Origin of the sequence: Barnesiella sp. An22, from assembly GCF_002159975.1 — a bacterium.
GTDB lineage: Bacteria > Bacteroidota > Bacteroidia > Bacteroidales > Barnesiellaceae > Barnesiella > Barnesiella merdigallinarum.
Window position 1 is genome coordinate 115,343 of the sequence record NZ_NFJR01000006.1, and the last position, 110,257, is coordinate 225,599.

Sequence of the window (110,257 nt, forward strand, 5' to 3'; positions counted from 1 at the left end):
GCTGCCAGGAACTGCAGACGGCCCGAGAAACCGTTGTCGGTATCGAAGTCGTCGTCCCAGGTACCCAGAGCTACCAGGTGCTTGCAGTTGACGTCGCCGCCGAACCACTCGTAAGAGTCGTCGCCCGAGTAGGAAACCTGTACATAATCGACCGTCGTACCACTGCCGACCGACCCGAAGGTGATGGCGTTGATTTCGTTGTCGACCGAATATTCGATACCGGCAAACTCGCAACGTACATACTTCAGCACACCCGAGTTGTCGGCATCGTCGTTACCGCCGTGTTTGCTGCGTACGCCGCCCTCGATGGTCTGCTCGCCCTTGTTGTTCTTGGCTTTACCCAAGAGGATGATACCGCCCCAGTCGCCCGGTTTACGGCTGCCCGGAGCCTGAGCCGACGTGAAGACGATAGGACGCTCTTTCGTGCCCTCGGCAATGAGTTTGCCGCCCCGCTCTACAATCAGGGTAGCCTTGGATTCTTTCTCACCCTTGATAACCACACCCGGCTCGATGGTGAGGGTAGCCCCCTCGGTTACATATACGAAACCGCGCAGGTTATAGGTATTGGGATAGGTCAAAGTCATGTCCGACGAAATCTCATAGGCATCGGAACCATCGCCCAAGTCGTAGCTCGAACCGGCCGGAACAACGGGTTCGTCGTTATTCTCATCACAACTTACTACGGTCATGGCTGCCAAACATACGAAGGCAATCGTTTTGAATAGCTTTTTCATTTGATTTTCTTTTTGGTTAGTATGATAGAAAAGTTATCTTTTTTCGAGATTAGAAATTGAAGGTGATACCCACACTCACCGCACGGCCCGGACGATACGATTTCGTCACCTGCTCGCGCTCCTGCAACTGACCGGCGGCATCGTAGAACTGCGGGAACTGCTTGTAGACCACCTTCTCGGCCAGTATATCCTTCACGCCGGCCTTCAGCTCGATGAGCTTACCCAGCTTTTTGGAGATGGTGAAGTCGAGGCTGTTGCGGGGCATCTCGTAGGTATCGGGTATGTTCACGCTCACGTCGTGGGTGGTGCTGTTCGACTTGCCGATACCGATAATGCGCTTGCCCAGGCGGTTGTAAAGGAGCGACGACATCAGACCCCACTTCTCGTTCTGGTAGTACAACCCGGCGTTGATGATGTAGGGCGACTGGCCCTGCATGGGGCGGTCTTCGGTCTTGATGATGCCCGACTCGTCGAACCGCACATTGCTCTTGATGAGCGTGGCGTTGAACAGCAGGCTGAAGTTGCGCATTCCGATGAAGTCGAGGCTCTTGCGTATCTCTACCTCGGCACCCAGACTCTGGGCCGAGAGGGCATTCTCGTAGTTGTAGCGCAGGGTACCGCCCATGTCGATGAAGGTCCATTCGATGGGGTTCTCGAAATGTTTGTAGAAGAGCCCTACACTCACCATCTCGCCCCGGGCGGGATAGAACTCGTAGCGGAAATCGAGGTTGTCGATCTTGCAGGTCTTCAGATTTTCGTTACCGCCGATTTCGTTGAAGAGGTCGAAGTCGTAGTAGACGGCCGGCGACACCTCGCGGAACTCGGCCCGGTTGAGCGAGCGGCCGTAGGCGAGCCGCAACAGGTGCTGCTCGTTGAAGTTGTAGGTGGCGTTGACCGAGGGCAACAGGTCGAGGTCGACGTAGTCGCGGCTGGTCAGCAGGGTTTGCGTGGCCGACATCGACTTGTCGCGGGTGAGGCGCAGTCGGTTATACTCGAGGCGCAACCCGGCGTAGATGTTGAATTGGCCCAGCGGCAGCTCGATGGCTCCGTAGCCGGCACCGTAGAGGTTGGTGGCTTCGTAGGCGTTGGTCTTCTGGGTGATTTCGTCGATGTAGACCTTGTCGGCACTCAGCCAGGCATCGCTCATCATCTCTTCGTAAGGCAGGTAGAGGTACTCCTGACGCTCGGCCACGGTGAGGTTGTCGTAGCGGTAGACAAACTCGCGGGGGGTATAGCTGCGGGTGCGGTATTCGCCCATCAGGCCGCCCTTGACGGTCGAGCGGATGGAACCCAAATTGACAGAGCCCTTGTAATCGACACTCCCCGAGAAGAGGTGGTCGCTGAGCGACTGGAAGTAGCGCGAGATCTCCTCGTTGCCCACCTTCAGTTGCGACACGTCGGCGCCCTCGCTCATACCGGCCTGGTTGACGATGATGCGTCGGTCGGGCTCGGTTTTGTAGGCGTAGCTGTAGCCTACGTTCCACGACAGGGAGTGCAGCTTGTGCTCGTCGAGGAAGTGGTTGCCGGCCAGCTGCCCCAGGTAGGTGAGGCGCGACTGGTAGAGCATCTCGGTCTCTTCGCGGTAGAAGGGGCTGCTGATGTTGCGCTCGCCGGTACGTTCGGTCAGGCGGTTTTTACCCAGCATGTTGAAGAGGTTGCGGAACTCGATTTTGTTGCGGTCGCTGAAGACAAACGACCAGTTGTGCATGGCCCCTACCCGCACGTCGTTGGAGTATTGGTTGTCGATATAGTCGTCGAGGTAGACCGGCTTGTCGGCCTCCGACGAGTAGACGCCGAACCGGGCGTTGACAATATCCTGTATCGTCTTGTAGGTGTTGCTGTAATTGATGAAGGTGGTCATGCCTATCTCGGTGCCCCCTTCGGTGTCGAACCGCCGGTTGACGGTGAGCGACAGCCGCTGGTCGGGCATGGGAATGTAGCTCTTCACCCGCCAGTCGGAGTTGAACGAACGGGTCAGCCGTGTCACCTCGTCGGGGTTGCTGCCGGCCACATCCATGTGCGAAGGCATGCTGCTCGAGAGGGGGCGTTTGCTCAAGTCGAAGCCCAGCCAGTCGGTCGAGCTGCCGGGGTTGAGCCGGGTGTCGGTAAACTGCGTGCTGGTGTTGAACCCGGTGGTGTAGTTCACCTGCACCGAGTTGCGCAGCGGCAGGCTCTTGGTAGTGATGCGTATGAAACCGCCGGCAAAGTCGGCCGGAATTTCGGGAGCCGGCGACTTATAGATAATCATGTTTTCGATTTGCGAACTGGGCAGCATGTCGAACGAGAAGACCCGGCTGTCCGACTCCAGACTCGGGGCCGTGTTGCCGTTGATCCACACGTTGTTGTAGCGTTGGGCCAATCCCCGCACCACCACAAAGCGGTCGTCGAGAATCGAAATACCCGGCACGCGCTTCACCACCTCGGAGGCATCGCGGTCGAGCGTCTTGGCTATCTGCTGCGACGAGATACCGCTCGCCACCTGCACCTGGGCCTTCATTCCCTCGATGAGCGACGTCTCGGTGTCGTTGCGCCGGTAGGTCGAGACCACCACCTCTTGCAGGGCAACCCCGTCCTCTTCGAGCTCGATTACCAGCGGAGCAGCACTCTGTCCGGCAACTACCTCGACCGGTATCCGGGCCGTCTTGTACGAGAGATAGCGGCAGACAATCACCTGTTTGCCGGCCGGCACGCTCTTCAACGCGAAGTTCCCGTCTATATCGGTAGCCGCAGCTATCGAGGTATTCTCGACCTGGATGGTGGCTCCGATGATGGTCTCGCCGCTCTTCTTGTCCTGTACGATTCCCGTAATCGAGCCGGTAGCCGGAGCGCCCAACACCCGAAGTGTAAAAGTGAATCCTAAAACAATCGCTAATAATCTGTTTTTACCCATACTTTCTTATCTTTTTTCTTTCCGCCGCAAAGGTATGGGCATGGGGCTACAAAGATGAGACAACGACGTGAATGAGCATATAACATCTGTTACATTTCGATAACCTGCATTTATCAAAAATGTTTCAACAGATGTATATCTATCTGTCAAACAGAGCGATTAGAAACAAAAAGGGTAACACTACGACTCCCCGGAGCGCATTGCCTCCCGCGAAGCCATGATGTCGCCCGAGTGCTCGAAGGCCCAGCGCACCAGCTCGCCGAGCACCGGCATGAAGCTCTGCCCCCGTTCGGTGAGGGTATACTCGACCCGCGGCGGTATCTCGGCATAGACCCGGCGGGTGAGCATGCCATCCTCCTCGAGCGACCGCAGCGTGACAGTGAGCATGCGTTGCGAGATGTCGCCCAACGAGCGCTGTATGTCGTTGAAGCGCATGGTGCCGTTTTCGTGCAAGGTCTCGAGCACCAGCACCGACCATTTGCTGCCCAGCCGGCTCAAAATATCGCGCACGGGACAAACTCCGGTATGAAGAAAAGTTTTCATCTTATTTAATATTTTGTATATTCCTGATTTCCTGCATTCGTTACCTCGGTGTAACTTACCTATCTCGCTGTGCCTTCTTGCAAGGGAGCCGGGAAAAGAGCATCTTCGCACTACAAAAATAATAAAGTTATTTTTAGTAACCAATCATAAACCAACTTAATCGATAAGAAAATGGAAACAATTCGTAAAGTCAATGAGGGTGAAAAATTCACCCACGCCACGGTAGGCGACCTGAGCGCCTTTGCCGGCAAACAGTTTGTAAAAGATTGTGCAGGCACCACCGGTTGCGAAATCTCGTTCAGCACCTTGAACCCGGGCGAGGCCGCACCCTTCTTCCACAGCCACAAGCAGAACGAAGAGGTCTATCTGATTTTGCGGGGCTCGGGCGACTTCCAGGTCGACGACACCGCCTTCCCCATCGCCGAGGGCTCTATCGTGCGTGTAGCCACCCACTGCAACCGCTCGTTGCGCTGCACCTCGGCCGGCAGCATGCTCTACCTCTGCATCCAGGTCAAAGAGGGTAGCCTCGACCAATGCACGTTGAACGACGGTATAATTACCCAACAAGAGGTGGCCTGGAAATAAACCGACCGTACCCTACTCCAGAAACAGCCGCAGGGCCTCACTTCCCTCGATGGAGGGGTGAGGCCCTGCGTTTTATTGCTGCGTTTTATTATTGCAAAGTCCGACGACTATTTGAGCGTCACCTTCACCACATAGTCGATACAGTCGTCGGGAATCTCTACCCCGAAGTCGAGCACCCCCTTCTTACATTTGTAGTCGATGCGGGTACCCTCGCCCAGCACCTCGACACTCTTCACCTTCTGCGCAACCGGCATCTTCACCTGCTCGATGTCGGTATTCAGAATATGCACATAGAGCACGTTGCCGTTGCGGGTCGTGATGAGGTTGTCGCCCTCGCGGTAATCGCCGGCCACGGTGGCATAGATCGACTCGCCGTAGCGATCGAGCCACTTGCCCATCTCGGCCAGGCGGGTCAAGGCAGCCTCGGGCAACGTACCGTCGGGTTGCGGGCCGACGTTGAGCAGCAGGTTGGCCCCTTTGCCCGAGGTGCGCACCAACAGCTGGATAAGCTCCCGAGTCGATTTATACTCCTGGTCGGTCACCCGGTACCCCCACGAGTGGTTCATGGTCTGGCAGGTCTCGAGCGGCAAGGCGCTGATGTCCTGTCCCGAAAGTCCGGCTTTGTTCTCGCCCGGCACATCGCGCTCGAAAATCTGGATGTCCTCGCCCTCGAAGGGAGTCTGATGGTGGTTGTTGCCCACCAGGCAGCCGGGTTGCAGGTCGTGAATGAGCTTATACTGCTCCTCCAGCTCCCAGTTGAAGGGGACGGAATCCACGTCGTGGTCCCACCAGCCGTCGAACCAGATGGCCCCGATCTCGCCGTAGTTGGTGAGCAACTCGGTCAACTGGTTGTTCATGAAGCGATAGTATGCCGGCCAGTCGGCGCGGTCGAGCCGCTTGGTCCCCCGGCCCGTACGGCCTGCGGGATAGTCCTCGCGGGTCCAGTCGATGTGCGAGTAATAGAGGTGCAGCTTGATGCCCTGGCGGTGACACTCCTCGGCCAGCTGCCGCACGATGTCTTTGCCGTAGGGCGTATTCATGATGTTATAGTCCGACCACCGGGTATCCCACATGGAGAAGCCCTCGTGATGCCGGGTGGTGAAACAGATGTATTTCGCCCCCGCAGCCTTGAAGGCCGACACCCACTGGCGGGCATCGAAACGGTGGGGATAAAAGCCGTTCATGGCCTTGGCATATTCGCGGGCGTCGACACTGGCATTGTTCATATACCACTCACCCTGTGCAAAGGTGCTGTACAGGCCCCAGTGGATAAAGATACCCAGCCGGCTCTCGGCAAACTCTTTCCTGTTCTGAAGATTCTCGGGGGTAGGTACATACTTCTGGGCCTGCGCCGACACAGACAGCAGGCAGAAGCATGCAAGCGTTGCAATCCATTTTTTCATCGGTTCTTGTTTTTAGTATTTCATGTGTATCAGGTCGATGCCGGGAAGGGGCCCGACACCCATACAAATGTAAGGAAAATCTGCGGAAAGCACACTCCGGAGGCGCAAAAATCCATACCTCCCAGAGCACAAAAACAACCGAGGGGCTACCCTCCCGCATGGCGGGAAGGCGGCCCCTCGGTCTCACCTGTATATCTGGAACAGTTTATTTGCTCCGTTCCAACTCGAGCACAATCGTGCCACCCTCGCTCATGAGTGCCAGACGGCCGTTGTCGAGCAGACCGTAGGAACGCACGCTGTTGAGGGCCGAGAGTACCTGATTCTCGGTATCCATGTCGGGGCAGGCCATACGGGTAGAGGCCACGTTGCCAAACGAGATGGAGTTCTCGTCGGCCCCGTCGTGGTTAATCGCACCCGAAAGCCGGTTACAACCCGAATTGCCGGTTACCCGATTGGCTGTCACGTCGAAGTTGAGTGCTGGCACGGTTTCCATGCCTTCGGGCAAAGCGGCTCCGTAGAGGCTCACCACACGCCAGTCGCCTTTCAGGCTCGACAGGGGCACGACTTCGAAACGCTTCTGCAACAGCATCACCGGCTCTTTGTCCGCTCCATACAGCACCAACGTCTTGCCCGAGCACTTGAGGCTTTTCACCGAGGCCAACGCATTGAGCATGAGCCGCTCGGTCTCCATATCGGGACAAGCCATGAGGGTAGAGGCCATCTGCCCCAATTCGATTTTATTGGGTTTCGAGAGGGTCAAAGCACCCATCAGCCGGTTGCAACCGGTATAACCATATACCCGTCCGTCTTGGGCATCAAACCCGATAAAGGGTTGCGACTCGGCCTGCACGGCCTGGCCTTGAATCGCCACTACATTCCATTCGCCGTCGAGATCGTTTACCGACACGGCATCTTTTGAGGAGCGGCACGCAGCCAACGAAAGCACGGCAGCAGCCACAGCCACATATAAACACTTCATTTTCATAGTTCTTTTTGTTTTAGTTTCTATTCTATATTTTCTACACGAATTTCTCGTATAAAGATAAAACAAAAATAAAGGCCAATACTGCGCTACGATACATTAAATTGTCTTAAAACCGTCTCGCATTTGTATATTCTTTCTTTTCTCCCGGGGTATCGGGATACCAAAATTCCTTTTTATTCATAGCTTTGCAGAAAGTACCATAAACCTAAAACACTTTTCAACAATGAAAACAAAAATGTTCACGGCCTTGACAGCTATTGCTATTCTGGCCTCGGCCTGTCAGAACAAAGCCTCCTTGACGGGACAATGGATCGAACCGATACCGGGTAACCCCGATGCCATACAGGGTATCGACCTGAAAGAAAACGGTGAAGCATCATCGATCAACATGGCAACCCTCCAATACGAACAGTGGAGTCGGGAGGGCGACCGGCTTATCCTCTCGGGCGAAAGCATCGGCAACCACCAGACCATCGCCTTTGCCGATACGTTCGAAATCGGCAAACTCACGGCCGACAGCCTCGTATTGAAAAAGGGCGACTATGTGATGAGCCTTGCCCGTCCGCAAAGTTCGATACCGGCCACTCTTATACAACCGGCGACCCCGCTCTCCTTCACGGTGAACGGGCGATTGATCATCGGGCACGAGGTGCGCTCGTTTATTGCCGACGGCGATACGGCCGAATACTGGATTATCGACGAAACCGATTCCCTGAAGCCTCTGTACGAAAAGGCCGTCGGCGAGAAGGCAAAACCCTACACCGCCGTGAAAGCCTCGCTGCGAGTGGTCGACGCCGGGAAATCGGCCGAAGGATTTGCCGCCGAATACGACGGTGTCTATCGGGTAAAAGAGGTAATCGAGGTATCCCCCATGCCTTGACCCGACTCCCCGGCCAACTCACCCCTGAACAGACTCAAGAGAAAACGACCGGGAGAACCTCCCCCCCTTCTCCCCTTCTCCGCATACAAGCAGCGGCAGGCCCCCGTACGGAGTCCTGCCGCTCTTTTCTTTATCCTTAAAAGAGGTTATTCTTCACCGGCGGGAGAAGCCTCTGCGGGTGCCTCGCTCTCGGCCGGAGCGGCATCGGCCACCCGATTCGAGATGCGCTTCGCACTATTGGCAATCGAGGCCATGGCCCGGTACAACTCGGCCAACAGACGGCCCGAAACGACAATGAGGAAGCCGATAATCGGGTACATGATTATCATCACGACACCCGTGCCCCACGGCAACAGGCTGGCTCCGCCCAACTGGTTCATCATCTCACTGCCGCCAAACAGCAGGAACAGCAGCGATGCCACACAGCCAAACAAGCCGATGTAGAAGCCCAACCACTCGCCTACGGTCTGAATAAAATGCGACACCATGGGAATGGCTACAAACTCGTTATCCTCACAAAGCAGCTCTTTCAATTTTTTCTGCCTGTTTATCCAGAGCACAAAGCTCATAATGCCCAAGGCTATCATGAGAATAAATATCAAAATGAGGGCAAAAATAACCTTCCCCGGTATATACTCGAAGACACCACTGCCTATTGCCCCAAAGATGGCCACCAACGGGAACAGCAAATTCAGGACAGCAATAGCTACATACAACCAACGGAAGGGCTCACGATAAAACGACCCGTTGTCGATAAACTGCCATAACGGCTCGAAAAAAGCAAATAACTTGTCTTTCATGATAAAAAGAAGTTTAGATGAAGGCCTTTATTCCATAAAGCATGCAAAAAGAGGCCTTTTATTTTTACATACCCTTTGTTAGACAGAAAGAGAAACATAACGACAAACAAAAAGAGCCCATGTTCCCCTTTGACATTGCCAGACAGTTCCCTCCCCTGCACTTCAAATATAGTAAATCTATTTTAACTTAGATAAAAATATGTAACTTTTTTTATACTCCCCTACCGATATTTCTCTGAATACCGCGTCGGGGGCGTGGAATGATGGGTGTGTCTCCCATGCACGCAATGCGCATCATGTCACCCCGCACCTCGATGCGGGGTCCAGAAGAGGACAAGCGAGACTTTCATTTACGGGGTCTTTGCCGGTATTTACCTCATGCGGGTATTCCCCCTTTACGGGTATTCTCTAGATTCCGCGTCGGAGCGCGGAATGACAAGAACGTCACCCCGCACCTCGATGCGGGGTCCAGAAGAGGATAAGCGAGGCTTTCATTTACGGAGTCCTTGCCAGTATTTACCTCATGCGGTATTCCCCCCCCCTTTGCGGACTGTCTCCTTTGCGGGTATTTTCTGGATTCCGCGTCGGGGCGCGGAATGACTACATACAAAAAAAAGAGCTCCAATTACCTGAAGCTCTCTTTGTAGCGAGACCGGGGTATGATCCCGGGACCTTCCCGATGCTGTATCGGGACGCCCTAACCCTTCGCTATCAACTGCTTGATATATATTCTACTCTTCTTATTCTTTATCTCTCGCTCCCGAGCCATGGCGGCCCCTTTCTCCGTATAGGATTCGCTATACACCAATTCCCAAGGCCTGCCGCTTCGGGTACTCGGCGTAGCTCCCGCATTGTGCTTCGACAAGCGAGTGGCTATATCGTGAGCATAACCTACATAGTATCGATTGCGTGTACGTGAATAGAGGATATAAACGTAATACATTGGAGAAGGTAAAAAAAATGCCTCACTGAATCGTGAGGCAACTTTTATTTTTCGTAGCGAGACCGGGGTATGATCCCGGGACCTTCCCGATGCTGCATCGGGACGCCCTAACCCTTCGCCACAATAATAAAAAGCACCAAGCCTCACTTCAAGTGCTATATGAACTTAACGAAAAAGAGCTCCAGTCTCCTGAAGCTCTCTTTGTAGCGAGACCGGGGTATGATCCCGGGACCTCATGATTATGAATCATGCGCTCTAACCAACTGAGCTATCTCGCCATCATGTCTATTTTTGCATCGACCACTTGTCAAATGCGGTGCAAAGATAAACGATTATTTTGGACTACGCAACAAATCGGCGCATTTTTTATCAACAATTTATGCCACAATTCTGCGAATGAGTCGATAAATCTCGCCAATCCACAACACAATGGAGGTAGCGGCAAAGATATAAACCCAATCCATGAGCTGCAGCGGGGTCACGCTGAAGAGCGCACCGCCCACACTCACGATGAGTATCTGCCCGGCCAGGATGATGAGCGTTACCCACAGGAAGCCTTTGCAGGTGTTCAAGCGGCTGAAGGCCGACTGCACATTGCCGAAGGCCTTGGCGTTGAACATGTTCCAGAACTGCAGGAAGACGAATATAGAGAAGAAGAGGGTGAGCTCGTAACGGGTGAGACCTTCGTGTACGGGGCTGAAGTTGAAGAAGTTGGACAGGAAGAGCCCCAGGTCGAACTGAGCTATCGAAGTGACATCGACATGCTTGAAGTATTGCAGCAGCCCGAAGAGGAGCAGCACAAAGGCGATGCCGGTACCGAGGATGCCCTTGCCCATGGCGCGGGTCACGATATTGTCGTTGAGGTGGCGGGGCTTGTCGCGCATCACCCGCTCGTCGGGTGGCAGCGAGGCCAGAGCCAGCGCGGCAAAGGTATCCATAATGAGGTTCACCCACAGCATCTGCGTGACGGTGAGCGGCGACTCGGTGCCCAGGAAGGCCCCCAGCAGCACGATGAGGCAGGCCGCTACGTTGATGGTCATCTGGAAGAGAATGAATTTCTGGATATTGCGATAGAGCGAACGGCCCCACAGCACCGCTTTGGTGATGCTGCCGAACGAGTTGTCGATGATGGTGATGTCGCTGGCCTCCTTGGCTACCGAGGTGCCGTCGCCCATCGAGAGGCCCACCTGGGCGGCATTGAGGGCGGGAGCGTCGTTGGTACCATCGCCGGTCACGGCCACCACCTCGTCTTGCGACTGCAGCAACTTCACCAGCCGCTCCTTGTCCATAGGTCGGGCGCGGGCAATCACCTTCAGGTCGGGGATACGCTCGAGCAGCTCCTTGTCGGAGAGGTTGGCAAACTCGGTACCGGTGATAATGTTGCGGTCACCATCCTCGGGCTTCCACAACGAAATCTGGCGGGCTATCTCGCGAGCCGTAGCCGGGGTGTCGCCCGTCACAATCTTCACCTTGATGCCGGCATTCAGGCACTCGGCCACAGCCTCGGGCACCTCCTTGCGCACGGGGTCGGCAATAGCGGTCACACCCAGGAAGGTGAGGCGGATATGAGGCGACAGATGGCCGGCGATGAAGTAAGGCTCGTCGGGACCTACCAGCGCATAGGCAAAGCCCAAGGTACGCATGGCCTGGTTCTGATACTGCAACAGTTTCGCCTCCACGGCCGGACGGCTGCTCTCCATGGGCACGAGCCCCTGGGCCGTAACCATCTGCGAACAGAAATTCATCACATACTCGGGGGCACCCTTTACATAAACCACCCGATGGTTGAGCAACGGCGAATCGACTACCGTAGCCATATACTTACGCTCGGTCGAGAAGGTGAGCTGCTCCACCACATGTGCCCGGTTGCGCAACTCGGCATAGTCGACACCCTGGTCGGCCAGCCACAGCAGCAGAGCCCCCTCGGTGGGGTTACCCAGCACCTTCACCCCGTTGGCACCCTCGTCGAGGTGAGCCGTCGAGTTGGCGGCAATGCCTTCGGCTATAATCTCTTTGACATTCGAATCGGGAGCATAGGAAAAGTCGGCCGTATTGACCCGCATCTGGTTTTGGGTGAGGGTTCCCGTCTTGTCGGTACATATGACCGTAGCCGCACCCATCGTCTCGCAGGCGTGCATCTTGCGCACCAGGTTGTTGTTGGCCAGCATACGCTTCATGCTCATGGCCAGACTCAGGGTCACACTCATGGGCAACCCCTCGGGCACGGCCACCACGATAACGGTCACGGCAATCATGGCCGTCGAGAGCAGATAGCTGCCGAAGCTGAGCCAGTCGAGCACCGGATGGTCGGTGAGGTAGATGACCGTGCGGGCCACAAAGATGATAGCGGCAATCACATAACTGGCCTTCGTGATGAACGATGCCAGCGTATTGAGCTGCTTGTCGAGCGGAGTTTGGGTATTGTTCTCGATTTGTGAGCCGGTATAGACCTTGCCATACTCGGTAGCGTCGCCCACCTGAGTCACCTGCATCACGCCATAGCCGCCCAGCATGGTCGAACCGTTCATCACGGCGTTGGAGGGATAGGTAGCATCCTTGTCGAAGTCGGCTTCGACCGTCGTCTTGGTGGCCATGGGCTCACCCGTGAGCGACGACTCGTTCACCTGCACCGAGACGGCACTCAGCAGAATACCGTCGGCCGGTATCTCGTCGCCGGCATTGAGCATGACGATGTCGCCCACCACCACCTCACGTTTGGGAATCTCGACAATATGTCCGCCCCGCACCACCTTCACGGGCAGGTCGTCGTTCACCTGATTGAGAATGTCGAACTTCTTGGCGGCACTCATCTCGAAGAGGAAGCCCACCACCGTAGCCAGCAGGATGGCCAGGGCGATGCCGGCCGGTTCGAACAGGGCCGAAGCTCCGGCCTCGCCGGTTGCCACGTGATAGACTGAAACGGCTATCGACAGCAACAAAGCTACCAATAAAATACGAATGATAGGGTCGGAGAATTTCTCCAGAAACAATTTCCACATCGGGGTTCGGGCTGGTGGCGTCAACACGTTTTCGCCATACTTTTCCCTACTTTTCAACACCTCGGCCTCAGTCAAGCCGGTGTATTCCAATTTCGAGCTCATCGATTCAATCTATCTATGGTTTTATTTTCTTTTATCGTTTCTTGCCGATTACGCAAAAGGGCAATAACCTCGTCGAGCGAGAGCAACGACTGCTCGCCCGTAGTCATGTTTTTCAGAGCTATCTTGCCGGCGGCGATTTCGGTCTCGCCCACCAGAGCCACATATTGGGCCCCTATCGAGTCGGCATAGCTCATCTGTTTCTTCATCTTGGCCGGTTCGGGATAGATTTCGGCCCGCACACCGGCAGCCCGCAACCGAGCGAGGTGGCCCAGACAGACCTGGCTCTCGCGCTCCCCGAAGTTGACAAAGAGCACCTGTGTCGACTGCATCGACTCCTTGGGATAGAGGTCGAGCTGGTTGAGCACGTCGAAGATACGGTCGGCACCGAACGAGATACCCACGCCCGATACACCCGGCAGACCAAATACACCGGTGAGGTTGTCGTAGCGGCCGCCACCCGTGATGCTGCCTATCTGCACATCGAGCGCCTTCACCTCGAGAATGGCACCCGTATAGTAGTTGAGGCCGCGCGCCAATGTCAAGTCTATCTCGAGCGTCGAGCGCAACGGCGAGGCCGAGAGTTTCTGCAAGATATACTCCAGCTCGTCGATACCCTTCAAGCCCGTCTCCGAGCCAGCCAATTCGCGGCGCAGCACCTGCAGCTTCTCCTCGTTGCTGCCCTGCAACTGGATGATGGGTTGCAGTTGGGCCACAGCCTCCTGCGAAAGCCCCTTCTCCATCAGTTCGGCATTCACCTTGTCGAGCCCCATCTTGTCGAGTTTGTCGATGGCCACAGTAATGTCGACAATCTTCTCGGGAGCCCCTATCCACTCGGCTATACCGCTCAATATCTTACGGTTGTTCAACTTGATGGCTACCCGTATGCCCAGACGGGAGAATACCTCGTCGATCATCTCGATGAGCTCTACCTCGTTCAGCAGCGAGTCGGAGCCCACCACGTCGGCATCGCACTGGTAGAACTCGCGATAACGCCCCTTCTGCGGACGGTCGGCCCGCCACACGGGCTGAATCTGATAACGCTTGAAGGGGAAGGTAAGTTCGTTGCGGTGCATCACCACAAAGCGGGCAAAGGGCACGGTGAGGTCGTAACGGAGCCCCTTCTCGCACAGGCGGGCAGCCAGGCGGTTGAGATTGCGCTCGGCCAGGTCGGCCTCCGAAACATCCGAGAGGAAATCGCCCGAGTTGAGCACCTTGAAGAGCAACTTGTCACCCTCCTCGCCATATTTGCCCATGAGGGTCTGCAGGGTCTCCATGGCCGGCGTCTCAATCTGCCGGAACCCATAGAGAGCAAAAACTTGTTTTATCGTATCGAATATGTAATTGCGCTTGGCCATCTCGTCGACCGAGAAATCGCGCGTACCTTTGGGTATGGAAGGTTTTGCCATCATATTTTTCATTGTCTATTTTATGTTCTTCGCGGGGAGAGCTCCCGGCTTCAATCTATCCCGGCAGCCACCTTGCCGATTGCAGGCTTCACGGCCCGGCCGTCCAATCGAAACCTATCGGGTATCTGCTGCCTTCGCTTTTTTACCGAGCAAAGATAATGCAAAAAAGTGATATAGCGCACATACTCCGCGATATAGTTGGTTCTTTATCCTTGAAAAAAAAGCCGGTATTCACCCCCCCCTTCCGAGTATCCTGCCCCGAAAGCCGACGACAGGTATCCCTGGCCACGACCTCTGAAAAACGCAGGCACCCGACTCACGCTCGAGAGTCGGGTGCCTGCAATATCATAGTCGTGCGTCAAAACCGATAGGCGGTTCCTACCGAAACCCGGCCTACGCCGATAAAGTGGTGAGTGTTGGTTTCGAACAGCTTATCGTCCCAGAGGGTCATCGAAGGCTCCACAAAGAGGTCGAGCGTGCGCGATACGTTCCAGCGCAACTGAGCGGCACCGCGAGCCACCCAGCCTATACCGCCATCGCGGTTGTAGTTGCTCCAGCCCAGACCGGTACCCAACGAGGCAATCAAGTGGAACCGACGATCGGGGTCGGGCTCGAGTAGCGACGAGAGGTTCAGCAGATAGTCGGCATGGAGCGTCCCTACGTTGAGTGTAGGCGAAGTTCTCGGGGTAATGAAGTCATAGCCCAACCCTACCGATACACCCGATGCGGCCGTAAACCAACGACCCAGTGCAATGTCGGTAGCGACCGACACCTTGCGGTAACGGTCCATCAATATCGTTTCGCTGAAGAGCGAAGGGCCTACCGATACCGATACAAAGGTGTTGCGGTCGGGAGCACGACGGCCACCCTCTACCGCATTGCGGCCCAGCTTGTAGTTGAGGCCCACCAGCACGCGGGCTTCGGTATCGACACTGCCATAGGTGTGAGGCAAGTGCGAAGCCACGAGTTGCGGCTCGACAAACAGGTCTATCCCCGACGAGAGGTTGAACCGTCCCTGAACGCCGGCCCGGGCTCCATACACAAATTCGTTCTGTTTCCGGCAATTGCCCACGCCGCCATACACACCACCCAATACCAGCAGGTCGAAGAAGCGGTCGGGGTTATACCCCACGGTAAAGGCCGAGAGGTTGAACAGATAGTCGGCCGAGAGCGACAAGGCCATATATTGCGGTTGGGTGCGATAGTAGCCGTAGTCCAAGCCCAAACGCCAGGCCGACAGCGGAGTATACCACTTACCCAGCGAGAGGGTGGCTCCATAACCCGGAGAGAACTGCAGGCCCGACTTCCGGAGCCAGCGACCCGTATAGCCTACCGACACGAAATATTTGTTGTCGGTATCGTAGGCGGCATGATTGGCCTGGTAGTCGTAGTGGTTGAGCCTGTATTGAAGGCCCACGTTCACCGAGGTGAGCATGTCAATCGGCAAACTGGCCATGCCTTCGCGCGAATAGTTCTTCCCGAATACCCGCAGTTGAGGCTCGACGAACAAGCCGATACCCGAACCGACATTCCACAACCCTTGCAGACTCAGGGCGGCTCCGGGGTAGAATCCCGTGTGGTTGCCGGTAGCATAAGAGAGCACGGCACCTACCCCCAGGTGAGTCTCGAAGATGCGCGACGGGTTATAGCCGTAAAGGGTCGAATTGATATTCCACAGATAATCGAGTTGCACGAGCCCGAACTTGCGATACCCGATTTCGGAGTCGCGATAAGCACCGGCACCGGCCGAGAGCCGCACACCCGATGCCCCCGTAAACCATTTGCCCACATAGGCCGAAGCCATGGGCCCGATGCGGTCGAGCGGATGAAAAACCAAATTGCGGTGCATAATACCGGCAACACCTACGCCTGCTCCGTAAAATATATGGTCTACGAAGTTTTCGTGGCGAAACTCCTGGGCCTTCTCCATCGTACCATGTGTGCGCCCGTAGCCATAGAGCGAATAGGTGAGACCGGCCGTAATCGTGGGCACGACATCGATGCTCGAGATAAGCTGCTGTTCCCAACGGTTATCCTGCCCTACAATCAGACGGGGCTCGATGAACAAGCCAAACATATCGTTGAGCCGGAAGAGACCTTGCAGACCTACACCTGCACCCACGCTGTGCTGGAAATAGCCCTCCGACGATACAAAATCGTAATTGAGACCGGCCACCCCACTCAGCGAGAAGAGGCGGCTGCGATCATAACCATAGAAGAGGTTAGTCAGGTTGAACAGATAGTCAAGCTGACCACCCACGGCCCACGTGTGGTGCGTCGTAAAGCGGGCATCGAGCGACGAGAAATTGGCCAGCAACCGCACGCCCGAAACCGGATTCCACCAGGTGCCTATACCGCCGAACAGGCGATAACCCTTGTTGGGTAACGGGTCGGAGATTGAGGTATTGAGGACACTGGCAAAGCCACCGCCTATCGTCAGGTAGAGGTCGCCGATGCTCCGAGGCAAGTCGAACGGGTCTTGCTCGATGGTCGAGCGATTGATTGCAGGCGAAACCGGCCGATAGGTAAGTCCGGCCCATACCGAAGCCAACGGGTCTACCGCACTCAGGTGGTCGCCCCAGGCTCCGTTGGCAAAGACATCGACCCGAGGCTCTATGAACAGGCCCAGATTTCCAGACAAGCGGAACTCGCCGTGCAAACCGGCCCCCACACTCCAGCGACTCTGGAGCTTTTCATCGACAGCCACCTTGTTATAACCGGCTCCCAAAAGGCCCGACATCTCGAACACCCGACCAGGGTTATATCCACCGAAGAGGGCGTGCATGTTGAAGAGGTAATCGAGCTGGGCTCCTACCGATGCCTTATGGGTATTCCGGTCGGTTTTCAGATAACGGACCGTCCCCGACAAGCGCAGCGACGATACCGGCGTGAACTGTTCGCCAATCGACACCATGGAGGTATAACCCGAGTCGAGCAACGGATTCAACGAACTGGTCAAGGTCGACGACAGACCACCTGCCAACGAGAAGAAGAGACCTTGATTAGCCCCCCAGAACGATTCGTGCCGACGTACCGGCGCCGAGAGCAACCGATACCCCAGACCGGCCATGAGCGAGGCCTCCCAGTCGTATCGCATCCAGGTAGAGATGCCGTCGATGCCGTCGGTATAGATACCTACCCGCGGCTCGAGGTAGAAGAAGGTGAGCGGCGAGAAGTTGAAGCGCGTCTGCATACCCAGTCTGAAACCTCCGCCGTGGGTCCAGTTGCCCCGGCGGTACAACAGTTGATATTCACCGCCGGCTACCCCTATCAGCTCGAAGATGCGCGACGCATTGTCTTTGTGCAACAAGGCCGAGAGATTCATCAGATAGTCGGCCGAGAGTCCGGCAAAATAGGGGTTGACCTCGCCCAGTCCATTGTGCAACCCGGCATTCAGGCCCAGCCGCACACCATGTACGGGGGTGAACCAGTCGCCCACCGTGAGACCGCTACGCAGCCCCAACCCCGGCGTAGAAAAGAGAGTCCCCGCCGAGCGGACGGCAGTGACTCCCGCCTCGCCCGTAAAGAAGAGGTGGTCGCCAAACTTTTTCCGGGCAAAGCGCTCGTTTCTGGCCGGACGCTGTAACATGTAATTCAATCCGTTGAACTGGGTCGTATCGTTGTTCGCAGCCTCCTGTGTCTGGGCCGACGCGCTCCACGCACACAGCACCATCAACAGGCAGGCACACCTTACTGCCCCTTTACAACCACGCATACTGTATTTCGAATTTTTCCTTTTCATACTTACTCCTCATCATCATGTTGTTGCAACAATTCCAGCACATCGCCATCGATGCTGGCCACATCGCGCAGCGACGGGTCTTTCTTGAACGCACTTTCCAGATACGAGAGTGCGAGCACCACTTCGTCGACACGATTGGCCGCAACGGCCTTGATGTAGTTCTCGCGGGCCGAGTTACCCAACAGCTTGGCCTTCTCCCAGGCCTGGTCGTTGGCTTTGATGGCCAGCAACATCAACACTTCGTTGAAGGGCGAATCGGCCGAAACCTCCTGTATCACCTCGCTGTACCTGCCGTTCAAAGCCGCCGCATACACCCTAGCCTTGTGATAGACCCCGGTATCGGGCAAATCGGCGGCCAACGAATCGGCCTGACCGAACTTGCCGACCGCCATCCAGGCGACTACCTGGTTGAGCCGGGTTTCATCGGGCAAATCGGGCAAACTCAGATAGGGGACGAGCAACTCGGCATCGGGCTTACCCTTCTCGATAAGGAGGGCTGCCAGGTCGGTGGCAGCTACCAGGAACTTCGGATAGACCTCGAGAGCCCGCCGGCATATCGCCTCGCGCTCGTCGGCCGAACCGGCCTGGTTGTACAACCGCCAGAACTCGTTGCGGGTGAGCTCGGCACTGTTGGTCCGATACAGAGTCCTTATCTCTTCGTCGGTGAGGTAGCGATACTGCGAGAAGAGCAGTTCGTAGCTGACCCGACGCAACTGCGGCAAATAGGTGCCCGTAATGAGCGGACGATAGAAGGGCAGCGACACCACCTTGCGCCACTGCCGGTTGGGATTGTCGGGGTATTGGTCGATAATGGCCTGTATGGCGTCGGCCTCCTGGTTCTTGCCGTCGTCCCGAAGCAGTTCGACCACCCGGCTCCAGGGCTCTACCGCGGCATCGGTACTTATATCGAGTTGCCGACGAGTCGACTCGTTCAGCTCTTTCAACACCCAATCCATGGCCGACGACATACGCTGCCCGGCCAACTTCAGGTTCTTTTCGTAACTACCGTCGGGCGAAGCCGTTCCCGCAATGGAGAAGCTCTTCAGCCGGGCATTGGGGTCGTTCTCGACCTCGCGCAGGCGGGCTACCAGCCGTTGCATCTCCTCGCGGTTGTTGCCGTCGTCGAGGTTGAGCCGGCTCTGGTTGACCCGGAAAGTCAGATTCACATCGCCCCGGGTATCGCGCAACTGCATCTCGGGTTGCGGAAAAAAGCGCTCGTTCTTCACCGCACTGCCGGGAATGTCGTACTCGAGGAACCGCAGCGGGTTGACCACGCCGCGGGCAATCACAAAGGTATCGCGGTAGAGCACCCGGTTGTAGTTCTCCATCGCCACCATCATGTCGCAACGGAAGTCGTCGTTGGGGTTCTCGACATAGGTCGAGTCGTTGTAGCCCACCCAATCGTCCTTGCGCGACGAGGTAGTTTTTATCTGCACATATTGCGACAAGGGGTCTTGCCGGGTGTCGTAGTCGTACATGCGCTCTTGCGTGATGGCATACTCCTTGCCGTCGAAAACTACCGGTTTGAGAAAGACCATCTGCCCGCGAGAGACATTGTAGATACCCGGTTGTATAATCATGCGGGCATCGGTCGTGAAGAGTTCGCGGGGAATCTTCACCCGGGTCTTCACGTGGAAGTAGTTGCCCTTCACCTCGATATCGGTAGGCTCGGGCACCACCTTGTCGACGATGCGTTTGGCCGAGACCACCACCTCGTTCAGCGCCACGGCCGAAGGTTCGAGTTCGACATCGATGGTCAGTTCGCCACGCACGGCTACTTGTTTCTCTTCATATCCCAGCGACGAGAAGAGCAAATCGCCCTCCGAATCGATTTTCACCAAATACTTGCCATCCTCATTGGTAGCCCCCACCAGCTTGTTGGTAGCGGCGTTGAAGATGCTCACCCGGTAGAGCGGCTCACCCTCGATATTGGTGACCGTTCCCCGCACATTGATGTCGCGAGCCCACAGCGGCAGCAGTGCAGCCCCAATCAAAGCGCCTGCCACCCAGCAGGAGCGTAATCTATTTATCAGCATAGTCACAAATTATTATCACTTGAATATATAGGAAAACGAAAGGCCCAGCCGAATGGGAATCGGCGACCATTTGCGCAAGTTGGGCGTAGCGGGTTTCTCCTCGCCTTCGCGATAATCGAACGCCCGCAACCGGGCCATACCCACACCGAGCGTAGCCTCGAGGTTCCAGTGCCTACTCAATACGAACGCATAGCCATACGACAGCCCGGCGCCCCATATATCGCCCTGATACAGATGTTGTCTGATGTTCATGTTGTACAACCCGCCCAGAAAGCTAAGGCCCACGAAATGGCGGGCCATGGGACGGTTGAACCAATAGCGCAACTCGGGTTGCAATCGGGCATGTGTGGCCTTTACGTCGGCAACGGAAAACGTAAATGGATTGGCCGTGGCACTAATATCGAGGGTCAGCCGGCTGTTGAGCCGCATCTCCAGTGCCAGGTTGGGCGACAGTGTGGCCCAGTCGATTACATTACTCTTAAGCGCTACGCGCTGTGCATTGACAAATTGAGTACATAGGATAGCACACGCTATCCACACAATCTTATACCAATATTTCTTCATACGTTCTATCGGGTCGATCAACGACCCGTCTCGCCGGCAGACTTCACCCGAAGCACTTTGCCAACGATTCCATTCAAAAAAATTAGACCTTAAACAAAAACTATCGCAAAAGTAGGCAAATTGCTCATATTTACCAAAAAAGCTTTTACTTTTATATCTTTTAAAAAAAAGCCGCTGCCCACACGGAGCAACGGCTTGTACATCTATCGGCTCAAACGGTATGGTATCGTTCCTTACTCGTCGCGACGACCTCCCACAAAAATGAGAATGTAGTACACCAGCGTAGCCAACGATCCCAGAGCAGCTACTACATAGGTGTAGGCGGCCCACTTGAGGGCATCTTGTGCCTTGTCGTGAGTCGTGGCATCGGTCACACCGGCCTGATTCAACCACGCCAAAGCCCGCTGACTGGCATTGATTTCGACCGGCAACGTAATGAAACTGAACAACGTAGTGGCAGCAAACAAAATGATACCTACAAGCATAATCTGAGGCATCACCTGTATGGTGAAGATACCAATCAGCAAAATCCATTGTACCCAGTTCGAAGCAAAGCTGACAAACGGAACCAGAGCCGAGCGCAATGTCAGGAACGAATAGGCTCGGGCATGCTGTACCGCATGGCCACACTCGTGAGCAGCTACAGCCGCAGCAGCCACGCTGTTGCCGTAGTAGACCTCGCGGCTGAGGTTGACCGTGTGGGTCGTAGGGTTGTAGTGGTCGGTCAGGCGACCGTCGATCTGTGTCACCGTGACATTATTGATGCCATTCTCCTGCAACATACGCATGGCAATATCGCGACCGGTAAGTCCATAGGGAATAGGCACTTGCGAATAGCGTTCGAATTTGCTCTGCAACGTACGCTGTACGGCGAAGCTCACCAACGCAATGACTATGAACAAGACATAAATCATGACTTTCTCTTTTATTTTCTGTTAGTAACCTGCCGCAAATATATAGGAAATAGTGCATCAATTGTGTTAATTCAAGAGGAGTTATAACCAAATTGTGTTAAATCAGAATCTTCGAACAGAAAATCCGAACAAATGAAGAAAGAGCCGCGTCCTACCCGAAAAGCCAAAAAAATTTAACAAGAGTTCCAAGGTCAAAGAATAATCTCTACATTTGCGTCTGACAGTATAGTCAGACATATAAGACAAATTATTTTTTTGACTTCAAATCATCGACTCATGCAAGCGACCAACTATTACAGAACAGGGTTAGACGTTGGCTCTACGACCGCCAAGATGGTGATTCTCGACAACCACGGACAGGTAGTATTCTCGCGCTACGAACGGCACAACGCTCAAGTAAACCGATTGCTCGAAACCTACTTTCGCGAAGCCCGCGAGCAACTGGGCGACGTGACTACGGCCATCGCCGTCACCGGCTCGGTAGGTATGGGCACGGCCGAACAGTTGCAGGCCGGGTTTGTACAGGAGGTGGTAGCCGCCACCCGGTACGCTCAGGAAAGATACCCCGAAGCCTCGGCCTTGATCGACATCGGTGGAGAGGATGCCAAGGTAGTCCTCTTTCAAGGCGAGAATATCGACCTGCGCATGAACGGGAACTGTGCCGGCGGCACGGGAGCCTTCATAGACCAAATGGCTGTATTGTTGGGCGTGAGCATCGAGCGATTGAACGAACTGGCCCTGCAGGCCGATCACATCCATCCCATCGCTGCCCGATGCGGTGTATTTTCGAAAACCGACATCCAAAACCTGGTCAGTCGCAACGTCCCTCTCGCCGACATTGCCGCCTCAATTTTCCATGCCGTAGCCGTGCAGACGATTGTCACACTGTCGCGGGGATGGACCTTCCGCCCGCCCATCCTGTTGTGTGGCGGCCCACTCACCTTTATCCCGGCCCTGCGCAAGGCCTTTGCCGACTACCTGCAAATTGCCGAGAGCGACTTCATCCTCCCGGCCGGAGGCAACTTGCTGCCCGCTCTGGGATGCGCCTTGTGTGCCGATGAGAACCAAGTCACCTCGCTTTCGCGCCTGTCACAAGCCATCGCCCGGCACAACGACACACCCCGCCAGGCCTCTTTGCCTCCCCTCTTTGCTTCGGCTCAAGAGTATGAGCGATGGCAAGCCGAGAAGGCCCGCTACAACTGGCCCTCACGGCCGCTTGCACCGGGACACCAGCAGGCAGTACTCGGCATCGATTCGGGCTCTACCACGACAAAGATTGTAGCCGTGGCCCCCGACGGAGCTATCCTCTTCACCCACTACGCCCCCAATCTGGGCAACCCCATCGAGGCGGTTCGCCAGGGACTCGCCGAACTGAAGAAACAGTGCGACGACCGGCAGACCCGACTCGACATCATCGGCTCGTGCTCAACCGGCTATGGCGAAGAGCTTATCAAGGCGGCCTTTGCCCTCGACGGGAGCATGATCGAGACCATGGCCCACTACAAGGCTGCCCGGCAGATGGAGCCCGAGGTAAGTTTTATCCTCGACATCGGCGGGCAAGACATGAAGGCCATCTTTGTCAAGCAAGGAGCCATCATCCGCATGGAGCTGAACGAAGCCTGTTCGTCGGGATGCGGTTCGTTCATCGAGACCTTCGCCCGCACGCTCGGCTACAAGGTTTCCGACTTTGCCCAAGCCGCCTGCACCGCCTCGCGACCTTGCGATTTGGGGACCCGCTGCACGGTATTTATGAATTCGAAAATCAAACAGGTACTGCGCGAAGGGGCCACCATTGCCGACATTGCCGCAGGCCTCTCCTACTCGGTCGTAAAAAACTGCCTCTACAAGGTACTGAAACTGAAGCACAGCAAAGAGCTGGGCGATACCCTTGTCGTGCAGGGAGGCACCATGCACAACGACGCTATCGTGCGGGCCTTCGAACTGGAAACCGGCCGACAGGTAGCCCGAAGCAACCACCCCGAACTGATGGGGGCCTATGGTTGTGCCCTTCAGGCGCTGGAACGGCAGTCGGCACCCCGCACACTCGACTCGCTGCTTGCCTCGACCGGCTACACCAGTCGTCAGATTCAGTGCGGCGGTTGCGAAAACCGTTGCTTCGTATGCCGCTACACCTTCCCCAACGGCAACACCTTCTACTCGGGAAACAAATGCGAACGGATATTCACCAACCGGGGCGAAAGCGAAAATCCCGGCCAGAACATCTACCCCTACAAGTACCGGTTGCTTTTCGACCGGGCGACTCCCGAACAGGGCTCGCCGGTCGTGGGGATTCCCCGGGTACTCAATCTCTACGAGAACTATCCCTTCTGGCACGCCCTCTTCACCCGTTGCGGCATCCGGGTCGTGCTCTCCGACCTGTCGACTTTCGTCAGCTACGAAAAGGCACTGCACACGGTCATGTCCGACAACATCTGTTTCCCGGCCAAACTGGTGCACAGCCACATCCAGAATCTCGTACAAAAGAAGGTCGACCGCATATTCCTCCCTTATGTTGTCTACGAACACGAGAGCGACGAAAAGATGTCGAACAGCTATACCTGCCCCATCGTAGCCGGATATTCCGACGTGATACGCAGTGCCATGTCGCCCGACATACCGGTCGACTCGCCGGCTATCACCTTTGCCGACATCGACCTGCTCACCAAGCAGTGCACCCGCTACCTGGCTACACTGGGTATCCCGCACGAACAGGCCCGCGAAGCGGTGAAGCAGGCCTGGCAAGCCCAGCGACAATACAACATCGACATCCGACAAAAGGCCGAAGCCATCGTACGGGAGAGCCGGCAGAAGGGCGAACCTGTCATTCTACTGGCCGGGCGCCCCTACCACACCGACCCGCTCGTACAGCACAAACTCTCCGAGATGATTGCCAACCTGGGGGTGAATGTCATCTCCGACGACATCGTGCGGGGAGATGACGGAATCGATACCCACGACACCTACCTCGTCAAACAGTGGGCCTACATGAACCGCATCTTGAAGGCCGCCGAATGGGTGGCCCGACAAGGTAACGATATTCACTTCGTGCAGATGACCTCCTTCGGCTGCGGCCCCGACGCGTTCCTGCTCGACGAAATCCGCGACATCCTGCACCGCAACGGCAAGCCATTCACCCTGTTGAAAATCGACGACGTGAACAACATAGGCTCCCTGAAACTGCGGGTACGCTCGCTGGTCGAGAGCCTGCGACAAAACAATCGCCCCGTCACGACCGAAGCATTCCGCACGACCCAGGTATTCCACAAGAGCGACCGCCGTCGAAAAATCATCGCCCCCTTCATGTCGGAGTACATCACACCCATGCTGGTACCGCTTTTCAAACTGTCGGGATACGACGTCGAAGTGCTGCCTCCGAGCGATGCCGCTTCGGCCGAGACGGGATTGAAATATGCCAACAACGAGGTTTGCTACCCGGCCACCCTCATCGTGGGCGACATCATCAAGGCACTGGAATCGGGGCGATACGACCTCGACCACACGGCCGTAGCCATCACCCAAACCGGCGGACAGTGCCGCGCCACCAACTACCTGGCCCTTATCAAGCGGGCCATGCTCGATGCCGGGTTCGGCCATGTGCCGGTCGTCACGCTGGGGCTGGGACGAAAGGCCGTAAACGAACAAGAGGGATTCGAACTGAAGTGGGGCAAGATACTGTCGGTAGCCCTCAATGCCCTGCTCTACACCGATACCATCTCCAAGTTCTACCACGCCTCGGTCGTACGGGAACGGGAGCCGGGAGCCGCAGCCCGTCTGCGCGACCAATATCTGGCCATGGCCGAGAAGCCTATCCTCGACAACACGCCGTCTCTGCTGGTCGAATATGCAGCCCGGGCCGCCCGGGATTTCAACGGCATCTGCCTCGACAAAACGTGCCCCCGCGTAGGCGTAGTGGGCGAGATTTTCCTGAAGTTCAACTCCTTTGCCCACCAGCACGTGGTCCGCGTCCTTACCGAACAGGGCATCGAGGTTGCCCCGCCGCTGCTGTTGCCCTTCTTCATGCAGGGATTCGTCAACCGGGACAACAAGGAGTCGATGTACCTGTCGAAGCAGCACATCCCCCACTTCCTCTCCCGGATGGCCTATCGGCTCATCGACAAACGGATAGCGCAGTTCAACCGCACGGGCTCGGAGTTCCGCTACTTCGTCCCCTTCAGCGACATCTACGAAGAGGCTGCAAACACCCGAGGCGTAGTATCGGGTGCCGCCCAGTTCGGCGAGGGGTGGCTGCTCCCGGCCGAGATCATCGAGTTTACGAAACAGGGCATTCACAATGTCATTTCGCTACAACCTTTCGGCTGCATTGCCAACCACATTGTATCGAAAGGCATCGAAAAGAGACTGCGCATGCTCTATCCTGAATTAAATTTATTATCTTTGGATTTTGACAGCGGTGTAAGCAGCGTGAATGTAACCAACCGATTGTTGCTTTTCACCCACCACTTAAGAGCCTAACAACCATGAAAACCCAACCGACACATACCGTCCCCAAAAGCGGAGCAACCGAAAATATAGAAACCCGCATTATCGAAGCGGCCAAACAGGAGTTTATCGAAAAAGGATTCGAGCAAACCTCGATGAGCGACATCGCGGCCGTCGTGGGAATAAACCGCCCCACGCTGCACTACTACTTCAGGACAAAAGACAAAATGTTCCAGGCGGTCTTTGCCTCGATTGTGAGCAATTTCCTGCCCCATATCGATGCCATTTTTTCGCAAGACAAACCATTCGAAAAGAAACTGGAAGAGATTATCGACATCTATTTCGACATCTTCACGGCCAACCCCTCGCTACCCAAATTTATCGTCGGCGAGATTCACCGCGACGTCAATCACCTCATCGATACCTTCTACATCCTGAAGTTCGACCAGTACCTGAGCCACATCGGCGAGCTGCTCAAGCAGGAGATTGACAAGAACCATCTCGAAAAGGTACCGATGCAGTTCCTCTTTATGACTTTTTACAGCCAGATTACCTTCCCGTTCCTCAGCCGCAACCTTTCGAAAAAGCTCTTTTTCCACGACAATCCCGAGGAGTATGCCCGGTTTCTGCCTCAATGGAAACAGCATATCATCGCACAAATCCTGCTCCTGCTCAATCCCCGGGAAGGCCTGCCCCTTTAAAAGGGAGCACCCCCGTCGAATCACTTCGCCGGAGGCACCATTCACTGTAGCAGTAGAGACTTAGCTAACAATAATCATCATCACTTTTTATAGAAGTCATTTTACAATCTTCACTCTGTACTCGCCACAGCGTATTACGTAAACACCCGAAGGATAGGCTGTCATATCGATAGTTGCAGTACCATCTATCGGCTGAGTCACAACCGGAGTTCCGCTCAGGCTGTAAAGTGTGGCGTCGACCCGACGATCGGACTCTACCCGCACTACCCCGGCCGCACGGTCGTAATAGGCTTTGACGGCAGGAGCCACAGCCTCTTCGACCGACGAGGGCGCAGTCAGAACCGTAAGACGGTCGAGGCAAAAGTAGGTCGGGGTCTTGGGTCCACGCTCGCCTGGGCGGCTCGACTCCATCGTGAAGTAAAGCGAAGCGACTCTTCCCAGCGGGCTCAAATCGACCCACTCCCACGATTTATTCAAAGTCCAGGTGTTGGAATCTTTGCCCCGGTAATCGGCCAGATAACAGTTACAATTAAAGCAAGTAATATTCTTCTCATTTACAAATTCATTTTAATGGATTATTTCATTTCGTCCGCCTCTGTCTCCACTCTGGTGGAAGGCGATTCGATAGGATAACGCACCGAGTCTGTTTTCCCCCTACTGGAGAAATGAAAAAAAATGATTTCTCGAATACTTTTGGCCTGAGAAGCGCAGCCATACATCTATTATACAAGCTATTACGACTATCAAAAAAAAGAAACGCCTCCGTCGAATCACTTCGCCGGAGGCGCCATACCCTATGGCAGTAGGGACTTAACTAATAAATTATCATACACTTGCTATAAAATTTATTTTACAATCTTCACGCTATAATCGCCACAGCGCACTACATATACGCCCGAAGGACAAGCGCTCATGTCGATTGCAGCCGTACCCTCTACATGCTGATTCAGCACCAAAGCACCGTTCATGTTGTATACAGCAGCCATAACCGGCTCGGCTGACTCTATGCGCACGGCACCATCGGCGCGATTGTAGTAGGCTTTAACGGCAGCTACCGTAGGCTCTTCGACCGACGAAGGTTCGGTCGACACCGTGAGTTTATCGAGACAGAAATAGCCGGGTGTATTCATGCCCCATTCGCCCGTATCGCTCGACTCCATCGTGAAATAAATCGAAGACACCTTGCCTAGTGAGCTCAGGTCGACCCATTCCCACGAGTCGTTGAGTTTCCACTCGTCGGAGTTTTCCGAACAGTAATCGGCCAGATAATATTCAACCGTTCCTATTTCGTCTCTATTCCCGTCAAGGCCATGAGCTACCAACTTGAACCAGGAACCTTGTTCAAATTTAGCGGCATAATTATTCCCGTTTTTCATTACATAATAGGAATAGGGACTGTTGCACACATAGCAACCTACGGCATAATGAGGAGACGAAATCTTTACTTCACACGATTTCCAGTCTTCGGTTTCATTACTGGTTTCCCAATATGCGCCCAGATAGGGAGTACCTTCACCGGCTACTCCCCCTTTGGCCATACACCCATATTGGTCGTCATAATCGGCCGAAGCTAAAATGGTGGTCATCTTACTGGCAAAGAATCCACAAGAATACTGGGGAAAGGGCGACCTGTGTGCAAACGTAAACTCTTGGGATTTCACCTTGGCTTCACCATTAAAGACCTCGGTCCACAAGCCATCTTTGTCATAATTAATAGGTTCATTGGGGGTAGACAAATCCAACACAATGTTTTCGGCCGAAGCCATGCCGCTCAAAAGAACAGCCAACGCAAGTAAAACTTTCTTCATTGCTATATGATTTAATTGGTTGATAACTATCGTTTTACAATTCGCATATTTTTCACGCTACCGCCATTTTGGACGGTCAGCACATAGATGCCCGGCGCAATGGACGACAGGTCGACGGCCGCTTTTCCACCCGAGACGACACCCCGGCAAACGGGTATGCCCCGCAGGTCGACCAGCCCGAATACCGAACCGTCGACGGCTACAATCGTAAGCCGGTCGTGCACCGGGTTGGGCCAGGCCTCGACGGCAGTACACATCGCCTCGTCGATACCGCTCGCCTCGGTCACCTGCACATCGACGGTGCGGGTCGCCTTTTTCCCGTTCGAGTTGACCGTGAGGGTCAAGCGGGTATCCCCTATGCTCACGCCGCTCACCGTGAGGTCATAGCCCGAGATGCGGGCCGTAGCAACCGAGGAATCCTCGACCTCGACGGCCGACACAATGGAGGCCGACAGATTGTCGGCATCGGTCACTGCTTCGAGCAACGAGATTTTTACCGGCTCACGGCCTATCGACAGCCGGTCGGGAAGAGCGATGACTGGCGCCTCGTTGTCGGGAAATACCGGCAGGGCCGGGAACCAGTAGTAGGGCTCGAGCTCTATCGTACCGAGCAGCTCGCCCGAAAGGCCGTCGACCACATGCACCCAGTTGTTCATGTAGTGCGACAGGTATCCGCTCTGGGTCGCCGTCACAATCAGGCGGTCGTTTCGCGGGTCTACCCGCAGGCCGGCACCCTGGAACTGCTGCACATAGGCCTTGTCCTGGTCGGGCAGGGTGAAGAAGTCGGCATCCAATTCGTCGGTCGGAATATGATAACGTGCAATTTGGTTTCCTTTTTCGTTTGCAAAATAAAGAAAATTATTTCGATATGCCGCACACAAACTGCCCGCATTCCACGCGCCCCAGGTGCTGGATACCCGGCAATCGTCGGGCAAGAGGCGGCTTCGGGTCTCGAGTGTAGCCACATCGATGCGCACGAGCGACGTGGCATCGGCGGCCCACACGCCACCGTCGCGTCCCAGCGTCAGGGTCGAGATGGTAGGCAGGTCGATTGTGGCGTGCAACGTGTGGGTAGCGGCATCGATTACCAGCACCCCCACCGACTGCTTGGCGGCAAACACATAGCTGCCGGCCCGCACCATGGCACCGATTTGTCCGGCATAGAGGCCGCCCTCGCCACCGGTCCCGGCTATCGTTTCGCCCAGACTCATCGACTCCAGATCGAGGCGGGTGATACCCGACGAGGTCCCTATGTAGGCCGTGTGTTCATCCACACCCACAAAGGAGCGCCCGTCGCCCCCTATCTCGTCGAAGGCGGCCACCCTCTTCAGGGTGAGGGCATCGGCCACCACCAGACGGCCTCCGGTCGAAGTGCCGGCCGTATTGTTGGCCTGCTTCGAGACGAAAAAGAAGCGCCCGCCATAGATGGCGCCATACTGTGTGGTCACCCCCAGCGTTTCGCCGGGATTCTCCCGCCGGAAAGCCCGATAGACCCAACGTCCGTCGGACGTGAGGAAGTTGACCGTACCGTTGTCCCAGCCATACCAATCCTCATTGACCAGAAAGAGGCCCTGCGTGTAATCGACGGGGGCCTGTTCGTAGGGCTCCACCGCCACGGCCCCGGTATAGTCGGGGCGACTGCCGTCGGCCTTCTCGTAGAGAAACAGATAGGTAGCGCCGGCTTGCAGACGGGTGGCATTTACATCGGCCTCGACCGTAGTGCCGTCGGGCTGTTGTTCGAGACAGCGCCACACCCCGGGCTCGGCCTCCGAAGGCGAATTCCAGTGGTCCTCCTCATCGGTACAGGTCCAGCGGTTGTAGTTGCCGGGAGTCGAGGTGAAGAGACCCGACGTCTGGTATTTGGGATAGGTGGTATTGCCGCCCACAACGAGCGCGACGGTATTCTCGCCGTTCAGGTCGAAGCCGAGGCCGTCGACCGTATATCCGCCTTGACGGCGAGTGAGCGAAAAGAGCCGCGGGTCGGCCTTCACCACCTCGTTGAGCATAGCAATGACGGTAGTCTCGACGGTACCCCGATAGCCCCAGGCCAGCGCCTCGGGCGACCGTCCGTCGTTCCAGGCAATCACCAGCGCCACCTCGGTATCGCCCTCGCCGGTCCAACTGGCAATATCGGCCAGCGGATAGGCCCCGACGAGCGCAAACAGGCTGCTCGCCCAGGCGGTCAAAAGGAGTACATAGCGTTTCATCTCTTCTATCTCTTTTTTTGAGGGGAGCCTCCCGGAGCCGAGCCCCGGGAGGTCGCCCTCTATGCCATGACCTCGTTCGCTCAGCGTCTGAGATCGGTATTTACAAACACTTTCAAAACCTCTACCGAATGGTCGTCATACACGACCTTCACCAGATTGATACCCGGCACGGGAGCGGGCAACCGCTTGCCGTCGACCGAATAGTATTCGCGTGTCAGCACCACCTTGTCGGCCCCGACACCCTCGATGCCGGTGGGAGTAGCCACCCGGAAGGAGATTCGGAGCGTCGCCGTCGAGGTGGTCAGCACCAGCGTATAGTCGCCGGCCGGGAGCTCCTCGCCCTCACGCACGAGCGTAAGCACGGCCCCTTCGCTCGAGAGCGAGAAGGTCTGCCCGGCAAGCTCGGTATCGCCCTGTTTCAGGCGGACCGTAACGGCATCGGCCTCCACGAGGCTGCGATTGAAGGTGATGGCAAAGGTGGTTGTCTTTCCGTCGATTTCGAGCAACTCGCCACCGTCGAGCGTCATCTCGGGAGCAGTCGATACGATGGAGAGTTGGGTGAGCCAGGGCTGTATGTCGAACGCCTTCCAGTAGTTGGCCTCGGCATAATCGCCGCACGACTCGGCCGGCACATAGATTTTACAGCTCTCGGGCACCTTGTCGAAGGTGTTCGAGCTGGCCCCCGAGGGGAGCGCGCTGTTGATGTAGAGGCTCTCGAGGGCCGAACAGCCGCCAAAGGTATAGTTTGCTACCGAAGCGATGGCGCCGTTTACCACCACCCGGGTGAGCGAGGTATTGTTTCTGAAGAGGTTCGATTCGAGCGCCTTCACGCCGGTACCCAGCTCGGCCGACTGCAGGGCCGAACAACCGTAGAAGGCCGAGGCTCCCAACGAAGTTACCCCGTCGGGCACCACAATCGAGGTGAGCGAAGTACAGCCCGAGAAGAGGGCCGAACCCAGCGTGGTCACCTTATCGGAAAATTGAGCCGATTCCAGCCCCGTGCAACCGTAGAAGGCCGAGCGGCCGAAGGTGGTCACTCCGGGAGCATCGGGCAGACGTTTCAACCCGCGGCAGTTGTAGAAGGCGTAGTCGGCAATCTCGACAATCCGGTCGGAGAGCACCACCGAGTCGAGCACCGTACAGCCGTAGAAGGCATAGTCGGGAACTGAAGTTACCCCACCGCCGATGCGTGCCGTACGCAGGCCGGTACACTCTCTGAACACATAGCCGCCCAACATGGTCACCCGGTCGGGAATATCGACCTCGGTCAACTTCGCACACCCCTTGAAGGCATACTCCCTTATTTCGACAATCTGCTCGGTCAGGGGCAGTTGGCTGAGGCCGCTGTTCTGGAAGGCATATTTTCCTATCGCCGTAATGTTGGCGGGCAATACCACCGATTCCAGAGCCGTACAGCCGCTAAAGGCATAGTCGGGTACCGCAGCAATGCCCGTGCCGAGCGTGGCCGAGGTCAATGCCGTACACTTTTCAAAGGCGTAGGAACCTATCGAGGTGATGCTGTTGGGCACCGTCAACTCGGTAATGCCCGTACAGCCCGAGAAGGCCGAGGCTCCCAGCGTCACAATCCGGTCGCTCAAGGGCAACGACTTCAACGCCGAACACCCTTTGAAGGCACTGGCCCCTATCTCGGTCACCGAGGGGCAGGCAATCTGCGACAGCATCGTACAGGAGTTGAAGGCATAGTCGCCAATCTTGGTGATGCCGTTCCCCACGGTGAGGGTCTCCAGCTTCTTGCAGTTGCTGAAGGCATAGGTGCCCAGCATGGTGACACTGTTGGGAATATCGAGGGTCTGTATCGCCGCTCCATAGAAGGCACGGCTGCCAATCGACTGCAACCCGTCGTTGAGGGTAAGGGTCGTGAGCGGACAGTTGAAGAAACTCCACTCCCCTATCGTCTGCACCGTAGCGGGCAATACCAGCGAGGTGAGGCCGGCACTGTCGAAAGCGCGGTCGCCGATGGCGGTGAGCCGGTTGCCCAGCGTGAGCGACGTCAGCTTCTTGCAGTCGGCAAAGGCATAGTCGCCGACAGTCGTGAGGCCGTTGCCCAACGATACGGTCGTGAGCGAAGCGCACTTGCTGAAGGCATGGCTACCCAGCGAGGTCACCCCGTCGGGCAGCGACACCGAGGCGATGGCCGTCTCGGCAAAGGCATATTTCCCGATTTCGCGCAAAGCCGATTGCCCGGACAGGGTCAGGCTCTGCAAGGCACTGCAACCGTAACAGGCATAATCGCCCACCCGTGTCACCGTAGCCGGAAGCTCCACCGCAGCCAGAGCCGAGCAGCCGTAAAAGGCCGAATCGCCTACCTGCGTGAGCGAATGGCCCAGCGAGGCCGAAGCCAGTTTGACACAGCCGTTGAAGGCCAGAGCCTCTATGGTAGTCAGACCGTCGGGCAACGCTACGGCGGTCAAAGCCGTACAGCCGGCAAAGGCCGAACGTCCCAGAGTCTTGAGATTTTCGTTTGTCGTGAGCGTAGTCAGTGCCGTACAACCGCCGAAGGCTTCGGCACCAATCGTGGCGGCCGACTCGGGCAGCTCCACGGCGGTCAGCCCCGTACAGCCGTAGAAAGTCCCCTCGCCTATCGTCTGCACCGTGGCGGGGAGCTCTATCGAAGTCAGTTTGGTACACCCCATGAAAGCCATGTCGCCGATGGCGGTCACCGTACAGGATTGGCCATCGAGCTCGACCGTGGCGGGTATGGTCAAGGAGCCCGAAAAGGTTGCATACGAGTCGTCATACATGATAACTGCCGTGTGGGGAGCCTCGCCCGGAATGGCCACCACGGCCTTTTCGCCCACGGTGAGAGTGACCGGGTCGGTCGATACCGAGCCCAGCCGGTTTCCGGCCACACAATAGTAGCTGCCGGCATCGGCCGTCGTAGCCGACGCTATCGAGTAGACAGCCTTCACGGCCCCTTCGATGGCGACCTTGTCCTTATACCACTGATAGGTGAGGCTGTCGCCCCGGAATACCGGCACAAAAGCAGCCGGCTCGCCCGGCGACACCACCAGGCTCTCGGGCTGACTCTTTATCGAGGGTTCGGTGAGCCCGTTCTTGGCGGCAGCGGCCAGCGGTTTCCAGTCATACGACTGCATGCCGGCCGAGAAATTCCAACCGTCCCAACACCCGTCGGTGAGCTTACGGCCCGAGATTCCCATGTTGCTGTAATACCACGAATCGCTATCGGCCGACTTCGTCCAGTACGACCAGTAGCCCTGATACCACCCCGACTGCCAATAGTCCTCGGGGTCGGTACAGCTCCACCCGTCGTAGGAGTAGCCCGACATGGGTATCAATCCCAACTCGTTGGCCTGCCGCACCTCACCATCCTTGACGATGGCAAAATCGCCGCTCTTGTTCACATCGTAGCCTAAGCCCGAGACCGTGCTGCCGAACGCCGTGCCCGACTCCGAGGCAATGACAAACCGCGGGTCGGCTGCCGCAATGGCCGTAATCATGGTGGCGCCGGTAGCCTCGCCGTCCCAGCGGAAGCCCCACACCAGAGCACTCTCCTCGCCGTCGACATTCCACTGCACCGCCAGAGCCGCCCGGTTGGCGCCCTCGCCGGTCCAGTTTTCAATCATTTCCATCGTGAAGGTTCCATCGGCAATAGCCCGAGGCGATACCTGCTGCACGGCGGTAGGGTGCGGCCGCCCCTGCACAAGTATCTGTGCCGGCAACTGCATCACCGCAAACAGCAAAAGCATGAAAACATAAATCTTTTTCATTTCGGTTAAATCTTTAAGTATTAAAATTGAACAATCGTTTTTGCCATTTCAATACTTGCAAGATATGGTTTACCCCTGCCCATAGAACCGCCTCCGGCCTGCCGGCCCGGAATCGTTTTTTGCCACAGCTCATACCTCGCAAGCTATCGGGACAATACGCACGGCAGGTCTTCTGACTCACTCCGGCAGCCGAGGCCTTCCCAATCGCACGGATCAGTGGCTTGTCTCTCGGCTCCTTTTCGATGGAGTTCACAGCAGCGGGACTGTTCGGGACTCACACCCGATTCCCTTTTAATCGGCCTTCAACGGGCCGAACCGGTGCGCACTATACGCTATTTTATTCTTACTATTCTATCTCTCTTTTTCTTACTTTTCCGCGATGTGCAAATCGGTCACTCCGGCCACCTCGGTCGAGCACTCGCCCAACCAGCCGTTGAACTGATTGACACCGGTATAGATCTTGATAAAGTCGATGCCCTGCAAATGCACGGGATTGCCCTCGGCATCGACCGCCCAGTCGATTTTGAAGTTGGACTTTTCGCTGTCGTTGGGGTGGTTGTCGGCATACCCCCAGTCGTAGGCATAGAGCACATAATAGGAGCCGTCGCCGCTCTCGTCGATGGCATTGTCGGGCAAGCGGGTGCCCTCGAACGTGAGCGTCTCGTCGGAGAGCCACTGCGGGTAATAGGATTGCTTGTGGAAAACGACCTTCGACACGTAGCCGGTCCCGCCCTGGTTGTCGGTCCAGCGCACATAGGTCGAGTCGGTCACGCTGGTATCGGTACCGGGCACCGGAGTCTTGTTTTCGTCGGGGCGGTAATAGGTGATTCCGTAATTTTTCACCGTCTCTTCCTTGTGATATTCACTGCCGGCCAGTTCGTACCACTCGTCATCGGGGAGGCCGTTGCCGTTGACATCGACCGATACCATCACGATACCGGGCTCGCTGCTGCCGCCCGATGCGGCAGTGGGTTTGCCCGTGGAGTAGAAGGCATTGCCCAGGACCTTGAAGTCATATTCGCCCGGACGGTTGACAATCGTATGGTCGAACCCTACGACAATGTAGCCGCCATAGCCACCCAAGGTCACCATAGTACCGGCATTGTAGGCGAGGCAATCCTCGGCCTTCTGCCGCATGGACTCCTCGGTGTCGCCCTCGCTATACTCGGGCAGCTCGTTGACAAACTGCCCCGGAGCCGGGCGATACTCATGCACCCGGGTGATGTAGGGGCTGTAAGCTACCTCCTCCTGGCGGACCACAATCTGCATGAGGTGTTCGACAGGGTTGACCGAGTCGTAGATGTTCAACTTCAGCCAGTAGGTTCCGGTCTCGTAGGCCACGAAGGTATAGTCGCGGGTGGTGGCCACGAGCGAGTCGACCGCCGTCGATTCGTAGGAGAGCTTCCACTCATAGCGCTCCCCGCTGAACTCGGGGTGAAGCGTGAGGCTCTTCATGCGTTCCACCACATAGGTATCGTCGAGTCCCAGCGAAATCATGGCCGGGGAATCGGACTGACAAGCGGCCAGGAAACCAAGCCACACGATCGACAAAAAGTACAATATCCGTTTCATATCCTGTTAGTTTGTTTTCTTCAAAAAAGCCATGTGCGCCGGTATGTCGCCGGTACGCACCTTCCACTTGAGCTTCCCGTCGCGGCCATAGCACAGCAGGTTTCCGCTCGACACATAGTTCTTGGCATCGGTCACGTAGATGTCGCCGTTCTCGGGGTTTACCTTCAACCCGTAGGGAATCTCGATATCGGTCTCGGTACCGTCCGTGATGAAGTTGTCCGATACCAACCGGCCGGTGCGCACGTCGACAATACCGTAGGTCACCCGGTTCTCCTGCGATATATCGCTCCAGGCCACGCTGTAGAGGTAGAGCGAGTCGCCGCAAATCTCCATCTCGCTACACGGAATATCGAGCGTGTCGCTCACCTCCATGCGGCCGGTGCGCTTGTCTTTCTCCAGCACGAAGAGGCGCGAAGGCACCGACTTGTAGTCGCCTCGCGAGGAGACCCACAGCTTGCCGTAGCGGTCGGCCCTGACACGGTGCAGATTGATTCCCACGGGAATCTTGCGTATCTGGGTCATCGTGGCAATGTCGATGACCGAGACCGTGTAGTCGTAGTTGGGCTTGCGGTATCCGCCCGAGTTGGCCACATAGATGAGGCCGTCCTGCACCACCAGCTCGTCGGGCTGATAGCCCACCGTCACCTCGGCCGTCACCTCGAGGGTGGCCGTATCGACCTGGAAGACGGCGCCGAGCTGGGCGTTCGGGTCGATACCTACCGGCCCCACATAAGACGACACATAGGCGTAGCCGCCGTCGAAGGCCACATACCGGCAGTTGGGAATATCGACCTGGCCGATACGCTGGCAGGTACGGGCGTCGAGCACCTCGACCTTGTGCGAGCAGTTGATGACGGCATAGAGTTTGGAACCGTAAATCTGTATGTCGTTCCCCACGTCGCCCAGCTCCTTGACTACATTGGGGTTACGCTCGGCATAGAGGTTGCGGGCATACTGCCCCTGCTCGAAGTCGACAAAGTCGAGCGTACACTTGTTCGACCCCATGTTGCCCTCGTTGAGCAGATAGAACCCGGCAAAGGGCGACTCACGGTCGAGCATCGGCAACGACTCGTATTCGGTGAGGACAATCACATCGTCCTCCCGGCACGAGGTCATCGATACCAGCATCGCCAGCATCATCCCGATAATTATATGTAAAATTCTGCCTCTCATCATAATTCAATAGCTATGCCAAACCGATAGTTACGCATCGGCATGGGGTAATTGAGCACTACGTCGTAGGCCTGGTCGAACAGGTTGTTGACCTCAGCCGTCACTTTCAGATTCACAGCTTTGATTTTGAACGACTTCACCAGCGATATGTCGCTCGTGTACCACGGCTGCACATAGTTATACTCGATATTCTCCTGCTGGTTGTACCGCTCGCCCACGTAGACAAAGCTGTAGTTGAGGCCCCAATCCTTGTAGGTGAGCCCCAGAATGGCCGAGCCGCTGTGCCAGGGGATATAGGGTATCTGGTCGCGGTAGTAGTTGTCGCTGGGGTTGGTGATGTCGATGGCCTCCTGATAGGTATACTGCACCTTGGTCATCAGCCCTATTTCGAGCGGCAGCCGGAAGGTGGCCGTGGCCTGCACGTCGACGCCCCGGATGTCGACCTTCCCCAGGTTGAGCATGGTCCAGCGGAACTGCTGCCCCTTGGGATAGGCGACAATCTTGTCCTTCACCAGATTGTAATAGGCATCCACACCGGTATGGAATCCCGAGAGGAATCCCGTCTTGGGTGCCACGGCATAGGTAAAGCCCACGTTGTACTGGGTGGCACTCTCGGGCTTTAGGGCCGAGTTGCCCATATCGGTGTAATAGAGGTCGTTGAAGGTGGGCATGCGGTATATCTGCTTGTAGAAGGCTCGCAGCACCCAGTTGTATCGCTTGAGCGGCTGGTACGAGAGGAAGACGGCGGGTGTCACCTTGCTCTTGTTGGGAGCCTTGGTCTGCCCTTCGGCCGTCTCGTCGACCAGCGTAGCCAGCACGCTGGCCTGCATCTTCAGCCGGTCGGCCAGCGAGAAGGCGGTGGCGGCCGAAATCCAGTGGGTGTAGCGGCTGGCCGAGAGATACTCCGACAGCCCGTTCCACTGCATGTCGTAGGCCACCGACACGTCCCAGTTGCGGAGTATCGAATACTTGTTGGCCAACGACACGTAGACCTCGCGCTGCTTGTACTGGTTGTCGACCCGCATCAGCTTGTCGTCGTTGTTCACATAGTGGGTATAATCGAACGCATACTTGGCATTGACCTTGAGGCTGTACTTGCGGGTAATATCCTGCTGATAGACGCCTTGCACGAAGGTGTTGCGGTCCCACAACCGCTCGCCGTTGCGCCACACGTTGTTGACGATGGCGCCGGGGATACCCCGCTCGGAGCTGTAATGGTAGACGTAGGCTTTCCAAAAACCGTTGGAGAGATAGCCCTGCAGACCGCCCTCGAAACGCACGGCATCGATGTCGCCGTTTTGCCGGGTAGCCGTGGTGTCGTAGGCCACCTCGCCCGAGGGGGTAACCCGCTTGTAACGGAATTTGTACTTACCGCTCGAGTTGGTCCACTCGCTGTTGAAGGTCATGCTCACGCTCTCGCTGAGCTTGTATTCGAAGAGCACCGAGGGGTTGACCAAGTCGAACGACCCCGTTTTGAACGAGGCCTTCAGGTGCGACTTCTCGCCCGGCTTGAACTTGGGCCGACGGGTGGTGAGGTAGATGGAACCGGCCGAGCCGAACTCACGGGCCGACTGGAATATCTCGCTCTTCTGCCCGTTGTAGAGCGAAATCTCCTCGATGTTCTCGAGCGAGAATTTCCCCAGGTCCACTTGGCCGTTCTGAGCATTGCCCAACTGGATACCGTTGTAATATACCCCCATGTGGTTGGTACCCATGCTGCGGATGTTGACGGTCTTCAAACCGCCCACTCCACCGTAATCCTTAATCTGAATACCCGAAAAGTAACGTATGGCATCGGCCACCGAAAAACTGTTGAGAGCCTGTAACTCCTTCCCTGCAAGTTTCTGTGAGGGTATCACCTCGCTATACCGGTTGGCCGTGACCATTACCTCGCCCAGCGACCGGGTCTGTATCGAGTCGGTCGACGAAGTCTCATCGGCCCACACCCGCACGGGCAGAGCAGCCAGTACCCCAATCGCACACACAAACGATACCCAACGACAAAGTCTTTCCATCGGACTATTTTTTAACAGCCTCGGAGCGGGTTCTTTCGATACAAGTCGGTGTAAACAGACGGACGCGTGTAGGCCACCCTTCCGCAGATTCACAAGCTCTACCCCCCGAAAGCTAATGACTAAAAGCATGGCAGGTCTTCTGACTTACTCCGGTAACCGAGGCCTTCCCAATCGTCATAATCAGTGGCTTTCAAGTATTCTCGGCACCTCTACGGGAGCTTACAGCAGCGGGACTGTTCGGGATTTTCACCCGATTCCCTTTTCATTCTACGCCCCGGACGGGGTTTCGAAACCAATGCGTGACAAAGGTAACACAAATTATTGATACTGTTCTATTTTTTCTTGGAAATTATTCCAAACCAAACCTGCACCCCAATCGTTACTTGTGAAAAAAGTATTGATTCGTAATAAAAAATAACGGTTATAAATTTGTATCAATCACAAATTTTACCGAATATTGCGAAAATTTTCTTCATCTACATACAATACACTTATGGAAGAAAACCAAACCTTGAAAAACGACAATTTCGTAGTGCGCGTATGGCGATTCTACCTTGAAGGATTCCGATCGATGACCTTGGGAAAAACACTTTGGGCAATCATTCTTATCAAACTGTTCATCATGTTTTTTATCCTGCGGCTCTTCTTTTTCCCCAACATTTTGCAAAAAGAGTTCGATACCGACGAGGAGCGGGCCAATGCCGTCATCGAAAATCTCACCAATACCAATAATTCTCAACAACAACAATCACAGGAGTTATGAACGATCTTTTCACGCTCGTAGACTGGTCGAGGGCACAATTTGCACTCACCGCTATTTATCACTGGCTGTTTGTCCCCCTCACGCTGGGGTTGGGCATAATCGTCAGTATCATGGAAACCATCTACTACCGTACCGGCGACGAACGATGGAAAACCATTACCAAATACTGGATGACCCTCTTCGGCGTCAACTTCGCCATCGGGGTGGCAACCGGTATCATTCTCGAGTTCCAGTTCGGTACCAACTGGTCCAATTACAGCTGGTTCGTGGGCGACATTTTCGGGGCGCCGCTCGCCATCGAGGGCATCATGGCCTTCTTCATGGAGGCGACCTTCATCGCCGTCATGTTCTTCGGCTGGAACAAAGTGAGCAAACGGTTCCACCTGGCTTCGACCTGGCTCACCGCCATAGGGGCCTCGATTTCGGCGCTGTGGATTCTGGTAGCCAACTCGTGGATGCAATACCCCGTGGGCATGAAGTTCGACCCCGAGACTGCCCGCAACGTCATGGACGACTTCTGGGCGCTGGTACTCTCGCCGGTAGCTGTCAACAAGTTTTTCCACGCCGTATCGGCCGGCTGGGTGCTGGGCGGCATCTTCGTCGTGGGCGTGAGTGCATGGTATCTGCTTAAGAATCGCGAAAACTTCCTGGCCAAACAGAGCATCCGCGTGGGGGCCTGGGTAGGTCTGGTGGGGGCTCTCGTCGTAGCCTACACCGGTGACGGTTCGGCCTATCAGGTAGCCGACAAGCAACCCATGAAACTGGCTGCCATGGAGGGTGTCTACCACGGCAAGGAGGGGCAGGAGCTTATCGCCTTCGGTATTCTCAATCCGGCCAAGGAGTTCAACAACAACGAGAAGGAGTTTCTCTTCGACATACCTATCCCCAAACTGCTCTCAATACTGGCTACGCGCCAGGTCGACGGTTTCGTGCCGGGTATCAACGACATCATCGACGGCGGTTACCCCGACAAGAACCTCAAGGGTGAGGAGATTATCGCTCTCTCGGCTCAGGAGAAGATGGAGCGCGGCCGCCTGGCCATCGCCGCTCTGGCCGACTTCAACACGGCCCGGCAAAACAACGACACCACAGCCATGAACGAGGCCCGGGCCCGACTCGATGCCAACTACGAATACTTCGGCTACGGCTATGTCGACTCGGTCGAACAGCTCATTCCCCACGTGCCGTTTGTCTTCTACTCGTTCCACATCATGATTATCCTGGGCGGTTACTTTATCCTCTTCTTCATCCTCGTGCTCATCCTCTCCTACAAAGAGAAACTGCATAACCTCAAATGGATGTTGTGGGTAGCCATACTCACCATTCCGCTGGGATACGTCTGCCTCGAAGCCGGCTGGATTGTGGCCGAGATGGGCCGCCAACCGTGGGTTATCCAGGACATCATGCCTACCTTCGCCGCCATCTCGAAAATCGAGGTAGCCTCGGTACAGACCACCTTCTGGTTGTTTGCCGCACTCTTTACCATCCTGCTCATCGCCGAGGTGGGTATCATGTTGAAACAAATCAAAAAAGGAACCGAAAAAAAATAAAGACACACTATGGAACTGAACGAACTATTTTACCAGCACTATTGGTGGTTTCTCATCTCGCTGCTGGGCGCAATACTGGTATTCCTGCTCTTTGTGCAGGGCGGACAATCGCTGCTGGCGACCATGGGTAAAAACGAAATTGAAAAGAGCATGATGGTCAACTCGCTGGGCCGCAAGTGGGAGTTCACCTTCACCACCCTCGTGGTGTTCGGCGGGGCCTTCTTCGCCTCCTTCCCCCTCTTCTACTCCACCAGTTTCGGCGGGGCCTACTGGCTGTGGATGGCCATCCTGTTCAGCTTCATCATACAGGCCGTATCGTATGAATACCGTTCGAAGAGCGGCAACTTCCTGGGCAAAAAGACCTACGACGCCTTCCTCTTTGTCAACGGCGTGGTGGGCCCCCTACTGCTGGGCGTAGCCGTGGGTACCTTCTTCACCGGAGCCGATTTCGTGGTCGACAAGGCCAACCTCACCACTCCTGGGGCACCGGTCATCAGCAGCTGGACCAACGACTGGAACGGCCTGGAGGCTCTGCTCGACGTGCGCAACCTGTTGCTGGGCATCACGGTGCTCCTGCTGGCCCGCACACAAGGAGCCCTCTACTTCATGAACAATATCAAGGACGATACCCTCTTCGAACGGGCACGCAAACAGGTGCTGGTCAACGGCATCGTGTTCGTGCTCTTCTTCCTCTCGTTCGTGGCTGCTACCCTGATGGCTACCGGCTACGAGACCAACCCGCTCACCGGCGAGGTATTTACCCGGCCCTACAAATATTTCTACAATTTCGTTGAAATGCCGTGGGTAGCCTTCATGTTCCTCGTGGGTGTGGTGCTGGTGCTCTATGCCCTCATCCGCTCGGTATTCGGGCAGCACTTCACCCGAGGCATCTGGTTCTCGGGTATCGGCACCGTACTGGTGGTTCTCAGCCTCTTCTTCATCGCCGGCTACAACCACACCCCCTACTACCCTTCGGCTGCCGACATGCAGAGCTCGCTCACCATCTGCAACAGCTCGTCGAGCCTCTTCACCTTGAAAACCATGAGCGTAGTATCGCTGCTCATCCCCTTTGTGCTGGCCTATATCTTCTACGTATGGCGCGCCATGGACAAAAAGCCCATCACCGCCAGTGAAATGGAAAGCAACGAACACAAATATTGATACTTGCGTATTCCCCAAAAAGAGCTTACTTTTGCAGAGGTAAGCTCTTTTTTTGTATATGGACGACACCTACCTGACCATATCGCGCACCTCGGAGGGAATTTACAAGGAGAAGATGAGTAAGTTCCTCTCCTTCGCTATCCCCGTGACCACCGTCGACGAGGTGAAGCGTGAGCTCGAAAAATACCAGAAGGAGTACTACGACGCCCGCCACGTGTGCTGGGCCTACATGCTGGGACACGAGCGCACCCAGTTCCGCTCGAACGACAACGGCGAACCCTCGGGGACGGCCGGGAAACCGATACTCGGGCAAATCAACTCGGCCAACCTGACCGACATCCTCATCGTCGTGATACGCTACTTCGGAGGCATCAAGCTGGGTACCAGCGGACTCATCGTGGCCTACCGCGAAGCGGCTGCCGAAGCCATCGCCGCCAACGAAATCGTGGAGCGGCTGGTCGAAGACGAGGTGCAGTTCGGTTTCGAATACCCCCTGATGAACGAGGTGATGCGTGTCGTCAAGGAGGAGGGGCCAACCATCGTCTCGCAACTCTTCGACATGGACTGCGAGATGACCCTGCGCATACGCCGCTCCCGCATGGAGAACCTCAAAAACCGGCTGTCGAAAATCGACGGTCTTCACTTTCTAAACGAACCTTAGCCGATGATGACCGAACAAGAGAAAATGGAGAGAGGGCAACTGTACGATGCCTCGGCTCCCGAACTGTTGCAAAAACTGTTTGCCACCCGCGATAAACTTTTCGAACTCAACTACCGCCTGCTACCCTCGCAAACCGAGGAGCGGGAGCGGCTGCTCCGCGACATTCTGGGCACCACGCCCGAACGGTTCACCATCGTATCGCCCTTCCTGTGCGACTACGGCCACAACATCCACGTAGGCAAAAACTTCTTTGCCAACTACAACTGCGTGATGCTCGACGAGGCTCCCATCACCATCGGCGACAACGTGCTCATTGCCCCCAACGTGGGCCTCTATACCGCCGGCCACCCCATCGACGTGGAGCGTCGCAACCAGTGGCTCGAGTATGCCTGGCCCATCACCATCGGCAACAACGTGTGGATTTGCGGCGGCGTGACCATCGCCCCCGGCGTAACCATCGGCGACAACAGCATCATCGCAGCCGGCAGCGTGGTGACCGGCGACATCCCGGCCAACGTCATCGCCGGCGGTAACCCTTGCCGCGTCATACGCCCCGTCACCGAAGCTGACCGCCAACGCTCCTACGACTGGACCGAAGAGCAGGCTCGACGCACTCAAAAGAAACAAAATCGAGATTAAACCCAAACAGGACCGACGGGAGTTTCCGGCTCACACCGGCGCCTCCCATACCCACGGGCATACTCAACCGCCACCGCCTCACAGAATTGCCTTCAGTTGAGAAAGCTCGGTAACCATATAGTCGGGTTGGGGCCCGGTTACGGGCAGGTTGTCGCGGTTGAAATAGATGGCTCGCCACCCGGCATTCATCGCCCCCAGAATATCGGCGTCGTAGTTGTCGCCCACAATCACCGTATCGGCAGCGGTGCTCCCCACCACCTGCAAGGCATAGTCGAAGAGCCGGCGGTCGGGCTTGGTGATGCCTATCTCGTCAGAGAGGATGAGCCGCTTGAAATAGCGATCGATACCCCCCGACTGCAATTTGCGAGCCTGCACTTCGGCAAAGCCGTTGCTCAGGATGTAGAGCGGGTAGCCCTTGGCCGTGAGGTAATCGAGCAGATCGATAGCCCCCGGCACCAGCGTCTTCTGCTGGGCCAACACATCGAGATAGCGGTGGTTGAGAGCCATGATGAAGTCCATGTCGCCGCTCAACGCACTGCCCGCCTCACGAAACGGACGGGCAAAACGCTCCACAATCAGGAAATCTTTCGTCACCCGATTGTGGTGATACTCCTCCCACAACTCGTGATTAGCCGTCATGTAGAGCTTCTCGAACTGTTCGTAACCGGTAAATGCACGCCCGAGCGAAAACTCGTCGTACACCTGCCGCAACGACAGTTTGGAGTTGGCCTGGAAATCCCATATCGTATCGTCCAAATCGATAAACAGCGTCTTACACATCAAACCACTCATAGCTTTCTTGTTTTAGAACCGGCCATTGCATGCCTCATCGACAACACGGCCACAGGAGAGGTAACCTCCCACTCCGGCGCAAAGATAGTGCAAAAAAAGAGCAGAGACAAACCACGGTCTGCCTCTGCCTGTACAAGCTATCGAAAAATTTTCCCAACTTCCCGATAGAGCCGATTTTATTCGAAATACAGCGTCCCCCTGTGCAAAGGGGGGAACATTCACACACGTATCTTATTTCTCGACAATGGCAAAGCCGTTGCCCACGGCGCGAGGGGTGCCGTCGGAGGGCCGGTTGCGCACCACGAACGAGGCCCGGTCGGTTACATTCTCGTCGCGCAGCACCATAATCGAAGAGCCGCCGCCATCGTAGTTCACGGCATCGTAACTGCCTATGCCCCACATGAAGTCGGCCAGTTCGTAGATGTCAAGACCTTCGGCATAGTTCACCCGACGGCCGTCGACCACCACGACATAGAGCGTCTGCTTGTCTTCGGAGAGCCCGATGGCCGTGCGCGGATGCGTATCGCACAGATAGGTACCTATGCTGCTGATGCCGTCGTTGAACACGCCGCGGCGAATGAGACAACCCAGACCGCCCAATGCCTGATAAATCTCGGCACTGCGCTTGACCACGTTGCTGGCCACGTCGATGTCAACACTGCCGTCGCGCGTCATATAGACGGTAAACTCGTGATTGGGGTCCTGCCACCAGTCGCTCAACGGATAACCGTCTTTCCAAAAGAGCTCCTTGGGCTTGATGAGCGTAATCTCTCCGTCCGAAGCCGTTTTGTATACCCAAAAGCCACCGTTCACCGCCACATGTACCCGACGGCCCGAGTTCTCGAGATACTTGGCCTGCTCGGGAATCGTGTTCACCCGGGTAGGCATCACGTTCACCTCGCCATAGGGTGTAGTGGTGGCAATGGTCAGTTTCGACAAATCGACCTCGGCCACATAGGCATGTTGCCGGGCCTTGGCCGTGTTGAAGTCAATCTCCGAAAGCACCAGCCCGGGGAAACGCTCTTCGGTCGTCACCCGCGTTACTTTCGTCACCAAGTCGGTACGACTCAGGATGCGCTGCACCAATACCGACGTCGTGTCGATAGTTACCGGGTAGGAGGGCGTGTTGTTGCCTGTTCCACCCGGTTCGTCATTTCCGCTGCACGATGTAACACCCAGTGCCACAATCACGCACCAGAGCCAATACTTGCAATCTTTACCAAACCTTTTCATCTTGTTTTACCTGTTTACAATTAACTATTCGTTTATCAATACTTTAATCACTTTTACCTGTCCGGCCCGGTCGTGGACATACACCACATACACACCGGCGGGCAACGACGAAAGGTCGACCGGAGTACCCGGCACCGCTTCGCCTTCGATTTGTAAACTGCCCGATGCGGTATATATTGCGTAGCTTGCCGACGAATTTTCGGACAATACATAAAGCCGATTCTCCGATACATAAAGGTCGAGACCACTGTCGCTCGAGGCCGCCTCTATTCCCGACTCGCCGGTATACTCATAGGCACCCACCATCGAGCCGCTCGTGTTGCGCTCCACACCCCGGCCGTCGACCGTCAACTGGTCGGTATACTTACCGTTGCCGTCGATGTCGATATAAAAAGACGATTCGCGCAGAGAGGCAGCTTTCAGCACGTTCAGATTGTTGTTGCCGCAAGCGACCGACAGCACCCGCACCGTAGGCGCATGGCCACCGTTATCGGTCAATATGGGGCACAGCTTGCCGTCGACCACTTCGCTGTGAAGCATGCCGTTCAGGTCCTGCACGCTGCGGTCGTAGCTGTAACATACCATATCGCGCGTTTTAGCCGTGATGTTCATCCGGTCGGCAGCACCGTAGAGGTTGTAGGTCGAGGTCATCAGCTTGGCCGAAGTTCCCAGATAGACCTCGCCGGCCTCGGCAGCCGACGAGAAGTTGCCGGCAATGATGTTGTTGACCAGCTTCACACTACCGGCCATGACATGCACGGCCGAACCGTTGAAGTTGGCCGAGGGGGTACCGCTGCTCGTGTAGCACGAGTCGGTGTTGCCCGTGATGGTATTGTTGACCAGGTTGAGAGCCCCCGACGCGGCATTGAAATAGATGGCCGCCCCGCCGTTCGACTTGTCGGAGAGGGCGTTGCTCGTGGCTGTCAACCGATTGTTGACAAAGGTATTGTTGACCCATGTACTGCGGGTATATATCGAGGTCCCCGTCTGGGTATAGACCCCGTTACGGGCACTCACGTTGCCGGCAATCGTATTGCCCCGCAGCATGGCCAGCACCAGTCCGGCAGAATAGGCGGCACTGCCCTGGGTCGCCTGGTTATCCACGAAATAGGAGTCGTCGATGTCGGTACGCCAACCCGGAGTCTGCGAATAGAAGGCCCCACCCTGCATGCCCGACTGGTTGCGGGCAAAGGTCGTACGCTCGGCCGTGAGGTTGCCCTCGGTATATATGCCGCCGCCGTAACCGGCTGCATAGTTGTCGGTAATGTCGACATCGCGCAACACGAGGTCGATGCCTTTCGAATAGATGGCTCCGCCGCTGTTGGCACCCGAGAGGTCGGCATAGCCGCCGGTGATTTCGAGCCCGCCCAGGTCAAGGAAGCACGAGTCGGCCACCGTCACCACATGACAGGCATTATCGCCGGCCCCCGAAACGATGCGGCCGTCGGGGCCGATTACATCGTTACGACCCAGGTCGCCCGAGAGTACCGTCTTGCCCACCACAGCCGAGAAATCGGCATTGTATCCACCCCGAATGTAGACCCCCGTCGAGACATTCATCGTGGCCTGACGCCCCGTGAGCGAACCCGACTCCACGGGATAAAAAGTACCTTCGGTCATATAGATGGTATCTTGTTTCGAAGCCGCATCGAGAGCCTCCTGCAACGAAGCGAAGGGAGCCTCTTTCGAGCCGTCGCCCGCACCCGAAGCCGAAGCACTCACATACCACTTGCCGGCCTCGGCACCCTCCTGTAAGGTACAAGTAATGAGGATAGGCAGGTGATCCGAAGGGGTGACTCCCCGCCCGAAATCCTCGGTTATCGTTTCATAGGACAACACATTCACGCGATTGCAAAAGACATAGTCGATAGGCTCACCGCCCGAAAGAGTCGGGTCCCACGGTCCAAACGTGGCACCCGGCCCTACCGGAGCAGATTGTGTCGTCTTGCGACTATCATTAAAATAAGCATTAAATGTGTTATACATAGCTTTCTCGTCATAATAGGCATTGAAATCGCCTACGATAAAAGCGGGATAGTCGCCCGCTATCTCCTGCATCTTGCGCACATTCAGGCGCGCAGTCTCGGCCCGGGCAAATTCTCCCTTATGGTCGAGATGAGTAGAAAAATAGAAAAAGATTTCGCCCGTTTCCTTATTTTGCAGTTTCACCCATACGGTAATTCGCCGCACGGCCGTATCGAACGGCAACCCCGGAGCAGTAGGGTCCTCGGCCAGGAAGAACTGTCCCTTGTCGAGCAAAGTGAACTTGTCGGCTTTATAGACAACGGTCGTGTGTGTGCCCGAGCGGTTGTCCGAGGCCGAGCCTGCACCCCACGAATGGTTGGCATAGGCATCGCCCAGCAGTTTTTCGAGATCGGGCAGCATGTCGGTACTGTTCTCTTGGAGACCTATCACATCGAAATCGTGGTCTACGATATTCTTGACCACGTATCCATTGCGCACGTCCCACGACTTGTCGCCCGTATCGCTATCGTTTTTGCCTCGTATATTGTACGAGCCCATTTTGTACACGGGCGAAGCCACGAGCACCGAGGCAAAACAGCAGCTTATCAGCAATCCTAAAAATCTTTTCTTCATATTTTTGCCCATATTATTTCGTTATCCATATTTTCTGCGAAACAGATTGGCCGTCGCTTACCACACGCACCACATAGAGGCCCACGCCGGGAGCCGATATGCGGTCGCTCTCCCGGGCCAAAGCCACCAGCCCGCCACCGACGTTATACAGTTCGATGCGGTCGGCGGTGCGGCCCAGCAGCACCGTGCGCCCCTCGACCGTCCAGGCGAGACCGGCATTTGCCACCGACTCGATACCGGACGCATTTTCGTTGTAATAATTATAGATTACCTCTACGGCGGGAATCGTCAGGTGATAGGTCTCGCCCAAGGTATTCATATCCAAGCCCAGGGTCAGATACGACAGCGTGATGGGATAGTTGGCCATATCGATAGTCTCGCCCAGCGCATCGGGGAAAACAATATCGGCCACACTCTCCCGCCCCACTGCCGGAACAGGCAGGTCGACGGTATGCGTCCCCGACGGGGTCCGCAACGTGCAGGAGAGGCTCTTCATTCGGGCTTCGCCGGGATTGACATGTATGCGCAGCGTATCGGGCAAGCTGTACAACGGGATATTGCCCGACAGGGTGATGGTCTTGGCCGAAGGACTGTTGTAGAGGAACGAGAGTTCCAGCCCCTTGTCGACCGAATTGGTAACCGAGGTATTCTTGAACCCGGCCGATGTCACGAACGACACCCGCATCCAGTCGGCCGAACCGTCGTTCAGGTTCATGCAGTGGCGCACAGGCTCCTGTACTTTCACCAGCAGCGTATCGGTAAATCCCGACATCGAGCCGTAAACCTCGGCCACACCGCTCGCGAGGCCTCTCAAAACGCCTTCCTCAACCACTGCCACCTGTTCGTCGGAGCTGCGCCACGAAAGCATTTGCGGAGCTATCGATACCTCCTCGCCTTTGAGGTTGGTCATAAATACCTCGACCGGGTAGCGGTAGTGGCAATCGTTGATGACCGAGTCGAGCCGGAAATAGAGGTCCTCGATATTCTCGCGGATTGAGATTTCCATCTCGCAAGTATAGCCGGCCGGGGTGCGGGCATAGATTTTGCCCTTGCCGCTGCCGTCGGCCACGAAGCTCTTGCCGTCGGAGGTGATGTGCCCGATACCCTCGTCGCAGGTGAGGGTATAGTTGGTCACTTCGGTACTTATCAATAGGCCGTATGCGTTATAACCGTATACCTCGGGGGTATACTCCTCGCCCTTGGCCAGCACATGCGGAGGCGTGGCAAAACCGATGCCCCCGATATAGACCGATCTGGGCGCCGTGGAGACCACAAAGACGCCATCGCCCACCTGGCGCTGCACGCCGTTGGAACTGGGGTGATTGCGCACCCCCAGCATGCTGGTATATAGAGTGCTCGAACCGCCGCCGTCGAGATTCAAGGCTTCGTAAGCCCCGGCATAGCGCATGAGGTCGGCCAGCTCGCGGGTGCGTACACCCCGCGACACCGACGTGCGCCCGTCGCAGACGAGCATAATCAATGTCTTTTTATCCCGGCTGTATCCGATCGAGGTGCGCGGGTGCCACTCTACGGCATCCTTCCGCTCGTCCTCGGTATCGAGTACGGTACCGTTCCCCAGTATCTTGGGATTGCCGGTCACCAGATTGTCGACCGGCACCTCCTCGCCATCGAACGACATGGGCAGGTATACCTCTACCTCATCGCCATCGTTCAGGCTTTGGATAAAGACTCCCGACATGCCTTTCCCGCTGATGACATAGCCGCCGTCGGGCACGGCCATGTTGGTACCCCGGGCCCACGAGCCCGAGACTTTCATTTTGCAAGGTTTGCCGGGCACCAGTTTCTCGCCCGACTTGGGCAAAAGGGCAATCTCGTAATACAGCGGAAACGAGTTGCTCGTCACCTGGGTGACTTGCCCCGGCATTTTATCGGTATAAAGTATCAGTTTGTTGTTTGCGGCGTCGACATTCACCCCCGAAATTTCATAAGATTGAGTAGCCGATGTGATGGTTCCCGTGAAATCGACCGAGGCGTTGCTCAGGTAAGGGACCTTGTCGGCCGTGATGCCAAAGTGTCGACAAATCGACGAGGTAGAGGTGCGGAATATCTCGCCCTCGGCCACCGTGGCGTGGTGGGGTCGTCCCACAATACTGGTCTTGCCGTCGTTGGCTTTGCCCGACATGGCGAAGAAACCGCCGTTGATGCCGGCAAAATAGAGGCTTTCGCCCTCGACGCTGTGACTCTCGGCCATATCGGTCACGGTCTGTGCTCCGGCCAGATGGTCTTTGGCGCACACCGTGCGTATATCGACATAGGGATTGGTAAGGTCGACCGTCAGATAAAATACCGTCAAGGTGGTATCGGGGCCTGTGAGCAGCAGCGAGGTCTGGGTAGTTCCCGGCCCTATCTGGGCATGAAACGTGGTGTCTACCCGATATTCGGTATTCCACACTTTCCAGGTAACCGAAGCAAACGCATTACCGGTCACAAGGGCCAAAAGCAAAAACAGGCATTTACTTATCTTCATGGCACGACAAATCATGGCATTGACAACCGTTTTGAGAAAGATATGCTGCCGGCAAAACACCGGCAGCATACCCGATGAAAAAACTACTTAATTAAAGATTCTTATTATTTAATCACTTTGAAGGCTTCGCCATCGACATGAATGATATACACACCCTTGGCGAGCGAAGAGAGATCGATAACGTCGTTGGCCGGAACCACCTTCACGACATTTCCGCTCAGGTTGTAGACCGTAGCCTCGGCCCGGGCACCGTTTACCCGGAAGAGGCCGTTACCCAGCGTGCTGATTGTCAAGCGGTCGGCAACGGTTACATCGGCAATACCCGAAGTGGCGTCGCCGTCGTACGAACCTACACAGGTCGTAGCAGCCCGTTTGTAACCGCGTTGGTCAACCGTGAGGTCGATATTCTCGGGCAAATTCCATTCGGTCTTCAAGGCATTCAGCTCATCGATAGTCAAGCTCTTCACGGGCGAAACCGGAGCCAAAGTCTGGCTGAAACCGCCGTTGTCGCCGAAAGTGTTGTCGCCGAAGACATCGGCATAGGTATACGTTTCTCCGTCGGTATCGCTCAGATAGAGGTAGGTACCTTGTACGATTTTGCCCGTACCGTCGTCATGGTCGTCTTGAACCGAGGGGTCTTGCGTGCGGTCTCTCGGCGAGGCCCAGGAGGTGCAATACCAAGCCGTACCGGAGAGGTTGTAACCGCCGCTATACCATTTGCCGGGACGGGTATTGTTACTACGGCTCATTAATATAGCAGGATTAGAAGGTGCGGATTCGCCTAAAACACCATTCACAATATAATTATTCGCCATATAATTGAATCCGCCATAGCTCATTACCCCCAGACCACGACCTACATCCTTTGTAGCATTTTGATTACCGGAAACCGTACGAGTTTCTTGTGCAGGGGTATAATCTTTATTAGCGATTGTATTGGAAATCATATACATCGTCGTTCCGGGATAGCCCATTATAACACCAAATCCTTCGGTATAGTTATCGGCAACCAAACTGTTCACCAAATAGAGGCGGAGACGCTCGTCATTGCTACCCAAAATGATTGCCGTTCCGCGAAGTTTATTGGTATAAGCCGGTTTACCGTCGTCGCCATATTCAGCTTCAGGATAATAGTCGGTCGTAAAATAATTATCGGTAAACTGGCAACGTTGAACCACAGCTTGCGTCAGATATTCATCTCCTGCATAAGCCGAGCTTATAAACAATCCTAAGGCAGCACCCTTCTCACTAGAAAAGTTTTCTGAAAAGACACAATCAGAGATATTTGCCTCAGAAGCAATAAGTGTCAAACCCGATGTTCCGACAAAGGCGGCTCCATTTTGAATAAAGTTACACCATTGCATATCCAAATCGGTATTGAACACCATCACCGCCCCTTTATAATTACTGGCACTGTCGTAGTTGCGGAAAGCGTGTTTGAAGGTAAAACCTTTCACCGTCACGTTGATGCGCACAGGCTGGTCGCCGTCTTTGCGCTCCATATACCACAAGTGAGTGCGGTTACCGGGCACGGCGGCCACATCGCTCTCGATACCGCCCGAAATCACGGTCTCGTAGGGCGAAGGATAGGTAATATCGGTATTCGTTCCCGTACTGTTGGGGTCGAAACCACCCAGGAAAGTCACACTGCGGTTCACCGACAGATACTTGTCGAAATCGGGCGAAGAGAGTTTGTAGACACCACCGGCAAAACAGAACACGTCACCATCTTCAAAATTGCCCTGCTCCATGTTCTCGGCAAAATAGTCGTAGTTGATTGCCTGTTCCCAAGACGAACCATCGGTATCATCCGACCCGTCGGCCTTGATAAAATACGTCGTGGCAAATGTGCTGGGCACCGATGCCAACATAAACCCTGCAGCAAGCAGGCAAGAAGTCAATTTTCTTTTCATAACCACTTTGTTTTAGATTAGATTTACTGTTAATTATTGAACTGTAACCGGAGAGAAAGAGACTGTACAATCTCCTTCTCTCCGTGATGGTTTAGAAGGACAGACCGTCGTCCCAGCCCGGATTCTGCGTGAGATTATGGTTTTTCACACGTTCTTCGGTGGGGATAGGCCACAGGTAGTCGCGGTCTTCGTCCCAGGTACGTTTCACATCTTTATGAGGCCACATGTAGCCTTCGGTATCGTTGGTAAGGAAGAAATCAACTCCTAACTGATATTTGGTCAATCCAAGGCCCGATACCGGTTCGTCTTTCCAAAGAGCTGTTTCATTGCGCCCATCACCGTTGAGATCATATTTACCCACACCAGGGAAATAAACGCCATGGAACTCGTGAGTAAACTGTTTTCCCTCTTTCCAGCGGAACATATCCCACTGGCGGAAGCCTTCGAGACAAAGCTCGACGGTGCGCTCGCGGCGAATCTCCAGGATTACACCGGTCATGGCACTCTTCGTCACGTTGGGATAGCCCGTCACGTCGGCCTTCAGGTAGGGGTCGGGGTTGTTGTTGGCCTCCTCCAGGTCGATGCCCGGCATGCCCACGCGGTCACGCAAGAGGTTGACCGAAATATCGAGGTCGTTCTGCGTGAGGGTGCCCAGCTCGGCTTTGGCCTCGGCATAGTTGAGGTAAACCTCGGCCAAGCGGAAGAGCGGGTAATACATGGGCGACTTGTTCGACTGGTCGTATTTGGGTTCCATCACGAACTTGATATACTGGTAGCCGGTCAAGGTGTATTTCGACAAGGTATTGATCATCTCTTTCTCAGTACCCATCTGCACATAACCCGGTGTCAAGATGGTTTGCGCCAGACGCGGGTCGCGGCCGGTCACCTCGTCGACAAACTGTTTCTTCTCATGCCCGGGAATATCGGTGTAGCGCGAGCCGTCGGCCATGAGGTAGTGGTCGACAAAACGCTTGGTGAACGATACCCGCTGGTTGCCGGTCATCGAGTTGCACTGCGTGTTGTGCAGGATAGAGAGCTCGGTGCTGTACCGGCGGCCCAGGATAATCTCCTCGGCGGGAGCCTCGAGGCGGGCAAAGAGGTCGCGGTAAGGAGTGCTACCCTCTTTGTAAAGCGAGTAACCGCCTTTCTGAATCAGTTCGAGCGAAGCATCGGCCGAGAGTTGCAACATCTCTTCCCAATCGCCCAGATTGTGATATTTGCGGAAAGTACCCTCGAACAGGGCGGCACGCGACTTCAAGGCCAGTGCCGTCCACTTGTTCACCTCGTAAGGCGTGTGAGCCTCGGGCAGTTTGTTGATTGCCGAGTCGAGATCGGCCATGACATGAGCCATCACCACCTTGCGCGAATCGCGGGCCTTGAAGAGAAGTTCGTTGTCTTTCGACCCGATTACCTCGTCGTACCAAGGCACATCGCCATAGCGTTGTACCTTCTCGTAATAGAAGAAGGCACGCATGAAATAGGAGAAACCGTCGTAGTGGTTGCGGGCATTTACGTCGTCACAGTTTCCGCAATGTTGGAAATAGAAATTGATTTTGCGCAGGTCGCCCCAATTCCAGCCGCCCTCGGTGGCCGGAAGCCGGTTGCCCAAAAGGACATCGGAAAGGATATTCTTTACCACATCGTCGGCGCAAATATCGTTGAGGTCATCGGCATCGGGGAGCATGGCATAGTAGGCGTTGGTCCACAGGCGCAACTCCGTTTCGTTCGAGAAATAAGACTCGGGTGTAACCGTATCCTCGGGAATCAAATCCAAATCGGTACAGCCGAACAAAGCGGCTCCGATCAACACGCTGGATATATATAAAAACTTTTTCATCGTCGTTCTGTTTTAATCGTTAAAATGTAATATCCACACCCACCGAGAAGTTACGCGAGTAGCTGTATGCCATACCGGTACCGTCGTTCTGTCCGGCAGCCTCGGGGTCGATATAGAGGGTATGCTTCTTCATCGGCGACCAGTACCACAAGTTTTCACCCGTGAAATAGACACGCAATCTGGTAAAGACTTTTTTCAATACCGGCAAGGTATAACCAATGGTAAGGTTTTTCAACCGCAGGTAAGAGGCATTTTGCAGATAGCGGTCGTTGGCCACGCCCAGCTGACTGGAAGCAAAAGTCTGATAACCACGGAAACGGGGGAAGTATCCACCGGGATTCTCCTCCGACCAGCACTGGTCCATAAAGTTGGCCGGGATAAAGCTCGTGAATGCGCGTGCATAGGGGCCCCAGAATCCGGTCGAGAGGTAATCGGGGTACCAGTCTCTCTTGCCTACACCTTGGAAGAAGGCGGTAAAGTCAATGCCGTTCCAGTCGGCACCCAAACGGAAACTGTAGCAGTAACGAGGAGTTTCGTTACCGATAATCTCACGGTCACCCGGGCTGTCGGCAGTCTCGTCACCCTTGCTGATGACATTGTCGCCGTCGAGGTCAATAAACTTCAAGTCGCCGGCACGGTAGTAAGGATCGACTTTATCGGTGAGGATACGAGTATTCACAGCATCCTGGTTTACCCGCGAGGTATATTCGGCTGCCTCTTCATCGGTAGCGAACAAGCCGGCTACACGATAACCCCAAATTTCACCCCACTCCATACCTTCGTAGATGTCGGTCAAGTTCTTTTCGGGGTTGTTATACTTGGTAATAACCGTTTTGTTATCGCCCAATGTAGCCGAAATGCTATAATTGAAACGCTTGCCCATCAATGCAAACGAGTCGTTCCAGCCCACAGCAAGTTCCCAACCCTTCGTGCGCAGGTTGGCACAGTTCTCATCGGGTTCTACCGCCCCAAAGACACCGGGCAATACAATCGATTTACCCAGCATACCTTCGGTATCACGAATGAAGTAATCGCCTGTGAAATTCAAACGATTGTTGAGGAACGACATGTCGAGACCCACGTTCCAGGTAGCGATGGTCTCCCAAGTCAAGTAACTGGTTTTGGGATTGGATACACTGGCATATTGCAACTTCGAGGTTCCATCGAGCGTATAGCTCATGGTATTGCCCGTGAGAATCTCTTCAATATAAGAGTAGTCGTCTACCTCCTGGTTGCCCAGTTTACCGTATGAGAGACGTATCTTGGTATTGTCAACCACGTCTCGGATAGGCTCCCAGAAACTCTCCTCGCTGATGCGCCAACCGGCCGATGCCGAGGGAGTGAATACCCAGCGGTGGTCGCTGCGGAAACGCGAAGAACCATCGTAACGGGCACTGGCTTCGAAGAGATAACGGCCTTTGTAATCGTAGTTCACACGACCGAAGAAACCGCTGTTACGCCACTCGGAGATGGTTTGAGCACGAGTAATATCACCCGTAGCGTTGGCAAAGGTCGACATGTTCTCGTTCAACAGAGCCAGCTGCTGCAACTGCAAATAGGTGTTGCGAGAGCCACGATACTGATAACCGGCCAATGCGGTAAAGTTATGCGCCTTGTTCCAGGTGTGGGTATAGGTAGCATAGGCATTCAAGTTGTGCTCGTTGGTCTCGTAGTGATTTTCACGATAGTAATCCTTGAAGTTACCGGTAATGATGGTCTTCTCCTCGCCCTGCTTGTTGGAGTAGTGCAGGTTGTAGTTACGCACCGAGTTGAGACGTTTGCGGTATTTGTAGCCGTAATCGACCGTCAAGACGAGGTCTTTGAAAATATCGATGTCGAAGCGGTTGCCTATGATAATATACTTTTGGTTGTTCTGATGGTGCGAACGGTCGTCGACCAGATAGGGCCCGGCACCGTTGAGGGTAGTGTTGGCATGAGTTTCGGCATAGACCGGCAGTCCCTCGGGAGTCTTGGCCGGCCACGAAGCCATCAAGGTTTTGTCGACCTCCATCAGGGTCGAGTTGATGGTAGCCAGACCGCTGTATTTATAGGACGAGGAGAAGAAGTTGACATTGGTCGAGTAACGCAACCAAGGTTTAACCTTCACATCGAGTTTGGCGCGGGTCGAATAGGTGTCGTAGGTATCGGGGGTTACGTTCAAGATACCCTCCTCGCGGTTGTACCGGCCGCTCACATAATATTTCACCCGGTCGTTTCCTCCCCGTATCGAGAGGTTGTATTCCTGTTGCGGACGGGTTTTGCGGAAGAGATAATGATACCAGTCAAAGTTGGCATAATACCGATACGAACCGTCGTCTTGCAGTACTACCCAGGGACGCTCGGGATTCTCGGTCTTGTCGTTGCGGCGCTCATACAGCATCTGCATCTCCTCGGCCGTATAGTTGGTAAAGTTGGTAGCATACTGCGAGTAGTAGGCCTTGTCGACCAGGCTCACCTGATCGTAACCCGAGGTCATATAGTCGGTCGATGTCGTATTCTGCGACCAACCGAACCGGCCGTTGAAGCTTACCGTAGCTTTGCCGGCCTGGTCGGCACCCGTCTTTGTCGTAATAAGTACAACACCTTTCGACGCGGTAGCACCATAGATGGCGGCAGCCGAAGCATCTTTCAAAATAGAAACCGACTCGATGTCGTTGGGGTTGACCATATTCAGCTCGGTCACCACACCGTCGACCATAATCAGCGGGGTATTGGACGTAGAGATAGACGATATACCACGAATATTCATCGAATAGCCGCCGCTCGACCGACCCGACTCCATCGTCAGGTTCAACGAAGGATCGGCACCTTGCAGGGCCATGGCCACGTTGCTTACCGGGCGGGCGTTAATCTCCTTGGCGCTGATGGTTCCCACGGCTCCCGTCAGGTTCACCTTCTTCTGGGTACCGTAGCCCACCACAACCACCTCGTCGAGCAGCTGATCGGCATCTTTCATCCTGATAAGAACAAAGTTCTTGCCGTTGACCGAAACATTCTGTTTTTCATAACCGATAGAAGTGACCTCGAGGGTCGCATCGGAGGGTACGTTTTTCATAGTAAAAGCTCCGTCCACATCGGTCGAACGCCCGATAGAGGTTCCGGCAACCTTGACTACGGCCCCGATAATGGGTTGGTCATACTTGTCGACCACCTTACCGGACAGCGAATTACCACCTCCAGACTGAGCAAACATCTGTAGACCAGACATCAAGATGATAGCCACCAGCAGGCAAGCCCATCTTCTGTGCAGTGTGTTTGTTAGTAAATTCATAATTTTTTTGATTTATGGTTTTTATTAGGTTTTTGAAGTTTCCTTATATCGTCCCGAAAAGCGGCCGGAACCAACTCTCCGGCTATCGGGGTTATCGACGGTTCACCGCCCTATCCTCTTTGCAAAACAGCATCAGCACCACCGTAACGGCACAGGCCCCCAGCAGCAGGAAGAAACCTCCATCCCAGCCGAAGTGCTCGAAGACATAGCCCATGCCGATGTTGGCAAAGACGGCCGAACCCAACAGATAGCCGAAGAGACCGGTGAATCCGGCAGCCGTACCGGCGGCTTTCTTCGGAACCAGGTCGAGGGCCGAGACACCAATCAGCATCACCGGGCCGTAAATGAGGAATCCGATAGCGGCCATGGCCACATTGGTCACCGTAGCCGAAGCGCTGTTCCAATAGACATACACGGCCACCATCACCAGCAACATGTAGATGATGGTCACCGGCGAACGGCGGCCCTTAAAGACCTTGTCGGAGAGCCAACCGCAGAGTATCGTACCAAAAATGCCGGCAATCTCGAAAGCGAAATAGGACCAACTGCTGTTGGCCAAATCCATGTGTTTCACCTGCTCGAGATACATCGGCGCCCAGTCGAGTACACCGTAACGCACAAAATAGATGAAGGCATTGGCAAAGGCAATGACCCACAACAGCTTGTTATTGAACACATGACCAAACAGAATCTCACGGGTAGAGAGTTCCTTCTCCTGTTCGGCCGAATAGGCCTGCATACACTCATCGGGTTTATAAAGCTCGATGGGAGGCAGACCGCACGATTGTGGAGTGTCGCGTACCAGCAGATAGGCTATGGCCGCTACCCCCACGGCTACGATGGCCGGGAAGTAGAATGCGCCGGTCCAATTACCAAAAAGGGTGATACCGAAGACAGCCAACGGGGCCATCACCGCACCACCTATATTATGAGCTACATTCCAAATCGACATCTTCACGCCACGTTCGCGGGCCGAGAACCAATGCACCATCACCCGTCCGCACGGAGGCCAACCCATACCTTGCACCCAACCGTTTACAAACAAGATGCAGAACATAAAAAGTATGGAGAGCGAACCGACGCTCCAAGGAATAAGACCCATGACGGTCATTATCACCGCCGAAGCGACCAGACCCAGCGGAATGAACACCCGCGCATTGCTGTGATCGGAGACGGTTCCCATCACAAACTTGCTGATGCCGTAGGCTATCGAAACTGCCGACAGAGCCCAACCCAAATCGGCCTTGTCGAAACCCATCTCCTCGAGAGCCGGCATGGCTATCGAGAAGTTCTTGCGTACCAGATAGTAGCCGGCATACCCGATGAATATACCGAGGAACACCTGCCATCTCAACTTCTTGTACTCCTTGTCGACCTTTTCCTTGGGAAGGGGGTCGATGACGGGAGCCGGTCTGAACAACTTCAACATATTATCCTCTATCTTTTTTTATCCTCTATTCCTCTTGCGCAACCGTCAAGCCAAAATGTAATTCTTGGCCAAACGGGTAAAGGCTTCGACCTGGTCGGCCTCCCACCGTCGGTCCTTATCCATCTCGCGAGCCATGATCGAGGCCACCCGGGGTGCCATGTCGATAGCGGCGCGGGCATCCATAAAGAGGGCTCTCACCCGGCGGGCCAATACATCCTCGACAGTCTGCGCCATCTCTTCACGCACGGCCCACACCACATGAGCCACCCGGAAGGTGTAACCGATATGGAGCAGGTCGCCCAGCGAAGCATCATTCTCAATCATGGCGGCTATCTCGTCGGCATCGCTTCCATAGACGTAGTCCCACGTCGAGCGGTCTACCTGCTCGCGATAGCCGTGCAGCCTCATCTTGCACGTCACGCACGGGCGACGTTCGAGCCCTATCAGTTCGGCCACCTTATCGACCGCATCCTCGGCCATCTGCCGGTAGGTAGTCCACTTGCCGCCGGTAATGGTGAGCATGCCCGAGTCGGAAACATATATCTTGTGGTTGCGCGAAATCTCTTTCGTCTTTTTGCAATCGCTGTGCGAGGGTGCAGCCAACGGACGCAGACCGGCAAAGACCGACAGCACGTCGCTGCGTTTGGGCTTGCGGGTGAGGTATTGTCCGGCCTGGTCGAGAATGAAATCGATCTCCTCGTCGAGCGGTTTGGGCTCGAGCGAATTTTCATTGAGCGGCGTATCGGTCGTACCCAGCACCGCCTTGCCGTGCCAAGGCACCCCGAAGAGCACCCGGCCGTCGCGGGTCTTGGGAATCATCAGGGCCGACTCTCCACCCAGAAAGGCGGCATCGACCACGATATGCACCCCTTGACTGGGGCGTACCTTCTTGCGGCTCTCGGGCTTGTCCATCTGCATGATGTCGTCGACATACACGCCGGTGGCATTGACCACCCCTTTCACATTCACTTCGTAGGTACCGCCCTCGAGCGTATCCTCCAGAACGGCCCCCCGAATCTTGCCCGAAGGGTCCTTGAGCAGCGAAGTCACCTTCATATAGTTGATGCACACGGCTCCGTGATCGGCAGCACTCTGCATGAGCGTAATGGCCATGCGCGAATCGTCGAACTGTCCGTCGTGATATACCACACCGCCGCGCAGGTGGTCGTGCAGCAGACCCGGCAGCTCCTTCAACGTCTGTTTCTTCGACAGCGGCAACGAACGTCCCAAACCCAGCCGGCCGGCCAGGAAGTCGTAGCAGCACAACCCAATCGTGTAGAACGGCTGCTCCCACCAACGATAATTGCCTATAATGAAACGCATGTCTTTCACCAGATGCGGAGCATTACGCCACAGGCGACCACGCTCGTGCAAAGCCTCGATTACCATCGATATATCGCCCTGCCGCAAATAACGCACCCCCCCGTGCACCAGCTTCGTACTTCTGCTCGAAGTAGCTTTGGCAAAGTCGTGTTGTTCAACCAATAAGACACGATAGCCTCGACTCGACGCATCGACTGCCACGCCCAGCCCGGTGGCTCCGCCTCCTATCACCAACAAATCCCATGGTCTCTTTTCCTCGGCCATCTCTTTTATCAAGCCCTTACGTTTCATTTTCTTATCTTTCAATTTTTGATTTCTTATCAACCTTCGCGATTCTACTTTCTTTTCGTGATACAAAGAAAATAAAAAAGGATAGATAAAACAAGAAAATATGTGTATATTTTTCGTTTCGTTTTCGTTTCAAAGATATTTCATTTCGTTTTCAAAAATATTTATCTATATTATTTGGGCTTTATTCAAATAAATTTTATATTTGTCGTATAAATACATTATATAATATATATGCTCAGTATTGCAGAACGACACAAATACATTCTCGACAAGCTCAATTCCCAAGGATTTGTAAAGGTTCTGGACATCGCCCGCGAACTGGACGTAACCCCCGTTACCATACGAAAAGACCTGAAGCTGCTGGAAGAAAAGAAACTTTTGTTCCGTACGCACGGGAGTGCCAGCCCGGTGAATCCCCATACGGCCGACATCAATATCCACATCAAAGAGCGTATCAACAGCGAAGCCAAGCGGCGTATCGCCCACAAAGCCATCAAACTGATCGAGCCCAACGATTCGATTATCGTGGCCTCGGGCAGCACCGTCTACGCCTTTGCCGAAGAGATTACCGACGACTTGAACCTGACGGTGGTCACGGCTTCGCTCAACGTATCGACCCTGCTCAACCGGTTTGAGCATATCCATGTGATTCAGTTGGGCGGGACACTGCGCAAAAGCTCCTTCTCGGTGATTGGCGACCTGGCCACTCACGCCTTCGACAACCTCACCTGCTCCAAGCTCTTCATGGGTGTCGACGGCATCGACCTCGACTATGGTCTCACCACCTCGAACATCGACGAGGCCCGACTCAACCAACGCATGATTGCCGCTTCGCTGCGCACCATCGTACTGGCCGACTCGTCCAAGTTCGGCAAACGGGGTTTCGGAAAAATCTGCACCCTCGACCAGGTCGATGTCATCGTTACCGATTCGGGCATCTCGCCCTCGATTGCCAAGAGTATCGAAGAGGCCGGTATCGAATTGATTATTGCCTGATTTCGAATTTAATCCTATTTATAAACAGGCATAAAGAAACGAAAGGCGTGGAAGTCGATTCCACGCCTTTCGTTTCTTATCGTTTTTACAGTCGGTTAAGGGTGTAATAGACCCATCGGTCTATTTCACCACCACTTTCCCCTTAACCGGATTTTTCTGTCCAATCCGTATCACATAAACACCCGACTCGATTTCAAACTCGTCGGTTGCACCGGCGGCCTGACGCACCACTTGCTGACGGCCCAACGTATCGTAGACACGTATCGTCTCGCCGCCCTGCAGATTCACCACGCGCAACCGCCGCTTTTCGGGCGAATAGAAGCGAGGCGAAAGCATTTCGTCGTCCAGCGCGCCAAACGACAGCGTGAAGCGGCCGTTTTCGTTGGCCTTATCATCGACCGTAAAGCTATACGAGCCCTCTTTCAGGTCGACCTTGGAGCTGGTGAAGTGATCGCTCAGGATTACCCGCTCGTAGCGGTCGTAGTCCGAGTCGTCGGTCAAAGCTATCTCGTAGATGCCAGCCTCGCCGGTATAGACGCCCAGCGGGGTCTCGCCCTCGACATCGGCCGTCTGGGTGTGGGCAAACCGCACCCCGTCGGCATTGTAGACGTAAATCTGGGGTACCCGCGGGTCGAAGCTCATCATCTTCAACGCATCGTTGCTCATGTCGAAGTCCATAGGCTCATCGTCTATCACATCGGCTACAAGCGATACACAGTCGCTGCCGGCCGCCGGGTTGTTGCCCGATATGCTCAGCCGGAGGCCGTGCGGTGCCGGCGAGGTAGTCAGCGGAATGGCGGGTTTGTCCAAGGTCAGTTCTTCCGACTCGAGCAGAGTTGCCGTCTGGGTGAAGAGAGCCGAGAAGGGAGCTATCGTGTTGCCCTCCCACGAGTTCAAGGCGACGAAGCTGCGGGCTGCCGAATCATACGAGTAGAGAATGTGGTCGATGCTCATCTGCTCGCTGGTATAGGAGCAGAGATACGGAATACCGAAGAGGTTCCAGCCCATGTTCTCCTTATAGGTAAACTGAGGACGTCCGTTCACCACATTCTTCAGATTGTATTGCCGCAAGAGCAGACTCTTCGCTCCACTGGCCGTCTCTTCATAAACAGGCAGAGCCGATGAAGACTTAGTGAAGCGCACGGTCACCGCATCGGTTGCCACAGGGGTAGCCATGAGGTAACCCACGTTGGCGCCTATCTGACTATTTTCGAAGGTCCAGTATTTGCTGTTTTGAGGAGCTACGGCACTATACAAATCCTCGGCCCGTTTGGCTCCGTCGTATTGGTAGAGATACAACTGTTGTCCACCATTGTCGTTCACCGCGTCGGATGCCTGTATGGCCTCGACGGGATTGCCGTCGATAGTAACGCCGTTTTGCAACGACCCTCCACCGACTGCCAACGAGAAGGGCAGGCTCACCATATCCCACGAAGCGGTCGAGGCATCGATGAGCGGACTCAGGTCGCGCTCGATGGCCAGATTGTAGAGCGATACGGCATGATTGCCGGCCCGCAATCCGGCCGAATGACGCAACAGCAGGAAGGAAGGCGAGAAGGTGCGTGTAAAGGCCGAAGTCATGCGCAGCTCGCCATACTTACCCACATAGACCACACTACCGGCCCGCGGATAATCGGTATCGTTCAGGTTGACAACCAGGTTGTCGGCCGTATTCCAGGTTTCGAAGCAACCATAGTCGGGACGTCTCTGCCCGTCGGCACTCAAGGCCTTGTGACCGAGCATGCGCTTATTGCCCAGTGCATCGCAATCGGTCGAGAGGTTCGTTTAAAACAACCTATCGGGGAAAAACAGTTGATTCGAACAATCGCCTCCCGTTCCTATCCAATACCCTCTCTCCCTCCAGGGGAATAGAGGTATTTGATATTTTTTAGCGGGTTAACAGGCTGCTCCACAACCTTTATCAATGTATCTAAATCGAACTCTGCCCCAGTCGAACCTCTTCATGATGCACATTTTGACGCATTGACGCCAAAATTTGACGCATTGCCCGCTCGCCTGGCCCGGTCTCGACTATTTTTGTAATTATATACAGAAAATACACCGACCATGAGAAAAGTCATTTTCTTCCTTCTGGGGCTACTTCTTTCCCTCTGTGCATGCAAGGAGGAGAAACAGCAAGAACCCGAAATGCCCGGAACCCCTCCCGATGAGATTATCCTCACCGTATCGCCCGAACAACTGACTTTCGACGAGAACGATGCGTCGAAAAACGTCGTCACTGTCAGCACCAACACCTCGTGGCGGGCAACCGTGGCGAATGCCGCCCTGAAGATAGATCGAAGCGAGGGGACAAGCGGCGAGTGGACGATACGCATCACCGACGCTCCGGTCGGCGAGAGTTGCAAGCTCACCGTATCGACCGTACCCCGGAGCGACAACGAGAAAGCAGTCGTGCGCGAGGTGACCGTCACACGCGAAGCGGCGGTCGTTATCCCCGAACGCACTGTTATCTATAACAACGATTTCGACCGGGAGGTGGCGCAAAAGAATACCTACTGGCCCTACCTCGACCAGTTCGACGGCTGGAAAAATGCCTCGGGCACCGGCCAGGGCAGCGAGACCTACGACCAGATGAGCGTATCGGTGCGGAGCGACTGGACCTCGGACTACGCCCCGTCGGCCGACTACAAGCCTTACGCTTCAGGAAAAAACAACCTCTACTTCAACAAGAGCGGCAGTTTCGTCGCCATCAACGGCATACGGGTGGGCGAAGAACGCGACTTCGTGTTGCAATTCGGTAGTTCCGAGAACAAACTGTTCGACTACACCGACCTGCGGGTCGAGGTGGGTAACGGCTCGACGTGGATTGCTCTCGACTATACCCGGCCGCTGACCAACAACTGGGAGCTCACTACCTGCGAGTTTTCGGTCGAGGGCCTTACCGACGGCACCCTCGGTATCCGGTTCAGCACCACCGACGGGGCCAACATGATGCGCATCGACGATGTGCGGCTGACCGACGGCGACCCGTCGGGCCAGGTCATCGCCTTTGACAATACCGTCTACCCCCCGGCCGAGCTGCCGGTCTACGGCACCAGCGACGAGGTGGTGACACACTACGGACTCATCGACGGCCAACGGGTGCGCAACTACACCCTGCTCTTCGACCGCGACAAACATGCCGCCCTGTGGGTGGCCTACCCCCTGCACGCCTGCTACCGGGGTGGCAGCGGACGTACCGACGCCTGGGCAGCCGACCCCTTGATTGAGGAGAGTTTCCAGGCACTGCTCTACGGCAATCCCTACTGCTACTACGACGGCTACTCGCGCGGCCACCAGATACCCTCGGGCGACCGCACCGTGAACGACGAGCTGAACAGCCAGACCTTCTACGCCTCGAACATGACGCCGCAAAACAGCGACTTCAACAGCGGCGTGTGGGAGTCGCTCGAGAGTAAAATCCGCAACAACATCTGCAACGATACCCTCTATGTGGTGACGGGCTGCTACTTCGGCAACGGATACACCACGACCTACGACGGCAGCTACGGCAGCAGCCGCGACCCCAACGCCAAACTGTGCGCCGTGCCTACCCACTACTTCAAGGTAATCCTGCGTACCCGCTCGGGCAATACGGGGAAAGCCATAGGCCAGTGCGACGCCGGCGAACTGAAAGCCATCGGCTTCTGGCTCGAGCATCGTAGCGACTATCCCGCCGCCTTCAGTACCGACTGTTGCAAATCGGTAGAGTATATCGAGCAACAGACGGGATTCACCTTCTTCCCCACGGTCGACGCCGCGGTGAAACAACAATGCACACCCTCAGAGTGGGCTCTCTAACCTATCCCCACTGAGACAGACAATACTAAAACAGGGGAAACGCCGACCGCCAGACGACTGATGTGCGGTCGATTATAAAAGACTGTAACCCGACGACTCGATCGAGGGTTCAGTCTTTTTTATTTCGGTACAGACAGAGTTTCCCGGGCTGTAAAAAGAGGCCCGCGTAATGTCAAAGGCAGGCAACAGAACGGGGCTTACCCCTCCTGCCGAAAATACAATCCGGTGAGAAAACGGCCGGAGCGCACACCCAGTGCCCGTGCCGAGAAAAATTCGTCGCTGTGCTCCCGGGTACAGATACCGGCCACCTCGATGTGCGAAAGTTCCACCCCGCAAGCCTCCAGCTCCTCGACGGCTGCCGCCCACAGGTCGATGTGCGACCGGCGCGACGGATAGCGCCGCACCACAGCCCGCTCGTCGAATCCGGCCGAGAGGAAAGCCTCGACCACCTCGTCGCCCACCTCGAAACTGTCGGGACCTATCGACGGCCCCACCGCTGCATACAAGCGGGCGGGCCGGGTATCGTAACGGGCTTGCATCGACTCGACCGTAGCGCGGATGATGTGGGCCGCCATGCCCCGCCACCCCGCATGCACGGCGGCACAAGCCCGGTGGTCGGGGTCGTAGAGCAGCACCGGCACACAATCGGCCGTAGAGACGGCCACAGCTATTCCGGTGCGGTCGGTCATCACCGCATCGACACCCTCGAGCATCTGTCGCCTATCGCCGTCAGGGCTGTCCTGCCAGTCGCGGGAAACCGCAGCCACCTCCACCCCATGCACCTGATGGGGAGCAGCCAGGCAGTCGAACCCCAGGGCATCGCGCAGCCGCTGCCGATTGGCAGCAACCCGCTCGGGAGCATCGTCGGTATATTCGCCCAGATTATCGGTCGAGAAAGAATCGTCCGTCACAACGCCCCCTCGGGTAGTGACAAAGGTGACGACACCCGGCAGCGCATCGAAAAGCGGGAAAGAGTACCAGCGGAAGGTATCGGTCGTGTGCAGAATCATCACCACTCCTCTTCGTCGAAGTTATCGCCGTCGACCAGGTCGTCGGCCTCATCGTCGAGCCCGGCGCTCGTATCGAAATTGTCCTCCTCGGCTACCCGGTGACGGGCATCGAGGTTGCGGTGCGTCAAGGTCATCACCCGGTTGGACTCGTCGTTGAGCTGATTCCACAAGAGATCTTTCAATTCGGTAATGCCCAGCCCCGTCACCGACGAAATAAATACGGTAGGGATGTCGGGCAAATCCTCTTTCAGGGCCTCGAGCAACTCGTCGTCGAGCATGTCGCACTTGGTCACGGCCAGCACCCGCTGCTTGTCCTGCAAATCGGGGTTAAAGGCGGTGAGCTCGCGCAGCAGGATTTCGTACTCGCCCCGAATGCTGTCGGCATCGGCCGGCACCATAAAGAGCAACACGGCATTGCGCTCGACGTGGCGGAGGAAACGCAACCCCAGACCCTTGCCCTCGCTGGCCCCCTCGATGATACCTGGAATATCGGCCATCACAAACGAGCGGTTGTCGCGATACGAGACAATGCCCAGATTGGGTTCGAGGGTGGTAAAGGGATAGTCGGCAATCTTGGGACGGGCTGCCGATATGGTAGAGAGCAGGGTCGATTTGCCCGCATTGGGGAATCCCACCAGACCCACATCGGCCAGCAGTTTCAGCTCCAGAATCACGGTGCGCTCGATAGCCGGCTCACCGGGCTGGGCATAACGCGGAGTCTGGTTGGTGGCCGACTTGAAATGCCAGTTGCCCAAGCCTCCCCGGCCCCCTTTGAGAAGCACCAGCTCCTCGCCGTCCTGGGTTACCTCGCACAGGAACTCGCCCGTGTCGGCATCGAATACCGCCGTACCGCAGGGCACCTCGATGGTCTTGTCCTCACCATCCTTGCCGAAACTGCGGTTGGCCCCGCCGGGCGAACCATTGCCGGCAAAGACGTGACGCGAATATTTCAGGTGCAGCAGAGTCCACAAATTGCGGTTGGCCCGCAAATAAATATTACCGCCCCGGCCGCCGTCGCCGCCGTCGGGACCGCCTTTGGGCACATACTTGGCCCGGTACAGGTGCATGGCTCCGGCGCCACCCTTGCCCGAGCGACAAAGTATCTTCACATAATCTACAAAATTCGACTCTGCCATATTCTTCTCTTATTTTTATTATCCGCTGCAAAGATAGTGAAAGGCGAGAGCAGTGGCAAATGAAAACTTTGTTTTCAAATTTGACCATGCCGAGCCGCCTCCTGTCTTCTACAAAGATAGTGAAAGGCGAGAGCAGTGGCAAATGAAAACTTTGTTTTCAAATTTGACCATGTCGAGCCACCTCCTGTCTTCGTGTAACAAACGATAGTGAAAAGTGGTCGGAGAGGCAAACCGAAACAAAATTTCGAGTCTGATTATCCCGAACCGCATCCCATCTTCTATCCATAAAGATAGAAACAAAAAGTCAAACCCCATCGGGTTTCAGACACTTTATCTTTTTTAAATAGGAATACCGATTTGTACAGCGATAGTCCCTTATCGAGATTTCAAGTAAAATCTACCGATAAGAAAAATAAATAAAAATTCACAATAACTCTTTTTAATAAAGATTTTATGTATATATTTCCATATATTATGGAAACATATACCTTTGCAGTCGTATTAACTAAAACAGGTATAACTATGAAGAGATTTCTTACTTTTTTTGCTCTCATTACAGCTCTTTGCCCGTTCCAGTCCAAAGCCGCAGATGCTACAACATTTGAGGTAAATCGAATCCAATACACCGTTACCGGCGAGAATACGGTAGGCGTGTCGGGATTTAACGAGACGTATGGATCGGACGAAACCCCGATGACCGAAGTTATCATTCCCGAATCGGTCGCTTACGAAGGGAAAGACTACACCGTGACTTCGCTCGAAGAGTATGCCTTCCAGTGGTTGTCGGACATTCGCAAAATCGAAATGCCCAATACGGTAACGGCTCTGAAAAACAACGCCATCTACTACAACTACGATCTGGAAGAGGTGGTACTGTCGCAAAACCTCACCACACTGGGAGCCTATGCCCTGGCTTCGAACAGCAAACTGAGCTCGCTGGCTATTCCGGCCGGAGTGACCGAGATTCCGCAAAGTTGTTTCTTCAATGACCAGGGACTGACCACTATCACCTTTGCCGGTGACTTCACCTCGATAGGCAGTGGAGCCTTCTACAAGACGGCCATTACCGAGATTGAGATTCCCGGCAGCTGCAAGACGATTGGCAACAATGCCTTCCAGCTCTGCCCCAACCTGGCCCGGGTAACTCTGGACGAAGGAGTAGAAGTGCTGAGCGAAGGTGCCTTCAGAGAGTGCAGCAAACTGACCGAAATAAACCTCCCCGCCAGCCTCAAGTCGATAGGAGAATATGCTTTCCTCGATGACTCGTCGCTCGCTTCGGTAACCATCCCGGCCGGCGTAACCGAGATTGGCGACGCGGCCTTCTCCTACACGGGAGTAACAGCCTTCGAAGTAGAGGCCGGCAACACCGTATGCCAAGCCATAAACGGGGTATTGTACTCGGCCGACGGTAAAGTGCTCATGGCCTATCCGACAAAAGCCGAAGCTACCGAATACACCATTGCCGACGGCTGTCTGGGTGTGGGCGAAGGTGCATTTGCGCACTCAAACGTACAGAAAATAGTTGTGCCCGATGGTATGCGTGCCTTCGACGACAACGCCTTCTCCGAGTCGGCCCTGTCCGAAATCAACTTCCCCGCATCGCTCGTACTGATGGGTAACCAGGCTTTTGCCTTGACGCAACTGACCACACTAGTTCTTCCCGAAAACATGACTGCCGTGTATGAAGGGACCTTTGCCCAGTGTACCGCTCTGAAATCGATAACGATTCCCGCAAGCATCCGCGACATCGAGGCCTACGCCTTCAACGGCAGCACCGCTCTCACCGAAGTATTCTGCCTGGGTGCCACCCCTCCCGTACTGAACTATTACGAGGGTTACGACCACCCCTTTGGCAACCTTGAAGCCTCACAGGTAACCGTGTATGTTCCCAAAGGCTGCAAAGCCGACTATGAGGACAGCGAGTGGGGCTACCAGTTCGACCACATCGTCGAGTCGGCTACCGGAGTCTTGGCTTACGAGAGTGTGCTCCCTGCCAACGATTCGGAGCTCGAGACCCTCGGCACACTCGAAATTACCTTTGCCGACAACATCTCGCTCGTGCAACAATACCCCGAGGTAACCGTCGTAAAAGGCCAAGAGCTCTATGGCGAACCGGTCGTGAACGAAGGTGGCTGGATGGCCTATGCCAGCGGAAAAACGGTAAATGTATTCCCGGCCGATGAGTATCAAGAGGGCGTTCAACCCATTGTTCTGGAAAGCGGCGAAGAGTATTATGTGACTATCCCGGCCGGTATTGTCGAAAATGCCGACGGCGACCAAAATCAGAAAATCGTGCTCCACTACTCCGGCAAGGTTCAGTCGGGTATCGAACAACTCGAAGGCAATGCCTGCTTCGTAGCCCAAAATGCCGGCATGCTGCAGGTGGTATTGGGCGAGCTGAGCAACTGTACGGTCGAGCTCTTCAACGCTACGGGCAACCTTGTCGATCGCATCGACGGGGCTCAAGGTTCGGTTTCGTTCCAACCTGCTGCCCAAGGCCTCTACCTCATTCGGGTAACTTCTGGTGGAACTGTCAAAACATTCAAAGTGGTCAAATAATTTTCCAAACACGCCACTTGCAAAAGAGGGTGCCTTGTCAAGTCATCGACTTGAGGGCACCCTCTTCTTCTCTATCGACTCTTCCCTGCACGGGCAATTGAGGCAACACCAGACACAAAAAAAAGGAGCACCCCGTCCGGGAGCACTCCTTTCTGCCGGCTTGCATGCAGTTTACAAGCTGGCTATCTCTTTCTTGATGCTCTCGAAAATATCGTCGATGCTGCCCATGCCGGGGATAGCACGATATTTCTTCTCTTTCTGATAGAAGTCCTTGAGCGGTCTGGTCTGGTTGTGGTAGACATCGAGACGTTTCTGGATAGTCTCCAGGTTGTCGTCGCTGCGGCCCGATACCTGTCCGCGTTTCAGCAGACGGTCGATCAGCTCCTGCTCCTCGACCTCGAGACCCAGCACCACATCTACCTGAGCCTGACGCTCGGCCAACATGCGGTTCAAAGCCTCGGCCTGTGCAATGGTACGGGGAAAACCGTCGAAGATGACGCCCTTCTTGGCCTCTTCGTGCGAGTCGAGTACATGAGCCAGAATATCGACCATCAACTCGTCGGGAATAAGCTGACCTTTCGAAATATACGAATCGGCTGTCTTGCCCAGTTCGGTACCTTTGGCAATCTGCTCGCGCAATACATCACCCGTAGAAATATGGAACAGACCATACTCCTTGATAAGATTCTCGCTCTGAGTTCCTTTACCCGAACCCGGAGCGCCAAAAATAACTACATTCAACATTTTACCTTAATATTATCCTATTCAACCTTGTGTTTGTTCAATCTTCGACAACGACATAAATATCTTTCAGATTACGCCCCTGCTCGTCATAGTCGAGGCCATAACCCACGATAAAGGCGGGGGGAATCTCGAGCGCCACATAGTCGGGCTTTACATCGCACTTGAGCGACTCGGGCTTGAACAGCAGCGTGGCCACCTTCACCTCTTTGGGATTGTGGGCATAAAGCTGCTTGAGCAGCTGCTGGATGGTGAAACCCGTATCGACAATATCCTCGACCACCACTACCGTGCGGTCGGTAATATCTTGTTGCAAACCATAGATTTGTTTTACTTCGCCCGTCGAGTGCATGCCCTCGTACGATTTCATGCGGATAAACGAAATCTCGGAATCGACCTTGATTTCGCGAAACAGATCGGCGGCAAAAACAAATGCACCGTTCAATACGCATAAAAAGAGGGGGTTCTTTCCGGCCAGGTCTTCGTTCATCTGCGAAGCGACACGAGCCACAGCCTCGGCAATCTTTTCTTTCGAAATATAGGGCGTGAAAAAACGGTCCTTAATCTGAATCTTTGTGTCCATTGGTGTTATTCTGAATGTTGCACAAAGTTATAATAAATCGCAAAAACTCCGATAACGACACACTATATTTTTGCAGAATTACCGTTTGCATCGCCTCTTGACCTGCCAAAATATTTCTTAGCCCGTTTTTTTCGCATGTTTTCGAAGTAGACAGAATATGCTTCAATATAAAAAATCAAGCAAACTAGCTCTTCCTCTTTCGACTTTCGCTCTCTTTATAGATGATAAGATGCAGTTCGGCATAAATCAAAAACGAAAACTTCGTTTTCTTTTTGTCTCTGCTCTCACCTTTCACTATCTTTGTAAGACTCCTCCCGGCCCTGTAGCCGAGGGTAAAACCTGTACGACATGAAACTATTTACGACCCAATCGACCAAGTTGCTCGACCAACTTACTTTAGAATACGAGCCTATCGACTCGATCGACCTGATGGAGCGGGCAGCCGAAGCTCTCACCGAAGAGATCAGTAAAACCGTATCGCCCGACCGCCGCCTCTATATCTTTGCCGGCCCCGGCAACAACGGGGGCGATGCACTGGCTACGGCTCGCCTGCTGCTGGGATTGGGCTATCAACCGGCCGTCTATCTGTTCAATACCATGCCCAGCCATCGCCTGTCGACCGACTGCGCGCGCAACTGCGACCGATTGAGGGCTACCGGCATCACCCAGTTCTACGAAATCACCAACCAGTTTACTCCGCCCGAAATACAACGAGGCGATGTCATCATCGACGGCCTGTTCGGGGCCGGACTGCACGACCCGCTTTCGGGCGGATTTACCTCGCTGGCCCGATATATCAACGAGTCCGAGGCCTTTGTCATCTCCATCGACATCCCCTCGGGCCTCTTCGGCGAATGGAATCCCGACGCCTCGCCCGACCGTGTGGTCAAAGCCGACCTCACCCTTACCCTCCAGACTCCTAAACTGGCTTTCTTCTTTGCCGAGAATACCCAGTTTACCGGTCGGGTCAAGGTGCTCGACATCGGTCTGCACCCCCGGGCTATCGCCGAGACGGCCACCGACTACTACCTCACTACGGCCATCGATGTAGTCCGCCACCTGCATACTCGGGCCAAATACACCGACAAGCACGACTACGGCCACCTGCTGCTTGCCGCCGGACAATACGGCATGGTGGGAGCTTCGGTTCTCGCCGCCCGGGCTGCCCTGCACAGCGGGGCCGGTCTGGTATCGGTCCACGCGCCTCGCTGCGCCAACCTCATTCTGCAAACAGCTGTACCCGAAGCGCTCTTCTCGCCCGACAAAGGCGAAGAGCATATCGAAGAGATTCCCTCGAACCGGCGTTACACGGCGCTGGCCGCAGGCCCGGGCATGGGGTGCAACGCCACCTCGATAGCGGCTCTCAAGCATCTGCTTCAGGAGGTGAAGCAACCCCTCGTGCTCGATGCCGACGCGCTGAACTGCATTGCTCAGGACCCGAGCATTCTGCAATCGCTGCCCTCCCGCACCATACTCACCCCGCATGTCATTGAACTGGAGCGCATGTTCGGCCCGCAAACCAGCGATGCCGACCGGCTGAAATGTGCCACTCATGTAGCTGTCAAATACGATATTATCGTGGTGCTGAAAGGGGCCCATACGGCCATAGCCATGCCCGACGGCTCAATCTACTTCAACTCCACGGGCAACCCCGGCATGGCTACCGCCGGCAGCGGCGACGTGCTTACCGGCATCATCGGCTCTCTGCTGGCCCAAGGCTATTCCCCCGAAGAGGCGGCTATCATCGGAGTATTCGTTCATGGTACGGCCGGCGACATTGCCGCCCGACAGGAGGGCGAAGAGTTCGTCACAGCCGGCGACATCGTGGCCCGTCTGGGACAAGCCTTCAAACAGATAAAAACGGAGCGAATGCAATAAATTTCAAAACATTCGCTATCTTTGTAAAAGATAGAATAACCCGGCGAGGGGAAAAAGCCTATGTACGGCTCCCGACTCCGAGTTCTCCCGAATGTAAACCAACAGCAAAACAATACAAAGCTCTATGAAATACGCCCTCTTATCCCTCTGCCTGCTCTTCACGACCAGCATAGGATTGGCTCAGGAGACGAAAAGACTCACCGCCGACAAACATAACGAGTACGGACTCATATTCTCTTTGCCGCAAACTCACCTCGACCTCGAGGTCGTAGCCACAAAGACCATCCGCAAGGCAGGCCCCTACTATCAGTATGCCGAGAAATATCTGGGCATACCGGGTGCCATCACCCAGGACTCCGAATCGTGGAGCCTCACTTCGGTCAAGGTCAACCCCTACGGAGTGCCCGACCCCGAGGAGCAATACCTCATGCAGTTCAAGTCGGGTAGCGACGGCTACATCGTACTCGACGAAAACGGCCTGTTGCTCTCGATCAACACCGAACCTGTGGTCGACACGATTGTCCCCATCGAACCTAAAGCCAAAAAGAAGTCGCCCCTCGATAACCACGACTATGCCAAGGTATACTCCGAAGAGCTGCTCATGTCGGCCTCGACCGCCAAGATGGCCGAGGTGGCTGCCAAGCAGCTCTACCGCATACGCGAAAGCCGCCTGAACCTGGTTACCGGCGAGGTGGACGAGCTGCCGGCCGACGGCGAATCGTTCAAACTCGTCATCCAACAGCTCGACGAGCAGGAGGCTGCCCTCACCGCCCTCTTCATGGGTACGACCCAAACCGAAACGGTGGTCAAGCACATCGACTATATCCCCGTAGCTGAGGCAACCAACGAGGTGGTGTTCCGCATCTCCGACCTCTATGGCATAGTCGACTCCAATAACCTGAGCGGCGCCCCCATATACCTCAACCTGCAAATTACCGAGGAGGGACAACTCCCCGTCGACAACAAGGGCGAGGTGAAAAAGATGCCCAAGAATGCCGTGCCCTACGCCATTCCCGGCAAGGCCGAGGTGACTCTCACCGACGGCAAAAAAGCCCTGTTCAAAGGCGAAGTGCCGGTGGCCCAGTTCGGCGTTATCTTCGGGCTCGACCCGTCGCTCTTCACCGACAAGAAGAACCCCACCTGCGCCACCTTCTATCCCCAGACCGGGGCTATCCGTCAATTAGGGAAATAACCGGGAGAATATGTTGCTGCCCTACATGAACAGCGGAGTGGTCGAAGCCGGCTGCGACGAGGCGGGTCGCGGCTGTCTGGCCGGGGCGGTCTATGCCGCAGCCGTGGTGCTGCCACCCGACTTCCGCAACGAACTGCTCAACGACTCGAAAAAACTGACCGAGAAACAGCGCTATGCCCTGCGCCCCCTCATCGAAGAGGCGGCCCTGGCTTGGGCTGTGGGGATTGTCACCCCGCAGGAGATTGACCGCATCAACATTCTCAACGCCTCGTTCCTGGCCATGCACCGGGCCATCGAGCAGCTGCGGGTCACCCCCCAGCATCTGCTCATCGACGGCAACCGCTTCAAACCCTATCCCGGCATTGCCCACACCTGCGTGGTGAAGGGCGACGGCAAATACGAGGCCATCGCCGCCGCCTCGATTCTGGCCAAGACCTACCGCGACGACTACATGAACGAACTGCACGAAAAATACCCCATGTACGACTGGAAATCGAACAAGGGGTATCCCACCAAAGCTCATCGAGCAGCCATTGCTCAATACGGGCCTTCGCCTTACCACAGGCTATCGTTTCAGTTGCTCGAGCGGCAACTCTCCATTTTCTGATTACGGAACTCGTTTATGCTGCGGGCGAAAGCAACCACCGGTCGAGCACACGGTAGAAGGGGCTCACCATATGTACAATAGGGCCCACAAGCAAGGCCGAAACCACCGTACCCAGCCCTACGCCGGTAACCGTCGACGAGAAGAGATACGACATGATGCAAGCTATCAGCACCAGCGTCACGTCGAATCCCAGTTTCACGAAACCAAAGGGATGCTTCAACCGCTGGGCTATCACCTTCACAAAAAACTCGCCGGCCGTCATAGCCACATTCACCTTCATCTCGAGGGCAATACCCATGGCCAACACACAACAGCCAATAAGCAGATAAACAATCTGCTGCACAAAATTGACGGGGGCTACCCAAAACAACATGTTCATACCCCAGTCGATAAAGATACCGAAACTGAGCGAAATAGGTATCTGCAGCAGGTAGGGACGCAAATCTTCCTTGAACGACTCGTGCGTCATGAACGGCAACTCAAACAGCATGAACAGGATATTGACAATAATCGTCCATTGCCCCATCGTGAGCGGCGTAAACAGACTCAATACATGAATTGACACCGGTAATAGGCGAAGTCCCCAACAAGGCTTTTGTAATAAAGTCGATACCCAAGGCGTTGATAAACAGCGAAACAACAAACAAAAAGCAACGCCTCAACGAATAAACATTCATCATAATGTGTAATACCTTAAAAAAACGGTGCAAAGTTCGCCCTATTTCCGCAATGTGTGCTCATAAAAGAATAAACAACTTTGGTTAAAAACGAAACAGTTCTTACCTTTGGTAAAAAATTCGGCTCATGGACATTTTGCTACTCGACCTGCTTCGCAAGATACCGCAAATCGGAGCTTTCGCCCACAGGCAAGGGCTCTCACCCCACGACCGGGCAACCATCGGCAAAGGCTTCTTTTTCGTTTTCGTCGAAAGTGGAACAGCTTTGCTCACCGACATGCACCAGGACTACACGATTAAGGGCGAAGATCCGATTGTACTCTCGCCCAGCCTGGCAGCCACCCTGCACCATGCAAGCCCCGACTTCACCTTTACCTGCATCTGCCTCGTGCCCGAATACTTCGACAGCCTGCCCGGCAGCCAGCTGCTATACAGCCAACTGGCCGAGTTCATCCAGGTCGACCACCTCCCCATCGTGTCGTTGAAACCCGAGAAAAGTCGCTATCTGCGGCAGACCTTCGACCTCTTCTCGAGCGACCTGCGGGGTTTCAAAATCTACACCCACGGCATCATCAGCCACCTGTGCTGCCTGCTGCTGTTGCAAACGGCCGATACCTTCTGCCAGAGCAACCGCCACATGCCGGTCTACGTAAAACGCTCGGGCGAGATATTCCGCAAGTTCCGCAAACTGTTGACAGCCCATTACAGGCAGCACCACGACATCGGCTTCTATGTCGACGAGCTGCACATCTCGACCACCTACCTCTCGCGAATAGTCAAGCAGACGACCGGCAACACCGTGCGATTCCTCATCTCGGAGTTGCTCTGTGCCGACGCACGCCGCATGCTGGTATGTACCGACCTCGACATCAAGGAGATTGCCTCGCAATTGGGCTTCTCGGACCAGTCGGTATTCGGCAAATTCTTCGTCAAGAAGACGGGGCTCTCGCCTCTGAAATTCCGGTTGCGAAAAGAGCTATGAAACAACAAGGCCCCCGGGAGCACTTTCCCGAGAGCCTTGCCTTATAAGGTGTCAAACGTAAACAGGCGCACTATTCGGCCACCCGCTCCAACCACCGGAGCATACCCAGCATTACGCCCATCGAAATGAGACATACCACCAGGAATACCGTCCAGCATTGCCAGATGGGCCAGGCGTTGTACATGAGCGGACCTACCCACAACAGCAGGTTACCTGCGGCAGTGGCTCCCAGCCAGAGGCCCTGGCAGAGACCCAACAGGTGCTTGGGGGCCACCTTCGAAACGAACGACAGCCCCAACGGAGAAATAAACAATTCGGCGACCGTCAGGAAGAAATAGGTCACAATCAGTACCCACCAGTGGGCCTTGCGAGCCATTTGCTCGGCCACGGGGAGGAGCTTGAAGTCGTCGGCCGAAGGATAGCCTTTCATGGCCGAGAAGATGGCCAGGAAGAGGAAGGCCAACCCGGCAATGAACATACCGATGGCAATCTTGCGGGGCGTAGAGATAGCCTTACCCCGGCGAGCCAACCAGGCAAACAGCGCCATGACAATAGGGGTGAGCGTAATCACAAAGAAGGGGTTGATGGCTTGCCAGATTTCGGGGGCCACGGCACTCGAATCTACGAAGTCGCGAGCGAAGAACGAGAGCGACATACCGTTCTGGTGGAACGAGAACCAAAAGAAGATAACCACACCCAGCACGGCAAACAGAGCGGCCATACGCTGGCGAATCTCCTTGGCCATGGCCCGCTTCTCTTCGGCGGTATAGGATTGCGACTCGACTTTGGTCTTCTTACCCGGAGTGGGGAACCGACGCTGGTAGGCCACAAAAATAACCAGCGAGATGAGCATGGCTACCACCGAAGCGATGAACGAGTAGTGGATACCCTCGTTGAAAATCTGGAGGTAGTTCTGGCAGGCGCTGGCCAGATCGGTCACGTTGCCGCCGGCAGCCGTCATCAGGGCATTGAGGTTATCGAGAGCAGACTGGCTCATCTGGGCACCGTTGTTGATAAACTGGTGGCACAGGGCCGGCAACTGGGCATTGTAGGCCATCCCGTTCACACCCAGCCACCACTCGCGAAGCAACGGAGCCACAAACGGGGCAATGAGGCCACCCACGTTGATAAACACATAGAATATCTGGAATCCGCTGTCGCGTTTGCTCTTGGCCTCCTTCAAGGCTTCGGGGCCCTGCTTGGCAGCTTCGGCCTCGAAATCGTCGTAGAGCTGGCCCACGATGGCCTGCAGGTTACCCTTGAACAGACCGTTACCGAAGGCAATGAGGAAGAGCGAGAAACAGGTGAGCGGGAGCAACCATGCCACGTTTCCGCTGGTAGCCAGGATAGGAATCGACAGCAACACATAGCCTGCAGCCATGATAATCAAACCGGTCTTGATGGTACCTTTGTAGTTTTGCGTACGGTCGGCAATGATACCGCCTACCAACGCCAACAGATAGATACCGGCATAGAAGAATGAATATATGGTACCCGAAGTCTCTTCGCTCAAACCGAATTTGGAGCATAGAAACAGTACCAGCACGGCATTCATAATGTAATAGCCGAAGCGTTCGCCCATGTTGGAGAGTGCCGCAGCTATCAAACCCTTAGGATGTCCTTTAAACATAATGTTAGATTTTAAGTATTAAATGATTTAGTTGTTTTTCACTTTGAAGGCCAAGGCATACATGCGCATCTGCTTGACCATGGCCACCAACCCGTTGGAGCGGGTGGGCGACAGGTGCTCGGTGAGCCCTATCCGATCGATAAAGTAGAGGTCGGCGTTGAGAATCTCGTCGGGGGTACGGCCCGAAAGCACCCGCACCAGCAGCGACACGATGCCCTTCACGATGATGGCATCGCTCTCGGCCTCGAACCAGATGCGGCCGTCGCGGTAGTCGGCTTGCAGCCACACCCGGCTTTGACAGCCTTCAATCAGATTCTCGTTGGTTTTGTATTTCTCCTCGATCGGGGGCAGGCTGTTGCCCAGGTCGATGAGTAAGGCGTATTTATCCATCCAGTCGTCGAAGACCGAAAACTCGTCTATAATCTCGTCTTGTATTTCGTCGATACTTTTCATATAAGTAGTTTAGTTTTATCAATCACTCTTCATAAATGACCGTCAGTACGGTTTGCCCCACCGCCTTCAGCGTGGCGGGGTCGATATTCTTCATCGTGTCGTCTACGGTGTGCCAGTAGGGCGGGAACCCCGTAACCGTCTCGCGCGAGCAGGCGATGATGTCGACACTGGGTATGCCGTAACGGTTCACATACACATGGTCGTCGGTCACATAGCCTCCCTTCTCATCTACGAAATAGTCGCCGTATCCCAGACGACGGGCCGTCTCCCACACCTGCTTCACGATACCCGAGGCGTAATACTCCGAAAACATCTCGCGGCAGAAGCGGGCACCCGAGCCACCCACCATGTCGAGCAGAATGCCGAACCGGGCCCGGTAGCCGGGCTTGTGCGGACGGCGGGTCCAGTATTGTGTACCCAGGGCCCAGGTATCCTCGTCGTTCGACGTGCTCCAATAGGGGGCTCCGTAGTCCTCGGCATCGAAGAAGGCAATGTCGACCCCCGCATCGGGGAGCTTCTGCCCCACCTGTCGGGCTATCTCGAGCAACACGCCCACCCCGCTCGCACCGTCGTCGGCACCGGCAATGGGCTGGCGATGCTTGCTCTTGTCGGCATCGTTATCGGCATAGGGGCGGGTATCCCAGTGTGCAAAAAGGAGTATGCGGTTTTTCTTCTCGGGCGAGAACGACCCGATGATGTTGCGGATGGCCAGCTCGCTGCCGTCGTAGGCGGTGACGGTGCCCTCCTGCACCTCGACCGTGGCTCCGTGACGGGCCAGCTCGGCAGCCAGATAGTCGGCCGTAGCACGATGTGCCGGCGTATTGGGCACCCGGTATCCGAACTCGACCTGACGTTCTACATAGGCATAAGCGCTGTCGGCATCGAACACGGGAACCTCGACCGACACGGTATCGGTCGCCTGAGTCTCACTGCTGCTCCCCGATTTTGCCGAACAGGCCATCAGTCCTATAATCAGAAATAAATATATCAGTTGGCGGTTTAGCGTTTTCATCTTGCTCAAAAGTACGCATTCTGACAAAAACTCGCAAATATCCCGCCTATTTTATACAAAAAGCGAGGTCGACCGACTCTTTACCGACCGAGAAGAGCACCTCGGCCCCCTCGATGAGAGGCAGATTGTCGGAGACATGCCCCACGGGGAAGTCGAAACAAACGGGGTAGTCATACTCCTCGACCAGGCGATAGATGAGTTCGTAGAGCGTACCGCCCAGCCCCTCGTTCTCGGTATACTCGGTGAAGCGGCCTACAATCAGCCCCGAGAGCGAAGCCAGCCGTCCGGCCAGTTTCAACTGGTAGAGCATGCGCTCGATCTTGTAGGGGGCCTCGGCAATATCCTCGATAAAGAGCACCGAGCCGGGCCGGAATATATCGTAAGGGGTCCCTATCAGTCCGCACAGTACCGCCAGATTGCCGCCTACCAGCATACCGCGGCCTTCGCCCTGCCGGTTCAACGGGTGAGGCTTCTCGTGATACTCGGGTATCTGCCCGAAAAGAATCTGCCGCAGATACTGCGTGCAACGGTCGTCGGCCGGTTCGGCCGTGAGGTGCTTGCACATGGGCGCATGCAGCGACATGATGCCCCGGCTCACACACAGGGCATGCAGCGCCGAAATATCGCTGAAACCGATTATCCACTTGGGATTACGGGCCACATCGTCGGCCAGACGGTCGAGCAGATGCACGGTGCCGTAACCGCCGCGGCTGCACAAGATGGCTTTCACCTCGGGGGTATGCAGGGCGTTGCGAAAGTCGTCGGTACGCTCGTCGACGGTACCCGAGTAGACCCCCGACTCTCCCAGACAGTGCAGCGATACCGACACACCCAGCGGCCAGGACTCGAGCCGCTCGACGGCACCTTTTACATAATCGGGGTTAATGATACTGGCCGGCGAAACAATGGCGAGTCCGTCGCCGGAAATCAGAAAGGGAGGTTGTGTCATCATCTCTATCGTAAGGCTTAAAAGGTTGTACCCGGCCCCTCATCGGGCGAGCGTCCTACAAATGTAACGAACTTTCGCCAGCCTTGAAACAAATAGCCCCGGAATCTTGTAAAAAACTCCGGGGCCAGTGAACGATAAGGTATCGCTTGTTTCGTTATTTCTCGCGCATGAAGATGTTGATGGGGGTTCCGCTGAAGTTCCACGTCTCGCGAATCTTGTTCTCGAGGTAGCGCTTGTAGGGCTCCTTCACCCACTGGGGCAGGTTGCAGAAGAAGACGAATGTGGGCACATAGGTCTCGCGCAACATGGTCACATATTTTATCTTCACATACTTACCCTTGTATGCAGGGGGCGGATAGTTCTCAATGGCGCTGAGCATCACCTCGTTGAGTTTCGAGGTGGGTATCTTGCGCTGGCGGTTCTTGTAGACCTGCACGGCGCTCTCGAGCACCTTGAAGATGCGCTGCTTGGTCAGGGCCGAAGCGTAGACGATGGGGAAGTCGACAAACGGAGCGAGGCGCGCCCGTATGGCATTCTCGAAGGTCTGTATCGCCTTGTTCGACTTGTCTTCGACCAAATCCCACTTGTTGACGCAGACCACCAGCCCCTTCTTGTTTTTCTGTATGAGGGAGAAGATATTGAGGTCTTGCCCCTCGATGCCGCGGGTGGCATCGATCATGAGGATGCAGACGTCGGAGGCCTCGATGGCCCGTATCGAGCGGATTACCGAATAGTATTCGAGGTCTTCGGTCACCTTGCCCTTCTTGCGGATACCGGCGGTATCGACCAGATAGAAGTCGAACCCGAACTTGTCGTAACGGGTATAGATGGAGTCGCGCGTGGTACCGGCGATGTCGGTCACGATGTAGCGTTCCTCGCCGATGAAGGCATTGATAATGGACGACTTGCCGGCATTGGGACGTCCCACGACGGCAAAGCGGGGTATATTCTCTTCGATTTCGGGCTCCGACTTCTTGGTGAAGCGTTTCAGAATCTCGTCGAGCAGGTCGCCCGTGCCCGAACCGCTGGCGGCCGACACACAGAAGGGGTCGCCCAAACCGAACGAATAGAACTCGGCGGCGTTGTATTGCCAGTCGTTCGAGTCGGCTTTGTTGGCTACCAGAATCACCGGCTTGGACGAACGGCGCAAGATGGCGGCCACGTGGTCGTCGAGGTCTACGGCTCCGGTTCTCACGTCGACCATGAACAGGATGACATCGGCCTCTTCGATAGCCAGCGCCACCTGCTTGTTGATTTCTTCTTCAAAAATATCTTCCGAATTGACTACCCAACCACCGGTATCGATAATGGAGAACTCCTGCCCGCACCACTCGACTTTGCCATACTGGCGGTCGCGTGTCGTACCGGCCTCTTCGTTGACAATGGCCTTGCGGGTTTGCGTCAAGCGGTTAAACAGGGTCGATTTCCCTACGTTGGGGCGTCCTACGATTGCTACTATATTTCCCATAATTTCTCTTTCTTTTTTACGGCTGTCACAGCCTTGGGTTTTACTCGGGTATGTATCCAAATCCTTTCAGTTTATTCTCGCGGCTCCGCCAGTCTTTCTCGACCTTGACGTAGAGCTCGAGGTAGACCTTCTTGTCGAAGAATGCCTCTATATCCTTGCGGGCCAGCATGCCCACCTTTTTCAGGGCCGAGCCGCCCTTGCCGATGATGATGCCTTTCTGCGAATCGCGCTCGACATAGATCACCGCCATGATGTGTATGCGCCCCTCTTCCTCCTTGAACTGCTCGACAGCCACCTCGCAGGCATAGGGTATCTCCTTGTCGTAGGTGAGCAATATCTTCTCGCGGATAATCTCGGTCACGAAGAATCGGGCCGGCTTGTCAGTGAGCGCGTCCTTGTCGAAGAAGGGCGGCGAGGGAGGCAACAGCTCTTGAATGCGCTTGAGCAGATAGTCGAGATTGAACTTATATTGTGCCGAAACGGGTATCACCTCGGCCTTCGGCAACAGGCGTTTCCACTCCTCTACCAGCTTTTCGAGCGACTCCTGCCCGCCTTGCAACAAGTCTATCTTGTTGATGACCACCAGCACGGGCACCGTCTCCTCGGCCACCTTGTCGAGGAACGACTGGTTTTTGGTGGGGGTCTCTATTACGTCGGTCACATAGAGCAGAATGTCGGCATCGACCAGGGCCGACTGCGAGAAGTTGAGCATCGACTCCTGCAGCTTGTAGTTGGGCACGAGTACACCCGGCGTATCGGAATAGACAATCTGCATGTCGTCGGTATTCACGATGCCCATGATGCGGTGGCGCGTAGTCTGCGCCTTCGACGTAATGATCGAGATGCGCTCGCCCACCAGCGAATTCATCAGCGTAGACTTGCCTACGTTGGGATTTCCTACAATGTTTACAAAACCGGCCTTGTGCATAGTTTTATCGGGTTAGTTTGCCAGACAATATATAGACGTTTCTCTTATTCTATTGTCCCCAAAGGTAGTGAAAATATTCTACTTGACGAAACAACCGCCGTCGGCTTTTGTTCAAAGACAAGAAAAGACGCATCTCTTGCTACAAAAGATGCGTCTTTGTCTTATTCTCGCAATGTTTATTTCGCGTTGTATCCCCACACGAGGTAGAGAGAGCCCCAGGTAAATCCGGCACCGAAAGCCGTGAGTACCAGCTTGTCGCCGACTTTGAATTTATCTTCAAATTCGGCCATGCACAAGGGGATGGACGCTGCACTCGTATTGCCATACTTCTGGATGTTGACCAGCAACTTCTCTTCGGGAAGTTTCATACGGTCGGCGATAGCCTCGATAATACGCAGGTTGGCCTGGTGAGGGATGAAGTAATCGATCGTATCGACCGTGAGACCGTTACGTTCCATCACCTTCTCCGACGAGGTGAGCATGTCGGTTACGGCGTGTTTGTACACGGCGCGACCCTCCTGATAGACGTAGTGCTCGTCGTTGTCGACCGTCTCGTGCGAAGCAGGATGAACAGCACCGCCAGCCTTCATCAGCAGGTGGGGCAAGCCCATACCGTCGGTATGCAGCACGGCATCGACGATACCTACCGGTTCGTCGGTGGGCTCGAGCATCACACAAGCGGCAGCATCGCCGAACAGCGGACAGGTCGAACGGTCTTTGTAGTTAACCATCGACGACATCTTCTCGGCAGCCAGCACCACTACGTGCTTGTACAAACCGCTCTTGATGTAAGCGGCACCCGACTGCAAGGCTACGATAAAGCCGGCACATGCAGCCTGGATGTCATAACCATAGGCGGTCTTGATACCCAACTTCTCCAATACGATTGAAGCCGTAGAGGGGAAACGATAGTCGGGGTTGGAGGTTGCACAAATGAGCAGATCGACCTCTTCGGGTTTTACGCCGGTCTTCCGCAAAAGCTCGGCCACGGCTTTTTCACCCAAATCGGACGAGCCCGTACCTTCACCTTTCAAAATTCTGCGTTCCTTGATACCGACGCGAGTCGTAATCCACTCGTCGTTGGTATCGACCATGTGCGACAGTTCGTCGTTGGTCAGCACATAATCAGGGACATACGAGGCTATTCCCGTTATTTTAGCATTCATAACTATAAAATCGGCTTAGTGTGTGAAAAAATGCCCTAAATCGCTTTAGGGCTCTACATATCGAAACTTAGACTGCAGCCTCTTTTTCGATAGCCAATTTTCCTCTGTAATAGCCACACTCGCCACATACGGTGTGATATACATGCCAAGCACCACAGTTGGGGCAAACTGCCAAAGTAGGAGCAACTGCTTTGTCGTGAGTTCTTCTTTTGGCTGTTCTCGTTTTAGATTGTTTTCTTTTAGGATGTGCCATTTTTCTATTATTTAATTATTATCTATTATTTTCTTCAATTCGTCCCAACGGGGGTCGGTCATTGTCTCGCCTTCGTCGGGTACCACGTCTGCGATGTCCTCATCGTCAAACGCATCAAGGGCCTCGTCGTCGCCATCGTCCAGCGAGCGGGCCGTATGTTTGCGCAACTTAGCACTCATCGACTTGTTGCACTTCCCTGCCGGGTGAACGTGCTTCAAGGGAATTGTCAGCGCCACAAATTCGTACAAGAACCAGGCGATGTTCAACTCCCCGTCGCTCTCGGGAATCACTACCACATTATCGCTCTCCTCGCTGTATTCGCTACCGAATTTCACGAAAAGCGTCTCGTGGGTTTTTACCTCGTGATCCATGTCGTCGAGACAGCGATCACACGGAATCTGAATCACTCCTTCCAAATCGAAATTCAATTCAAAAGAAGCCGCAGTCCGCTTCACGGTCAGCTTCACATTTACCTTCCCTTTTTGAACATCTTCTCCTTCGATATTCTTAAAGAACTCATTATCCAATACATACTCAAAATCCTGAGTACCTATCGGCATACTCTTGAGCGGTAATTTATAAGCACTAAATCGTCCCAATGCTATTTGTCGTTAAAACTGCGCAAAGGTATAAAAAATAATCGTTATAAATCAATCTTTTCGGGAGTTTTTATTTCATATTTAAAATTTTTCAATCCCGAAAGGGCCCGTTTCCATCGGGGAAGCGAAGCACAACGCTCGTCACTGTCGACCGATTGGGGGGTCACAAAGTCAGGCTACGCGCTTCAGCTCGATTCGGAAGGTAGTACCCTTGCCCACCTCCGACTCCTTCACAAAAATCCGACCGGCATGATACTCCTCGATGATGCGCTTGGCCAGCGTGAGGCCCAACCCCCAACCGCGTTTCTTGGTCGTATAACCGGGATTGAACACCGTCTTGAAGTTTTTGCGGGCAATACCCTTGCCGGTATCCTTGATGTCGATATAGATCTGCTGCCTCTCCGAGGTCAGATATACATCGATGCGCCCCTCGCCGTTCATGGCGTCGACCGCATTCTTGCACAGATTTTCGATAACCCACTCAAACAGCGGCAGGCACACCATGGCCCCCTCGGCATCCGATGGCAGATGGGTTGTTATCTGTACCTTGCTCGAGACCCGCCGACGCATGTACTCGGTGGCATTCTCGAGCACCTCGTTCACGTAAACCAGCTCCATCTCGGGCTTCGAACCTATCTTGGAGAAGCGTTCGGCTATGACCGAAAGCCGCTTCACATCCTTGTTCATATCAGACAGCAACGCCGGGTCTACCCCCGAAGCCTCCAGCAAATCCATCCACGCCATCAGCGACGATATGGGGGTGCCCAACTGGTGAGCCGTCTCCTTCGACAGCCCCACCCACACCTTGTTCTGCTCGGCCTTCTTCGTGCTGATAAGTGCAAAATAGACAATCAGCACAAACAGCACCATCACTCCCAACTGCACATAGGGATAGAACGAAAGCCGTTTCAGCAGGATAGAGTCGTCGTAGTAGAGATACTGTTTCTCGTCGCCACCCAGATTGATTTCGATCACATTCGAGCCACTCTGCAAATGAGCCAGCTTCCGCCGCAAATATTTCTCGGGATCAGTCTCAGGAAGATTCAAGTTGACATACTGATTTATCTCGCCATTCCCATCGACCAGAATAGCCGGTATCGAGGTATTGCTCTGGATGACCTTCAGGATAAGCTCCATGCTCATCTCGGTCTTGTCGCTGGCCAACTCGCGAGTCGCCTCGGCCCAAATCTCCATCTTCTTGCGCTCCTCGACCGAGAGGTCCTCGACCAGATCGTTCGACACATAGAGCACCCCGCCGACCAGCAGCACCGATATCAACAGAAAAATCAACTTCCCTTTTTGCCGGAGATCATAAATATTTTGCATAGCCTCAAACCGCATTATATACATGTAATATATATAAGAACGGTGCGACCCGCCAAATATTATCCGACTGCTCATTTCGCACCTCCATACTCCCGCGCCCGGATGGCCTCGACTATCCAACGGAGATTGCGACGCGTATACCCAAAAGAGACAATCGAACTACGTCGGTCGAGATTATTCACGCTGTTGAGCCACACCCGACCGCTGTCATAGACAACAAATATATGTTCGCCCCAAGTGAAACTCCACATCGAGGGATTGGTATGGGCTACGATACAGTCGTACCCCAGGTGGTCGATACTCCACTCGTGTACCTCGGCCAATTCGATAAAGAGGTTACCTATCTCCTCGATCGAAAGGCGGGTTGGCACCTCTTCGAAGTCAAGCCGGTTGCGCTGCACATGAAACAGCAACAACGCCAGCAGTAACGGTATGCACAAAACCCATAAGGGCAACAATACACCCCAGGAATAAATCAGGGAGAAAAGGTTGAACAACAGCATACAACACAAAATAAACACCATCAAAGAGGGCAGGGCATAGTGGGTCGTGGCCCAATCGGTCGTAAGCGGCAAATGCCGTGTGCGCAACACAAAGTCGGCCAGCGGTTCATCGCCCTCCTTATGAAAGAACAGCCAAAACAAAAACCACTCTGCCACAATACAGAAGACGACAATGCCCACTAATATCCATCCCCACTCTGTGCCGGAAGCAGGAGTGTCGAAATCGTGATTTACGCGATAGCCCGACGGGGGAATATCGAGAATCACCATTCCCTGGTCGTAAGCAATGTTGTCGAACGAAAGGTCTTTGCAACGAAACTCGTAGTGTCCGTCTGTCTCGAGTCGCAACGGATAAAAATAGCGGTAGCACGAGGTCGTCTCTCCATTGCTGTAAACGGTTGAGCTACTGTTGCTGCGAGGGCGTATCGACCGGCCGTTGGCCACGATAATCGGGGGCTCGGCATCGGGCCGACGGTTGCACTCCAACACAAGCATGATGGCACTGCCTACCCGCAGGCTGTCGCCCCTGACTGAGAGTTCACACATTACCGAGGAGTCGACCGAATCGGCAGGCAGTATCCGGGACGAATAGGCTTTCTGATAAAGATCGGAAAAACCACTCAAAAAGTTGGCAATGATGGCCGAGTCGGACTCTTCGGCCCGAACGAACACCGTCCAAACAGCCAGACAAACAACGACTATACACCGTTTCACGCTTCTCATCTTTTTATCGGTGACGAATCGAGCAGAACTTCCTGAGGCAAATCGGCACACTCGCTCCAAAACAGGCCTTCTTCCTCATCGTCAATCCAATAGAGAGGCAACACCGTAGCTTCGTAACCAAAGATATAACGCTCGTTGGAAAGACGGGGTATCAACAATATTTCGGCATTCTCTTCCATACGCTCGTCATAAGCGAACTTGACGGAGTAATAAATATACTCGATATGATTCGCCCGGGTCTCCACGTCGACCGAAGAATCTTCGCCGCAGTCGGAACCGCCCTTTTTCTTGTGGGTTCTCGAGTCGAGCGAAAGGTTACCCAACTCCATCATCCCTTCGGGTACATGAAAAATCATATCGACCGAGTAGAATTCCTTTTTCCATATCGCCTTGTAGGGAATGGCTACGCGCACCAATACCCAACACGAGTCGGCCGTCTTGACCGCCCGCTCGACAGTATACCGCACCTGCGGACGCTCAAGCGGTTTGAGCTGCTTATGCAGTTTCAATACCTCGGGGCTTACATCGTAGTCCATCGCCTCCACCGCTGTTACCGGCTCGAGCGGGACGGTTGTTCTGCACCCCGCACAGAGGCACAACAGAACGACTACAAGCCAAACACTCTGTTTCATCGCTTTCTATTTTTTTGAGGGTGTCACTTCTCTTATCATCCAATTTACCAGGGATATTTCACCCACGGACTGTTCGCATCGGCCAGCAGCTTGTCGGCGGTATCTTTCATCACCGAATTATAGGCCCGCTTACCGCCCCACAACGAGCGGCCTATCACGTAGCTCAGGGCCAGTTCCCGCCACGACGAGAACGCTCCGTGGGCCAGTTCGTTTGCCACATCTACATATTGCCAGGCCTCGGTCTCGGTAATATAGCCCATCTCGCAGCAGGCCCGTGCCAGAAAACAGATGCGTCCGGCATCCCACCCAACCACGCCATAGCGACGAAGGTCGTCTTTCACGGTAATGACTTTGCACGCAAGCAGTTCATCGTAGGTATCCTGCAGGTTCTGGAGTTGAACGGTTATCTTGTCATAATCCTCCTGCGAGGTCATGTTTTGCTGGAAGACCTCGTCCTGCTGTTTCGGATCGGTCAACAAGAAGGCCTGCCACACAAAAGGAAAGTAGTAGCGGTAACCTTTCTCGCACAGGTATTGCAGCTCTTCCACGGCCTCGGTACGACAGGTGATGCCCCACCACTCTCCCAGAATCTTGGGCAGTTCGCTGCGGATACCCGTCTCAAGCGAATTTTGATAGGCCCCCTGTTGTGAAGCATAGAGGGCCCCCACGGCCAGCTTCCGACACTGCTCGTCGCTCAAGGTCGAGCGAGGATTGAGACAGACGGTCGTGAAAGCCCGGCGCAACTTGCGCACGGTACCGATAGCACTTTTGCCTTTTTTATAAATCCATATTCCACCACTCACGACAGCTATCGTGAGCATGATGTAAAATTCGTTACTCATCGTCCATACAGTTTTTCGATTTCGCATTCTCTATTACCAGGCTATCTGCCGCCAGGGCGAATCGTCCCGACCGAGCAGCAGCGATGCTATCTCATAGGCGGTGTCGCAGTCGTCGGTATCGTCGTGCCAAACGCCGCGCCCCAACGTGTAGCTGAGCCCAAACTCCTGCCACGACGAGAACTCCTGCCGGGCCACCTCGGCTCCCACCTGCATGATGTGCCACATCTCCTCCTCGGTGACATAACCGCACAGGTAGGCCCAACGCCCCAGATTGACGACACGAACCAAATCCCAGGCTATCGCCGTGTGGGGGATTGTAGTCCTGTCGCAATATTCGTTCTGAATCATGTAGGCAACCATCTGACGCACCTCGTCGAGTTTTTCGCCCGGTTCAGAGTCGGCATCCTCCTCCCCGTCACTCAAGAGCACAGCCAGAGCTTCGTCGGCCTCGGCGTGGTGCCCCTCGTTCAACAACCAGTTGACTGTCTCGATGACCGAGTTGCGGTCGGCAATCTCCCACCAGCTTTCGAGTTGAGCCTTGATGGTATCGATCTCGATTTGGCAATCGAGGGTATCGACACACTCGTCGTTATATACCAACAATGGTGCGGCCAAGGCCAGCACACGGAGTTGCTCGGGTGTCAACCGACTGTCGCCGCTGCGGCGTATCGTCCAGTCCTCGCCCAGAGCATCGAGAGCGAGATCGTTCATCTCACGGAGCTCCTGCTCCAGCGATCCATCCTGCATCTGCCGGTAAAAGTCCCCGGCCTGCGCCATATTCGCACGGGCAGTTTGTGCCACAGTATCGGCATCTACACCACCCAATGTTCCCATCGCGGCCTGTTGCCTCTGAATCTCTGCCAGGTTGGGTACGGCTGCCTGCATCTGGGCCATAATCTGCGCCTGCATATCGCTCATGTCGGGCATTTCAAATCCCGGAATATTCCCATACATCGACTGTATCTGTTCCATCGCCGCCCGCACCGAAGCCTCTTGTGCAGCCCGGGCTATCTCCTCCGGCGTGTGAGGGGTGTTCAATTCATCTTGTGCCATATAAATAAGTATTTTAAGGTTCTGTTATCCTTCGGCTCCGGCATATAGCAGAGTTTCGACAATCTCGTTGAAACCCCGCTCGCCGGCATAATAGAGGGCCGTGTGTTGTAGGTTGTCGGCCACATTTACGGCAGCTCCGGCAGCTATCAACAACGACACCATCTCGTTGTCACCCAACCGGGCGGCCTGGATGAGCGGAGTCTCGCCCCGACTGTTGCGGGCATCGACATTTGCCCCTGCACCCAGCAAAGCCTTGCCTATAAAACGGTTGCCCGACAAAACGGCAGCATGCAGCGGAGCAGTCCCAACCAGCGAAGCCCGGTTGACATCGGCTCCAGCCGCAATCAGCAACTCGGCCAGAAAGAGGTTGCTCCGACCACAAGCCAACAGCAGAGGGGTCTCCCCTTCGTCGTTCATGGCATTGAGCTGAACCTTCGAATCGGCCAACAGGGTGCACACCACCTCTCCCTGGTCGTTATGGACCGCCTGATGCAGAGCCGTATTGCCCCGGCTGTCGCAAGCGGAGGCATGGTTCAACAACGACACCACCTCGCGCAATCCATGCGCGGTAGCATAGTCGAGTGCCGTATGCCCCGACTGGTCGGCCCGTCCGGTATCGGCCCCCAACCCGATGAGATAAAGAGCGGCATCGGTGCGTTTGTAATCGAGCAGCACCATGAGCGGCGTGCGTCCCTCGCGGTCGGTCGCATTCAAGTCGGCTCCATGCCGGGCCAGCAAGGCCACAATCTCCTTGTTCCCACTCTGTGCCGCAGCATGCAGGGGGCTTTCACTACGATTGTTGATCAAAGAGACATCGGCTCCCCGATCGAGCAACAGAGCCACCACATCGCGGTGCCCCTGCCGACAGGCGTAATAAAGAGGAGTATTCCCCTCGCCATCACGCTTATCGAGATTGACACCTCCCTTGTCGAGAAAAATGCGCACGATGCTCTTCTGTCCGTTGCGACAGGCATTGAGAAAAGTCAGGTTATTGTCCATCGTTTGAGATTAAGCATATTTCAATAAAAGTTTCACCAGTCCTTCGTTGTTTCGGCGGGTGGCCCTGTCGAGCGGAGTCTCCCCCGCATTGTTGACAGCGGCAACCGACGGAACCCCAAAATCAAACAATAGTCGGGCCGCCTGTTTCGCCTCTGGAAGCGAATAACAGTCGGCGATATAGTGCAAGATGGTATTCCCTTCGCTGTCGACCGCCTGCACATCGGCTCCGGCTTCGAGCAAAAACTCCTCCATGGAACCACTGTGGAGGCCGCAGGTCTGACGGTTGAAGAGGTGCATCAACGACACCCGGCCCCGACAATCGCGAGCGTTGACAGCGACACCCCGCTCGAGCAGACGGCGCAGGGCATAGAGGGCCAAGTCGTCACTCTCGTAACAGCATACAAGCATCAAGGCAGTCTCCCCTTTACCATTCACCGGGGCATCGGGGTTCCACCCTTTTTCCAGAAAAAGATTCAACAGAGGTCCGAAGGTCTCCATCCCAGAAGCATGCCGGCACCCTTTGTCGAGCCACTCGACAAAAGCAGTCTCGCCCCGCGAATTGCGGTAGTTGGGGTCAGCTCCGGCTCGAAGCAGCATCACAGCCGCTTCGACATTCTGCCAAGTGAGCGCACAAGCCAGCGGCGATTTCCCGTAAAAGTCGTTCATCTTCTCATACCCGCACTCGGTCTGCAGCTCGACACCCCATCGCAACAGGGCCGTGACCGCCGCCAAATCCTTGTAATACAATGCTTGGAAAATATCCATGCCTCCAGTCTCTTCGAGCGGTTCGCCCGATGCAGAGTCCTTACCCGAAAGCAAGGCACTCACCCACTTGGCGCCCCCTTCCATGGCCAGGTCGAAAGGTGTCCGTCCATAACTGTTCTTCTCGTCGGGGTCTATTCTCCCGTCGACCAGCAGAAGAGAAGCCGTACGATAGCAGCGTTCGGCCTCCTCGAGCTGCTCGTCCCGCTCGCGCAGAGTCTCCTCCTTGCGTCTTTCAGGGACCCAAGTATCTGCAAAGCGTGCTATCCCCGACTCCAACCGACGTAAACAAGCGGCCGTATCGACAGCCACACGGCATACAACGTGCAAAGCATTCTCGCCGTTGGAGTCGACCGAGTCGATACACCGTGCCGAACGGACCAACAGTTCAACCAAACGATGATGCCGATTCCGCACCGCCTCGATGAGAGCGGTCGTATTGCAGGCCGATCGGGTCACACTGGCCCCTTGCTCCAACAATAACCGCGCAGCCTGACATATCCGTTCGCCAGTAAAGGTCCGCTCGCCAGATACAACAGCCAGGCAGTGCAAAGGGGTATATCCCCGACCGTCTCGCACATCGACCTTGGCACCCCGTATCAGCAACAACCCGATGGCCTCGACATCGACCTGCTCGGCAGCCAGATGCAGAGCCGTACGGTCGTAAAAGTTGTCGTCCCGGTCGTCGAGTGGAACTTCGGCAAAAGCCTCCAGCAATTCCCCTCTGGGGACCTCGCAATCATACAGTTTATAAATGGCTTTGACTGTCATGGTCGATTTGTTCAATGAGGTTACAGATGTGCCGGTATCTACCGCCCAGTCGGGCGGCAATGGCCCGTACTTCGTCGTATCGCCTCAGCCGGAAAGCAGCCTCGGCCTTGAGGCGAAGGAAAAGGGACTCGGTCTCGGGAGAAAAGGGTGTAACAAGCATGGGGCACAAGGACAAGGCGCTCTCATGCTCCCAGTCGAGCAGGGATTGGGGCAAAGCCGAAGGCGCGGAACAAGGGTGTACCGGCAGCAAACGGTCGGCCTCGCAGAGCAGAGAATAGCACCGCTCATAATCACCCGCCCCGAAACAGCACACCGCCTTGTTGTAAACGACCCGCAAGTCGTCACCGGCAAGCCGGTCGAAACAGGCATAGCCCAGGGAATAGGCCCCGCAAGCGAGATAGCTCACCCCGGCCTCGAACAGCCGGTCGGCCCCGGCACCTGTAACGACCGCTTTATCTCCGAGCAAATTCACCCGTCATCCGTTTTACTCGAACTCTACCTGCCCGGCCTCGTTCACCCGGAATGGCACAGTGTAGTAGTTGGTAGTGAGTAATCGGCCGTTCATCTCGGTCTTCTCGCCTTTCTTCGTGTAGTTCAGCGAGAAATAGGCATATTGCTTCTGGCTGTCGGCCTTGTAGGATTCGTCTCGGTTCCAACGCTCCACGTCATTCAGCCCGACGGGCAAGGTATAAAAAGTGTAGTTTTCGACCGATTTCAATTCATATTGGTCGCCTTCTTCCTCGGCTTGCAACAGATTATTCCCCTCCTCGCCCCACTTTTGCAACTTCGCTGCGTCGATAGCATTCAGGTCGAGTGTAGCCGTTGGTTCATAAGCGTATGTTTGGCGGTTACTTTTCGAAGGTTCATCGGCTTTGAAATCGCCGCCATCCTTGTTAATCGTCAATACGTAATCGCTATTGTCGGGAGTAATATAAAACACGATTACCTGGCTCAACACATTCTCGAGCTTGCGGTCGCCACGATCTTCGTTCATCTCGACTCGATAGACTTTTGCATCAGCGGGTACATGAGTTTTCACGAGTTCCTTCACTTTGGCCACAGCCTCTTCAGAAGCCATACCCAAATCATTGCCCGACGAGCAGGACGACAACATGGCCACGGCAATAGCCACAGCCGTTAAGATTCTCATAACTTTTGTAATCATGATATAGATGTTTTAGTTGGTTGTCATATACTAACCGAGCAGAGCACGAAACTCTTCGTACTGCTCCCACGAATCGAAATAGGGAATTTCGAAAACCAAGTATCGGTCGGGCAGACTCACCTTGCACTGGCTCTCCTTCTCGTCGTACTTGATATACTCGATATCGCTGATGGAAAAGGTGTCGTACTCGACCCGCCCCGACTTTACCGTCGGGTAGGTAACCTTGTTGCCATCGACCGTAATCATGGCCCCCTCGCGAATGAGAGCACGAGCCTTGCGCATGGCCAGCCAGGTGAATATCAGCAACACAATGCCACCGATAATGAAGATGGTCGAGAGTACCGCCGGCGACAGAATGTGCAAACGACGAATGCGCAACCCGAAAGGCCAGATGGCCGGGACGACAATCATGCCGATACCGAATGCCAGGTTGGACCACTGGTTGGTGAAAATGCTCCCAGGGGTATAGTTGAATGTCTTGTGAATGCTTGTAAATCGCTCCTGTTCCATAAATATTACCGTTCGGTCATTTTTAACAGGAGCAAAGATAGAACAAAAAAAATAAAAATATGACCAGTTGGTCATATTTTTATTTTTTTATGATTCTCACTGTGATTAGCGTTTCAACTGATTATAAATATACCGGAAGTGTGCGGCCAATCGATTCACATCGAGCCCCTCGTAAAACGACATTTCGAACGACATGCCCACAAACGTGAGGCGGAACTGGGCCACCGCCTCCTCCACATCGGTCTCCCGATTGATTTCGCCGCTTTCGATAGCCCGACGGATAACGCTACGCCAATGGTCGTACTCCGATTCAATCCAGGCATGCAACTTGGCCTTACCGTCTGGATAATAGAAGAGTACCTGCTGGAAGAGATGGAAATAACCCGCATTGGCCGACTGACCGGGCATGGCCTCCTGCCGCACATTGCCCAATCGTACAATCTCGGCCATCGTACGCTCTACTCCGGCCACGTACTTATCGATAAAATCGGACAGCGTACCGTCCGACTCCTCATACTTGTGCTTCGGGTCCTGGGCGTTGAACAGATATTTGTCGGCCACAGCCACAAACAAATCGAGTTTGGTAGGATAGTAATTAAAGATACCCGTCTTGGTCAGCCCCACCATGCGGGTAATCATCTGCAGGCTCACCCGCTCGTAATTCATCGACATGAACAACTGCAGCGCGCTTTGCAAGATTTCCTCTCTATTGGTTTTCATACACTCTTTCCTATAATATTATCAAAGATACAGGCTTATTTTTGAAAAATCAAATGAAAAAATTCCGGGGCTGTCGCTCCCGACCAACTTTTTGCGTACCTTTGAACAGGAGAGAACAACGCATACACCATGAAACACCGTATAGTTAATTTACTGATAATCTTATTGATTACCATGCAACCTGCCCGTTCACAAACGACAAACGACGATACCCGCGTAATCGAACTCGACCGAGGGTGGAGCTTCGCCGCCGAAGGGGATAGCCTCTCTTACCCGGCCGTGGTGCCCGGCACCGTGCATGCCGACCTGCTGCGCAACGGGCTGCTCGACAACCCTTTCTACGGGACGAACGAGGAAAAGGTGGCCTGGGTCGAAACAAAAGGGTGGAGCTACACCACCACCTTCACCGTCGATGCCGACGACTTGGCCCGGTACTCCTGTGCCCGCCTCATCTTCGAGGGACTCGACACCTTTGCCCGCATCGTTCTCAACGGCGAGCCGGTGATGCAGACCGACAACATGTTCGTGGCCTGGGAGAAGGAGGTACGGGATAAAATCGTTGCAGGTGAGAATACCCTCGCCGTGCACTTCGCCTCGCCCCTCAAGGCCGTAGAGCCGATATACAGCCTGACCGGCATCGACTACCCCGCCGACAACGACCGCAGCACCCCCCACCTGAGCGCATACGCCCGCAAGGCTCCCTACCACTACGGGTGGGACTGGGGTATCCGACTGGTGGGTTGCGGCATCTGGCGACCGGCCCGACTGGTGCTCTACGACGGCTGCCGCATCGACGACGCCTTTACCCGCACCCTGCACATCGACAACGACCGGGCCCGACTGGCTACCGACCTGACCATCGTCAACGAGAACCGCCAGGCTGCCGAAGGGGTCGAAGTGCTGCTCACCATCGCCAAAGCGGGCAAGAAGGTGGCCCACTCGACCCGTCGCTGCCCCCTGCAACCGGGCGAAAACCGCATCGGCTTCACCTCCGAAATCGAGCAGCCCCAACTGTGGCAGCCCAACGGCTGGGGCGAAGCGCATCTCTACGATGTGGATATAACGCTCGTACAAAACGGCCGAACCCTGGGGAGCAAACATTACCAGACCGGGATACGCACCATCGAGTTCGTCAACGAACGGGACTCGCTGGGCCGCAACTTCTACTTCCGCATCAACGGCCAACCGCTCTTCGCCAAAGGCACCAACTACATCCCCCAGGACATCATTCTCACCCGTGTCACCCCCGACGACTACACCCGGCTGTTCCGGGCCATGAAGCAGTCGCACATGAATATGGTGCGGGTTTGGGGCGGCGGCGTGTATGAGGATGAGCTCTTCTACCAGCTGGCCGACCGCTACGGCATACTCGTGTGGCAGGACTTCATGTTTGCCTGCTCGGCCTATCCCGGTGACCCGGACTTTCTCGGCAACGTAGCCCGCGAGGCCCGCTACAACATCCGCCGCCTGCGCAACCACCCCTCGCTGGCCCTGTGGTGCGGCAACAACGAAATCTACGAGGGACTCAAATACTGGGGGTGGAACCGCCGCTACACGCCCGAGACTTTCGAGAAGATGCGGCGCGACTACCACACTCTCTTCCGCGACACGCTCGCCGCGTATGTGCGCCGGTACGACCCGCAACGCAGCTACATACACACCTCGCCCGACTCGGCCAACTGGGGGCGCCCCGCTACCCAGACCCAGGGCGACATACACTACTGGGGCATCTGGTACGGGCAGGAGATGTTTGACGCCATGGACACGCTCCAGCTGCGGTTCGTCAGCGAATTCGGCTTCGAATCCTTCCCCGAGATGAAAACCCTGCGCACCTTCGCCGGCCCGGCCGACCTGAGCATCGACTCCGAGGTGATGACCCACCGCCAGAAGAGCAGCATCGGCAACGACCTGATAAAAACCTACATGCAGCACTACTACCGCATGCCCCGCAACTTCGACGACTTCGTCTACCTGGGGCTGCTGCTCCAGGGGCACGGTATCGCCTACGGCATCGAAACCAACCGCCGGCAGCGCCCCGTGTGCATGGGTTCGCTCTACTGGCAGCTCAACGACAGTTGGCCCGCCATCTCGTGGTCGGCCATCGACTATTACAAAAACAAGAAGGCACTCTATTACCACGCCCGCGACGCCTTTGCCCCCCTGATGCTTTCGACCTTCGTCCGGGGCGACAGCCTCGAGATTCATGTTCTCTCCGACCGGCTCGACCGGCTCGACCAGACACAGATTGTCGTGGGCATCGACGACTTCCACGGCAACCGGCTGAATAGCGTCACCCTCGAGCGCACCGTCCGGCCCAACGCCAGCCAGAGGATGGCCACCCTCGCCCTGGCCGACCTGCTGAAGGGACACCCCGCCAACGAGGTATTGCTGACTTGGCAGATACGCCACGACGGAGAAACCCTCGCCCACGGCCACAAGTTTCTGGTGCTGCCCAAGGAGCTGAAGCTACCCCGTCCTCATCTGACAAAAGCCATCGAGACAACGCCCCAAGGCATCGCCCTTACCCTCACCACCGACTGTCTGGCCAAGGATGTGTTCATCGAGATACCCACACAAGGGGCCGACCTCTCCGACAACTTCTTCGACCTGCTGCCGGGCGAGCGCAAGGTGGTGACCATCGAGAGTGCCGACATCACCCCCGACGATATGGCCCGTATCCGGATACGTACCCTCACCGATACGTATGAGGGAGAGTGATGAGAGAATTTGGGAAATCTGACTAAAGTCGGAAAAGAATAAAGCACTTAAAAAACAACAAATAAGAATTGTATGGTATTATCTTATTGGTTCAAAGGATTTGAAAAAGGACTTGCCCGCCTGTCGGACAAGCAGCGGAGTGAACTATTGGCCGAGTGTAGCAAAAGTTGCGTGAGGCAAGGCACATTCTCGATTTACCAAGAGCTCTACAACCAAGCTAATGGCGACTTGGATCAATTTTTTACACAAGCTAACGAGCTGCCAGGAGTACGTTGCGAAATCGTAGAAAGCGAATCGGTGTACCATCTATATTTCGAGAGTTACACCTGCGAACTGTGCCAAAAAGGCTATGTGTCAACCCCGTTACTTTGTGAATGCTCCCGACAAAGTATTCTCTATGTACTATCTGAACTGTGGAGAAACAGATACTTTCGGGTAACGCTTTGCCATTCAATTCTGCAAGGAGCCTACGATTGTAAAATGCAAATAGAAACCGAAAAGAGAATAACCGTATGAAAGGAGTAAACTCTCAGGAAACAACTCGTACCTGCATATTTACAAATAAAGAAGATTTAAAATGGGTCTTTCTGTCACATTCAAACAAAGACTATTTACAAGTCCGAAAAATCAGGAACAAATTGGAAGAAAAAAATCTATATCCAATTATGTTTTATCTAAAATGTTTGGAAAATGCGCCCAATGAATCCGTTCTAGATATAATAAAACAAGAAATAGAAGCCAGACCTCGATTCGTCCTATGCCAAAGTGAGAATACATTAAAATCTTATTGGGTTCAACAAGAGATAGAATATATAAAGTCTATCAAAAGGCCGTACGAAATAATCAATCTTAATGATAGTAATAGCATAGCCAGAGGTATTGACTCTATTTATAAAAGGTCTAATGTTCTAATAATAAGTTCTAGAGTTGAAAAAGACATTTCAAATAAAATAGAACAAATGGGCTACAACACATATCTTGTTGATGAGAATATGGTAACCTATAACTACTTTGGAGGCATGAATTTTCAACAGTATGAGAATATGGTATATCAAAAATGCCTTCATTCGCTAAAAAACGGATACTGTCTACTACTTCTTTACGATCAAACAGAATTTTATAAAACTCATTATCAGACTATTATAAATATCGCAATGAGTAATAAAGAATATATAGATTACCTAATTCCTATTATTATGGAAGAAAATATTAAAAATATTCCTTCGGAGTTCGACAATCTTCCTAATTTTTTAGATGCCAGCATTTATTCTAACGAGATAAAGGCTGATATAATCGCAAATCACCTCCAATATATAGATATATTGAAGAATTTATAACTATTTTACCTATCCTAAGATGTCAACTGTATTCACTGCAAAAGGGGACTAACGTTTCAAAATGTTGATTTCAGGAACTATGTATCAGGAGAGCATATACCCCTTGTTCTCCTTCTTGAGCACGCCTTGATTGACCAGTTGCAGGATAGCTCTTGAAAGAGAGGGACGGGCCACCCCGAGAATGAAAGCAACCTCCTGCAGGTTCTGTATGGTTCCGTTTTTTTCGATGTAGCTTATAATCCTCGACGAAAGCGTCTGCAAGGCAAACTCGTTCAGACGTTTACTCAAGAACACGCTGTGGTCCGATATGACCGTCAGATAATTTCGCAAGACCAAAGAGTCTTCTTCGATAATTTTCAACAGGCTCTCCTTGTTGACAATCCAAAGGCTACAGTCACTATTGGCCAATATGGTAACGGGGAATATCCCCTCGGTACTGAATAGAAAGGAAGAGGCCAACACATCGGGAGCCGAGAGGGTATCCAATGTCAGCTCCTTACCCTCCTCGCTAATCATTTTGGCATAAACACTGCCTTCGCACAGAATATACAGCGAACGGCACACATTCCCTTGCATGGCTATGGTTTCTCCCTTTTTGTAATGCACATAGCGGCTGGGGTAATCGTGCATGATTTTTTCGATAACTTCTTTATTTCCGCCTTTGAATAAAGGCATTTCATAAATATCATTATTCATTGTAGCCCAATCCATATCTTACCGATTTTTCCTTGCGTAACAATTGTTACCGATTATGACCATACAATCTGGTACTTTTGCACCGGTCAAAAAGATTTAGACAATTTGTAACAATAGGTAACATCATACACACTTATCAACGATCAAAATTACCCATTTTGTTCTGTTTAATCTCTTTTTTCCCAACAAAATACAACTAAACGAACCCGAAACAAAGAAGTGTTCATAAAATGAGAAATATAATTTATACTCTTTTAATCGGCATCATTCTGCTTCCGGCCTGTGTCGAAGAAGATCATCTGGATTCCGTCTCTTCCGGGAACGGGTTCGGCGATTTTTCGTTCCGACTGGTACCCGAAGAGTACGAGGGGCTCCCCGCCGAAAGTTTGCAAAAAGGCCATCGCCCTCAACAGGCATTTGCCACCACCGAGCGACAAACCCTGTCGAACTACGATCGGGTAGAGTTTGTGGTAGTCGATGACGACGGATATAAGGTGAACGGTGTCAAGGGCCTGTACGACAAAAATACCTCGGACATGCAGTTGGAAGGTCTGCACGAAGGTTCATACCGGATTCTCATTCTCGGGATCAACGGCAACCCGGCTGCCGATAACGCCACGATACACCGAATCAATCATATCTCGGAGGTGTGGCTTTCCTTCCCCGAAGAGCTGGCCCGACCTTTGGCTTGCGAGTACTTCTATTCGATAACTCCCTTTACCGTCCGGAAAGTCTCCACCGCTCTCGGGAACGAGGTCGTAGCCGAGATTGCCGAAAAGATTGTACAGCGCAGAATTGTGGGGCGGATGGATCTGATTTTCTCGTACAACAATCCATACGTCGAAACGGCAGTCACCTCGAACACGGTTGCCTTTAATGCCAGTAGCCGATTTTATACCCGACTCTCGGGCGAGGGAACATTCTCGGGCGAGAGCAACGGCGAAATGAAGGTCTTGGATATGGCCGAATACACCGAATATCTGTTCATGCCAACGATTGAGGGAAGCTCGGTTCAAGGAGAGGTGACCCTGTTTACACGCGATTATCGGGGAAATATGACCAAACGCTACTATACCTTCGATTTAGACTCGGTCGTAGAGAATCACATCGGCCGGGTTGAGATAAATGTCGTACACCCCGACGATGAAATCGGGACCATGTTTATCACCAATCGGGCATACACTCAGGGGCAACACGGTCTCATTCTGCAAGACGATGAACCGCATACCATGTACACCGACAAAGAGCTTCGTAACTTCAATACGACCAGGCCCTTGCAGCTATCGGTCACCAGCGAGGGGCAACTCCATGCCCGTTTTTACTCGCCGCGGAGCCTAAGTCATGTTCTGGTAAAAGCACGCATCCCGGCAGCAGGGAACGAATATGTAGACTTTGCCTATTTCGACAGCATCCCTCCTTTTGCCGATTTCTATGAAGCCATACCGCTGTTGCAGAAAGAGCTCTATTTCCGCTCCGAATCGGGCAAGATTGTCCGCATTCCCCGAATGCAGGCCGACGATTTCGCCGGAATTGAATTCAAGATTGAGTCCGACGACCCCTATCTGGAGAAGCTGAAAGGCATCATACACGGCTGGAACATACGGTTCCACCTGTACGACGGCGACCCTACCAAACCCGACGGAGGCCCCGTAGGAAACTGGATGGGTATCCGCCCCGTGCATTGTCGCGAAGCCGTGGCCTTCTTCCTGAACTTTACCTACATGATCGATATGCCCGAGCATGAAGAGATACTGAGAGCCAACGAAGACCGGCTGTATGGCAACGGCGGTGTAAACGACAAGGTGACCCCCGATGTCGTATTGCGACAGATGAGACAGGAGCGCACCCTGAACGTGGGTCTGGTATACCCGGGAAACGGTGTTATCGGACTGGGGGGAGGTTCTTCCTACGGCGTATGGCAGACGGGCTGGCTGAGCCACTACACCAATACCTATGCCTGCGAAATCATGTTTCACGAGCTGGGCCATGTGATGGGATACAACCACAGCAGCGCCTTCACGTATGGGCCCTGGGCACAGGAGCTGATGAATCACTTTTATGTCAACCATCTGGACGACATGCCAATAAACTCGTCCAGCTACCTCAACAGCAGTAAAAATCCGAATCTGTATTAGTATCCGTTTTTGACTTGAAATGAATACAAGAATATTTAAATACGTCTCCCTGTCTATTGCCCTGCTTTGGGGAATAACGGGATGCAATGAAGACCACAACCTGGTGGCATCGGGAAATTCGAAAGCAATAACCGTACGGTTGGCTGCCGACAACTCGACAGGCACCGGCGACGAATCGGCCATCCACCGGGTAACCGGCTACCGGTTTGTCGACGGCACACTCGCTGAGGTAATCACCCCCTCGCAAGCCAGTGCGGAAAGTCTGTATACGTTCGTCCCGGCTTCGTTCTCGGGGACTCTATACATAGTAGGCAATGCCCGGTTACTGACGGGGCTCGATGCACTTACTCCCGAGAGTTCGACATTGGACGATTTTCTCTCTATCGAAGGGAGCATCGGCGAGCTGACCGGCGAGGGATTGCTGATGACCGGCAAGAGCGACCTCCAGAGTACAGCCACCTCCGTAGTAGTACCGATGACCCGCAGCGTGGCCCGGGTCGATATTGAATCGTTCGAGAAAGGGGTAGAGGTGCAAAAAGTGGTCGTTCACAATCTGGCCGACAAAGGCTATACCATGCCTCGGGGAACGGTGGAGACATCGGCATCGGCTTCCACCTTCGACTTTACCAAAGAGTATGCCGACGCTCCGCTCGCAAACGGGAGCGAAACACTGCTCTATATTCCCGAGCAGGCCAACCCGGCTATCCGAGTCGAGGTCACCATCCGATTCGGCGAAGGGCAACATCTGCTGAAAGCCAACTTGCCTTCGGTTATCCGGAGGAACGAGATATACACCCTCGCCATCCAGGGCAAGGGGGCCGAAGCGCAACTGGTTATCGAGGCAGACGGCTGGGGTACTGGTACCTCTACCGAGTCGAACCCTTCGATTCAAGGATTGGTCGACGTGGAAAACTCTCTCTTCTCCGACGGCGTTCGGGTAAACGAAACGAGAGATACCGTCTTTGTACCGTACCACGGGAGTGACTTTATGCTGGCACTTCTGGCCGAAGCCAACGCCACGGTAACGGTAGACGGCTCGGTAGAAGGTGTAGAAGTAAACCGGAACCTCGGTAAAGGGCGATCCACCTTGCAAAAAATAGCCGAGCTCTCCGTTCGCAGCAGTCTGCGCATGCCCGGCAGAGACACCGAGAGGATTCACCTGGATATTCAAGACCCCTCCTCCACCAACTTAGGACGCGTGGTTCTCGTTATCGAAGCCAATCCTATACAGATAGAGGGGGCTATCCACTTCGACAAAGAGGCCACCTGCGACTTCAAGGAGTATGTCGAAGGCGAATTGGGAATCATCCGTCTGCCGGCCAATAAGGTGCTCCGGGTAGAGTTTGATACCGACGAATCGGCCTGGATGCAAGCCACGGAAACGGAATCGATTACCCGCACGGGGCTGTCGGGCAAGAGCTATCGGATTGTCGGTGGCTGGAAACCCAACGACCCCCGAGCCGACGGACGACCTCAAGAGGGACGGATTGTCATCTCGAACGAAGATGGGACCCACAAGGAGACCTATACCGTCCGCCGCATAAACTGGGGATTGCCGGTGGTGAAAATTGGCGAGACCTGGTGGTGCAAATACAATTTGCGGGGAAATGTAAAATCGTTTGAGGACCAGATAACCATCCCCAACGACCCGGCACCGCACCACGACCTGCTCTCGTATCTGACCACCGTATCGGAAGACGAACTCCTGAACCTGTTGGGCGACCAGTATCAGGGCGGCAACAAACAGGGTCTGCCTCTGCGACACGACGGAACGGCATTCTACCACGAGGGGGTTGCCGCAAGCGCTCAAAACTTCGGGACACTACCGCCTGCCGAAATGGCTCCACCGGGGTACCAGATTCCCGGCTACGACGATTATCTCGCCTTTTCGAAAAACGGGAATTTCAACCTCGGTGGCGTAGGTTCCAGAAGCTACCAAAACAGCAAGGGACAGATCATACAGATTACGATTGTAGAGCGAGACGTCAATTTTCTGGGCCATAACTATGGCGTCATATCGTTCTACGATTTTGAAATAGACGGCGCCCACTATGTGCTCAACGGCTTGGGCCACCAATGGAACACGGTTCATGGCAATATAGCCAGGATGAACCTGCTCCTGGCCACCTATGGCAACAGCAGCCAGACCTGGGTCATGGAGGGCTATGAAAGCCAGGTAAAGCCCAATGAGAACTGGATCAAGTACACCGCCAACAATTCGACCAAGACACGGCTGATACGGTGTATCAAGACTCCCGTAGAGTATACCTACGATTGATAATGACAATAATCATAATAAAAACAAATGTTGAATTTTAACCAAAACACAATGAATAAAACAAATCTTTTTTTTGCAGCATTCGCCTCTTTGGGCGTATTGGCATCGTGTAGCAACGACGACGCAACCACCCCCTCTCTCCCCGGCGGAGAAGAGACCAGAACTGTAAAAACCTCTATCACCCGTTACGAAGGCTTCGGACAGGCTCTGGAAAACGATATCAACATCACCGACATGCAGGCTTGTATATTCGAAGGCGGAAAGATGACCCAGATCTATACCGATCTCACCCCCTCGAAAAGCAGTTTCGACATTCGCATCGAGAAACATGCCGGTACGTTATATGTATTGGCCAATACTCAGGAGCAAATCAACCTGGAAGAGTTGAAGAGCCAAAACATCACCGAAGAGGAGTGGTTGAAAAAGTGTATGACGATGAAAGATAATGCACCGGTACAGTTCTACTCGGGCAGTCTCAGTCTGAACGACATGAGCAACTCTCAAACGGTGCTCCCCGTGAATCTGAAAAGAGGTTTTGCCCGTTTCGACCTCAACTTGAGAACGGCAGGTGTGGCCTCGGTAAACAGCATTACGCTGAAGAATGCGGCTCAATCGGGCTTTCTTTTCCCGGCTACCCCCGAACTCTCTTCGAAGGAGGTGCAGATCAAAGATATGACCGTATCGTTCGACTCGCCGCTCACGACAGATACACCGGCCGTACTGTATGCCTATGAGCAACCTCAGGGAAGTCTCGAAATCAGTGTAGATGTAACGATTGACGGCAAGCCGCAGACTCTGACCAAGGTGCTTGGCTGCGACCTCAAACGCAACACGATTTATACGATAACCGTACGCAAGGATGTAATCGACGTAACGGTCGAAGTATCTTTCGACGAATGGGAAGAGGGCGAAGATACCGAGCTGGTTCCCCAAGCTCGGCTCTCAGTCCAATAAAAAAGGGAGATGAGCGACGGGATACATCTGACAATTATCGGGATTACACATGGAAAAAGAAATAGAAGTCATGAAAAGAATATATTCAGTTTTGTTTTTTATACCAGCCCTTCTCTTCTGTTTATCGTGCAACGACCAGCTCGATAAAGAGAACCTTTTCGATGGTACCGACCGAATAGTTTGTGCAGAGGTATCCCGTCTTTCTTCCGACAATTCCGTCGACGACAATGGCGAAGAGACGATAGAAAGCATCCGCGCATACCTGTTCGACGAAGGAGTACTGGTCAAGAAGTATACCGACATCAAACACTCGGGAAACAGGTATGAATTCCCGCTCGATGCCCTGAGGGGCAACCTCTATATCGTAGCGAATGACACCCGTCTGCCCGACTTCGGTTCGCCCGAACCAGGCTACTCGGAAGAGGAGTGGAAAGCGACCGTCATACACTCGACCAACGGCCAGGCCGAAATGGTCTATACCGGGGTGGTCTCTCTGGCCGACTACACGGCTGCCGACCGGCTAATCCCGGTATCGCTGAAACGGGTAGCTGCCCGGTTCGATTTACGCATGGCCGTGGCCGGGACTGCCGAGGTAAAGAGCATCACCTTCAAGCGGGTACAGAAAGCGGCCTATCTCTTCCCCCAGTCAACGGTTGCCACTCCCGAGGGCAGCTCGGCAATCGACATCCCGCTTGTTCCGGAAGAGCCCTACACCGCCAGCGAAAACGGAATCCTCTACCTGTACGAGCAGGACAATGCCGATTTGAAAGTAGCGTTGAATGCCTCGATAGATGGTAAAGAGTATTCGCTGGAGACGAATTTGCCTGAGAAAATATCGCGCAATACCGTCTACTCCATAACCCTCCGCAAAGATGTAATCGATGCCGAGGTGCAACTAACCGTAGAGGAGTGGAAAGAGGGCGGCGACACGACTCTGAAACCGGGCATAGACGACCGGCTGGTCATAGACTCGGCCCTGACCGAATTGCCCGGGAATGTAACCGTCGCCAACGAGGGAAGCATGCTCATCTTGCCGCATCTGGCTACCGATTTTATCGTGGCCATCCAGAGCGACAGCGAATTGGAAGTCTTCCCCGTAACCGACCCCTCGCTGACCGTGGAACCGGTCTCGCCCGAAGAACTGAAGAACAAGACGACCCGCTCTCTGGCCGGAATCAACCTGTTCAGAATCCGCAAGAAACTCTACTCCCCCAACATGAAAACCGTCGATACCCAAGTCTATTTCCACCGAAAAGGATTGACCCACTCCTATCCCGAGGACAATATCCACATACGAATGACGGGGAACCCTACCACCAGCCAAGGGGCACTGGAGTTCGGGACAGACACCTATACCCACGACTTCAACCGCTATATCGATAACGAATTCGCCATCTTTACCCTCCCCGCCGAGAAAGAGATACTCGTAGAATTTGCCGATGGAGAAGACCGCTGGATAAGAATCGACAGCGAGAGCGGCAGTAACACCTGGCGGGTATTGGGTGGCTGGCGCCCCAACGACCCCACGGCCAACGGGCGACAACAGTCGGCCACGCTCGTCATACGGAATAAAGCCGACCAATCGGACAGAGAGGAGTATACCGTCATCCGACGCAATTATGGCCTGCCCGTCACCTTTCTGCATGGCGTATGGTGGTGCAAGTACAACGCCATCAAAAACTCAAAGGCCTTTGACGACCAGATACTCTCCTCGGCCGACCCGGCGGTGCAAGCCAACAAAACCCTCTTCCAGTATCTCACCGACTGTACGCCGGACGAATACTACAAACTTTGGGGGTGGGCCTATCAGGGCAATAGCGGACAAGGCATGCAGGTAATCGAAAAAGACAGTGTCATCGTTCTCGAGAGATTCACAAGAGACGAAAAGGTACACATCAACAAACTGCCGCCCACGACTCTCTCGCCCGACGGATACGAGCTCCCCTCCATGGAGGAGTTCAACCGGTTGTTCGATGCCACCGACTATGTCTGGATGATGTACAACGGGACCCACACCCTCAGAAATCCGTGGAACGGACATTCAAAAGTAAAGCGTCAACAACTGCGTAAAAACGGAATACAGGTAGGCTCCATGACCATTTCGAATCTCATCTACATTGCCCTGTCGAGCCCCGACTTCCCGGAGCATGAACCGCTCGTCTGGTATGGACCGGCGGCACAATGGAACGACACCGGTATCCTGCACTCCGGCCACTACAACAATATACTCTTCGGAGTCTATTCTCCCACCGGCGAAGGATGGTATATGAACGGAGGTATGGGCAACCTCTACATGACCAAAAACGGAGCCAGCAGTCACGACACCCGCATCCTCCGCTTCAAGAAGTCGGACGTCGAATATATCTACTGACATTATGCCATCAGCATATATACCCGAAGGGATAAACGAGATAACCAAACTCGTTTATCCCTTCCTCTGTTATCATACGGTAGAGAATGATGACGGGACGGGGAAACCCCTATTCCCCGATGCAGGAGCGGATGGCACTCATCGCTTTTTGATAACGATTCGCTATTTCGCCAACTTTAGCCTAATCTACAAAGTCAACGAAAATCAGCAGAAGAACTCTTAAAAAGCAGGAGATTCAAATTATGATGTTATATAATATCAGTAGAAAAGAAGTGAAATAGCATTTTGTTTACTCCTTTTGCGTATTTTTACACCATCGCTATTACGGTTAGATTTATATAATATACTTTTAGCATTAGGTATTTACAAAAACATAAGATGATGGATAAAAATTATACCGTTGGAGACTTGATATATGACGCGGCTCTTTATGATGGATTAAACACGTCCCTTAATGATCTGAATTTTTACAAAAAGTGGTTACCCAAAGATAAAGAAGCAAGCATTCTTGAACTTTGTTGTGGTACAGGTCGCCTAACAATACCTATTGCAAAAGAAGGCTATAATATAACAGGTGTTGATTATACCGCTTCTATGCTTAATCAAGCAATTACAAAAGCAAATAAAGAACAACTGTCAATAGATTTTGTACAAAAAGATATAAGAACATTAAATTTGGAAAAGAAGTTCGATTTCATTTTCATACCTTTCAATTCCATTCATCATTTGTACAAAAACGAAGATTTGTTTAAGGTTTTAAAAATGGTAAAAAAACATCTCCAAAGAAACGGTGTTTTTCTATTAGATTGTTTCAATCCTAATATCCGGTACATTGTTCATAAAGAAAAAAAGAAAGATACAACGGCTGAATATACCACCAGCGACGGGCGGAAAATCATAATAAAACAAACAATGAATTATGAAAACGCAACTCAAATCAATCGTATAAAATGGTATTACTATATAGATGGTGTATTTCATTCAATCCAAAACTTAGATATGCGGATGTTCTTCCCTCAAGAACTGGATTTTTATTTAGAGAGTTCCGGATTTAATATCGTCCATAAGTTCGGAAGTTTTGAAGAAGATGATTTCTGTAACGATTCAGAAAAACAGATATATGTTTTGTCTTTAAAGAATTAGTCCGACAAAACAACCCTTCTTAATTCCATCCCCAGACATTCATTTTTGGATATAAAAAAGGGTGCAAACCTTGCAAACGCTTGATTTACACCCTTTATGGCGGAGAGAGAGGGATTCGAACCCCCGGAACCTCTCAGTTCAACGGTTTTCAAGACCGCCGCAATCGACCACTCTGCCATCTCTCCATAGTCGATGCCTTGTTGAGCGGTGCAAAGATACAACTTATATTTGAGATATAAAAGCAATTTTATACTTTTTAGGTTGAATATTCCAACCTTATGGATAACGAATATTCCCTTGCCTCTATTTCCTGGATGCTACGTCGAGGAGCAGCATACCCCGGCACGTCACCCCGCACGTGATGCGGGGTCCAGTTCATGGCATAAGAGGAATAACAACGGGGACTCTCTCCCCCCCAGATATTTCTGGATACCGCGTCAAAGCCATGACCAAGGGCGTCACCCCGCACTCAATGCGGGGTCCAGTTCATGGCATAAGAGGAATAGCAACAGTGACTCTCCCCCCCGGATATTTCTGGATACCGCGTCGGGGTGCGGTATGACAAAGGGTGTCACCCCGCACAGCGATGCGGGGTCCAGAAAGGGGACGTAAAGGGAATGTATTTTGCAAGTGCTCCTGCCGGTATTTCTGGATTCCGCATCAATGTGCGGAATGACCAAGACGGGTATTCCTGGATCCCGCATCGGAGTGCGGGATGACTCGACAGGCCCTCCGGGGAATTGGGGAGGACATAAAAAAAGAGCCGGAAGGTTGTCTTCTTCTGACTTCCTTCCGGCTCATCTTTTAAGGTGGCGGCTACCTACTCTCCCACTTGCGCAGTACCATCGGCGTGACGGGG

Annotated in this window: 78 protein-coding genes, 2 tRNA genes and 2 riboswitches (1 of these 82 only partly in view); of the genes, 23 read left to right on the forward strand and 57 right to left on the reverse strand. The window is 54.4% G+C overall.

Annotated features, from left to right (window positions below):
- From B5F38_RS07905 to B5F38_RS07915, 3 genes are all read right to left on the reverse strand, one after another.
- Positions 1–734: the 5' portion of a hypothetical protein gene (locus tag B5F38_RS07905; protein ID WP_087408751.1), read on the reverse strand. Its footprint begins 709 nt before the window's first position; 734 of the gene's 1,443 nt are visible here — the first part of the coding sequence; the start codon lies at positions 732–734; its stop codon lies beyond the left edge, outside the window.
- 49 nt (positions 735–783) lie between these two features.
- Positions 784–3,624, reverse strand: a complete 2,841-nt coding sequence (locus B5F38_RS07910) for a TonB-dependent receptor (protein WP_087408752.1) — start codon at positions 3,622–3,624, stop codon at positions 784–786.
- 180 nt (positions 3,625–3,804) lie between these two features.
- Positions 3,805–4,167, reverse strand: a complete 363-nt coding sequence (locus tag B5F38_RS07915; protein ID WP_087408753.1) for a helix-turn-helix domain-containing protein — start codon at positions 4,165–4,167, stop codon at positions 3,805–3,807.
- Between the two features lie 171 nt (positions 4,168–4,338).
- Between B5F38_RS07915 and B5F38_RS07920 the strand changes: the two genes are divergently transcribed.
- Positions 4,339–4,752, forward strand: a complete 414-nt coding sequence (locus B5F38_RS07920) for a cupin domain-containing protein (protein ID WP_087408754.1) — start codon at positions 4,339–4,341, stop codon at positions 4,750–4,752.
- Between the two features lie 107 nt (positions 4,753–4,859).
- Here the strand turns inward: B5F38_RS07920 and B5F38_RS07925 are convergent, their stop codons facing one another.
- Both B5F38_RS07925 and B5F38_RS07930 read right to left on the reverse strand, forming a co-directional pair.
- Entirely contained in the window at positions 4,860–6,155 is a 1,296-nt protein-coding gene (locus tag B5F38_RS07925) for an alpha-L-fucosidase (RefSeq protein ID WP_087408755.1), read from the reverse strand.
- Positions 6,156–6,360: 205 nt separating this feature from the next.
- Positions 6,361–7,140 carry an META domain-containing protein gene (locus B5F38_RS07930; protein ID WP_087408756.1) on the reverse strand — a complete coding sequence of 260 codons (780 nt, stop codon included), beginning with the start codon at positions 7,138–7,140 and terminating at the stop codon, positions 6,361–6,363.
- A gap of 223 nt (positions 7,141–7,363) precedes the next feature.
- Here B5F38_RS07930 and B5F38_RS07935 point away from each other — a divergent pair, with 223 nt between their 5' ends.
- Positions 7,364–8,020, forward strand: coding sequence for a lipocalin family protein (locus tag B5F38_RS07935; RefSeq protein WP_025278368.1), 657 nt, complete (start codon positions 7,364–7,366; stop codon positions 8,018–8,020).
- Positions 8,021–8,166: 146 nt separating this feature from the next.
- Here B5F38_RS07935 and B5F38_RS07940 read toward each other — a convergent pair whose 3' ends face one another.
- The 8 genes from B5F38_RS07940 to B5F38_RS07980 form a co-directional block, all read right to left on the reverse strand.
- Positions 8,167–8,820, reverse strand: coding sequence for a hypothetical protein (locus B5F38_RS07940; RefSeq protein WP_025278369.1), 654 nt, complete (start codon positions 8,818–8,820; stop codon positions 8,167–8,169).
- 1,147 nt (positions 8,821–9,967) lie between these two features.
- Positions 9,968–10,041 (reverse strand) — tRNA-Met (locus B5F38_RS07950).
- 99 nt (positions 10,042–10,140) lie between these two features.
- The gene (locus B5F38_RS07955) at positions 10,141–12,864 is read right to left on the reverse strand and encodes a calcium-translocating P-type ATPase, PMCA-type (RefSeq protein ID WP_087408758.1); all 2,724 of its coding nucleotides are present in this window, start codon (positions 12,862–12,864) and stop codon (positions 10,141–10,143) included.
- Positions 12,861–14,273, reverse strand: a complete 1,413-nt coding sequence (hisS, locus tag B5F38_RS07960; protein WP_087408759.1) for a histidine--tRNA ligase — start codon at positions 14,271–14,273, stop codon at positions 12,861–12,863. Before hisS ends, B5F38_RS07955 begins: the two co-directional genes overlap by 4 nt.
- A 355-nt stretch (positions 14,274–14,628) precedes the next feature.
- The gene (locus B5F38_RS07965) at positions 14,629–18,012 is read right to left on the reverse strand and encodes a hypothetical protein (RefSeq protein WP_143240938.1); all 3,384 of its coding nucleotides are present in this window, start codon (positions 18,010–18,012) and stop codon (positions 14,629–14,631) included.
- Between the two features lie 2 nt (positions 18,013–18,014).
- Positions 18,015–20,048 carry a carboxypeptidase-like regulatory domain-containing protein gene (locus B5F38_RS07970; protein WP_087408761.1) on the reverse strand — a complete coding sequence of 678 codons (2,034 nt, stop codon included), beginning with the start codon at positions 20,046–20,048 and terminating at the stop codon, positions 18,015–18,017.
- 15 nt (positions 20,049–20,063) lie between these two features.
- Entirely contained in the window at positions 20,064–20,612 is a 549-nt protein-coding gene (locus B5F38_RS07975; RefSeq protein ID WP_143240939.1) for a DUF3575 domain-containing protein, read from the reverse strand.
- Between the two features lie 233 nt (positions 20,613–20,845).
- Entirely contained in the window at positions 20,846–21,526 is a 681-nt protein-coding gene (locus tag B5F38_RS07980) for a zinc metallopeptidase (protein ID WP_087408763.1), read from the reverse strand.
- A gap of 276 nt (positions 21,527–21,802) precedes the next feature.
- Here B5F38_RS07980 and B5F38_RS07985 point away from each other — a divergent pair, with 276 nt between their 5' ends.
- Positions 21,803–25,999: an acyl-CoA dehydratase activase-related protein gene (locus B5F38_RS07985; protein WP_087408764.1), complete on the forward strand. Its 4,197-nt coding sequence runs from the start codon at positions 21,803–21,805 to the stop codon at positions 25,997–25,999.
- Positions 26,000–26,004: 5 nt separating this feature from the next.
- Complete coding sequence (locus B5F38_RS07990; RefSeq protein ID WP_087408765.1) at positions 26,005–26,667, forward strand: TetR/AcrR family transcriptional regulator; 663 nt, start codon at positions 26,005–26,007, stop codon at positions 26,665–26,667.
- Positions 26,668–26,763: 96 nt separating this feature from the next.
- Here the strand turns inward: B5F38_RS07990 and B5F38_RS07995 are convergent, their stop codons facing one another.
- The 7 genes from B5F38_RS07995 to B5F38_RS08025 all read right to left on the reverse strand — a co-directional run bounded on the left by B5F38_RS07995 (position 26,764) and on the right by B5F38_RS08025 (position 39,191).
- The gene (locus tag B5F38_RS07995) at positions 26,764–27,210 is read right to left on the reverse strand and encodes a DUF4465 domain-containing protein (RefSeq protein WP_087408766.1); all 447 of its coding nucleotides are present in this window, start codon (positions 27,208–27,210) and stop codon (positions 26,764–26,766) included.
- A 302-nt stretch (positions 27,211–27,512) separates the two neighbouring features.
- Positions 27,513–28,475, reverse strand: coding sequence for a DUF4465 domain-containing protein (locus B5F38_RS08000; protein ID WP_087408767.1), 963 nt, complete (start codon positions 28,473–28,475; stop codon positions 27,513–27,515).
- 26 nt (positions 28,476–28,501) lie between these two features.
- The gene (locus B5F38_RS08005) at positions 28,502–30,682 is read right to left on the reverse strand and encodes a DUF5074 domain-containing protein (RefSeq protein ID WP_087408768.1); all 2,181 of its coding nucleotides are present in this window, start codon (positions 30,680–30,682) and stop codon (positions 28,502–28,504) included.
- An 80-nt stretch (positions 30,683–30,762) separates the two neighbouring features.
- Positions 30,763–34,431, reverse strand: coding sequence for a leucine-rich repeat protein (locus tag B5F38_RS08010; RefSeq protein ID WP_087408769.1), 3,669 nt, complete (start codon positions 34,429–34,431; stop codon positions 30,763–30,765).
- 144 nt (positions 34,432–34,575) lie between these two features.
- Positions 34,576–34,766, reverse strand: a riboswitch (cobalamin riboswitch).
- A gap of 31 nt (positions 34,767–34,797) precedes the next feature.
- A complete protein-coding gene (locus B5F38_RS08015) occupies positions 34,798–36,003 on the reverse strand; it encodes a cell surface protein (RefSeq protein WP_087408770.1) in 1,206 nt (401 codons plus the stop codon).
- Between the two features lie 6 nt (positions 36,004–36,009).
- Positions 36,010–37,176 carry a DUF5074 domain-containing protein gene (locus tag B5F38_RS08020; RefSeq protein ID WP_206422487.1) on the reverse strand — a complete coding sequence of 389 codons (1,167 nt, stop codon included), beginning with the start codon at positions 37,174–37,176 and terminating at the stop codon, positions 36,010–36,012.
- On the reverse strand, positions 37,176–39,191 hold the full coding sequence (locus B5F38_RS08025) for a TonB-dependent receptor (RefSeq protein WP_087881022.1): 2,016 nt from the start codon (positions 39,189–39,191) through the stop codon (positions 37,176–37,178). The genes B5F38_RS08020 and B5F38_RS08025 overlap by 1 nt, the downstream gene beginning before the upstream one ends.
- Positions 39,192–39,302: 111 nt before the next feature.
- Positions 39,303–39,503, reverse strand: a riboswitch (cobalamin riboswitch).
- 181 nt (positions 39,504–39,684) lie between these two features.
- On the opposite strand from B5F38_RS08025, the gene B5F38_RS08030 reads away from it, so the two are divergent.
- The 5 genes from B5F38_RS08030 to B5F38_RS08050 are packed head-to-tail and all read left to right on the forward strand — an operon-like array spanning position 39,685 to position 43,965.
- On the forward strand, positions 39,685–39,954 hold the full coding sequence (locus B5F38_RS08030) for a DUF4492 domain-containing protein (protein ID WP_087408772.1): 270 nt from the start codon (positions 39,685–39,687) through the stop codon (positions 39,952–39,954).
- A complete protein-coding gene (locus B5F38_RS08035) occupies positions 39,951–41,504 on the forward strand; it encodes a cytochrome ubiquinol oxidase subunit I (protein WP_087408773.1) in 1,554 nt (517 codons plus the stop codon). The genes B5F38_RS08030 and B5F38_RS08035 overlap by 4 nt, the downstream gene beginning before the upstream one ends.
- A gap of 9 nt (positions 41,505–41,513) precedes the next feature.
- Positions 41,514–42,665 carry a cytochrome d ubiquinol oxidase subunit II gene (gene cydB / locus B5F38_RS08040; RefSeq protein ID WP_087408774.1) on the forward strand — a complete coding sequence of 384 codons (1,152 nt, stop codon included), beginning with the start codon at positions 41,514–41,516 and terminating at the stop codon, positions 42,663–42,665.
- 58 nt (positions 42,666–42,723) lie between these two features.
- A complete protein-coding gene (locus B5F38_RS08045; protein ID WP_087408827.1) occupies positions 42,724–43,326 on the forward strand; it encodes a YigZ family protein in 603 nt (200 codons plus the stop codon).
- A 3-nt stretch (positions 43,327–43,329) separates the two neighbouring features.
- Positions 43,330–43,965, forward strand: coding sequence for a sugar O-acetyltransferase (locus B5F38_RS08050; RefSeq protein ID WP_162611677.1), 636 nt, complete (start codon positions 43,330–43,332; stop codon positions 43,963–43,965).
- Between the two features lie 78 nt (positions 43,966–44,043).
- Here the strand turns inward: B5F38_RS08050 and B5F38_RS08055 are convergent, their stop codons facing one another.
- From B5F38_RS08055 to B5F38_RS08095, 9 genes are all read right to left on the reverse strand, one after another.
- On the reverse strand, positions 44,044–44,757 hold the full coding sequence (locus B5F38_RS08055) for a YjjG family noncanonical pyrimidine nucleotidase (protein WP_087408775.1): 714 nt from the start codon (positions 44,755–44,757) through the stop codon (positions 44,044–44,046).
- A 231-nt stretch (positions 44,758–44,988) separates the two neighbouring features.
- On the reverse strand, positions 44,989–45,990 hold the full coding sequence (locus tag B5F38_RS08060) for a phosphodiester glycosidase family protein (protein ID WP_087408776.1): 1,002 nt from the start codon (positions 45,988–45,990) through the stop codon (positions 44,989–44,991).
- Positions 45,991–46,014: 24 nt separating this feature from the next.
- Positions 46,015–48,588: an endonuclease/exonuclease/phosphatase family protein gene (locus B5F38_RS08065; protein WP_158096858.1), complete on the reverse strand. Its 2,574-nt coding sequence runs from the start codon at positions 48,586–48,588 to the stop codon at positions 46,015–46,017.
- Positions 48,589–48,601: 13 nt separating this feature from the next.
- Positions 48,602–51,076 carry a phosphodiester glycosidase family protein gene (locus tag B5F38_RS08070; protein ID WP_158096859.1) on the reverse strand — a complete coding sequence of 825 codons (2,475 nt, stop codon included), beginning with the start codon at positions 51,074–51,076 and terminating at the stop codon, positions 48,602–48,604.
- 104 nt (positions 51,077–51,180) lie between these two features.
- A complete protein-coding gene (locus tag B5F38_RS08075; RefSeq protein WP_087408779.1) occupies positions 51,181–52,989 on the reverse strand; it encodes a T9SS type A sorting domain-containing protein in 1,809 nt (602 codons plus the stop codon).
- A 91-nt stretch (positions 52,990–53,080) separates the two neighbouring features.
- Positions 53,081–54,826, reverse strand: a complete 1,746-nt coding sequence (locus B5F38_RS08080; RefSeq protein WP_087408780.1) for a RagB/SusD family nutrient uptake outer membrane protein — start codon at positions 54,824–54,826, stop codon at positions 53,081–53,083.
- A 19-nt stretch (positions 54,827–54,845) separates the two neighbouring features.
- Positions 54,846–58,097, reverse strand: a complete 3,252-nt coding sequence (locus tag B5F38_RS08085) for a TonB-dependent receptor (protein ID WP_087408781.1) — start codon at positions 58,095–58,097, stop codon at positions 54,846–54,848.
- A gap of 91 nt (positions 58,098–58,188) precedes the next feature.
- Entirely contained in the window at positions 58,189–59,526 is a 1,338-nt protein-coding gene (gene glpT, locus B5F38_RS08090) for a glycerol-3-phosphate transporter (protein ID WP_087408782.1), read from the reverse strand.
- Positions 59,527–59,571: 45 nt separating this feature from the next.
- A complete protein-coding gene (locus tag B5F38_RS08095; RefSeq protein WP_087408783.1) occupies positions 59,572–61,140 on the reverse strand; it encodes a glycerol-3-phosphate dehydrogenase/oxidase in 1,569 nt (522 codons plus the stop codon).
- Between the two features lie 231 nt (positions 61,141–61,371).
- Between B5F38_RS08095 and B5F38_RS08100 the strand changes: the two genes are divergently transcribed.
- Positions 61,372–62,136, forward strand: coding sequence for a DeoR/GlpR family DNA-binding transcription regulator (locus B5F38_RS08100; protein ID WP_087408784.1), 765 nt, complete (start codon positions 61,372–61,374; stop codon positions 62,134–62,136).
- A gap of 120 nt (positions 62,137–62,256) precedes the next feature.
- Here B5F38_RS08100 and B5F38_RS08105 read toward each other — a convergent pair whose 3' ends face one another.
- Complete coding sequence (locus B5F38_RS08105) at positions 62,257–63,879, reverse strand: T9SS type A sorting domain-containing protein (protein WP_087408785.1); 1,623 nt, start codon at positions 63,877–63,879, stop codon at positions 62,257–62,259.
- 324 nt (positions 63,880–64,203) lie between these two features.
- On the opposite strand from B5F38_RS08105, the gene B5F38_RS08110 reads away from it, so the two are divergent.
- On the forward strand, positions 64,204–65,937 hold the full coding sequence (locus tag B5F38_RS08110; RefSeq protein ID WP_087408786.1) for a DNA/RNA non-specific endonuclease: 1,734 nt from the start codon (positions 64,204–64,206) through the stop codon (positions 65,935–65,937).
- Positions 65,938–66,134: 197 nt separating this feature from the next.
- Here the strand turns inward: B5F38_RS08110 and pgeF are convergent, their stop codons facing one another.
- Together pgeF and obgE are read right to left on the reverse strand one after the other, a co-directional pair.
- On the reverse strand, positions 66,135–66,947 hold the full coding sequence (pgeF, locus tag B5F38_RS08115; protein WP_087408787.1) for a peptidoglycan editing factor PgeF: 813 nt from the start codon (positions 66,945–66,947) through the stop codon (positions 66,135–66,137).
- Complete coding sequence (gene obgE, locus B5F38_RS08120) at positions 66,947–68,083, reverse strand: GTPase ObgE (protein ID WP_087408788.1); 1,137 nt, start codon at positions 68,081–68,083, stop codon at positions 66,947–66,949. The genes pgeF and obgE overlap by 1 nt, the downstream gene beginning before the upstream one ends.
- A gap of 522 nt (positions 68,084–68,605) precedes the next feature.
- Here obgE and B5F38_RS08130 point away from each other — a divergent pair.
- Positions 68,606–70,642: a leucine-rich repeat domain-containing protein gene (locus tag B5F38_RS08130; protein WP_158096860.1), complete on the forward strand. Its 2,037-nt coding sequence runs from the start codon at positions 68,606–68,608 to the stop codon at positions 70,640–70,642.
- A 171-nt stretch (positions 70,643–70,813) separates the two neighbouring features.
- On the opposite strand, the gene B5F38_RS08135 is transcribed toward B5F38_RS08130, so the two are convergent.
- Both B5F38_RS08135 and hpt read right to left on the reverse strand, forming a co-directional pair.
- Positions 70,814–71,386 carry an adenylate kinase gene (locus tag B5F38_RS08135; protein WP_087408791.1) on the reverse strand — a complete coding sequence of 191 codons (573 nt, stop codon included), beginning with the start codon at positions 71,384–71,386 and terminating at the stop codon, positions 70,814–70,816.
- Positions 71,387–71,423: 37 nt separating this feature from the next.
- Positions 71,424–71,966: a hypoxanthine phosphoribosyltransferase gene (hpt, locus tag B5F38_RS08140; RefSeq protein ID WP_087408792.1), complete on the reverse strand. Its 543-nt coding sequence runs from the start codon at positions 71,964–71,966 to the stop codon at positions 71,424–71,426.
- Between the two features lie 348 nt (positions 71,967–72,314).
- On the opposite strand from hpt, the gene B5F38_RS08145 reads away from it, so the two are divergent.
- The 3 genes from B5F38_RS08145 (at position 72,315) to B5F38_RS08155 (ending at position 75,643) form a co-directional block, all read left to right on the forward strand.
- Positions 72,315–73,844, forward strand: coding sequence for an NAD(P)H-hydrate dehydratase (locus B5F38_RS08145; protein WP_087408793.1), 1,530 nt, complete (start codon positions 72,315–72,317; stop codon positions 73,842–73,844).
- 124 nt (positions 73,845–73,968) lie between these two features.
- A complete protein-coding gene (locus B5F38_RS08150; protein ID WP_087408794.1) occupies positions 73,969–75,036 on the forward strand; it encodes a DUF4831 family protein in 1,068 nt (355 codons plus the stop codon).
- A 10-nt stretch (positions 75,037–75,046) separates the two neighbouring features.
- The gene (locus B5F38_RS08155; protein WP_087408795.1) at positions 75,047–75,643 is read left to right on the forward strand and encodes a ribonuclease HII; all 597 of its coding nucleotides are present in this window, start codon (positions 75,047–75,049) and stop codon (positions 75,641–75,643) included.
- A gap of 13 nt (positions 75,644–75,656) precedes the next feature.
- On the opposite strand, the gene B5F38_RS08160 is transcribed toward B5F38_RS08155, so the two are convergent.
- Positions 75,657–76,208, reverse strand: a complete 552-nt coding sequence (locus B5F38_RS08160; RefSeq protein WP_087408796.1) for a DUF6198 family protein — start codon at positions 76,206–76,208, stop codon at positions 75,657–75,659.
- Between the two features lie 239 nt (positions 76,209–76,447).
- Between B5F38_RS08160 and B5F38_RS08165 the strand changes: the two genes are divergently transcribed.
- On the forward strand, positions 76,448–77,302 hold the full coding sequence (locus tag B5F38_RS08165; RefSeq protein WP_087408797.1) for an AraC family transcriptional regulator: 855 nt from the start codon (positions 76,448–76,450) through the stop codon (positions 77,300–77,302).
- Between the two features lie 70 nt (positions 77,303–77,372).
- On the opposite strand, the gene B5F38_RS08170 is transcribed toward B5F38_RS08165, so the two are convergent.
- The 20 genes from B5F38_RS08170 to B5F38_RS08265 all read right to left on the reverse strand — a co-directional run bounded on the left by B5F38_RS08170 (position 77,373) and on the right by B5F38_RS08265 (position 95,766).
- The gene (locus B5F38_RS08170) at positions 77,373–78,932 is read right to left on the reverse strand and encodes a peptide MFS transporter (RefSeq protein ID WP_087408798.1); all 1,560 of its coding nucleotides are present in this window, start codon (positions 78,930–78,932) and stop codon (positions 77,373–77,375) included.
- Between the two features lie 27 nt (positions 78,933–78,959).
- Positions 78,960–79,385 (reverse strand): SufE family protein, encoded by a 426-nt coding sequence (locus tag B5F38_RS08175; RefSeq protein ID WP_087408799.1) that lies wholly within the window; start codon positions 79,383–79,385, stop codon positions 78,960–78,962.
- 22 nt (positions 79,386–79,407) lie between these two features.
- The gene (locus B5F38_RS08180) at positions 79,408–80,397 is read right to left on the reverse strand and encodes a M28 family peptidase (protein WP_087408829.1); all 990 of its coding nucleotides are present in this window, start codon (positions 80,395–80,397) and stop codon (positions 79,408–79,410) included.
- A gap of 46 nt (positions 80,398–80,443) precedes the next feature.
- Entirely contained in the window at positions 80,444–81,349 is a 906-nt protein-coding gene (locus B5F38_RS08185) for an LD-carboxypeptidase (protein ID WP_087408800.1), read from the reverse strand.
- Between the two features lie 151 nt (positions 81,350–81,500).
- Complete coding sequence (gene der, locus B5F38_RS08190) at positions 81,501–82,814, reverse strand: ribosome biogenesis GTPase Der (protein WP_087408801.1); 1,314 nt, start codon at positions 82,812–82,814, stop codon at positions 81,501–81,503.
- A gap of 40 nt (positions 82,815–82,854) precedes the next feature.
- Positions 82,855–83,742, reverse strand: coding sequence for a GTPase Era (era, locus tag B5F38_RS08195; protein ID WP_087408802.1), 888 nt, complete (start codon positions 83,740–83,742; stop codon positions 82,855–82,857).
- A 176-nt stretch (positions 83,743–83,918) separates the two neighbouring features.
- The gene (locus B5F38_RS08200) at positions 83,919–84,908 is read right to left on the reverse strand and encodes a beta-ketoacyl-ACP synthase III (protein ID WP_087408803.1); all 990 of its coding nucleotides are present in this window, start codon (positions 84,906–84,908) and stop codon (positions 83,919–83,921) included.
- Between the two features lie 67 nt (positions 84,909–84,975).
- Complete coding sequence (gene rpmF, locus B5F38_RS08205; RefSeq protein ID WP_008861440.1) at positions 84,976–85,161, reverse strand: 50S ribosomal protein L32; 186 nt, start codon at positions 85,159–85,161, stop codon at positions 84,976–84,978.
- Positions 85,162–85,172: 11 nt separating this feature from the next.
- A complete protein-coding gene (locus tag B5F38_RS08210) occupies positions 85,173–85,760 on the reverse strand; it encodes a DUF177 domain-containing protein (protein ID WP_087408804.1) in 588 nt (195 codons plus the stop codon).
- Positions 85,761–85,931: 171 nt separating this feature from the next.
- Entirely contained in the window at positions 85,932–87,086 is a 1,155-nt protein-coding gene (locus tag B5F38_RS08215; protein ID WP_087408830.1) for an ATP-binding protein, read from the reverse strand.
- A gap of 71 nt (positions 87,087–87,157) precedes the next feature.
- Positions 87,158–88,303, reverse strand: a complete 1,146-nt coding sequence (locus B5F38_RS08220; protein ID WP_143240940.1) for a hypothetical protein — start codon at positions 88,301–88,303, stop codon at positions 87,158–87,160.
- A 5-nt stretch (positions 88,304–88,308) separates the two neighbouring features.
- A complete protein-coding gene (locus B5F38_RS08225; RefSeq protein ID WP_143240941.1) occupies positions 88,309–88,944 on the reverse strand; it encodes a hypothetical protein in 636 nt (211 codons plus the stop codon).
- 44 nt (positions 88,945–88,988) lie between these two features.
- On the reverse strand, positions 88,989–89,786 hold the full coding sequence (locus B5F38_RS08230; protein ID WP_087408807.1) for a DUF1266 domain-containing protein: 798 nt from the start codon (positions 89,784–89,786) through the stop codon (positions 88,989–88,991).
- A 33-nt stretch (positions 89,787–89,819) separates the two neighbouring features.
- Positions 89,820–90,839, reverse strand: coding sequence for a DUF1266 domain-containing protein (locus tag B5F38_RS08235; RefSeq protein ID WP_087408808.1), 1,020 nt, complete (start codon positions 90,837–90,839; stop codon positions 89,820–89,822).
- A gap of 24 nt (positions 90,840–90,863) precedes the next feature.
- Positions 90,864–91,838, reverse strand: coding sequence for an ankyrin repeat domain-containing protein (locus tag B5F38_RS08240; RefSeq protein ID WP_087408809.1), 975 nt, complete (start codon positions 91,836–91,838; stop codon positions 90,864–90,866).
- A 9-nt stretch (positions 91,839–91,847) separates the two neighbouring features.
- Positions 91,848–93,371: an ankyrin repeat domain-containing protein gene (locus B5F38_RS08245; RefSeq protein ID WP_087408810.1), complete on the reverse strand. Its 1,524-nt coding sequence runs from the start codon at positions 93,369–93,371 to the stop codon at positions 91,848–91,850.
- Positions 93,349–93,843: a hypothetical protein gene (locus tag B5F38_RS08250; protein ID WP_087408811.1), complete on the reverse strand. Its 495-nt coding sequence runs from the start codon at positions 93,841–93,843 to the stop codon at positions 93,349–93,351. The genes B5F38_RS08245 and B5F38_RS08250 overlap by 23 nt, the downstream gene beginning before the upstream one ends.
- Positions 93,844–93,855: 12 nt before the next feature.
- Entirely contained in the window at positions 93,856–94,536 is a 681-nt protein-coding gene (locus tag B5F38_RS08255; protein WP_143240942.1) for a hypothetical protein, read from the reverse strand.
- Positions 94,537–94,566: 30 nt separating this feature from the next.
- Positions 94,567–95,046 (reverse strand): hypothetical protein, encoded by a 480-nt coding sequence (locus B5F38_RS08260; RefSeq protein ID WP_087408813.1) that lies wholly within the window; start codon positions 95,044–95,046, stop codon positions 94,567–94,569.
- A 105-nt stretch (positions 95,047–95,151) separates the two neighbouring features.
- Positions 95,152–95,766, reverse strand: coding sequence for a TetR/AcrR family transcriptional regulator (locus B5F38_RS08265; protein WP_087408814.1), 615 nt, complete (start codon positions 95,764–95,766; stop codon positions 95,152–95,154).
- Positions 95,767–95,895: 129 nt separating this feature from the next.
- Between B5F38_RS08265 and B5F38_RS08270 the strand changes: the two genes are divergently transcribed.
- Together B5F38_RS08270 and B5F38_RS08280 are read left to right on the forward strand one after the other, a co-directional pair.
- Positions 95,896–98,484 carry a glycoside hydrolase family 2 protein gene (locus tag B5F38_RS08270; protein WP_162611678.1) on the forward strand — a complete coding sequence of 863 codons (2,589 nt, stop codon included), beginning with the start codon at positions 95,896–95,898 and terminating at the stop codon, positions 98,482–98,484.
- Positions 98,485–98,996: 512 nt separating this feature from the next.
- Positions 98,997–99,821 carry a toll/interleukin-1 receptor domain-containing protein gene (locus B5F38_RS08280; protein WP_087408816.1) on the forward strand — a complete coding sequence of 275 codons (825 nt, stop codon included), beginning with the start codon at positions 98,997–98,999 and terminating at the stop codon, positions 99,819–99,821.
- Positions 99,822–99,905: 84 nt separating this feature from the next.
- On the opposite strand, the gene B5F38_RS08285 is transcribed toward B5F38_RS08280, so the two are convergent.
- Positions 99,906–100,532 carry a Crp/Fnr family transcriptional regulator gene (locus B5F38_RS08285; RefSeq protein ID WP_087408817.1) on the reverse strand — a complete coding sequence of 209 codons (627 nt, stop codon included), beginning with the start codon at positions 100,530–100,532 and terminating at the stop codon, positions 99,906–99,908.
- 215 nt (positions 100,533–100,747) lie between these two features.
- Here B5F38_RS08285 and B5F38_RS08290 point away from each other — a divergent pair, with 215 nt between their 5' ends.
- The 5 genes from B5F38_RS08290 (at position 100,748) to B5F38_RS08315 (ending at position 109,398) form a co-directional block, all read left to right on the forward strand.
- Entirely contained in the window at positions 100,748–102,652 is a 1,905-nt protein-coding gene (locus B5F38_RS08290) for a hypothetical protein (protein WP_087408818.1), read from the forward strand.
- Positions 102,653–102,671: 19 nt separating this feature from the next.
- Complete coding sequence (locus B5F38_RS08295; RefSeq protein ID WP_143240943.1) at positions 102,672–104,930, forward strand: hypothetical protein; 2,259 nt, start codon at positions 102,672–102,674, stop codon at positions 104,928–104,930.
- A gap of 51 nt (positions 104,931–104,981) precedes the next feature.
- The gene (locus B5F38_RS08300; protein ID WP_143240944.1) at positions 104,982–105,884 is read left to right on the forward strand and encodes a hypothetical protein; all 903 of its coding nucleotides are present in this window, start codon (positions 104,982–104,984) and stop codon (positions 105,882–105,884) included.
- 70 nt (positions 105,885–105,954) lie between these two features.
- Positions 105,955–108,255: a hypothetical protein gene (locus tag B5F38_RS08305; protein ID WP_143240945.1), complete on the forward strand. Its 2,301-nt coding sequence runs from the start codon at positions 105,955–105,957 to the stop codon at positions 108,253–108,255.
- A gap of 381 nt (positions 108,256–108,636) precedes the next feature.
- Positions 108,637–109,398, forward strand: a complete 762-nt coding sequence (locus B5F38_RS08315; RefSeq protein WP_087408832.1) for a class I SAM-dependent methyltransferase — start codon at positions 108,637–108,639, stop codon at positions 109,396–109,398.
- A 97-nt stretch (positions 109,399–109,495) separates the two neighbouring features.
- Here B5F38_RS08315 and B5F38_RS08320 read toward each other — a convergent pair.
- Positions 109,496–109,583 (reverse strand) — tRNA-Ser (locus B5F38_RS08320).
- Positions 109,584–110,257 lie beyond the last annotated feature (674 nt).

Bases quoted from the DNA above. Each gene is read 5' to 3' on its own strand.
- B5F38_RS07910 (WP_087408752.1), bottom strand. From the start codon at position 3,624: ATGGGTAAAAACAGATTATTAGCGATTGTTTTAGGATTCACTTTTACA.
- B5F38_RS07915 (WP_087408753.1), bottom strand. From the start codon at position 4,167: ATGAAAACTTTTCTTCATACCGGAGTTTGTCCCGTGCGCGATATTTTG.
- B5F38_RS07920 (WP_087408754.1), top strand. From the start codon at position 4,339: ATGGAAACAATTCGTAAAGTCAATGAGGGTGAAAAATTCACCCACGCC.
- B5F38_RS07925 (WP_087408755.1), bottom strand. From the start codon at position 6,155: ATGAAAAAATGGATTGCAACGCTTGCATGCTTCTGCCTGCTGTCTGTG.
- B5F38_RS07930 (WP_087408756.1), bottom strand. From the start codon at position 7,140: ATGAAAATGAAGTGTTTATATGTGGCTGTGGCTGCTGCCGTGCTTTCG.
- B5F38_RS07935 (WP_025278368.1), top strand. From the start codon at position 7,364: ATGAAAACAAAAATGTTCACGGCCTTGACAGCTATTGCTATTCTGGCC.
- B5F38_RS07940 (WP_025278369.1), bottom strand. From the start codon at position 8,820: ATGAAAGACAAGTTATTTGCTTTTTTCGAGCCGTTATGGCAGTTTATC.
- B5F38_RS07955 (WP_087408758.1), bottom strand. From the start codon at position 12,864: ATGAGCTCGAAATTGGAATACACCGGCTTGACTGAGGCCGAGGTGTTG.
- hisS (WP_087408759.1), bottom strand. From the start codon at position 14,273: ATGATGGCAAAACCTTCCATACCCAAAGGTACGCGCGATTTCTCGGTC.
- B5F38_RS07965 (WP_143240938.1), bottom strand. From the start codon at position 18,012: ATGAAAAGGAAAAATTCGAAATACAGTATGCGTGGTTGTAAAGGGGCA.
- B5F38_RS07970 (WP_087408761.1), bottom strand. From the start codon at position 20,048: ATGCTGATAAATAGATTACGCTCCTGCTGGGTGGCAGGCGCTTTGATT.
- B5F38_RS07975 (WP_143240939.1), bottom strand. From the start codon at position 20,612: ATGAAGAAATATTGGTATAAGATTGTGTGGATAGCGTGTGCTATCCTA.
- B5F38_RS07980 (WP_087408763.1), bottom strand. From the start codon at position 21,526: ATGATTTATGTCTTGTTCATAGTCATTGCGTTGGTGAGCTTCGCCGTA.
- B5F38_RS07985 (WP_087408764.1), top strand. From the start codon at position 21,803: ATGCAAGCGACCAACTATTACAGAACAGGGTTAGACGTTGGCTCTACG.
- B5F38_RS07990 (WP_087408765.1), top strand. From the start codon at position 26,005: ATGAAAACCCAACCGACACATACCGTCCCCAAAAGCGGAGCAACCGAA.
- B5F38_RS08000 (WP_087408767.1), bottom strand. From the start codon at position 28,475: ATGAAGAAAGTTTTACTTGCGTTGGCTGTTCTTTTGAGCGGCATGGCT.
- B5F38_RS08005 (WP_087408768.1), bottom strand. From the start codon at position 30,682: ATGAAACGCTATGTACTCCTTTTGACCGCCTGGGCGAGCAGCCTGTTT.
- B5F38_RS08010 (WP_087408769.1), bottom strand. From the start codon at position 34,431: ATGAAAAAGATTTATGTTTTCATGCTTTTGCTGTTTGCGGTGATGCAG.
- B5F38_RS08015 (WP_087408770.1), bottom strand. From the start codon at position 36,003: ATGAAACGGATATTGTACTTTTTGTCGATCGTGTGGCTTGGTTTCCTG.
- B5F38_RS08020 (WP_206422487.1), bottom strand. From the start codon at position 37,176: ATGAGAGGCAGAATTTTACATATAATTATCGGGATGATGCTGGCGATG.
- B5F38_RS08025 (WP_087881022.1), bottom strand. From the start codon at position 39,191: ATGGAAAGACTTTGTCGTTGGGTATCGTTTGTGTGTGCGATTGGGGTA.
- B5F38_RS08030 (WP_087408772.1), top strand. From the start codon at position 39,685: ATGGAAGAAAACCAAACCTTGAAAAACGACAATTTCGTAGTGCGCGTA.
- B5F38_RS08035 (WP_087408773.1), top strand. From the start codon at position 39,951: ATGAACGATCTTTTCACGCTCGTAGACTGGTCGAGGGCACAATTTGCA.
- cydB (WP_087408774.1), top strand. From the start codon at position 41,514: ATGGAACTGAACGAACTATTTTACCAGCACTATTGGTGGTTTCTCATC.
- B5F38_RS08045 (WP_087408827.1), top strand. From the start codon at position 42,724: ATGGACGACACCTACCTGACCATATCGCGCACCTCGGAGGGAATTTAC.
- B5F38_RS08050 (WP_162611677.1), top strand. From the start codon at position 43,330: ATGATGACCGAACAAGAGAAAATGGAGAGAGGGCAACTGTACGATGCC.
- B5F38_RS08055 (WP_087408775.1), bottom strand. From the start codon at position 44,757: ATGAGTGGTTTGATGTGTAAGACGCTGTTTATCGATTTGGACGATACG.
- B5F38_RS08060 (WP_087408776.1), bottom strand. From the start codon at position 45,990: ATGAAAAGGTTTGGTAAAGATTGCAAGTATTGGCTCTGGTGCGTGATT.
- B5F38_RS08065 (WP_158096858.1), bottom strand. From the start codon at position 48,588: ATGAAGAAAAGATTTTTAGGATTGCTGATAAGCTGCTGTTTTGCCTCG.
- B5F38_RS08070 (WP_158096859.1), bottom strand. From the start codon at position 51,076: ATGAAGATAAGTAAATGCCTGTTTTTGCTTTTGGCCCTTGTGACCGGT.
- B5F38_RS08075 (WP_087408779.1), bottom strand. From the start codon at position 52,989: ATGAAAAGAAAATTGACTTCTTGCCTGCTTGCTGCAGGGTTTATGTTG.
- B5F38_RS08080 (WP_087408780.1), bottom strand. From the start codon at position 54,826: ATGAAAAAGTTTTTATATATATCCAGCGTGTTGATCGGAGCCGCTTTG.
- B5F38_RS08085 (WP_087408781.1), bottom strand. From the start codon at position 58,097: ATGAATTTACTAACAAACACACTGCACAGAAGATGGGCTTGCCTGCTG.
- glpT (WP_087408782.1), bottom strand. From the start codon at position 59,526: ATGTTGAAGTTGTTCAGACCGGCTCCCGTCATCGACCCCCTTCCCAAG.
- B5F38_RS08095 (WP_087408783.1), bottom strand. From the start codon at position 61,140: ATGAAACGTAAGGGCTTGATAAAAGAGATGGCCGAGGAAAAGAGACCA.
- B5F38_RS08100 (WP_087408784.1), top strand. From the start codon at position 61,372: ATGCTCAGTATTGCAGAACGACACAAATACATTCTCGACAAGCTCAAT.
- B5F38_RS08105 (WP_087408785.1), bottom strand. From the start codon at position 63,879: ATGCTCGGTCACAAGGCCTTGAGTGCCGACGGGCAGAGACGTCCCGAC.
- B5F38_RS08110 (WP_087408786.1), top strand. From the start codon at position 64,204: ATGAGAAAAGTCATTTTCTTCCTTCTGGGGCTACTTCTTTCCCTCTGT.
- pgeF (WP_087408787.1), bottom strand. From the start codon at position 66,947: ATGATTCTGCACACGACCGATACCTTCCGCTGGTACTCTTTCCCGCTT.
- obgE (WP_087408788.1), bottom strand. From the start codon at position 68,083: ATGGCAGAGTCGAATTTTGTAGATTATGTGAAGATACTTTGTCGCTCG.
- B5F38_RS08130 (WP_158096860.1), top strand. From the start codon at position 68,606: ATGAAGAGATTTCTTACTTTTTTTGCTCTCATTACAGCTCTTTGCCCG.
- B5F38_RS08135 (WP_087408791.1), bottom strand. From the start codon at position 71,386: ATGTTGAATGTAGTTATTTTTGGCGCTCCGGGTTCGGGTAAAGGAACT.
- hpt (WP_087408792.1), bottom strand. From the start codon at position 71,966: ATGGACACAAAGATTCAGATTAAGGACCGTTTTTTCACGCCCTATATT.
- B5F38_RS08145 (WP_087408793.1), top strand. From the start codon at position 72,315: ATGAAACTATTTACGACCCAATCGACCAAGTTGCTCGACCAACTTACT.
- B5F38_RS08150 (WP_087408794.1), top strand. From the start codon at position 73,969: ATGAAATACGCCCTCTTATCCCTCTGCCTGCTCTTCACGACCAGCATA.
- B5F38_RS08155 (WP_087408795.1), top strand. From the start codon at position 75,047: ATGTTGCTGCCCTACATGAACAGCGGAGTGGTCGAAGCCGGCTGCGAC.
- B5F38_RS08165 (WP_087408797.1), top strand. From the start codon at position 76,448: ATGGACATTTTGCTACTCGACCTGCTTCGCAAGATACCGCAAATCGGA.
- B5F38_RS08170 (WP_087408798.1), bottom strand. From the start codon at position 78,932: ATGTTTAAAGGACATCCTAAGGGTTTGATAGCTGCGGCACTCTCCAAC.
- B5F38_RS08175 (WP_087408799.1), bottom strand. From the start codon at position 79,385: ATGAAAAGTATCGACGAAATACAAGACGAGATTATAGACGAGTTTTCG.
- B5F38_RS08180 (WP_087408829.1), bottom strand. From the start codon at position 80,397: ATGAAAACGCTAAACCGCCAACTGATATATTTATTTCTGATTATAGGA.
- B5F38_RS08185 (WP_087408800.1), bottom strand. From the start codon at position 81,349: ATGATGACACAACCTCCCTTTCTGATTTCCGGCGACGGACTCGCCATT.
- der (WP_087408801.1), bottom strand. From the start codon at position 82,814: ATGGGAAATATAGTAGCAATCGTAGGACGCCCCAACGTAGGGAAATCG.
- era (WP_087408802.1), bottom strand. From the start codon at position 83,742: ATGCACAAGGCCGGTTTTGTAAACATTGTAGGAAATCCCAACGTAGGC.
- B5F38_RS08200 (WP_087408803.1), bottom strand. From the start codon at position 84,908: ATGAATGCTAAAATAACGGGAATAGCCTCGTATGTCCCTGATTATGTG.
- rpmF (WP_008861440.1), bottom strand. From the start codon at position 85,161: ATGGCACATCCTAAAAGAAAACAATCTAAAACGAGAACAGCCAAAAGA.
- B5F38_RS08215 (WP_087408830.1), bottom strand. From the start codon at position 87,086: ATGCAAAATATTTATGATCTCCGGCAAAAAGGGAAGTTGATTTTTCTG.
- B5F38_RS08225 (WP_143240941.1), bottom strand. From the start codon at position 88,944: ATGAAACAGAGTGTTTGGCTTGTAGTCGTTCTGTTGTGCCTCTGTGCG.
- B5F38_RS08230 (WP_087408807.1), bottom strand. From the start codon at position 89,786: ATGAGTAACGAATTTTACATCATGCTCACGATAGCTGTCGTGAGTGGT.
- B5F38_RS08235 (WP_087408808.1), bottom strand. From the start codon at position 90,839: ATGGCACAAGATGAATTGAACACCCCTCACACGCCGGAGGAGATAGCC.
- B5F38_RS08240 (WP_087408809.1), bottom strand. From the start codon at position 91,838: ATGGACAATAACCTGACTTTTCTCAATGCCTGTCGCAACGGACAGAAG.
- B5F38_RS08245 (WP_087408810.1), bottom strand. From the start codon at position 93,371: ATGACAGTCAAAGCCATTTATAAACTGTATGATTGCGAGGTCCCCAGA.
- B5F38_RS08255 (WP_143240942.1), bottom strand. From the start codon at position 94,536: ATGATTACAAAAGTTATGAGAATCTTAACGGCTGTGGCTATTGCCGTG.
- B5F38_RS08260 (WP_087408813.1), bottom strand. From the start codon at position 95,046: ATGGAACAGGAGCGATTTACAAGCATTCACAAGACATTCAACTATACC.
- B5F38_RS08265 (WP_087408814.1), bottom strand. From the start codon at position 95,766: ATGAAAACCAATAGAGAGGAAATCTTGCAAAGCGCGCTGCAGTTGTTC.
- B5F38_RS08270 (WP_162611678.1), top strand. From the start codon at position 95,896: ATGAAACACCGTATAGTTAATTTACTGATAATCTTATTGATTACCATG.
- B5F38_RS08280 (WP_087408816.1), top strand. From the start codon at position 98,997: ATGAAAGGAGTAAACTCTCAGGAAACAACTCGTACCTGCATATTTACA.
- B5F38_RS08285 (WP_087408817.1), bottom strand. From the start codon at position 100,532: ATGGATTGGGCTACAATGAATAATGATATTTATGAAATGCCTTTATTC.
- B5F38_RS08290 (WP_087408818.1), top strand. From the start codon at position 100,748: ATGAGAAATATAATTTATACTCTTTTAATCGGCATCATTCTGCTTCCG.
- B5F38_RS08295 (WP_143240943.1), top strand. From the start codon at position 102,672: ATGAATACAAGAATATTTAAATACGTCTCCCTGTCTATTGCCCTGCTT.
- B5F38_RS08300 (WP_143240944.1), top strand. From the start codon at position 104,982: ATGAATAAAACAAATCTTTTTTTTGCAGCATTCGCCTCTTTGGGCGTA.
- B5F38_RS08305 (WP_143240945.1), top strand. From the start codon at position 105,955: ATGAAAAGAATATATTCAGTTTTGTTTTTTATACCAGCCCTTCTCTTC.
- B5F38_RS08315 (WP_087408832.1), top strand. From the start codon at position 108,637: ATGGATAAAAATTATACCGTTGGAGACTTGATATATGACGCGGCTCTT.